Source organism: Sporomusa sphaeroides DSM 2875 (assembly GCF_001941975.2).
Classification (GTDB): Bacteria; Bacillota; Negativicutes; order Sporomusales; family Sporomusaceae; genus Sporomusa; species Sporomusa sphaeroides.
In genome coordinates this window covers 3611713-3727055 of record NZ_CP146991.1, presented here as the reverse complement: position 1 = coordinate 3727055, position 115343 = coordinate 3611713, and the positions used below count along the sequence as shown (strand labels likewise).

The 115343-nt window shown below is 48.9% G+C and carries 95 protein-coding genes and 1 pseudogene (2 of these 96 only partly in view); 82 read left to right on the top strand and 14 right to left on the bottom strand.

The window, feature by feature from the left end; translation table 11 throughout:
* The 7 genes from SPSPH_RS17430 to yqeB (SPSPH_RS17400) form a co-directional block, all read left to right on the top strand.
* A protein-coding gene (locus SPSPH_RS17430) for an indolepyruvate ferredoxin oxidoreductase subunit alpha (protein ID WP_075756986.1) crosses the window boundary here: on the top strand, nucleotides 1-304 show its 3' end. Its footprint begins 1277 nt before the window's first position; the window shows 304 of its 1581 coding nt (coding positions 1278-1581); its start codon lies off the left edge, out of view; the stop codon is at nucleotides 302-304.
* A gap of 34 nt (nucleotides 305-338) precedes the next feature.
* Entirely contained in the window at nucleotides 339-1229 is an 891-nt protein-coding gene (locus SPSPH_RS17425) for a UPF0280 family protein (RefSeq protein WP_109298211.1), read from the top strand.
* Between the two features lie 50 nt (nucleotides 1230-1279).
* Nucleotides 1280-4114, top strand: coding sequence for a molybdopterin-dependent oxidoreductase (locus SPSPH_RS17420; protein WP_075756987.1), 2835 nt, complete (start codon nucleotides 1280-1282; stop codon nucleotides 4112-4114).
* Between the two features lie 101 nt (nucleotides 4115-4215).
* Complete coding sequence (locus SPSPH_RS17415) at nucleotides 4216-4455, top strand: hypothetical protein (protein ID WP_075756988.1); 240 nt, start codon at nucleotides 4216-4218, stop codon at nucleotides 4453-4455.
* Nucleotides 4456-4734: 279 nt separating this feature from the next.
* Nucleotides 4735-4995, top strand: coding sequence for a hypothetical protein (locus SPSPH_RS17410; protein ID WP_075756989.1), 261 nt, complete (start codon nucleotides 4735-4737; stop codon nucleotides 4993-4995).
* Nucleotides 4996-6519, top strand: coding sequence for a sodium:solute symporter family protein (locus SPSPH_RS17405; protein WP_075756990.1), 1524 nt, complete (start codon nucleotides 4996-4998; stop codon nucleotides 6517-6519).
* A 198-nt stretch (nucleotides 6520-6717) separates the two neighbouring features.
* Nucleotides 6718-7533 carry a selenium-dependent molybdenum cofactor biosynthesis protein YqeB gene (gene yqeB, locus SPSPH_RS17400; protein ID WP_075756991.1) on the top strand — a complete coding sequence of 272 codons (816 nt, stop codon included), beginning with the start codon at nucleotides 6718-6720 and terminating at the stop codon, nucleotides 7531-7533.
* A gap of 158 nt (nucleotides 7534-7691) precedes the next feature.
* Here the strand turns inward: yqeB (SPSPH_RS17400) and SPSPH_RS17395 are convergent, their stop codons facing one another.
* Nucleotides 7692-8867 carry an IS110 family transposase gene (locus SPSPH_RS17395; RefSeq protein WP_075754228.1) on the bottom strand — a complete coding sequence of 392 codons (1176 nt, stop codon included), beginning with the start codon at nucleotides 8865-8867 and terminating at the stop codon, nucleotides 7692-7694.
* A 251-nt stretch (nucleotides 8868-9118) separates the two neighbouring features.
* On the opposite strand from SPSPH_RS17395, the gene SPSPH_RS17390 reads away from it, so the two are divergent.
* The 4 genes from SPSPH_RS17390 (at nucleotide 9119) to SPSPH_RS17375 (ending at nucleotide 14658) form a co-directional block, all read left to right on the top strand.
* Entirely contained in the window at nucleotides 9119-11167 is a 2049-nt protein-coding gene (locus SPSPH_RS17390; RefSeq protein WP_075756992.1) for a methyl-accepting chemotaxis protein, read from the top strand.
* 143 nt (nucleotides 11168-11310) lie between these two features.
* The gene (locus SPSPH_RS17385) at nucleotides 11311-12354 is read left to right on the top strand and encodes a molybdopterin-binding protein (protein WP_075756993.1); all 1044 of its coding nucleotides are present in this window, start codon (nucleotides 11311-11313) and stop codon (nucleotides 12352-12354) included.
* A gap of 44 nt (nucleotides 12355-12398) precedes the next feature.
* On the top strand, nucleotides 12399-13541 hold the full coding sequence (locus tag SPSPH_RS17380; protein ID WP_075756994.1) for an XdhC/CoxI family protein: 1143 nt from the start codon (nucleotides 12399-12401) through the stop codon (nucleotides 13539-13541).
* 175 nt (nucleotides 13542-13716) lie between these two features.
* Entirely contained in the window at nucleotides 13717-14658 is a 942-nt protein-coding gene (locus SPSPH_RS17375; RefSeq protein ID WP_075756995.1) for a selenium metabolism-associated LysR family transcriptional regulator, read from the top strand.
* A 333-nt stretch (nucleotides 14659-14991) separates the two neighbouring features.
* On the opposite strand, the gene SPSPH_RS17370 is transcribed toward SPSPH_RS17375, so the two are convergent.
* Nucleotides 14992-15648, bottom strand: a complete 657-nt coding sequence (locus SPSPH_RS17370; protein WP_075756996.1) for a flavodoxin family protein — start codon at nucleotides 15646-15648, stop codon at nucleotides 14992-14994.
* Between the two features lie 218 nt (nucleotides 15649-15866).
* On the opposite strand from SPSPH_RS17370, the gene SPSPH_RS17365 reads away from it, so the two are divergent.
* The 9 genes from SPSPH_RS17365 to SPSPH_RS17325 all read left to right on the top strand — a co-directional run bounded on the left by SPSPH_RS17365 (nucleotide 15867) and on the right by SPSPH_RS17325 (nucleotide 26134).
* Nucleotides 15867-17558 (top strand): amidohydrolase, encoded by a 1692-nt coding sequence (locus SPSPH_RS17365; RefSeq protein WP_075756997.1) that lies wholly within the window; start codon nucleotides 15867-15869, stop codon nucleotides 17556-17558.
* Between the two features lie 142 nt (nucleotides 17559-17700).
* Nucleotides 17701-18084 (top strand): RidA family protein, encoded by a 384-nt coding sequence (locus tag SPSPH_RS17360; RefSeq protein WP_075756998.1) that lies wholly within the window; start codon nucleotides 17701-17703, stop codon nucleotides 18082-18084.
* A 632-nt stretch (nucleotides 18085-18716) separates the two neighbouring features.
* Nucleotides 18717-20576 carry an LTA synthase family protein gene (locus tag SPSPH_RS17355; protein ID WP_233139139.1) on the top strand — a complete coding sequence of 620 codons (1860 nt, stop codon included), beginning with the start codon at nucleotides 18717-18719 and terminating at the stop codon, nucleotides 20574-20576.
* A gap of 137 nt (nucleotides 20577-20713) precedes the next feature.
* Nucleotides 20714-21289 (top strand): peptidylprolyl isomerase, encoded by a 576-nt coding sequence (locus SPSPH_RS17350; protein ID WP_075757240.1) that lies wholly within the window; start codon nucleotides 20714-20716, stop codon nucleotides 21287-21289.
* Nucleotides 21290-21395: 106 nt separating this feature from the next.
* Nucleotides 21396-22736, top strand: coding sequence for a lipase family protein (locus tag SPSPH_RS17345; protein WP_075757001.1), 1341 nt, complete (start codon nucleotides 21396-21398; stop codon nucleotides 22734-22736).
* Between the two features lie 44 nt (nucleotides 22737-22780).
* Nucleotides 22781-23545: an epoxyqueuosine reductase gene (locus SPSPH_RS17340; protein ID WP_083945650.1), complete on the top strand. Its 765-nt coding sequence runs from the start codon at nucleotides 22781-22783 to the stop codon at nucleotides 23543-23545.
* Nucleotides 23546-23933: 388 nt separating this feature from the next.
* Nucleotides 23934-24698, top strand: a complete 765-nt coding sequence (locus tag SPSPH_RS17335; RefSeq protein ID WP_075757002.1) for an amino acid ABC transporter substrate-binding protein — start codon at nucleotides 23934-23936, stop codon at nucleotides 24696-24698.
* 11 nt (nucleotides 24699-24709) lie between these two features.
* Nucleotides 24710-25363 (top strand): amino acid ABC transporter permease, encoded by a 654-nt coding sequence (locus SPSPH_RS17330; protein WP_075757003.1) that lies wholly within the window; start codon nucleotides 24710-24712, stop codon nucleotides 25361-25363.
* Nucleotides 25364-25375: 12 nt separating this feature from the next.
* Nucleotides 25376-26134, top strand: coding sequence for an amino acid ABC transporter ATP-binding protein (locus SPSPH_RS17325; RefSeq protein ID WP_075757004.1), 759 nt, complete (start codon nucleotides 25376-25378; stop codon nucleotides 26132-26134).
* A gap of 354 nt (nucleotides 26135-26488) precedes the next feature.
* On the opposite strand, the gene putP is transcribed toward SPSPH_RS17325, so the two are convergent.
* The gene (putP, locus tag SPSPH_RS17320; protein WP_075757005.1) at nucleotides 26489-27970 is read right to left on the bottom strand and encodes a sodium/proline symporter PutP; all 1482 of its coding nucleotides are present in this window, start codon (nucleotides 27968-27970) and stop codon (nucleotides 26489-26491) included.
* A 260-nt stretch (nucleotides 27971-28230) separates the two neighbouring features.
* On the opposite strand from putP, the gene SPSPH_RS17315 reads away from it, so the two are divergent.
* The 11 genes from SPSPH_RS17315 to SPSPH_RS17265 all read left to right on the top strand — a co-directional run bounded on the left by SPSPH_RS17315 (nucleotide 28231) and on the right by SPSPH_RS17265 (nucleotide 38614).
* The gene (locus SPSPH_RS17315; RefSeq protein WP_075757006.1) at nucleotides 28231-29787 is read left to right on the top strand and encodes an ABC-F family ATP-binding cassette domain-containing protein; all 1557 of its coding nucleotides are present in this window, start codon (nucleotides 28231-28233) and stop codon (nucleotides 29785-29787) included.
* Nucleotides 29788-29962: 175 nt separating this feature from the next.
* Nucleotides 29963-30760 carry an FAD binding domain-containing protein gene (locus SPSPH_RS17310; RefSeq protein ID WP_075757007.1) on the top strand — a complete coding sequence of 266 codons (798 nt, stop codon included), beginning with the start codon at nucleotides 29963-29965 and terminating at the stop codon, nucleotides 30758-30760.
* A complete protein-coding gene (locus SPSPH_RS17305) occupies nucleotides 30751-31206 on the top strand; it encodes a (2Fe-2S)-binding protein (RefSeq protein ID WP_075757008.1) in 456 nt (151 codons plus the stop codon). The genes SPSPH_RS17310 and SPSPH_RS17305 overlap by 10 nt, the downstream gene beginning before the upstream one ends.
* Nucleotides 31203-33488 (top strand): xanthine dehydrogenase family protein molybdopterin-binding subunit, encoded by a 2286-nt coding sequence (locus tag SPSPH_RS17300; protein ID WP_075757009.1) that lies wholly within the window; start codon nucleotides 31203-31205, stop codon nucleotides 33486-33488. The genes SPSPH_RS17305 and SPSPH_RS17300 overlap by 4 nt, the downstream gene beginning before the upstream one ends.
* A 190-nt stretch (nucleotides 33489-33678) precedes the next feature.
* Nucleotides 33679-34983: a nucleobase:cation symporter-2 family protein gene (locus tag SPSPH_RS17295; RefSeq protein ID WP_083945670.1), complete on the top strand. Its 1305-nt coding sequence runs from the start codon at nucleotides 33679-33681 to the stop codon at nucleotides 34981-34983.
* Nucleotides 34984-35056: 73 nt separating this feature from the next.
* Nucleotides 35057-35866: a selenium-dependent molybdenum cofactor biosynthesis protein YqeB gene (gene yqeB / locus SPSPH_RS17290; protein ID WP_075757011.1), complete on the top strand. Its 810-nt coding sequence runs from the start codon at nucleotides 35057-35059 to the stop codon at nucleotides 35864-35866.
* Nucleotides 35859-36644, top strand: coding sequence for an XdhC family protein (locus SPSPH_RS17285; protein ID WP_075757012.1), 786 nt, complete (start codon nucleotides 35859-35861; stop codon nucleotides 36642-36644). Before yqeB (SPSPH_RS17290) ends, SPSPH_RS17285 begins: the two co-directional genes overlap by 8 nt.
* Nucleotides 36637-36948, top strand: coding sequence for an XdhC family protein (locus tag SPSPH_RS17280; protein ID WP_075757013.1), 312 nt, complete (start codon nucleotides 36637-36639; stop codon nucleotides 36946-36948). Before SPSPH_RS17285 ends, SPSPH_RS17280 begins: the two co-directional genes overlap by 8 nt.
* 3 nt (nucleotides 36949-36951) lie before the next feature.
* Nucleotides 36952-37704, top strand: coding sequence for a selenium cofactor biosynthesis protein YqeC (yqeC, locus tag SPSPH_RS17275; protein WP_075757014.1), 753 nt, complete (start codon nucleotides 36952-36954; stop codon nucleotides 37702-37704).
* Complete coding sequence (locus tag SPSPH_RS17270) at nucleotides 37701-38303, top strand: nucleotidyltransferase family protein (protein WP_075757015.1); 603 nt, start codon at nucleotides 37701-37703, stop codon at nucleotides 38301-38303. The genes yqeC and SPSPH_RS17270 overlap by 4 nt, the downstream gene beginning before the upstream one ends.
* A 110-nt stretch (nucleotides 38304-38413) precedes the next feature.
* Nucleotides 38414-38614: a small, acid-soluble spore protein, alpha/beta type gene (locus SPSPH_RS17265; protein ID WP_075757016.1), complete on the top strand. Its 201-nt coding sequence runs from the start codon at nucleotides 38414-38416 to the stop codon at nucleotides 38612-38614.
* Nucleotides 38615-39008: 394 nt separating this feature from the next.
* Here the strand turns inward: SPSPH_RS17265 and SPSPH_RS17260 are convergent, their stop codons facing one another.
* Nucleotides 39009-39611, bottom strand: coding sequence for a hypothetical protein (locus SPSPH_RS17260; RefSeq protein WP_075757017.1), 603 nt, complete (start codon nucleotides 39609-39611; stop codon nucleotides 39009-39011).
* A gap of 84 nt (nucleotides 39612-39695) precedes the next feature.
* Here SPSPH_RS17260 and SPSPH_RS17255 point away from each other — a divergent pair, with 84 nt between their 5' ends.
* Both SPSPH_RS17255 and SPSPH_RS17250 read left to right on the top strand, forming a co-directional pair.
* Complete coding sequence (locus SPSPH_RS17255) at nucleotides 39696-39836, top strand: hypothetical protein (RefSeq protein ID WP_158027101.1); 141 nt, start codon at nucleotides 39696-39698, stop codon at nucleotides 39834-39836.
* Between the two features lie 221 nt (nucleotides 39837-40057).
* Nucleotides 40058-43156 carry an ATP-binding protein gene (locus SPSPH_RS17250; RefSeq protein WP_083945651.1) on the top strand — a complete coding sequence of 1033 codons (3099 nt, stop codon included), beginning with the start codon at nucleotides 40058-40060 and terminating at the stop codon, nucleotides 43154-43156.
* Nucleotides 43157-43195: 39 nt separating this feature from the next.
* Here the strand turns inward: SPSPH_RS17250 and SPSPH_RS17245 are convergent, their stop codons facing one another.
* Nucleotides 43196-44392: a response regulator gene (locus tag SPSPH_RS17245; RefSeq protein WP_075757018.1), complete on the bottom strand. Its 1197-nt coding sequence runs from the start codon at nucleotides 44390-44392 to the stop codon at nucleotides 43196-43198.
* A 265-nt stretch (nucleotides 44393-44657) separates the two neighbouring features.
* Here SPSPH_RS17245 and SPSPH_RS17240 point away from each other — a divergent pair, with 265 nt between their 5' ends.
* The 5 genes from SPSPH_RS17240 to SPSPH_RS17220 all read left to right on the top strand — a co-directional run bounded on the left by SPSPH_RS17240 (nucleotide 44658) and on the right by SPSPH_RS17220 (nucleotide 52540).
* Nucleotides 44658-46979 (top strand): methyl-accepting chemotaxis protein, encoded by a 2322-nt coding sequence (locus tag SPSPH_RS17240; RefSeq protein ID WP_075757019.1) that lies wholly within the window; start codon nucleotides 44658-44660, stop codon nucleotides 46977-46979.
* Between the two features lie 73 nt (nucleotides 46980-47052).
* Complete coding sequence (locus SPSPH_RS17235; RefSeq protein WP_075757020.1) at nucleotides 47053-49734, top strand: hybrid sensor histidine kinase/response regulator; 2682 nt, start codon at nucleotides 47053-47055, stop codon at nucleotides 49732-49734.
* Nucleotides 49735-49776: 42 nt separating this feature from the next.
* A complete protein-coding gene (locus SPSPH_RS17230; RefSeq protein WP_075757021.1) occupies nucleotides 49777-50547 on the top strand; it encodes a response regulator in 771 nt (256 codons plus the stop codon).
* 57 nt (nucleotides 50548-50604) lie between these two features.
* The gene (locus tag SPSPH_RS17225; RefSeq protein ID WP_075757022.1) at nucleotides 50605-51579 is read left to right on the top strand and encodes a diguanylate cyclase; all 975 of its coding nucleotides are present in this window, start codon (nucleotides 50605-50607) and stop codon (nucleotides 51577-51579) included.
* Nucleotides 51580-51691: 112 nt separating this feature from the next.
* Nucleotides 51692-52540, top strand: coding sequence for a hypothetical protein (locus SPSPH_RS17220; protein ID WP_075757023.1), 849 nt, complete (start codon nucleotides 51692-51694; stop codon nucleotides 52538-52540).
* An 89-nt stretch (nucleotides 52541-52629) separates the two neighbouring features.
* On the opposite strand, the gene SPSPH_RS17215 is transcribed toward SPSPH_RS17220, so the two are convergent.
* Nucleotides 52630-53619 carry a YeiH family protein gene (locus SPSPH_RS17215; RefSeq protein ID WP_075757024.1) on the bottom strand — a complete coding sequence of 330 codons (990 nt, stop codon included), beginning with the start codon at nucleotides 53617-53619 and terminating at the stop codon, nucleotides 52630-52632.
* Between the two features lie 107 nt (nucleotides 53620-53726).
* On the opposite strand from SPSPH_RS17215, the gene SPSPH_RS17210 reads away from it, so the two are divergent.
* On the top strand, nucleotides 53727-54608 hold the full coding sequence (locus tag SPSPH_RS17210; RefSeq protein ID WP_075757025.1) for a LysR family transcriptional regulator: 882 nt from the start codon (nucleotides 53727-53729) through the stop codon (nucleotides 54606-54608).
* Nucleotides 54609-54753: 145 nt separating this feature from the next.
* Here SPSPH_RS17210 and SPSPH_RS17205 read toward each other — a convergent pair whose 3' ends face one another.
* Together SPSPH_RS17205 and SPSPH_RS17200 are read right to left on the bottom strand one after the other, a co-directional pair.
* Nucleotides 54754-55128, bottom strand: a complete 375-nt coding sequence (locus SPSPH_RS17205; protein WP_338736000.1) for a LysR family transcriptional regulator substrate-binding protein — start codon at nucleotides 55126-55128, stop codon at nucleotides 54754-54756.
* 33 nt (nucleotides 55129-55161) lie between these two features.
* Complete coding sequence (locus tag SPSPH_RS17200) at nucleotides 55162-56031, bottom strand: LysR family transcriptional regulator (protein ID WP_075757026.1); 870 nt, start codon at nucleotides 56029-56031, stop codon at nucleotides 55162-55164.
* Nucleotides 56032-56155: 124 nt separating this feature from the next.
* On the opposite strand from SPSPH_RS17200, the gene SPSPH_RS17195 reads away from it, so the two are divergent.
* The 9 genes and pseudogenes from SPSPH_RS17195 (at nucleotide 56156) to panB (ending at nucleotide 67351) form a co-directional block, all read left to right on the top strand.
* Entirely contained in the window at nucleotides 56156-56986 is an 831-nt protein-coding gene (locus tag SPSPH_RS17195) for a uridylate kinase (RefSeq protein ID WP_075757027.1), read from the top strand.
* 194 nt (nucleotides 56987-57180) lie between these two features.
* Complete coding sequence (locus SPSPH_RS17190) at nucleotides 57181-57282, top strand: PLP-dependent transferase (RefSeq protein ID WP_075757028.1); 102 nt, start codon at nucleotides 57181-57183, stop codon at nucleotides 57280-57282.
* Between the two features lie 54 nt (nucleotides 57283-57336).
* Nucleotides 57337-60846, top strand: coding sequence for a pyruvate:ferredoxin (flavodoxin) oxidoreductase (nifJ, locus tag SPSPH_RS17185; RefSeq protein ID WP_075757029.1), 3510 nt, complete (start codon nucleotides 57337-57339; stop codon nucleotides 60844-60846).
* Nucleotides 60847-61179: 333 nt separating this feature from the next.
* Nucleotides 61180-61767: pseudogene (locus SPSPH_RS17180) on the top strand (aldo/keto reductase); the annotation flags it as partial.
* Between the two features lie 96 nt (nucleotides 61768-61863).
* Nucleotides 61864-62202, top strand: a complete 339-nt coding sequence (locus SPSPH_RS17175; protein WP_338738117.1) for a 4Fe-4S dicluster domain-containing protein — start codon at nucleotides 61864-61866, stop codon at nucleotides 62200-62202.
* 33 nt (nucleotides 62203-62235) lie between these two features.
* Nucleotides 62236-62793, top strand: coding sequence for a GNAT family acetyltransferase (locus SPSPH_RS17170; protein ID WP_075757030.1), 558 nt, complete (start codon nucleotides 62236-62238; stop codon nucleotides 62791-62793).
* Nucleotides 62794-63428: 635 nt separating this feature from the next.
* Nucleotides 63429-64727, top strand: a complete 1299-nt coding sequence (gene ltrA / locus SPSPH_RS17165; RefSeq protein ID WP_075753482.1) for a group II intron reverse transcriptase/maturase — start codon at nucleotides 63429-63431, stop codon at nucleotides 64725-64727.
* 303 nt (nucleotides 64728-65030) lie between these two features.
* Entirely contained in the window at nucleotides 65031-66263 is a 1233-nt protein-coding gene (locus tag SPSPH_RS17160; RefSeq protein WP_075757031.1) for a pyridoxal-phosphate-dependent aminotransferase family protein, read from the top strand.
* Nucleotides 66264-66499: 236 nt separating this feature from the next.
* Nucleotides 66500-67351 carry a 3-methyl-2-oxobutanoate hydroxymethyltransferase gene (gene panB, locus SPSPH_RS17155; protein ID WP_075757032.1) on the top strand — a complete coding sequence of 284 codons (852 nt, stop codon included), beginning with the start codon at nucleotides 66500-66502 and terminating at the stop codon, nucleotides 67349-67351.
* Nucleotides 67352-67455: 104 nt separating this feature from the next.
* Here the strand turns inward: panB and SPSPH_RS17150 are convergent, their stop codons facing one another.
* Genes SPSPH_RS17150 through SPSPH_RS17140 form a run of 3 tightly spaced genes read right to left on the bottom strand, consistent with a single transcriptional unit; the run spans nucleotide 67456 to nucleotide 71302 of the window.
* Complete coding sequence (locus SPSPH_RS17150; protein ID WP_075757033.1) at nucleotides 67456-68850, bottom strand: FAD-binding oxidoreductase; 1395 nt, start codon at nucleotides 68848-68850, stop codon at nucleotides 67456-67458.
* Nucleotides 68844-70145, bottom strand: coding sequence for a (Fe-S)-binding protein (locus SPSPH_RS17145; RefSeq protein WP_075757034.1), 1302 nt, complete (start codon nucleotides 70143-70145; stop codon nucleotides 68844-68846). Before SPSPH_RS17145 ends, SPSPH_RS17150 begins: the two co-directional genes overlap by 7 nt.
* Complete coding sequence (locus tag SPSPH_RS17140; protein WP_075757035.1) at nucleotides 70142-71302, bottom strand: FAD-binding oxidoreductase; 1161 nt, start codon at nucleotides 71300-71302, stop codon at nucleotides 70142-70144. Before SPSPH_RS17140 ends, SPSPH_RS17145 begins: the two co-directional genes overlap by 4 nt.
* A 498-nt stretch (nucleotides 71303-71800) precedes the next feature.
* Between SPSPH_RS17140 and SPSPH_RS17135 the strand changes: the two genes are divergently transcribed.
* The 23 genes from SPSPH_RS17135 (at nucleotide 71801) to gluQRS (ending at nucleotide 97603) form a co-directional block, all read left to right on the top strand.
* Nucleotides 71801-73123: an MFS transporter gene (locus SPSPH_RS17135; protein ID WP_233139141.1), complete on the top strand. Its 1323-nt coding sequence runs from the start codon at nucleotides 71801-71803 to the stop codon at nucleotides 73121-73123.
* Between the two features lie 171 nt (nucleotides 73124-73294).
* Nucleotides 73295-74716, top strand: a complete 1422-nt coding sequence (locus SPSPH_RS17130) for a sigma 54-interacting transcriptional regulator (RefSeq protein ID WP_075757036.1) — start codon at nucleotides 73295-73297, stop codon at nucleotides 74714-74716.
* A 168-nt stretch (nucleotides 74717-74884) separates the two neighbouring features.
* Complete coding sequence (locus tag SPSPH_RS17125) at nucleotides 74885-75889, top strand: glycosyltransferase family 2 protein (RefSeq protein WP_075757037.1); 1005 nt, start codon at nucleotides 74885-74887, stop codon at nucleotides 75887-75889.
* 38 nt (nucleotides 75890-75927) lie between these two features.
* Nucleotides 75928-77499 carry an ArnT family glycosyltransferase gene (locus SPSPH_RS17120; protein WP_075757038.1) on the top strand — a complete coding sequence of 524 codons (1572 nt, stop codon included), beginning with the start codon at nucleotides 75928-75930 and terminating at the stop codon, nucleotides 77497-77499.
* The gene (locus SPSPH_RS17115; protein WP_233139142.1) at nucleotides 77499-79169 is read left to right on the top strand and encodes an ArnT family glycosyltransferase; all 1671 of its coding nucleotides are present in this window, start codon (nucleotides 77499-77501) and stop codon (nucleotides 79167-79169) included. The genes SPSPH_RS17120 and SPSPH_RS17115 overlap by 1 nt, the downstream gene beginning before the upstream one ends.
* Before the next feature lie 26 nt (nucleotides 79170-79195).
* Nucleotides 79196-79888 carry a response regulator transcription factor gene (locus SPSPH_RS17110; protein WP_075757039.1) on the top strand — a complete coding sequence of 231 codons (693 nt, stop codon included), beginning with the start codon at nucleotides 79196-79198 and terminating at the stop codon, nucleotides 79886-79888.
* Complete coding sequence (locus SPSPH_RS17105; RefSeq protein ID WP_075757040.1) at nucleotides 79869-81164, top strand: sensor histidine kinase; 1296 nt, start codon at nucleotides 79869-79871, stop codon at nucleotides 81162-81164. Before SPSPH_RS17110 ends, SPSPH_RS17105 begins: the two co-directional genes overlap by 20 nt.
* Nucleotides 81165-81190: 26 nt before the next feature.
* Entirely contained in the window at nucleotides 81191-81622 is a 432-nt protein-coding gene (locus SPSPH_RS17100; protein ID WP_075757041.1) for an EamA family transporter, read from the top strand.
* Between the two features lie 758 nt (nucleotides 81623-82380).
* The gene (locus SPSPH_RS17095) at nucleotides 82381-82890 is read left to right on the top strand and encodes a V4R domain-containing protein (protein WP_075757042.1); all 510 of its coding nucleotides are present in this window, start codon (nucleotides 82381-82383) and stop codon (nucleotides 82888-82890) included.
* Nucleotides 82891-83067: 177 nt separating this feature from the next.
* Complete coding sequence (locus SPSPH_RS17090; protein WP_075757043.1) at nucleotides 83068-83523, top strand: hypothetical protein; 456 nt, start codon at nucleotides 83068-83070, stop codon at nucleotides 83521-83523.
* 272 nt (nucleotides 83524-83795) lie between these two features.
* Nucleotides 83796-84392, top strand: coding sequence for a LysE family translocator (locus tag SPSPH_RS17085; protein WP_075757044.1), 597 nt, complete (start codon nucleotides 83796-83798; stop codon nucleotides 84390-84392).
* Nucleotides 84393-84397: 5 nt separating this feature from the next.
* Nucleotides 84398-85174, top strand: a complete 777-nt coding sequence (locus SPSPH_RS17080; RefSeq protein ID WP_075757045.1) for a helix-turn-helix domain-containing protein — start codon at nucleotides 84398-84400, stop codon at nucleotides 85172-85174.
* 66 nt (nucleotides 85175-85240) lie between these two features.
* Complete coding sequence (locus SPSPH_RS17075) at nucleotides 85241-85963, top strand: sulfite exporter TauE/SafE family protein (RefSeq protein ID WP_075757046.1); 723 nt, start codon at nucleotides 85241-85243, stop codon at nucleotides 85961-85963.
* Between the two features lie 71 nt (nucleotides 85964-86034).
* Nucleotides 86035-86547: a GNAT family N-acetyltransferase gene (locus SPSPH_RS17070; RefSeq protein ID WP_075757047.1), complete on the top strand. Its 513-nt coding sequence runs from the start codon at nucleotides 86035-86037 to the stop codon at nucleotides 86545-86547.
* 262 nt (nucleotides 86548-86809) lie between these two features.
* Entirely contained in the window at nucleotides 86810-87436 is a 627-nt protein-coding gene (locus tag SPSPH_RS17065; RefSeq protein ID WP_075757048.1) for an alpha/beta fold hydrolase, read from the top strand.
* 180 nt (nucleotides 87437-87616) lie between these two features.
* Nucleotides 87617-88489, top strand: a complete 873-nt coding sequence (locus SPSPH_RS17060; RefSeq protein WP_075757049.1) for an alpha/beta fold hydrolase — start codon at nucleotides 87617-87619, stop codon at nucleotides 88487-88489.
* 601 nt (nucleotides 88490-89090) lie between these two features.
* Nucleotides 89091-90362 carry a 4Fe-4S binding protein gene (locus SPSPH_RS17055; protein WP_075757050.1) on the top strand — a complete coding sequence of 424 codons (1272 nt, stop codon included), beginning with the start codon at nucleotides 89091-89093 and terminating at the stop codon, nucleotides 90360-90362.
* A 4-nt stretch (nucleotides 90363-90366) separates the two neighbouring features.
* Complete coding sequence (locus SPSPH_RS17050; protein ID WP_075757051.1) at nucleotides 90367-91260, top strand: radical SAM protein; 894 nt, start codon at nucleotides 90367-90369, stop codon at nucleotides 91258-91260.
* 387 nt (nucleotides 91261-91647) lie between these two features.
* Nucleotides 91648-93876: a formate C-acetyltransferase gene (gene pflB / locus SPSPH_RS17045; RefSeq protein WP_075757052.1), complete on the top strand. Its 2229-nt coding sequence runs from the start codon at nucleotides 91648-91650 to the stop codon at nucleotides 93874-93876.
* A gap of 175 nt (nucleotides 93877-94051) precedes the next feature.
* On the top strand, nucleotides 94052-94798 hold the full coding sequence (gene pflA, locus SPSPH_RS17040; RefSeq protein WP_075757053.1) for a pyruvate formate-lyase-activating protein: 747 nt from the start codon (nucleotides 94052-94054) through the stop codon (nucleotides 94796-94798).
* Nucleotides 94799-95051: 253 nt separating this feature from the next.
* On the top strand, nucleotides 95052-96320 hold the full coding sequence (gene uraA / locus SPSPH_RS17035) for a uracil permease (RefSeq protein WP_075757054.1): 1269 nt from the start codon (nucleotides 95052-95054) through the stop codon (nucleotides 96318-96320).
* A 21-nt stretch (nucleotides 96321-96341) separates the two neighbouring features.
* Nucleotides 96342-96665, top strand: a complete 324-nt coding sequence (locus SPSPH_RS17030; RefSeq protein ID WP_075757055.1) for a cupin domain-containing protein — start codon at nucleotides 96342-96344, stop codon at nucleotides 96663-96665.
* Nucleotides 96665-97603 (top strand): tRNA glutamyl-Q(34) synthetase GluQRS, encoded by a 939-nt coding sequence (gene gluQRS / locus SPSPH_RS17025; protein ID WP_075757056.1) that lies wholly within the window; start codon nucleotides 96665-96667, stop codon nucleotides 97601-97603. The genes SPSPH_RS17030 and gluQRS overlap by 1 nt, the downstream gene beginning before the upstream one ends.
* A gap of 112 nt (nucleotides 97604-97715) precedes the next feature.
* Here the strand turns inward: gluQRS and SPSPH_RS17020 are convergent, their stop codons facing one another.
* On the bottom strand, nucleotides 97716-98207 hold the full coding sequence (locus tag SPSPH_RS17020; protein ID WP_075757245.1) for a CBO0543 family protein: 492 nt from the start codon (nucleotides 98205-98207) through the stop codon (nucleotides 97716-97718).
* A gap of 219 nt (nucleotides 98208-98426) precedes the next feature.
* On the opposite strand from SPSPH_RS17020, the gene SPSPH_RS17015 reads away from it, so the two are divergent.
* From SPSPH_RS17015 to brnQ, 11 genes are all read left to right on the top strand, one after another.
* Nucleotides 98427-101135: an ATP-binding protein gene (locus tag SPSPH_RS17015; RefSeq protein ID WP_075757057.1), complete on the top strand. Its 2709-nt coding sequence runs from the start codon at nucleotides 98427-98429 to the stop codon at nucleotides 101133-101135.
* Between the two features lie 75 nt (nucleotides 101136-101210).
* Nucleotides 101211-102740 carry a response regulator gene (locus SPSPH_RS17010; RefSeq protein WP_198930988.1) on the top strand — a complete coding sequence of 510 codons (1530 nt, stop codon included), beginning with the start codon at nucleotides 101211-101213 and terminating at the stop codon, nucleotides 102738-102740.
* A 127-nt stretch (nucleotides 102741-102867) separates the two neighbouring features.
* Nucleotides 102868-103494 carry an ABC transporter ATP-binding protein gene (locus SPSPH_RS17005; protein WP_075757058.1) on the top strand — a complete coding sequence of 209 codons (627 nt, stop codon included), beginning with the start codon at nucleotides 102868-102870 and terminating at the stop codon, nucleotides 103492-103494.
* Nucleotides 103469-104146 (top strand): heme exporter protein CcmB, encoded by a 678-nt coding sequence (locus SPSPH_RS17000; protein ID WP_075757059.1) that lies wholly within the window; start codon nucleotides 103469-103471, stop codon nucleotides 104144-104146. The genes SPSPH_RS17005 and SPSPH_RS17000 overlap by 26 nt, the downstream gene beginning before the upstream one ends.
* A gap of 14 nt (nucleotides 104147-104160) precedes the next feature.
* Nucleotides 104161-104820 (top strand): cytochrome c biogenesis protein, encoded by a 660-nt coding sequence (locus tag SPSPH_RS16995; protein ID WP_075757060.1) that lies wholly within the window; start codon nucleotides 104161-104163, stop codon nucleotides 104818-104820.
* Complete coding sequence (locus SPSPH_RS16990; RefSeq protein ID WP_075757061.1) at nucleotides 104817-105188, top strand: cytochrome c maturation protein CcmE; 372 nt, start codon at nucleotides 104817-104819, stop codon at nucleotides 105186-105188. The genes SPSPH_RS16995 and SPSPH_RS16990 overlap by 4 nt, the downstream gene beginning before the upstream one ends.
* Nucleotides 105185-107383, top strand: coding sequence for a cytochrome c biogenesis protein CcsA (gene ccsA / locus SPSPH_RS16985; protein WP_075757062.1), 2199 nt, complete (start codon nucleotides 105185-105187; stop codon nucleotides 107381-107383). Before SPSPH_RS16990 ends, ccsA begins: the two co-directional genes overlap by 4 nt.
* Nucleotides 107384-107424: 41 nt before the next feature.
* Nucleotides 107425-107898: a cytochrome c3 family protein gene (locus tag SPSPH_RS16980; protein ID WP_075757063.1), complete on the top strand. Its 474-nt coding sequence runs from the start codon at nucleotides 107425-107427 to the stop codon at nucleotides 107896-107898.
* Nucleotides 107891-109174 (top strand): ammonia-forming cytochrome c nitrite reductase subunit c552, encoded by a 1284-nt coding sequence (locus tag SPSPH_RS16975; RefSeq protein WP_075757064.1) that lies wholly within the window; start codon nucleotides 107891-107893, stop codon nucleotides 109172-109174. The genes SPSPH_RS16980 and SPSPH_RS16975 overlap by 8 nt, the downstream gene beginning before the upstream one ends.
* A 277-nt stretch (nucleotides 109175-109451) precedes the next feature.
* On the top strand, nucleotides 109452-110603 hold the full coding sequence (locus SPSPH_RS16970) for a hypothetical protein (RefSeq protein WP_075757065.1): 1152 nt from the start codon (nucleotides 109452-109454) through the stop codon (nucleotides 110601-110603).
* A gap of 259 nt (nucleotides 110604-110862) precedes the next feature.
* Nucleotides 110863-112227, top strand: a complete 1365-nt coding sequence (gene brnQ, locus SPSPH_RS16965) for a branched-chain amino acid transport system II carrier protein (protein WP_075757067.1) — start codon at nucleotides 110863-110865, stop codon at nucleotides 112225-112227.
* A gap of 209 nt (nucleotides 112228-112436) precedes the next feature.
* Here the strand turns inward: brnQ and SPSPH_RS16960 are convergent, their stop codons facing one another.
* Nucleotides 112437-113837, bottom strand: coding sequence for an IS1182 family transposase (locus SPSPH_RS16960; RefSeq protein WP_338738114.1), 1401 nt, complete (start codon nucleotides 113835-113837; stop codon nucleotides 112437-112439).
* A gap of 473 nt (nucleotides 113838-114310) precedes the next feature.
* On the bottom strand, nucleotides 114311-115343 hold the 3' portion of the coding sequence (locus SPSPH_RS16955; protein ID WP_075757069.1) for an MFS transporter. 296 nt of this gene lie beyond the right edge of the window; 1033 of the gene's 1329 nt are visible here — the last part of the coding sequence; its start codon lies off the right edge, out of view; it ends in the stop codon at nucleotides 114311-114313.

Sequence of the window (115343 nt, the reverse complement as noted above, 5' to 3'; positions counted from 1 at the left end):
CTCCTGTAATGTCAATGAAGCGCTGAGAGCCGGCAAGATTCGGTACACGATTAACGGTCAGCCTGTTCACATCTTCCCGGGCGGCGGCATTACCGCAGAAGCATGGGTTGAACATATGCCTGAAGGCGCGTTTGCCTGGGTTCCTACCCCGGCAAGTGTCTGTCCGATGGAGGTCACCATGACCAAAGAAACATATAAGGAAATCGGCGGGTATATGGAAGCCATCCGGCCTATTGAGGAAATTATGAAAAACAACAAATGCAAGATTGTTAAAGTAGAGCGTCCCAAAACCATCTCTTCGTAAACTGCTTCATCAGGGACGCAATGGAGGGGATGCTATGATGCCGCATGATAGTAATGGTTTGCACCCATGGCGCATATTAGCGCCCGGTAAAGTATATTTTCACTACGGCCCGACGTCCATGGTTGTCATGGCTGACAAGGACGGCAGTCCGCTCACAGACTTGTGCTGTGAGGCTTATGATGTAATCAACGCTGCACTTGAGGAAATTACGGCATCACTGGCTTATCTGCGGTTATACCCGAAACAGATTCAACGCGGTTTGCTGACCGGACTGCCTGGCAAAATGCTGGAGGGAGTGTTAGCTGTCGGTGAGCCTACCCTGACGCCGATGGCCACAGTTGCCGGGGCTGTCTCTGATACGGTGGCAGACTGGCTGGTTTCCCAGGGCGCAAGCCGGGCCATGGTCAACAACGGCGGCGATGTCGCTCTGCGGCTTGCGCCAGGGACTGAAGTCAAGCTGGGAATCATGAGCAGCCTGCAACTGGGCGTGATAGACCGTTCTCTGACCATTCGTGCTGAGGACGGCATTGGCGGTGTTGCCACAAGCGGTCTGGGCGGAAGAAGCCTGACCCGCGGCATCGCCCAGGGGGTAAGTGTCTTTTCTGCCACCTGTATCCTGGCAGATGCACTGGCCACACATCTGGCAAATTGCTCTTATGTCAAGTCAGGGCATGTTATTGTTGCTAAGGCCGGTCAGGTCGACCCGGGCAGTGATATTAAGGACCTGGATGTTGTTATCGGTGTGAACAAATTAGACGGCAGGGAAGTCAAACAGGCTTTGAACCAGGTCAAGCGCGAAGCCGTGAGGCAAAAAAAGAAAGGCAATCTAATAGCTGCCTGCTGTAGAGTTCAGGAAACTATGCTGGATTATGAGATGAAAAACATTTTTCCGGATTTGATTTGCACGCAAGCTGCTCAAGGTTAACTCCCGTTTTTCCACCCAGGACAGAGCACAAAATACGAGGAGGTATTTTAATGATACAATTTTTCGTAAATGGGCAGGAAGTTCAATATACGCCTGCTGGGCAAAGCAAAAAATGCTTGCTGGATTTTCTCAGGGAAGACCTTGGTCTGACCGGAACTAAACGGGGCTGCGAGGAAAAGGCCTGCGGTGCTTGTACCGTGCTGATTGACGGCGAGACCAAACGCTCTTGCATGTTCTATGCGGAGGATATGCAGGGTAAACAGGTTACAACCGTTGAAGGGCTGTCCAAGGACGGCAGGCTAGACCCGGTGCAGGCGGCTTTTGTTGAATACAGCGCGGTGCAATGTGGTTTTTGCACGCCGGGGCTTATTATGGCTGTTCACGGACTTTTAAAGAAAAATCCCAACCCCACCGAGGAGGAAATTAAAAAGGGCCTGCGGCTCAACTTGTGCCGTTGCGGCACATACCCCCGGGTCATTCTGGCAGTTAATAAAGCCGCTGCTGTATTGCGGGGCGAAGAGTATCCGGACTATGTTCCCCTGGATCTGTCAAAACCGGGCAGCTTCATTGGCAAGTCTATTCCCAGAGTGGATCTGGAAGAAAAAGTCCGCGGTGAGACCAAGTTTTATGCTGATTATTATTTCGAGAATACGCTGTATGGTAAAGCCGTCTACAGCCCTCATCCTCATGCTGATGTGATTTCCATAGACACCGCGCCGGCGTATCAGGTTCCCGGTGTGCAATTGGTCATTACCGCCAAGGATGTTCCGGGCAACAAACGGTATGGCGTACTGGCTCCTGATCAGCAGGTGCTGTGCGAGAAACGGGTCAAGTATATCGGGGATATGGTGGCGGTGGTATTTGCCGACAATGAAGAAGCCGCCGAAAAGGGCGCGGAAGCCGTAAAGGTTGAATATGAAGTGCTGCCGGGAGTGTTCAGCATTGAGGATGCTCTCAAACCGGATGCGCCGCTGATTCCGGACCCGGAACTGCCGCCTTATTGGAATGCCTATGTGGCCGGCGAAAAAGGAAATATCTGTAAAGAGGTTGCCTTACACCGGGGTGATGTGGAAAAAGCCTTTGCTGAATGCGATGTGGTACTTGAAGAAAAGTTCAGCACTCCGCCTGAGGAACATGCCTGGATAGAAGTGGACGGTGCTTTGGCCGCTTACGATGAAAACAATGTGCTGACTGTTTATGCGCCGAATCAAAGTCCGTTTGCGGATCTGGTCCAGCTTATGGATGTGCTCCATTTGAAGGCAGATCAGCTTCGGGTTGTCCATTTACCGGCAGGCGGTGCTTTTGGCGGTAAAACCGAGCTTACGGTGCATGCTCTGGTGGCTATCGCGACAATGAAAACCGGGCGTCCGGCCAGAATGGTGCTTAAACGCAAGGACTCGCTGCGTACTCACCCGAAACGGCATCCGTACTTTATGACTTATAAAGTCGGCGCCAACAAGGACGGCAAAATATTGGCGATGCAGGTGAATATCATGGCAGACGCCGGTGCTTATGTTTCCTGGACGCCCAGAGTTCTGGAGCAGGGGATCTCTTATTGCACCGGGCCTTATTACATTCCTAACCTGGATTTGAAGGGCACCGGGGTCTATACGAATAATCTGGTATCAGGAGCTTTCCGGGGCTTCGGCGCGCTGCAAAGCCATTTTGCTGCAGAATCTATCATTGATATGGTAGCCGGCAAGCTGGGTATTGATCCGGTGACCATACGGGAGATCAATGGTTTGGAACGGGGGTTGCCCATGACCACCGGTCAGATTTTAACAGATAAAATTGGTGTTGATTACAAAAACACTTTGAAAACTGTGAGAACAGTGATTGATGAAATGCTGTTACCCCTAAAGAAGCCCGGTGAGCTTATCGGCATCGGGGTTGCCAGCGGCTGGCGCAGTGTGGCCGGAGGCCTGGGACCTGTAGAAAACGCCGGAGCGGCTTTTGAACTGATGCCTGGCGGACGGGTTTCTTACCGGATTGCCTGCACGGAAATGGGACAAGGCTCACACACTTCTTTGGCCCAGATGGCTTCTGAGGTTACGGGCGTTGCCTGGGGCGACTATGACATTCTGGCCGGCGATACTCATAACGTGCCTTTTGGCGGCGGCGTAATGGCTTCGCGCGGGTTGTTTTTATGGGGACATCCCACTATTGTCGCAGGGGAGCAATTCCGTGCCATATTGCTGGAAAAAAGCGCTAAGCTGCTTGGCTTGCCTGCCGATAGCCTAACCATTAAAGACAGTAAAATACTGGTAACAGAAACCGGGGAGGAAAAACTGACTTTGGCAAAGCTGGCGGAAATGTCTGATGAAACGCTGGTAGTCGAAGTGGATTTCACTCTGCCTAAAAGCAACCCGGTGCTGCCCAACGCCAACGAGGACGGCCAAGTAGATCCCAAGGATTATATGCCGCATCATACTGTGGCGTACAATACCACGGTCGCTGTGGTTAGAATCGACCCTGCCACTGGCGCGGTTGAGGTTTTGAATGTAACCGAGGCCTGCGACGGCGGGCAGATTGTCAATCCTGAGGCGGCCTCCACCCAGATCGAGGGTGCAATCATTATGGGTATGTACTACGGTTTGGTCAGTGATTTTAAGGTTGTCAACGGTGTTAATGTAGCCGATAGCCTGGGTAAATGTAAGGTTCCCCGTTTTGACAATATGCCCAGGAACATGAAGGTAATATTTGTTGACGCGGAAGATCCGACCGGACCGTTTGGCTCAAAGGGCGTTGCTGAAATCGGTGGTCTGACTCCGGCACCGGCAATTTGTAATGCTATTTATGATGCAATCGGCGTTCGTGTTCACGATTTGCCGGTGGCAAACTATATGAAAGACATTAAGGCTGCTTTGGAAAGGAAGAAAGGTTAATATTTCACCCTCCCGGGGGAATACTTTTTGCAATCCCGAATCCGGTGATTGATTTACGCTTTTAACAACTAATGGAAACGTAAAAGCAGGGGGGATAATTTATGGAAAATAAAGAAGGCAGCATTAGCCAACTGACAGTTACCAGGAAAGACAAAGACGGTAAAGAGCATACGTACATTTATTGGCAAGCCGCCATAACATTCAAGACCACAAGTGGCAAAGATAAGCTCAAGTATATTGCGGGCTCTAAAAGGGCGGAAGTGGAAGAGGCAGTGAACAAATACCTGGCTGCCAAACAGAAAGGCAGATTAATCGACGGCATTGGCAGCACTGATCATTAATAGGCTTTGCCGTTGTTTGATGGGTGAAGTAATGCTTGATATGGGATTATTCTGTTGTCAAAAACGGGGGTTTAAGGGTGTGAAAGGCAGATAACCTGGTTTCGCCGCTGCTGCCGTTTTGGATAGTCGTCAATAACGGCAGTGGCAGACAACAGATTAAGATAAGGGTGAGTTGCGCTGGCTGTCAGAGGATGACCAGAACGGCTGCCGGCATTGGTAAGGGGGGATGAAACGAACCTTAGACTGTGTTACTGCATCAGAAAAAAGGAGAGGATCATTTTGGGGAAAAAATATAAAACAACAGAAAAATGGTGGCTGGGATTAATCATTCTTTTCTACGCCCTGTATAACATTCCAGGAGTTCCGGCATACGGCGATGCAAACGGAGCCTTATGGCATGGCGTTCTTACAATCTTGCCGCTCTGGATAGTTTCTTACGGGGGAATGATCCTGTTGACAAAACAGAGAAGATTGAAAAAGAATCCCAACATGGAAATGACAGGCGCTGCGCAAGAGGCTGCAGCCAAGGAGGAAAAATAAATGTTATCAGTTACCGCTACCTGGGCACTGTTTATTGTTTACTTGGGCGCCCTTATCGCCTGCGGGGTGTATGTTTGGTGGCGTGAGAAGAAACAATCAGCCCGGCAGTTTTATACTGCTGCCAACAGCATTCATTGGTTTGTTCTTTGCATGACCTATATCGGGGCCCTGATGAGCACCTGGGTGTTCTTCGCCGGCCCTGGCGGCTACTATCGGGGCGGCTTTGCTTACTATATGTCCGAGCTGAGCTATATGCCGTTGTTCCCGGTTTTCACTTACTTTGTCATGAACAAGGTATGGCTCTTAAATACGCAGCGTAATTACACAACCCAGGCGGATCTTTTCGTGGACCGTTTCCGCAGTCCTCTCTTGCGTTTGATTTTGGCAGTCACTTTCTTTACTGTTTCCATGCCTTATGCGGCGGCTACCTACCTGGCTTGCGGTACCGCTGCGAATGTGGCAAGCGGCGGGCTGATTGATGCCTCATCAGCCATCATCTTTGTCGGTATCGCTATTTTGATATTCATTCCTTTTGGCGGTGTAAAATCAGTGGCGTGGGTCTCTACTGTCCAGGCATGGATATTTATGATCGGCTTATGGACTATCGGTATCAGTGTACTTAACTATGGCTTTAACGGGGATTTGTTTGCGGCTATATCCAGTGTGTGGGAGAAGCAAAACAACTGGTTCTCGTACCCCGGACCCAAGGAGTGGGCACCTTACTCTGCACGGTTTGGCTACCCCATTGCCTGCGCGATTGGCTGGACAATCATGCTGCCTGACGTATTTATCCGGGCCGGTTATTTTGGCAAGGATATGGACGGACAGCGCAAGCTCATGCTTATGCAGCCCGCACTGCAGTTAATCGTTTGGACAGGATGCATGTTCATCGGCTTTGTGGCTATTGCCTTCCTGCCGGATTTAAGCGGCAAAGAAACCGAGTTGGTCATTCCGCTCCTGATTGAAAGAATTATTTCCACGCAATCCATGGGTTATGCCGGCGTACTGATGGGCATTTTTGTCTGGGGTGTACTGGCTACAGGACTGACTTCTGCTACCTCGCACCTGTTAGTAGCCGGTTCCACCATTTCCGAGGATATTCTCAACAGATTGCTCAAGCTTAATGTCAGTCCCAAGGTGAACATGCTGTTGGCCCGTGGTGCCGTTTTTGCCTTGGGTATCGGCGCACTGGTTATCGCGCTTAATCCCCCGAGTCTGATGTGGACCTTGATTATGTTTGCGATAGCTTTGGTTATGCCGATTTTCCCGGTCTTGGTGGCAGCACTCTACTGGCGCAGAGCCACAACACCGGCAGCCTTAGTCTCTACAATTGTCGGTATTATTGGCGTACTCCTGACCTATCACTACGATCTGGGCAATGTTTGGTATGGCGTTTTTGGCATGGTTGCCTCGGCCATCCTGATGGTTGTGGTGAGCTATATGACCAAAGAGACCGACAAAGAAGTGCTTGATGAATTTTATGGCGCTATGGACAAGGCCGAGACTGTCTATTATGAAAATTAGGTTGTAGAAAAACCAGATAAGCTCCTGGAATTTTCATATGGACATTCGGCGGCAACGAAAGGAAAGTCGTTGCCGCCGATTTTTCTAATCCGGGTTTCCTGTTAAATGAGCTGCAGCTGTCATTTTCGAGTTCAAAACTCATGATATCTTTAAAACATAGCTGTGTTGTGTAACTTTAGCTTTGCGGGGTATGAAAATATGAACAATTTAGTCATAGTAAAAGGTGGCGGTGATATTGCTACAGGCATTGCTCACCGCTTGTATCAGAGTAATTTTCAGGTAGTCATCTTGGAAATAGCTCTGCCAACCGTGGTTCGGCGGACGGCAGCCTTTGCCCAGGCCGTGATACAATGCGCGCCGGTAACCGTAGAGGGAGTGACCGCCAGGCTGGCTAAGCTTGATGAGGCGCGAACGCTCATAGAGTGCGGGCTGATTCCCGTGTTATTGGCAGAAGAGCCGCAGTCGGTCGAGAAGGTTATCGCTGCGCTTAAGCCGGTGGCAGTAGTTGACGCCATTATTGCCAAACGCAATAATGGCACTCAACTTACTGATGCGCCGGTAGTGATTGGCGTAGGTCCCGGCTTTACCGCCGGGGAAGATGTTCATGCTGTGGTGGAAACCATGCGCGGCCATGAACTGGGCCGGGTTATTTATCAAGGAACAGCCATAGAGAATACCGGTATTCCCGGTGAAATAGGCGGGTTTACGCTGGAACGCCTGATAAAGTCACCGGCTGACGGCCTGTTTATTGGCTGTCGTCAAATAGGAGACACAGTTGCCGCCGGGGATATTGTCGGTCATGTCGGTGATATTCCTGTCAAAGCAGCTATTGACGGCGTACTGCGTGGTCTCTTGCAAAACCGGCTTATTGTCGAAACAGGCATGAAACTGGGCGACGTCGATCCCCGCTGTAGGCGCGAACACTGCTTTACCATATCTGATAAGGCCAGAGCTGTTGGCGGCGGTGTGCTGGAAGCGTTATTACATCTGTATATTCCGTGTCGGGATCTTTAGCAGTATATCGTTGAACATATAGAGATTCTACACAAAGAGAGACTAACTATTAAAAGTCAAGCCCGAATTTGAGGATGGAGGACAAAAAACAGATGGTTCAAAAAAGGGTATAGCAAAACAGACGTCCACAGGACGCCATGCGGGCTATCGAGAGAGAATCAGGCTGCCAGACGATAAGGCTCGCCGGATTTCTCCAGAGCATAAATGAGCCGGACCAGCTTCTTGGCAGCATGAGAGATGGCCACATTGTAATGCTTTCCCTCGGCGCGTTTCCTGGCGAGGTAAGCGGCAAAGACAGGGTCCCAAAGGCAAACAAATTTTGTGGCATTGAAGATGGCATAGCGTAGGTATCTGGAGCCGCGCTTCTCCATATGGGCATAGCAATTTTTAAGCTGCCCGGATTGGTAGGTAGAGGGCGACAGGCCGGCATAGGCCAAAATCTTGTCAGGGGAATCAAAGCGTGAAAAGTCACCCACCTCAGACAGAATCATAGCCCCCATCCTGTAGCCAATGCCGGGAATCGTGGTAATAGGCGAAAGCATCTTGTCCATGATGCGTTGGATGACCTGTTCAATTTCCGCAATCTCGGCATCGAGTTCACGGATGAGCCGGATGGTATGCCGCAGTTCCAGTGATTTCGCGGTCGTCACAGAGCCAATCGATTGCCTGGCGGCTTCACGTATCTCTATGGCTTTGTCCCGTCCGTAACGGCCTTTGGAGGATTCGGCAAGCAAATGGGTGAGCCGCGTCAGATGTGCCGCTGCAATCTGCTTAGCCCCCGGGAACTCATCGAGCAAGGCGTAAACAGAGGCCATATGGAGTGACGATACCAGCTTTTCCAGCTCCGGGAACAGGATGCATACCAGCCTGGCAATTGAGGACTTCAGCTTAGCGCGTACCTTCACCTTGTCGAACCGGTATCTGGTGAGTGACTTTAGCTCCTCATTGTGGTAAGCTGTGTCTGTGTAGGGCTTGAGGCCCACATCAGACATGAGCATAGCCGCAATTGTTCGCGCATCGACACGGTCAGTCTTCGTCTTTCGCAGGGTGAGGCTTTTCCGGTAAAGATTGGTGTGCAAGGGGTTAATGACATAGGTGTCCAGACCATTGTCAAGGAGAAACCCGAGAATGTTGTAGCTGTAGTGTCCGGTAGCCTCAAGCCCTACCTTTATTTTGTCCAGGGGCAAAGAACAGGCACGGATTTTTTCCAACAGGTAGCCAAATCCTTCCATGCTGTTTTGGATGGTGAACACATTTGCAAGGACTTTACCCTCCGAACTGATGATGAAGCAGTCGTGTTTATCCTTAGCGACATCAATCCCGACACAAATCATAGCAAGACCTCCAACGGTATTATTTGATGCTGTACCCACAGAACACTTTGCTCTTGTAACCTTGTTCTACATCAACCGTCTGGCGGTATCTAACTGATTAACAAACCTGCAAAGGGCTGCGGTTGGAGCCTCTCTTGAACCATCTGGTGGTAGGAGATAAAACCAATCCACAGCATCCTTTACAGTGTAGCATATAGCCCTTGGAGAGGGGCTCTAATAACTACTACTCTATAATACAAGGAGAAAAGCCTGTGAAGAGTATTCGAACTTTTTTTGTACTTATCATTGCCGGTATTACCCTATTGGTATTTAGTATCCAGACCTATGTTTCGTCAACACAGACCAGGGAGTATGTAGTAACCCAACTGGAAGAACAGTTATTGTTTCAGGCGTCACAAGAGGCTACTAACTTGTATATCCCATTAAAAGAGATCGCCGATGAGGCAATAACCATTGGTAATATGTTCGAAACTATGACAGAGTATCGTGAGGATATAATCCTTAATTATATTATGAAAACTGTACAAAAAAGCAAAACATTTGTCGGTGCCGGCATTGCATTTGAGCCATATGCCTATCAACCGGATGTAAAAAATCATTGGCCGTACATAGTGAAGGATAAAAACGGTACACCTGCTTTGACGTGGGCATATAGTTCCGGGAATTATCACGCGAATCCATGGTATAAATTGGGTGTTAGTACGCAAAAATCAGTCGATTATACAGAACCATATGCAGACTCAACCGGCGCTGATACCATCTGGGTAACTTGCGTTCACCCGATAGAAAAAAACGGTAAACGCATCGGCGTGGCTGAGACCGACTTCACCTTAGATACTTTTAAGCAGCAGATAGCAGACATTCGCGTGGGACAGAGCGGTTATGCCTTCGCCCTTACCAGAGCCGGTGCGGTGATTGGCAATCATACCGGTTCTAAAACCGGGGAGACGAAAGACTTATCAGTAAACCTTACCGAAGCGGCTGACGCGGATTGGAAGGCACTGGGACAGGTCGCGCTGCAATCAGGCAAAACCGGAGTTATGCAGGTGAAAGATAATTATGTTGCATATGCTCCCATTGGCAGTACAGGCTTTACCCTGGTATTGGTTTATCCGACTGAGGAAGTTTATGCAGGACTGAATAAACTTATATATTCTAACCTGATTCTGGTGATTGTCTCCCTTATCTTGTTTGTGCTTATCTTATCCTATCTTGTCAATCGGCGTGTTGTCAATCCGCTGCGAATATTGGCTGAAACCGCCAACAAAGTAGCGGCAGGAGATCTTCGCAACATAGGGACAAAGTATGTAAGTAACGATGAAATTGGTCAATTGAGCGCAGCCTTTGCTACCATGTCTGACAACCTGAGCAGATTGATGCTGCAGGTAATGCAATCGTCCGAGCATCTGGCCTCTTCGTCAGAAGAACTGACGGCAAGTGCCGAGCAGTCGGCGCAGGGCGCAACCCAGGCAGCCACGAGCATCACGGCGGTGTCGGCAGGTACGGAGCGGCAAACCGGAGCTATTGACGAAGCTGCGGCTGCTGTTGAACGCATTTCACAAGAGCTTGCTCAGGTTGCCGATAATGTTGGTATAGTTGAGGCAACTGCCGGAAAAGCATCAGGTGCTGCCCAAGATGGGAGCCAAGCCGTGGAAGCGGCAGTGCGCCAAATGGCTAATATTGAAACAAAAGTGACACACTCGGCCCAGATTGTAGTTAAGCTGGGGGAACGCTCTAAAGAAATCGGACAAATTGTCGGCACCATTGCCGGTATTGCCAGCCAGACCAACCTCTTGGCTCTGAACGCCGCCATTGAGGCCGCCCGTGCCGGCGAGCAAGGGCGCGGCTTTGCGGTAGTGGCTGAGGAGGTCCGCAAATTAGCAGAACAATCTCAGGAAGCCGCCAAGCTGATTGCCGTCTTAATTGGCGAAATCCAAGATGAGACAACCGGTGCGGTTTTGGCTATGGATGAAGGCAACCGTGAGGTGAAAATCGGGGCAGAGGTTGTCAATAACGCGGGAATTGCTTTTGCCGAAATAGTGAAACTGTTTGACCAGGTATCAACGCAGGTAGGACAAATTACCAGTGCCGTACAGCGCGTTGCCGGCGGCAGCCAGGATATTGTTGCTACCGTAAAGGAACTTGAGGAAATAAACAAAGATACCGCAGGTCAAACCCAGACAGTATCGGCAGTTACCGAACAGCAAGCAGCCTCCATGCAGCAAATTGCCGCTGCCAGCGAGGCGTTGGCTCAATTGGCGGAGAATTTGACGCAAGCTGTAAGCAAGTTTAAGTTGTAGATAAAAAGATGGGGTTGCCGCACCAGCTTCTGTTTTGTCTATTCCTTGTGCGAATCATGTATTATGCCACTAGAGTGTTCTTACAGGTGGTTGGATTCACCGTATGGATGCCTGGAACTTAGAATGATTGAAGGAGTAAAACAATGAAAGTACAAACAATTAAGGTGGAAGAAGCAATTGGAAAGGTGCTCAGCCATGATCTTACAAAAGTTGTGCAGGGCGGGTTTAAGGACACACCTTTTAGAAAAGGGTACATAATCAAAGAGGAGGATGTGCCAGAACTGCTTAAAATGGGCAAAGAAAACATTTATATCCTGGAGCTTGAACCAGGCGATGTGCACGAGGACGAGGCCGGAATCCGCCTGGGGGCAGCGGTTGCGAATCAGGGTGTGCGCTGTAGCCCGCCTAAGGAAAGCCGGGTCAATCTATATGCTGAACGTGACGGTCTTTTTAAAGTCAATGTCCGTGCTCTGGAGGCGATCAATAATCTGCCTGACGTGATTTTATCCACACTGCCCAATAATACTGTTGTCAAAAGCGGTGAATTGTTGGCAGGAACGAAAGTTATACCATTGGTGACTGAAGAAAAAGTCATTATGGCGGCTGAAGGGATTTGCCGGCAGGCAGGATGGGTTATTAAGGTGGCTCCCTTTCGCAAGCTTGATGTCGGTGTGGTCATTACTGGCAGCGAGGTTTTTAAACAGCGGATTCGCGATGGGTTTAGCCCTGTAATCACTGAAAAGGTGGAAGCTTTTGGCTCAAGAATCCTAAAACTCGAATATGCTCCAGATGATATGGAAGTCATTTCAACTAAAATTAAAGAGATGGCCAATAATGGCGCAAACATTATTTTTGTCACCGGAGGAATGTCGGTCGATCCCGACGACGTTACTCCGAATGCTATAAAATTATCCGGCGCCAAAGTCGAAAAGTATGGTGCTCCAGCGCTCCCCGGGGCGATGTTTATGCTTGCCTATCTGGATAATATACCGGTAATGGGCGTGCCTGCCTGTGGCATGTTTTTCAAAATAACTATTATTGATTTGCTTTTGCCCCGGCTTTTGGCAGGCGAAAAAGTATCACGCAAAGACATAGTGGCGCTGGCCCATGGAGGCCTATGCCGTGCATGCACTGAGTGCACCTATCCAAATTGTACCTTCGGCAAAGGAACTACCTATTTATCTTAGGCGGTGACAATCAGTGGTATTGACGCAGGAGGGGGTGTAATAATATGGAATTTGAATTACCGGAAGCAATAGTAATAGCGACAGTTATCGGAGTGGAAAACCTGCCGTGTGATATACTTGGGCAAAAAACGCTGCTTTCGCCGGACGGTGAAAACAGAACGGGAAATATCAAGCTGCCGATGAACTGGCTTGATGAAGAATTGGCGTGTTTGTCCAGAGAAGCGCTGAAGGATGGTAAGTTTAGAACGGCAAGTCTTGCCAATCCGGAGGAGCCGGAGCAAATCGTTAAGGTTATGCTGGATCCTTACCTGCCTTGTCAGGAACTTGTAATCCTCGGCGGCGGCCATATTGCCAGGCAGCTAATTCAGGTGGGGCATCTGCTGGGATATAAGATTACCGTGATCGATGACCGGCCGGATTTCGCAATGAATGAATATTTGACTGTGCATGACAGAAGCATCTGCTGCAGTTTCAGCGATCTGGAAGAAGTGGTGAGACTGGGGCCGGCAAGCAGCGTTGTCATTGTTACCCGCGGCCATCTCCATGATATGGACTGCCTGAGGACGGTTATTAAGTATCCATTTGCTTACCTGGGAATGATCGGCAGCAGGCGGAAAGTGGCATTGGTAAAACAAACCTTGGCTGAGGAAGGAGTGGCTCAGGAAAAAATTGACCAGATACATATGCCTATTGGCTTGGCGATTGGGGCGCAGACTCCGGCGGAAATTGCCGTCAGTATTGCTGCGGAACTAATCAGTGTCCGTCGTGCCGGAGAGACGTTATCTCTAAAAGATACGACGCCGGTTAAACAAGGGGAAATCTGCGAAATGCTGACAGCCGCAGATCGGGAAACCCTGGATGCGGCATTGGCTGCGGCGCGGGATAAAACGCCGGCCGCGCTGGCGACAATAATAAAATCGCAGGGTTCAACGCCGCGTAAGAGTGGCGCCAGGATGCTGTTTTACCGGGACGGACGGGCATATGGCACAATCGGCGGCGGCTGTGCGGAAGCGGAAGTACGCAGGATGGCTTTACATGTCATGGACCAAGATAAGCCTCACATCTACAGAGTATCAATGACTGCCGATATAGCTGCGATGGAAGGTATGGCTTGCGGCGGGATGCTAGAAGTTTTCATTGAGCCGGTGACCACTTTTTACCGGGCTATAGAGGGATGTGAAAACTAATGACAACAGTTTAAGCCTTTAGTTGTAATCAAAGGAAGCGAAGACTTAACTCAGGGTTTATTGCCGGTAAGAATGTGCATATAGTTCTTGAAACCTGCAGGAGACATAGTTTGAGGCGGGCTATTTACTATACTTTGTGCAGTGGTTGAGCGGAACTTCGCGGGAGGTAGCAAGGATGGAAATGAAACAACTGGAAGCATTTGTCGCAGTGGTCCGACACAACAGCTTTTCCAAGGCAGCCGACATGATCTATTTGTCTCAGCCGACCATCAGCGCCCACATCAGTTCTCTGGAGAACGAGATAGGGGCGCAACTCTTAATACGTTCTACCAGGACCGTTTACCCGACCCAGATAGGCAAAGAGCTGTTTCACCGCGCCAAAAGCATCCTTGCCCTGCGCGATGAGGCAATCGGCAGTATTAAGAGAGTTGACCGGGAGATGGGTGGAGAAATCAGTATCTTAGCCTCTACCGTTCCTGCTCAGTTCCTGCTGCCGGAGATCATTGCGGCATTTCAACAACAGTATCCCCATATCGTGTTTGATGTCCACCAGGCAGACAGCCTGCAGGTTGCGGAAAGTCTTTTGGGGTACCGGTATGATTTTGGCATAGTGGGTACCAGCGTCAGTTCCCGCCATTTGCTGACGGTTCCTTTCTACCGTGACAGGCTGGTGTTGATTACCCCTAAATCGATGATCGTTAACCAAGAGGAGCTTTATCGCGATCTGTCATCGTTTTTACGGCAGCAGCCTTTTGTAATGCGCGGGGACGGCTCCGGCACCCGCACGGAAATGGAGCAGCTGCTGCACAAGCAAGGCATTTCTGTCCGGAATCTGAATGTTGTGTCCTATTTCCACGATACCCAGGGTATTTTATCCGCTGTGTCCCACGGGATGGGAATATCCTTTGTTTCCAAAGTTGCTGCCGCTGCCTATGAAAAGACGGGGCAAATCAAGGTATATGACCTTGGAAAACAGGCATTTACCCGGCAATTGCATCTTGTTTTTAAAAAAGCAGTGGTGTTATCGCCGGTCCAAAAGGTGTTTGTTTCTTATCTGGAAAATTATTTTACGAGTGCAACTTTTAACAGATATAATAGAAGAGTAGAAACAAAATAGAAGCGAGGGGACATTCTATTGTTCATTGTCCCTATTCAAATAATAACTTGGCAATATTGTTGCAAGGTATGTAGCCGGCGCTAAAATTGAACAGCCGCAATTATAGCAACACCGGTTTATGGTTAGCGGGCTGTATGGCATCAAAAAAAGAGCCCGAAGGCTCTGAATTACTATAAACATTTGTGGTTATGTTTTTCTAAATAGGCTGGGACAAGGGGACAGGTCCCTTGTCCCAGCCTTTGCTTTTTGACAGAGCCTTACGGGTATTGACAGCAGGGGATGTTTGTCATAAAAACGGCAGGTAAACGCAAGGATATATGTACAGTCTGGCTTTTACCGGGAAGCCGCCGGTGTTGCGAAGCGTACGCCCATCTCAAAGGATTTCCGGCAATCTAAGGGAAATACCTCTTCGCGCCTTTTGGCTTTATCCGCTTCGCTAAACGCTGTTACGACATATTTGGAATAATCGTCAAATTGGCAGGTATCATAACTGTATAAGGCTTCACAGGTGCCAAACAGTCTTTCCAGTGACATTTCCATTGCCTTCAGGTTCTGGGGATAACCCATGGCCTGCATTCTGTTCTCATCAACATTCATGGTATAAATAAAACCTACAGGGAGCTTGCGGGTGAATAAGGAGGAGTAGGTGGCATCATATACCAGGTAGGGAAAAGCCAGTCGCTCAAGGAAAGAGCGCATTTCACCGGTAACATTGCCAAAATAGATAGGCGAACCCAGCACAATGGCATCGGCGGTCGCCAACTTTTCCAGAACCGGGGTCAAGTCATCTTTCACTGCACATTTCCCATAGCTTTGCCCTCCCTTTCGCTTGCAGGCAAAGCAGCTAATACAGCCTTTGAAGCTCAAATCATAAAGATGGATGAGCTCAGTGGCGGCGCCTTGCGAAGCAGCCCCTTCCAGGGCTTTGCCGAGCAGAATGGCGGTATTCCAGTTCTTTCGCGGGCTTCCGTTAATGGCTATGATGTTCATAGGCAGTACCTCCGGATAAATTTTTTTCCGGGGACTCAGTCCCAGGATAAGAGTGGCAGTTGCTTTAACTGGGAATAAAACTCCAGCTGAAGCAATTCTTACTTTATATTGACCGTCTTCATTAAATTATATATTATTTTATTTAAATGGAAAATGTGTACATTTGACGAAATAGCGACAGGCACTAGCCAGGATATAGAGTTAGGTAGGTGAGCTACATGCTTCAGAAATTTTTGGCCGATATTGTATTTGTAAACGGAGCAGTGTATACTGCCGATGCGCAGGATACCGTCTGTCAGGCGGTGGCTGTCAAGGGCGATAAAATTATTGCTGTTGGCAGTGATGAACAAATTGGCACTTATGCCGGTGAACATACCGAAAGAATTGATTTGCAGGGCAGGATGCTCATTCCGGGCATGATTGACAGCCACATTCACCCGCCGGGAATTGCCCTTGCTGAGCTTTACGAGGTGCAGCTGTTTGGCATTAACAGTCTGGAAGGATATCTGGAGGCTATAAAAAACTTTATTACCCGAAATCCGGGAATTAAAGCAGTGTTTGGCCTGGGGTGGCTGTGGAGTGCTTTTAGCGGTGAAGAGGCGCTTAAAGGGCCGAGGAAAGAGCATCTTGACACTGTGGCGCCGGATATTCCCGTAGCGTTGCGGGCCATGGACGGGCATAGCTGGTGGCTTAACTCCCGGGCGCTTGCAGTCAGCGGCATAACCCGTGATACTCAGGCGCCCGAAGGCGGGATTATTGAAAAAGACGCCAGCGGCGAGCCGTGGGGAATTCTAAAAGAAAGTGCTATCTGGCTTTCGTTGCAGCCTTCGCACACTCCGGCAGAGTATATCGAAGGCATCCATGCCTTTCAGCGCAAAATGCACAGCCTGGGCATAACCGGTGTCCTTTCGATTATGGGAAACGCCAGAGAGCCGATTATGCAGGCGTGGGACACATTGCAGCAACAGGGGAATCTGGCCTTGCATGTGCGGGGAGCCGTCATGGTCCAGCCCCGGGAGCCCTTGCAGGCTCAGTTTGAGGTTATTGACCAGATTAAGGAACAATATCATTCTCCTAACTTTCAAATAACGACAGCCAAGTTTTTTGCCGATGGGGTTGTTGAGGGAGTAACCAGTTATTTGTTAACCCCCTATGCGCAAGCGGCGGGAAAAGGCAGCGATTACTGCGGTGAGTTTTTATGGGACCAGGACAGGCTTAATGAGGCATTTTGTCTGGCCAATCAACGCGGGTTGCAAATTCATGTGCACTCCACCGGCGATGCGGCAACACGCCAGGTGCTGGATAGCTTTGCCGCAATCCGCAGCCAGGTTCCGGCAGGCGATTTTCGCAATACCATTACCCATCTGCAGCTTGTTGATCAAGCCGATATACCCAGATTCAAAGAACTGCAGGTCATTGCCAGTGTGCAGCCTTACTGGCATTTCAAAAGCCCCAACTGGTGGAAGTATGTTGATTACCGGATTTTGGGTGAGCGGGCAGAATACGAATATCCGCTGCGCTCCTTTTTAGACCAGGGCGTAATCATAGCCTCCTCTTCCGATTATTCGATCACGCCTGTACCTAATCCCCTGTTTGCCATCGAGACCGGGGTTACCCGCAATATGTACAGCGGTCCCGCTTTGGGCGTTGAGGATATCACCGATATGGATGATGCACGGTATTTGCTAAATAAAGCAGAACGTATTCCTGTAAGGGAAATGATAAAAAGTTTTACCATCAATGGCGCCTACGCTTTATTTATTGAGCAGCAAACCGGTTCGGTGGAGGTGGGCAAACAGGCCGACATGGTGGTCCTCGACCGGGATTTGCTGTCAATCAATCCTGTTGACATTGACAAAGTCAAGGTAGATATGACCTTCTTTGCCGGGAAACTGGTATACAGACGCTAGTGGGACAAGGTACCTGTTCCTTATCATTGGGGTTTTATTGGTTATTGCACCATTTGTTTCCTTGTTATAAACTAATTGTTAGGATGAGAAAACAGAAAATACCAAATCCTAACTATTAATTAATAATTGGAGGTAATCATCTATGAAAACAATTGTAAATACTGACAAGGCTCCGGCCGCTATCGGCCCCTATTCCCAGGCGATTAAAGCGGGCGGCCTTTTGTTCATTTCAGGCCAGTTGCCGGTGAATCCGGCTGACGGCACTATTCCGGCCAAAGTAGAAGACCAGGCCAAGCAATCGCTGGAAAATGTAGCAGCTATTTTACAGGCTACCGGTCTCTCTACAGAAGATGTTGTCAAAACAACTGTTTTTATCAAAGACATGAATGACTTTGCGGCAATTAATGCTGTGTATGCCCAATATTTTACCAAAGACTTTCCGGCCCGTGCCTGCGTCGAAGTAGCCCGCCTGCCGAAAGATGCGTTGGTTGAAGTAGAAGCAATTGCTTTGTGCAAAGCAGAATAAATACTTAACAAAAGGCGCTAATCAGCTAGATTAGCGCCTTTTCGTCCGGTTGGAGCTGTTTTACACTTTAAATTTCACTACAATGGCCCTAAGCTCTTCTGCCGTTTTTGCCAGGGATTGGCTGGATAACGTTATTTCATCTATATGGAAATATGGATGAGGTGATAGAAAATACAATTAAAATAATGAAGTTTTTTAGATTATTCGGGACTGAATTTCCACAGCACTCAAGTAATTCAAATAAATTATGGGACAAGGGACCTGTCCCCGCGTCCCAGGAATCCTCTGCTGAGATGGTGGCGGGGGATTTTTTTTGCCTATTTGCAGGGACTTTGGCTGGTGTCAGCCGGACTGCTCATTTTGCCGGGAAAATATTTGATACATAAAGCAGGATTTTAGCAAAAAAAGTAGAAAACTACCGGAGTTTTGAATATAGTACAGCACTGGTTTTTTACTTTGGGCAGGGCAATAGCAGAAAGGTTGGGTTTATCATCAGGTTGGTAAGTTGGAATGAATTTTTTGGGGAATTACAGCAGGATTGCAAGCTATTTGTCTTCATTCTTGCTGTTTTTTGTCTGTTTCGTGTGAGTTTTATTGTAGTTATGCACTCCTTTCTGAGTGATGCCGTGACAATGAAAGATTTTTTGGCCGCGATGTATTACGGTTTTCGCATCAGCCTGAAAAGCGCCGGGTTGCTTGTTTTACTGCCCATGGTTTGCTGCACCGGCCTGAGGCTGTTTATTTCCTGGAAGCGGCTAAGTCATATCCGGCTTTATCTGGGTATCGCCTATGTTGTTATCCTTAGTTTTTTATTTCATGCCCGCATTCCTTACTATCAGGAATTCCGTATGGCGTTTAACCAACTGCTGTTCAATACGCTGCGTGATGATGTCACGGCCATAGCCTATACTGTTATCGAGCAATATAATCTGCCTGTCAGACTGCTCTTGGCCGGTGCTACGGCTTTTTTTCTCTGCAAGCTGCTGCAGCGCTGGTTGTCAGCCAAAACCTATGCCTTTCCCCGGCTGCCCCAGTGGTATCTGAATATCGCCCTGCGCGCCGCCCTGCTTATCGTTATTTATCAACTGACTATTTTTGTCCGCTTTGGCGGTACGATGACCTATGCTTATAATATTGACTGGGAGAACTCGGGGGTAACCAAGGACCAACTGCTGAATGAAGCCATCTTAGATGATGTGCAGGCGCTGTACCGGGCATATGTCCTGCATGAACGGGTTTCTTCCTCTACCGGCCTGGATATGGAGCCGGGGAGGCTGGTCGATTATGGCAGCTATCTGGCTGAGCGTCCGGTACAATCAACCAATGTTGATGATTTCTTACGCAAAAAAGTGATGGTAGGCACAGACTCGCCTCCCCGCCATGTTTTCTTGATTATTGCCGAGAGCTATGCCGCCTGGCCGTTATTGCCGCAATATGACAAGCTTAATCTTGCCGGTGGTCTGAAAGGTATTATTGCGCAAGACAACGCGGCGTTTTCGCCGAATATGCTGCCTAACGGCATGAGTACCATTTCCGGGGTTATGGGGGTCGTTACCGGTTTGGCTGAAGCCAACCTGTATTTGAATTATTTGCCGGAGTCCTACAAGGAGCCTTATAGCACCGCGTTGGCGCCACAGCTGAAACGGCTGGGCTATACGGCCGATTTTTGGTATTCCGGGCCTGCCTCCTGGGAAAAGATCAGGGATTTTTCCCTGGCGCAGGGCTTTGACGCCTTCTACGGTATGGGCGACTTTACCAGCGACGGCGGCAATGTCTGGGGCTGTGACGACCGTGATCTGTATAAAGCCGTGCTTGAGCGAGTTACTGACAGCCAACCGGGTTTGCATGTGGTGCTTACCGTGTCCAATCATTCACCTTACACCGTTGATTTGGCCGGCGAGGGTTTTGATCCTGCCCTTGTAACCGCCGGATTGCCGGAAAAACTCAAGGACGACCCGGAATTCATCAAAAAGCTGGGGCATTTTTGGTATGCCGACAAAATGCTGGCTCAATTTGTAACAGAGGCCAGGCGCAAATATCCTGACAGTTTGTTTGTTATTGTCGGCGACCACGCCGACAGGCTGAACGTGGAGGCCAATCCGCCGCTGTTTGAGCGCTATGCCATTCCCTTAGTCCTGTATGGCAAAGGGGTTACCAGGGAAAGTCTGCCGGAAAATGCCGCCGGCAGCCACATCAATCTGGCACCTACCCTGCTGGAGCTTGTTGCGCCTGCCGGTTTCGAGTATTATTCGGTAGGGCGCAGTTTGACCAATGGCAACGACTTTGGCATGAATTACGGCTTTTGGATTACCGCCGGACATATGGGGAAAGCCGATACTGATTATAATGAAGTCCACTCGCCGCGGCAGGGGCAGCTGCCGCCGCCACAGCATAAAATCCGCCAGGAAATTGATGCCGCCCGGGCCATCTCCTGGTGGCGGATAAAGTTCGGGAAAACCCTGCAAACCGGGACGGCTGCAGAGCACAATTAAAAATACGGCAGACGCACCGTCATTCTGTGGCGGTGCGTTGCTGATTCACTTATTTAGACTGATATGGTATACTAATATCTGGATAGTAAAATAGGAAGCGAGTGAGACTTGTGAAGAAGTATGCAGTAACTTTTGCGATGTTGGTGACATTTTTACTGTTGTTTACGGTTGGCTGTGCCGGCAGCAATACCGGTTCACCGAAGCCGGCAGAGCCCGCCCCTAAGGCGCCGGCAGCCACAACCCAGAAGAACAGTAGTGCCTTGTTCGAAACCTCTAAAGGCAATTTCCGCTTGGAACTGTTTGAGGATAAGGCGCCGCAGACCACCCAGAATTTTATTACCCTGGTGAATAAGGGCTTCTATGATGGGTTGATTTTTCACCGCGTTATCGATAATTTTATGATCCAGGGCGGTGATCCGAAAGGTAACGGTACCGGTGGTCCCGGCTATAAAATTCCCGATGAATTCCACCGCGACCTCAGGCATGACGAAGGGGTTATTTCCATGGCAAATGCCGGACCGAATACCGGCGGTTCCCAGTTTTTCATCACCCTGACAGCCACGCCGTGGCTTGATAACAAACATGCCGTCTTTGGCAAAGTCATTGAGGGAATGGATGTCGTTCACGCCATTGGCAAGGTCAAGACAGGTTCTCAGGATAAGCCGGTAGAAGATGTTGTGATTAAAAAGATTACCATCGAAGCCGCCAAGTAAACCCGTTTCAGCAGAGCGTAAGCAGCTCTGACGCCGCCTGCAAGGGCGGGAGTTTTACTCGGCGGTTAACATAAACAGTATATCCATTCCGCAGGAGAAAAACGTTATGAAACAGTTGAGAATATACATCAGTAAACTGCTGATAGTGCTATGGTGCCTGATGCCGCTGGCCTCCCATGCCGGAGCCGGCGAAGACTATGAGGAGGCGCATACCTTATTGTTGGCGGCACGGGCTTGTCTGGCAATCTATAGTGACAGAACAGGCAGTCTTTCCTATGAGTATCTTGAGCAGGAAGGCTGGGAGATTCAGCCGTTCATAGCAGACGGTGATATTGATGATGCCCGGTTTCTGATTGCCAAAAAGGAATCGGCAGACGGTGGAGAGCCGTTATATATATTGGCAATTGCCGGTACGGAAACGCTTAAGAATGTGAAGACCAATCTGACGCTGGGGCAGGTGTATTTTGCCGGGCGCACACCGGAGGAGTTTGCCGCCAATGCTGCGCTGAAGCATATGCCTGACTCGGTGCCCAAAGTGCATCATGGTTTCTATAAATATGTGGAAACAGCCTTTCAGGCCAAAGCAGCAACCAAGGACGACAGCACTCCCCGCCTGTTAAGTGAATTGCTGCTGGAAAATAAAGACCGGAAAGTGTACCTGACAGGACACAGCCTGGGAGGGGCGGCAGCCACCCTTGCCGGTGCACGCTTGCTAAGCCTGGGGGTACAGCCGGAACAAATTCAGGTAATCACTTTTGGTGCGCCGGCTGTCGGCAGCCAGGCCTTTGTCGAACAGTTTGCGCCGGTGCTGCCTGTAACCCGGGTGGTTATTCACGGCGACCCGGTAACCGGGATTTTGCAGGGCTTGTCCGGCTATGAACAATTTGGACGGGAAATCCTCTGGACTTCTCGGGAGGTTACTCATAAGGGACAGCATGCGATGGTCAGCTATCTGGATGCCGCCATCAAGGAATATTACGATAAGCGCCACCAGGCGGAAGAGGCGGGCTTGCTGACGCTGCCTGTGAAACTGACTGCAGCCGGTGCTCCCAGGGTTTACGTCAGTCCGGCCAGGAATGATCTGCCGGCAAAGCTGCAGCCGGAATTTTGGTATATGCAGCAGGCCATCTGGGATGAGTACCGCCGAGTGCTGCCCGGCTACAGGCTGGCAGCCGCCGTGCCTGACAGCTCCCTGCGCGACCAGGCTGCCGCGCTGGGCTATAATTTGCTGGTAGTTCCGGAAATTAGTGCCCATAAGTTGAAAACAAGGAAAAACATATATTATGTTACCTTAGATCAAACCGTGTATGATACTGCCACCGGCAGCATCCTGTATATGACCAGTTTCTCAACAAGCACCGATAATCTAACCCCGCTTACCGCGCTTATTCATAATATCAGGGGTACGACTGCCGATAACGGCAAATGGCTGAACGCACCGGACTGAGTCGCTGTGTCCGGGAGCGTCACTTAAGACCGGGAGGGAGAATCATGCAACGATATTCGGTTGAACAGGCGATAGCAGAATTTATTGCCGCAACACCGCTGAATGCTGCGGCGGAAATCGGACTGTCTGCCATTTATGACCGGCCGCTGGTGGGGGTGGCCTGGGCGGAGGATAGTTTATTTGCGTCATTACAGGCGGAGGAGGTTGTCGGGCCGCGGCATCTGCTGCCACGGGACTGGCTGCCTGCCGCCCGGTCGGTTGTTTCGTATTTCCTGCCCTTTTCCCGGCAGGTGCGGGAGGCCAACAGACAGGGGAAGCTGCCTGCAACCGAATGGCTGTATGCGCGGATTGAAGGCGAACTGGTTAACAATGCTTTGCGCAAGTTTCTGATAGAGTGGTTTGTGCAGGCCGGCTATCAGGCGGTAGCGCCGGGAATTGACGCCCGGCATGCTGTTGCTAACCGCAAGAGCAACTGGTCGGAGCGGCATGTTGCTTTTGTTGCCGGTTTAGGGACTTTTAGTCTGAACCGGTCGTTTATTACCAAAGCCGGTGCGGCAGGGCGGCTGGGAAGCATTATTGTCACCGCCGACCTGGCGGCGACGCTTCGTGAGTACCAAACCTATGACGAGTACTGCAGTAAATGCAACGCCTGTATTAAGCGCTGTCCGCCGCAAGCTATTGATACTACCGGCAAAAACAATGATCTTTGTGCTAAGTTTCTTGACAGCATGGCAGAACGGTTCAAGCCCCGTTACGGCTGTGGCAAATGCCAGACTGCCGTACCCTGTGAAGCGGCGCTGCCGGTGTAACTATTCCCGTCTCTTGGCAGTGCCTTGCTAAAAGAACAATATTCTGCGATTTTGCTTGTAAACAAGAGATTTTTAGGTACAAACCAAAAGCCGTTTACCAAAACGGCACTTTTCATTACTTCCAAACTTTAATGTATTAAAGTAAAATAGAGTCAGTGGTTCGCCTGTGTTGAAAGCGTAAATGCAGACAAACCACCAGTACCTTGCGGTACTTAACATTTGAGATTAGATAGCAAGGATTTTTTCGCCCTGCTAGGCGGAGGAGCCGCGCATATCGGACATATGTAAGGCGACGACAACGACGCAGGACGGAAAAAGACTGCTATATAATCCAAATAGTTAGGTGGCGTAAGGTACCAAATAGAGGGAGAGTGGAGGAGTAAAACAAGTGAAAAAATTAATTGCAGCCATGTTGGTGTTATTAGTGGCCGGTGTGCTGGTAGCCGGGTGCGGTGGAACCGAACAGAAAAAAATCGTGGTTGGCCTTGATGATAATTTTCCGCCCATGGGTTTTCGTGATGACAAAAACAATATCGTAGGTTTTGATGTTGATATGGCTAAAGAAGCCACCAAGCGGATGGGTGTGGCAGTGGAGTTCAAACCCATTGACTGGAACAGTAAAGAAGCCGAGCTCAGCGGCAAACGGGTGGATGTTCTGTGGAATGGCCTGACTATTACCGAAAAGCGCAAAGAAAATATTCTGTTTAGCAACGCTTATATGGAAAACCGCCAAATTATTGTTGTAGCGGCTAATTCACCGGTTAAAACCAAAGCCGATCTGGCCGGTAAGGTGATTGGCACCCAAGAAGGCAGCAGCAGTGTTGAAGCCATTGAAAAAGATGCTGCTACCATGCAATCGTTTAAAGAACTTAAAAAGTACGGCGATAATGTGGCCGCACTCATGGATTTGAAAACCGGACGTCTTGATGCCGTTGTTGTGGATGAAGTCGTGGGCCGTTACTACATAGCCAAAAAGCCGGGTGAATACAGTGTTCTCACCGAACATTTCGGTTCTGAGGAATATGGTGTGGGTCTGCGTAAAGATGATAAAGAATTAGCAGCCAAACTGCAAAAAGCATTGGATGAAATGAAGAAAGATGGTACATCTGCCAAGATTTCTCAGCAGTGGTTTGGTGAAGATATTGTAAAGTAAGGAAGTAACACATGGACTATATACTGGGCATATTACCGCCGATGCTGGATGGCACGGTGGTAACGCTGCAAATGTTTTTCTCAACTATAATTTTGTCGCTGCCGCTTGGTCTTTTCCTGGCCTTGGGCCGTATTTCCCGGTTTAAGGTATTGAGCGGCGCCGTCGGGGTGTATATCTGGCTGTTTAGGGGTACGCCTCTGATGCTGCAGCTGTTATTTATCTATTTTGGTCTGCCTTTGCTGCCGTATATTGGCATCAGGCTGCCGGATTTTTCGGCAGCCTTGCTGGCTTTTGTTCTCAATTATGCTGCCTATTTTGCCGAGATATTCCGTGCAGGCATCCAGTCGATTGACCGTGGGCAATATGAAGGGGCCAGAGTCCTGGGCATGAGCTATGTGCAGACCATGCAGCGGATCATCCTGCCACAGGTTATCAAACGGGTCCTGCCGCCTGTGAGCAATGAAACCATTACCCTGGTCAAAGATACCTCGCTTATCTATGTTCTGGCCATGAATGATTTGCTGAGAACAACCCGCGCCATTGTACAACGTGATTTTGATACCACGGCGTTTATTGTGGCCGGTGTGTTTTATCTGTTAATGACCCTGGTGCTTACCTGGATGTTTCAGAAACTGGAGCAGCGGTATGCTGTATATGACGAGTAGAGGTATGTAGTTATGAACATGATTAAGGCTATGAATATTTATAAACAATTCAATCACCTGGAAGTGCTTAAAGGCATTTCGCTGGAAGTTAACAAAGGCGAGGTAATTGCTATTATCGGCCCCTCTGGCTCCGGCAAGAGTACTTTTTTGCGCTGTCTCAACCGCCTGGAAACCATTGACCAGGGTATCCTTGAAATAGGAGGAGATACTTTGGCGGCAAACGGTCCGGACGGTCAGGTGCGTTATGCGCCTGAAGCCGAGGCCAGACGAATTTGCCGCCGGATGGGCATGGTGTTTCAACAGTTCAATCTCTTTCCCCACCTGACAGTGCTGGAGAATCTGATTGAAGCGCCGATTACGGTCCAAGGGGTTAAGCGGGAAGACATTGTGCCGCAGGCTGAAGAACTGCTGGGCAAAGTAGGTTTGCTCGAAAAGCGGGATGTTTACCCGTCACGGCTGTCAGGCGGGCAAAAACAACGGGTAGCCATTGCCAGAGCCCTGGCGATGAACCCGGATATCATGCTGTTTGACGAACCGACCTCGGCCCTTGACCCGGAACTTACCGGCGAGGTGCTGAAAGCCATGCGTAAGCTGGCAGAGGAGCACATGACCATGATTGTTGTTACCCACGAAATGGCTTTTGCCCGCGAGGTAGCCAACCGTGTCATCTTTATGGATAATGGTGAAATTGTAGAACAAGGAACGCCGGAGGCGGTGTTCGGCTCACCGTCCCAGCCCCGGACTCAGGCGTTTTTACAAAGAGTAGTATAGCCCGAGTGGCTTAGCCATTGGAAAAGCGGGATTGCTTCAAACGATTGTGAAGCAATCCCGCTTTTTCTTGGTCTAATCACAGGCCCGGCGCGGCCGGCCGTCATACAACGCTGCGACGCTGGCGCTTAACCTCCGCTTATGCATAACGACCAGCCGCGCCTTAGCGATGTTGACGCCCGGATAAAAAGACGATGCTAACCTGGTAACTCCCGTAACCTTCCGGCCTAGAATTTAGCTAAAGGAAGTTCCGCGCTCCGCTTGGAACTAAGCGATTCACACAAGTTCGAGCGTCGCATTGCTCCTAATAACTTGGTTCTCTGCTTATGGGGCGATGCCAAAAGTAAAACCTCTCCTTTAAATATTGCTTTTGCCTACCGACTCAAACTCCTCGGCTATTTCTTTGGCCGGCGGGGTGTCCAGGAGGCTCACCACATAAATAGCCAGGCCGGATAAGATAAAGCCTGGCACGATTTCATAGAGCCCGAACAGTGCCAGCTGTTTCCAGACAAGCACCGTGATACCGCCGACGATAATTCCGGCCAATGCCCCATTGCGGGTCATGCGCTTCCAGAAGAGTGACAGGATCAGTGTCGGGCCGAACGCGGCGCCAAAACCAGCCCAGGCATAGGCAACCATGTCTAAGACAAAGTTATTGGGGTCTAAGCCGATTAGTACAGCGATTATGGTAACACCCACTACTGTTAGCCGGCTGACCCAGACAAGCTCTTTTTCGTCGGCAGTCTTCCGGATTAATGCTTTATAGAAATCCTGCGATACCGCCGAGGCAGTAACCAGCAGCTGGGAGGAAGCGGTGCTCATAATGGCGGCTAAAACGGCTGAGAGAATGAGACCGGCAAAGAAACTGGAAAATAGATCATGGGTCATTACCATAAACACCGTCTCAACCGCCGAACCTGCCAGCGGCTGCTTTAGATATACCCGGCCCACCATTCCGACCAGAACAGCGGCCGACAGTGACAGGATAACCCAGGTCATGGCGATATTGGTGGCTTGTTTGATTTGTGAAGATGACCGGATGGCCATAAATCTGACCAAAATGTGCGGCTGGCCAAAATAGCCAAGCCCCCAGGCCAGCAGCGATATAATAGCAATCAGTGACAAGGGTTTGCCGTCAGGTGTGGTAAACGGATTGAACATTTCAGGGTTGAGTGTGGATAAGGCCGCCGCTGTGGTTGCAGGACCGCCCATCATGAAGGAAGCCGTAATAGGCACCGCCAGGATGGCAAAAAACATCATGACGCCCTGGACAAAGTCTGTCCAGCAAACCGCCATAAAGCCGCCAAGAAAGGTGTAAAATACCACGACAAAAGCTCCCAGGAGCATAGCCCAGGTGTAAGGAATGCCAAATACGGTATTAAACAATTTCCCGCCGGCGACAAAACCGGAAGAGGTATAAATTAGGAAGAAAATAAGAATAAATACCGCTGAAATAATCCGGAGCAATTGGGAATTATCCCGGAATCTGTTTTGGAAATAATCAGGCACGGTCAGTGAATCATTGGCAATCTCCGTATATTTGCGCAGCCGTTTGGCAATAAAACGCCAGTTTGCCCAGGTCCCGATAATCAGGCCAAGCGCAATCCAGCCTGCCCCCAAACCGGCCACATAGGCATAACCTGGCAGTCCCATAAGCATCCAGCCGCTCATATCAGAGGCTTCCGCGCTCATCGAAGTAACCCAGGCACCTAAGCGGCGGCCGCCCAAAATATAGTCAGACATATTTTGTTCTTTCCGCCAGTAATAGATGCCGATGGCCATCATTGTACCCAAGTAAACAACAAAGGCAATAATGACGCCACTATCCAGTTCTAACATAGGTATATCCCCTCTCTACAATATGGTAAATGTGGTAAATATGGTAAAATTATATCGTGAAACTGTAAACATGTGCAAGTAAATACTTTTCCGGTGTGGTATACCAGGAATGTGAAATTGGGTTTTGACAGGGCCGGCAGCTTTGCGATAAAATAAAGTAGTCTGCCAAGCCCAAAGCCATAGTGTTCTTATTCATCCTATGGCTTTAGACTTGGCAGACTACCGGTATTTGCCAAATATTGCACAGGAGTATGTAAAGCATGAGTGTTTTAACTGTTGAAAATGTATCACATGGTTTTGGTGCCCGTACGATTCTGACCGAGGCGTCTTTTCGTCTTTTAAAAGGCGAGCATGTCGGCCTGATTGGCGCCAATGGCGAAGGAAAATCCACCTTTTTAAATATCATTACCGGCCAGTTAACGCCTGACGAAGGCAAAGTGGAATGGTCCAACCGCGTAACTGTGGGTTATCTTGACCAGCATTCGGTTTTGACTAAAGGCAAAACCATCCGCGACGTACTGCGGGAAGCCTTTCAAAACATGTTTGACCTGGAAGCGGAAATGCTGGGGCTGTACAATGAGATGGGCGAGGCCACACCCGAACAAGTGGAAAAAATGATGGAAGAAGTGGGCGAACTCCAGGATATGCTCGATCACGGCGGCTTCTATATGATTGACGCCAAAATCGAAGAGGTTGCCAACGGCCTGGGGTTAGGCAGCATTGGTCTTGACCGGGATGTTGCCGATCTTAGCGGCGGTCAGCGTACCAAAGTACTGTTGACCAAACTGCTGCTGCAAAATCCCACAATCCTTATTTTGGACGAACCTACTAACTATCTTGATTTTGAGCATATAGAATGGCTGAAAAAGTATCTGAAAAACTATGAAAACAGCTTCATCCTGGTATCTCACGATATTCCCTTTTTAAATGAAGTGGTCAATGTCATCTATCATGTGGAAAATGGCGTGCTTACCCGTTATACCGGCGACTATGAGCAGTTCCAGCAAATGTACGCCGTCAGAAAGAGTCAGGAAAATCGGGCCTATGAGCGCCAGCAGCAGGAAGTGGAACGGCTGGAGGATTTTATCGCCCGCAACAAAGCGCGGGTGGCGACACGTGGCATGGCCAACAGCCGCCAGAAACGTCTGGACAAAATGGAGATACTGGAAAAACCGCGGGAAAAGCCCAAACCGACCTTCCAGTTTCGTGAAGCCCGGACGCCCAGCCGTTTTATTGTTGAGGCCAAAAACCTGGTGCTCGGCTATGATGAGCCTCTGACCAAGCCTGTGGATATTACGCTGGAACGCGGGCAAAAAGTGGCTATCCGGGGTGTCAATGGTCTGGGTAAGTCGACGCTGCTCAAGACCCTGTTAGGTCATATTCAGCCGGTTGAAGGCAAGGTTATGCTGGGCGACTATCTCTATCCGGGTTATTTCGAACAGGAATCCAGCCGCCATAATAACAATACGGCGATGGAGGAAGTGTGGGAGGAGTTCCCGGGGCTGACCAATTTTGAAGTCCGGGCGGCGTTAGCCCGCTGCGGTCTGACGAACGAGCACATCACCAGCCAAATGATGGTCTTAAGCGGCGGTGAAAGTGCCAAAGTCCGGCTGTGCAAGCTGATGCTCAAAGATATTAACTGGCTGGTTTTGGACGAACCGACCAACCACCTTGACCTTGAAGCCAAAGCTGAACTGAAACGGGCGTTGATGGAATTCAAGGGAACTATTTTGCTCGTATCTCATGAACCGGACTTTTATGAAGACTGGGTAACGGCTGTATGGAATGTGGAAAACTGGACAACTAAGATCGTATAAGCCAGACATAAAGGGGCAGGCTGCTTTCACGGACAAGCGATAAGCAGCCTGTCCTCTTATTGTCGAAATGTGGATTTTTAGGGGGAAATGTGGGTTTTCATAATGACTGTGATATGATATAATTCGAACTATATTATTAAAAACAAACCGAATGTTCGGCGTAGGAGGAAAAGAATTGTTTACATTACGTAATGTAGTGCAACCGGATACGCTGCCAGAGGCTTACAAAATATTGCGGGAAAAGAAGAGCAATACGATACTTGGCGGTTGTGCCTGGCTTCGTATGGGTTCTCAAATCATCCACACCGGCGTGGATCTAACGAAACTGGGACTTGACTATATCAATAACTGTACCGGGCATATCGAGATCGGGGCCATGGCTACTTTGCGCGAGCTGGAAACCCACCAGGCGCTGCAGGAATATTGCGGCGGGGTAGTGCCTCAGGCTGTCAGCAATATTATCGGGGTACAATTCCGCAATGTTGCCACCGCCGGGGCGTCGGTATTTTCCCGGTATGGTTTTTCGGATTTGCTTACCATATTATTGGTACTGGATACCGAAATAGAATTGTACGATGGCGGGCGTATGGGCTTGGCAGAATTTATGGACAGGCCCCGTACCAAAGATATTTTGACGAAAATCATTATTCACAAAACAGAGCGCCGGGCAGCCTATCAGGCGCTGCGTAACTCGGCCAGCGATTATCCTGTCCTTACGGCAGCGGTATCCCGGCTGGGAGCAGAGTGGCAGATTGCTGTCGGCGCGCGTCCCACCAAGGCCAGACTGGCGCTTGAGGCCGCTAAGCTGCTGCCAGGTGGCAACCTAACTGTGGCGGTAATGGAACAGGCCGCGCAGGCGGCAGCAATTGAGTTGCCTTTTGGCGACAATATGCGCGGGTCGGCAGAATACCGGCAGGCCATGTGCCAGGTGCTGGTTAAACGGGCAATCGCGGAGGTGGCGGCATGCAAATAGAAATCATCATCAATGGCCGGCGAACAGCTTTGGAAGTTCAGCCTGACGATTTCCTGGTGGATACGCTGCGCCAACAGGGGCTGTACAGTGTGCGCAGAGGCTGTGATACCACCTGCTGCGGTCTGTGTACCGTCTGGCTTGATGGCCAGCCGACACTTTCCTGCTCGCTATTATCATTCAGGGCGCATGGCAGGCAGATTACGACAATTGAGGGAGTGCCGTCCGAGGCGGAGAACTTTGCCCAATTCATGGCTGCCGAGGGTGCCGACCAATGTGGTTATTGCAGCCCGGGCTTTATTCTCACCGTGCTTGCCATGAAGCGGGAACTGGTTAATCCCACCGAGGCGCAGATTGTTCATTACCTGACAGGCAACCTGTGCCGCTGTACCGGCTATCAAGGGCAGCTTCGGGCTGTCAAGAAATATCTGGGGGTAACACCGTCATGAAATATGTAGGTAAAGGCTTAGCCAAAACAGACGCCATTGCCATCAGCACCGGCAAACCGGTATATACGGAAGATTTAGCGCCGGCCAACGCATTGGTGGTAAAAATCCTGAGAAGCCCTCATGCGTTTGCCCGGATTACAGCCATTGACACCAGCAAAGCCAAACTGGTTGCAGGGGTAGAATGCATTCTTACCTATAAAGATGTGCCGCAGGTACGGTTTACGCTGGCAGGCCAGTCCTACCCTGAACCTTCACCCTATGACCGGCTGATCCTTGATCCCCTTGTGCGTTATGTCGGTGATGAAGTGGCCATTATTGCCGCTGTGGATGAAAAAGCTGCCAACGCCGCCATGAAACTGATCAAGGTCAGCTATGAGATTTTTGAACCGGTGCTTGATTTTGAACAAGCCATTGACCATACTTCGGTCGTTCACCCTGAGTCTGACCTCTTTTGCAACTTCCCGATCGGTATGGACAAGGAGCGCAACATTTGTTCCTCGCACACTGTCGCCGTCGGCGATGTTGATGAGGAACTCAAAAAGTGTGACATTGTTATTGAAGAAACCTATTATACCCAGGCGCAGGCCCATGCCATGATGGAAACCTTCCGTTCCTTCACATATCTTGACCATGCCGGCAGACTGGTGATTGTCAGTTCCACCCAGGTGCCTTTCCACATCAGGCGGCATGTAGCCAGAGCACTGGAATTGCCGGCCAGCAAAGTGCGGGTGATCAAGCCGCGGATCGGCGGCGGTTTCGGTGGCAAGCAGACCGGTTCCGGTGATGTGTTTGCCGCCCTGGTCTCGCTCACCACCGGCAAACCGGCGATGTACATTTACAGCCGTACGGAAACCTTCAGCGCTACCTCCAGCCGTCATGCTATGAAGCTTACCGTCAGATTAGGCGCTGACAAGGACGGTTTTATCCGGGCGCTTGATATTGAAAACCTGTCAGATACCGGCGCTTATGGCGAACATTCGTCCACCACTTTTTCGGTATGTGGCGAGAAGACGCTGCCGCTGTACAATAAAACCCGGGCTGTCCGGTATCACGGACATGCCGTATACACCAACAAAATGCCGGCAGGAGCGCTCAGAGGCTATGGCGCCACGCAAGGCACGTTTGCCCTGGAATCGGCTGTCAACCAGCTGGCTGCCCGGCTTTCCCTGGACCCGGCTGAGCTTAGGCTGAAAAACTTGATTAAAGAAGGCGAGACCTGCCTTATTTATCAGGGAAAAGTGCTTAACAGTTCAGCGCTTGACCGCTGTATTGCCAAAGGGAAGGAATTGATTGGCTGGAACGAAAAGTACCCCCGCCGGGAATTGCCTGACGGTAAAGTCCGGTCTGTCGGTATGGCGGTAACCATGCAGGGTTCCGGTATTGCCGGTATTGACACAGCCTCTATTGAAATACGTCTTTCCGATGCCGGTGAATATACCCTGTTGACAGGCTCAACCGATATGGGGACAGGCAGTGATACGGTATTGGCGCAAATTGCCGCCGAAGTCCTGCAAACTTCACCTGACAACATTGTTGTGCATGCCGCTGACACCGATGTTTCCCCCTATGATCCCGGCTCATATGCCTCCAGCACTGCCTATGTCACCGGCATGGCTGCCTTGCAAGCCGCCGAGGATTTAAAGCAGCAGATCATTGAGCAGGCGGCTAAGCTGCTTACCGTGACCCCGGCGGAAATCGACTTTGACGGTCAGGTGCTGCGAACAACTGACGGCAGTCAGTCGATGACGCTGGCAAAACTGGCAGAACTCCAGGTGTTAGGTGCTGGCAAGCGGCAGCTGGTGGGCAATGCCACCTGTGGTTCGCCTATATCGCCGCCGCCGTTTATTGCCGGCTTTGTCGAGGTCGAAGTTGACCCCGCAACCGGTGTGGTTGAACTGCTTGACTATGTGGCGGTGGTGGACTGTGGCACCGTGCTTAACGCCAATCTGGCAAGGATTCAGGTAGAAGGCGGTATTGCTCAGGGTATTGGTATGGCGCTGTATGAAGATGTTCGCTACAGCCGCCGCGGCAAGCTGCAGACCAATAACTTTATGCAGTATAAGATTCCCTGCCGCAAAGATGTCGGCAAAATTACGGTAGCCTTTGAAGCCAGCTATGAGCCCACCGGCCCGTTTGGTGCCAAATCCATCGGTGAAGTGGTTATCAACACGCCGCCGCCGGCCATTGCCCATGCGGTATATAATGCGGTAGGCGCCAAAGTTACCCGGCTGCCGATAACCCCGGAAAGAGTATTTATGGGAATGAAAAGTCAGACAAAATAACGCGTACGCTTTTGCAGTAGGCAGGGTGTTGTCAGAAAACATCTGCCTGCTGTAGTTGCCTGCCGCTTTTGCCGGCACACCACCTGATGGCAAAAATAGTTAGTACGATAGTTAGGGATGCTGACAAAAGCGGAAAGTATAAGGAGGAGAATTTGTGCAAGACAATCAACTAAAACACCCTGTCGACGAGATGCTGCCCTTGGGACATTTGTTTACCTATGGGTTGCAGCATGTTTTGGCTATGTATGCCGGTGCGGTGGCTGTGCCGCTGATTATCGCCAATGCGCTGGGGTTGAGCCAGGAACAGCTGATTTATCTCATTAACGCGGATTTGTTCACCTGTGGTATTGCTACTTTGATTCAGACCCTGGGTTTTTGGAATATGGGGATTCGTATTCCCATTATCCAAGGAGTGACCTTTGCTGCGGTAACCCCGATGATCATCATTGGTCAGACTCATGGTTTAACTGGTATTTATGGTTCTGTTATTGTTGCCGGTATTGTGACCTATTTGATGAGTCCGTATTTTAGCCGTCTGATCCGTTTCTTCCCGCCGGTAGTGACAGGTACGATTATTACAATTATCGGCGTTACCCTAATGCCGGTGGCAGTACGCTGGGCGGCTGGCGGTAACCCGGCAGCTAAAGATTTTGCTTCTTTTTCATATATCTGTCTGGCACTTGTTACCTTGCTGCTGGTATTATTCTTCTACCGATACTTTACAGGATTTTTAAGTAATATTGCTGTTCTTCTGGGACTTCTCTGCGGTACAGTGATCGCATCTTTGTTTGGCATGGTCAACTTCTCGCAGGTTGCCACAGCCAATTGGCTGGGAATTACCACCCCGTTTGCCTTTGGCCTGCCGACCTTTGACTTGGCTTCCATTGTCGCTATGATCCTGGTTATGCTGGTCGTTATGACTGAAACCACCGGTGACTGTATTGCCGTCGGTGAAATTATTGACAAGCCTGTTACGCAGGAAGATTTGACCCGCGGGCTCAGGGCTGACGGTTTTTCAACCATCCTGGGCGGTATTTTGAATAGCTTCCCCTATACGGCGTTTGCCCAAAACGTGGGCCTGGTCGGTTTGACCAGAGTAAAAAGCCGCTTTGTAGTGGCTGCCGCCGGTGCCATTTTAGTTATCCTGGGCTTGTTCCCTAAATTCGCCGCTGTAGTTGCCGCCATCCCCAATCCGGTATTGGGTGGCGCCGGTATTGCCATGTTCGGCATGGTGGCTGCCAGTGGGATTAAAACCTTGTCCAAGGTTCAATTTGACGGTACTCATAATATTATGGTAATTGCCATAAGTATGGGAGTTGGCATGATTACCCTGGCTGTCCCCAATTTCTATCACCAATTCCCCAGTTGGGCGCAGGTAATCCTCCACAGCGGCATCACGGCCGGCAGTGTGGCGGCCATTATTCTGAATGCTGTCCTTAACGGCACCAATAAACCGGCTGAAGCGGCCATTGGCAAGCAGGAATATATTGGCTAACTAGAGAAAAACTAAAGGCGACAACCGAAATGCCGGTTGCCGTCTTTAATCCTTTAGAAGGGTAGTAGTAATAATGGACAAGATAGTCATAGTCAAAGGTGGCGGCGATATTGCCACAGGCATTGCCCATCGTCTGCACACGAGTCACTTTGCTGTAGTAATTTTGGAAATAGCTAACCCTACCGCCGTGCGGCGGACGGTTTCCTTTGCTCAGGCCGTAATACAAAATGCACCGGTGACGGTGGAAGCAGTGACAGCCGAATTAGCCACGCTTGCTGCAGTGCCGGAAAAGTTAGCTGCCGGCCGGATTCCGGTGCTGTTGGCTTCAGAGCCGCAAGAAGTACAACAGGTAATTGCTACCCTGAAGCCGGTGGCAATTGTTGACGCCATTTTGGCAAAACGCAACACAGGCACCCGCATCACCGATGCACCGGTAGTGATTGGCGCCGGACCGGGCTTTACCGCCGGCGAGGATGTTCATGCCGTAGTGGAAACCATGCGGGGCCATGATTTGGGCCGGGTCATCTATCACGGTACAGCCATCGCCAATACCGGCATCCCGGGTGAAGTGGGCGGCTTTACCATTGAACGGCTGGTCAGGTCGCCGGCGGACGGTGTGTTTGTGGCTTGCCGTGAAATCGGCGACACCGTAGCCGCAGGTGATATTGTCGGGCATGTAGGCGACACTGCCGTTAAAGTTAATATTGCCGGTATCTTGCGCGGTTTGCTGCAAAGCCAACTTACTGTTACCAGAAAAATGAAAATAGGTGATGTTGACCCGCGCTGCTGCCCGGAACATTGTTTTACCATCTCAGATAAGGCCAGAGCCGTTGGCGGCGGCGTACTGGAAGCCTTATTGCATTTGCGGGGGAACCATGGATAAGGATATTCTTTTCAAACTTGCAGAATGTGCGCAGCAGGCGCAGCCTGCCGATATAATCACCCTTGTCGGCACACCGCCGGACAAACATAATGCTGCCGGCAGCACGCTGGTCATTACCGCGGACTATACCGGCGGGCGCCTTATCGATGGGGCTTTTACCAGGCTGGTTATTGACAAGGTAACCGCCACTGCCACTCCCTGGACCAAGCCCTTGCTTTTCGAAATCGCGTATGCCGGAAACCGATACCGCTTGTTCTGGGATAAACTTTCCCGGCGGCGGTCGGCTTTGGTGCTGGGGGCAGGCCATATCAGCCAGCCGCTTACGGAGTTTTTGGCCAAAGTTGGTTATGCCGTTACGGTGGTGGATGACCGTCCGGATTTTGCCAACCGGACCCGCTTTCCGCAGGCTGAGCAGGTGGTATGCCGGCCATTTGGCCGGGCTTTGACCGAACTGGCACTGGCAGGTTTTGGCGCCATCATTATTGTTACCCGTGGTCATCGCTCAGACATGGAGTGTATCAGGGCGGTGATTACCCAGCCTGCATCCTATATTGGCATGATTGGCAGCCAGGGGCGGGTGCGGGGGGCGATGAAGACTCTCCTGGAAGAAGGTTTTGACCGTGAAGCGGTAGACCGGCTGCGGGCGCCTATCGGGCTGGATATCGGTGCCGAAACGCCGGAGGAGATTGCCCTTAGTATTGTTGCGGAAATGGTAGCTGTTGACAGAAACGCCAATTGCCGTCCGCTGAGTGACAGGTGGAGGTACAAATATGGATGATACTATGGTTCAGGCTATTTGTGAGGCAAAGCAGGCAGGCTGGAAAGCAGCACTTGTTACTATTATTGCCACCCGCGGCTCCACGCCGCGCAAGGCCGGTGCCAGAATGCTGGTCTATCCTGATGGCCGCGTATTTGGTACCATCGGCGGCGGTTGCGCCGAAGCGGAGGCAAAACTGCAGGCGCTAACCGCGCTTGATGACAACCGGTCATCCATCTATAATGTGTCGATGACCGGCGATACAGCCGCGGACGAAGGTATGGCCTGCGGCGGGATTATGGAAGTATTTATTCAGGTGGTGTGAGCTATGCTCTGGGATGCACTGGGAATTACCCTGCCGGGCATGATTGCCTGTGTCGGTGCTGGCGGCAAGACCTCGCTGCTGCAGTCGCTGGCTAAGAGCGCCGGGCAGCAGGGCCGGCCGGTTTTGCTTACCGCAACCACGAAGATGTTTTATAACCAGGTGGCTGATTTTCAGCCGGTAGTGACAGACGATTATGCGGCAGGCCAGGAAAAAGTAGTCGAGGCACTAAAGTCAGGGAAAATAATCGCGTGGCTGTCCAGGCAAAATGGCGGCAAGGTTCTGGGGCTGCCGCCAGAGTGGCTTGCCAAGCTGGCAGCCGAGGTGCCTGCTGCTTATATTCTGGTAGAAGCCGACGGGGCCCGCTGCTCAAAGATCAAGGCGCCGGCGCCCCATGAACCGGTTATTCCTGCCGGTACTGCTATGACTGTCGGTGTGTTGAATCTGAGCACGCTGGGGCAGCCCTTAACGGCGGACAATGCTCACCGCCTGGATTTGGTAGCCGCCATTATTAGCAAGCAAGCGGGCGCAAATGTTGAATGGCAGGATATAGCCCGCCTGGCGGTGCACCGGCAGGGGATTTTTCAGCATGCCCGGGGAACCAAGGTGCTGCTGCTAAGTGGCGGCGATATCGCTGCACAGGTCGCGGCGGCGCAAATTGCCGGGTATTGCAAGCTGGCCAAAGCCAACATTGAGCGGGTAGTGGTGACAGCCGGTTATGGCTGTTCCATGAAGCCGCTTGCGGTGTACCGGTTATGATACCGGTTGGTGCAGTAATCTTAGCGGCCGGAACCGCCAGCCGCATGGGAAAACAAAAACTGCTGCTGCCTTTAGCCGGCAAGTCCCTGATGGCCCATGTGCTCGGCACGGTCCATAGCCTGCCATGGACGGCAAGTATTGCTGTTATTGGCGAGCCTGAGAGCGAACTGGCCGAATTATGCCGGCAATACCAGGTAAGGTCGGTTTTTAATGCCAACAGGCACAGCGGTCAGGCTTCCTCCCTTGTGCTGGCGCTGCAAATGCTGCCGCCGCAGCTGGCAGGCATCATGTTCTTTTTGGGCGACCAGCCACTGGTATCCTCTGCCCTGATTGAAGCCATACTGGCGAAATTCAGGCAGGCCGCGAGCGACAAGGCAATTGTGGTGCCCTGCTGTCAGGGGCAGCGCTACAGCCCGGTGCTGTTCGGCAGCCATTGGCGTGACGGTCTGTCAGCCTTAACCGGCGACACCGGCGGGCGGCAGCTTATGCGTAATAACCCGGAATGGGTCAGTGAAGTGGACTGGCCTGAGCCTGCCTGCTTTTTGGACGCCGATACCTGGGAAGAATATATGAAGCTGAAAACGTTGGCTGAAGGATAATTTTTTGCAGTGTGTTGTTACTATATGACATTTTTCGAATTGAATAGCTTTTGACATAATGGCAAATACTATACATAGGCTTCCAAAAATTATGATGGAGGTGGCTGTATATGGGTAAAGTGATGTCAGAAGAAACCAAATATAAATTAGCGCATGAGCTCGGTTTTGGTGAAAAAGTTGAGGACGGCAACTGGGACGATGTTACAACAGGTGAAGTTGGCTCCATGGTCAGAGAAGCCATTAAACGTGGTGAAGAGGCGATGGCGGCAGAAGCGAAAGCCAATGGAGAAATTCATCAGAACGCGAAATAGAAATAAAGGAAGCTGGCCTGAAGTGATTACTTCGGGCCAGCTTTTTTATACAAAATCAGATAATATCGGCTAATATGCACACTACACATATATTAGACGATTAAGTCAATTACGTTTTTACCGCGCCAAGAAACGGGACATTCTTTGTGCTTCTTTTATTATTGCATTTTAAAGCAAAATGTACGTCCTCCTTGCTTTTCCCCTTGCGTTTTTTACTTTGAATTCGTAATAAGAAGCGTAGTGAGGACAAGTAGGGATGTTCCTCATAACAATGTGGAAGAAGCAAGGTGACTGTCCCCTTGCTTCTTTGCCCTTTTTTGATACCTACTATTAATTTTAAATGATTTGTGCTCATGTCAGGAAATTTTTTCATGAGTTTGTAATTTGAAAAAGTCTATAAGGTGCGTACATCCACGATAGTCCAGTCACGGTCGTACGTCCGCTCCAAGATAACGTTATAGAACTTGCCGGTATCGTTCCGGCGAACTTCAACGACAGCCCGCTGGTTGGAAGCGGTAAGAAGTGAAAAGGAATCACGGTTAGAATTAAAGCCATATTGGGCGGCCTTATTCTTTACATAATCCACAGGACTGTTGATATAGGCATAGTTGCCGTTATAGCTGTTCTTACTCTGGTAATAAAGCTTCCCATCCCGCAGATAGGCGTGGCTTTTGTCAACTTTCGACCCGAGGTGCCTAGAGTCAGCCCGGTAATAAACCTTGCCATCCTGATACAAGGCCTGGTTTCCATTAGGACCTGGCCAGCTGTGTCTGTGCTGGTGCCAGTCGCGTCCCGGTGAGCGGGAATCCTTGGCAAATTGCTGCGCTATTTCCGCTTTTACCGGATACACATTGGCAGTTGTTTCGGCAGCGAGGGCTTTAGTAGCCGGCATACCAGACAATACGGCTCCGGTCATCATTGCAGCACCCATTAAAGCAGCGGTGCGACGCTTAAATTTGAGTCTCAATTGCCTGCGTTTTATGCTGTTTTTTCCCAATATTATCCCTCCTTCAACTGTATTTAACTTTAGTGTTTCGCATTATCAAATCATAATTCTAGGTAAATAATGAAGAATCAAGGGATGATTCTGGTTTCGGAACTTCCCCGTTCGACAGCTCTCAGCTTGGTGTATTGTATGGGGGAAGAGCTTACTTTACATGCTGAACAGGCGATAGCCGCAGAAGCGAAAGCCAATGAAGAATTGCATCAGAACGAGAAATAAAGAAAGCTGGCCTGAAGTGATTCCTTCGGGCCAGCTTCCTTTTATATAAAAGTCAGTCACACCTATTCGCTGTGGTGGAGTTATTTGATTGAAACGGTATGGGACATTGCACTGAAAAAGCAGGCCGGTGCTGTATATGTTTAGTATGGAAGAGTGCTTGCCACCGGCGGAAAGGGAAAGGTATAATCAAAAGAAATAACGATAAGTAAGAGGGTGCCTGTTTGGTTAATTGGATTACAAAAAGGAAAAATGCTTACGGGATTGTACTGCTGGTAATCAGTCTTTCTTTGGCCGGCTCCTGGCTGCTCGGCAGAGGGATGCCGGAGAAAAAAGGCCCCCAGGCTGTGCAGGGGGTGCTTGATCTTTCCGGCTGGGACTTTGCCATTGACGGGAATGTTGCGTTGAACGGCCAATGGGAGTTTTACTGGCAGCAATTGCTGACTCCGGATGATTTTGCCGGCAACCGGCCGGCTGCCGTTCCCAGATTGACCGGATATCTAAAGGTTCCTTCCCTCTGGGCGGGAACGCTGGGGGAGGAAACCCTGCAGACAGAGGGCTGCGGTACTTACCGGCTGCGGGTTAAGCTTAAGCCAACGACTGATACACTGGGGATAAAGACTCAGTACATCCGCCAGTCCCATAAGCTGTTTGTCGACGGGCTTTTGCGGGGGCAAAGCGGCAATCCTGGAACCGGTGAACATGTTTATACATCCGGCAATACCCCGTATACCACCTTTTTCAGCGTACAAGGGGATCAACTGGAAATCATCGTGCAGGTGGCAAATTATACCTACCGTCCAAACAGTGGAATTGCCACCTCGGTATACCTTGGCCGGCAAAATGACATTATCGTTTTGGAAAACAGACTGTCCCGGAGTGAGCTTATTGTATTTGCCGGGTTATTTTTTATTGGCCTTTATCATATTTGTGTGTTCTTTTACCGGCCTGATAACCGGAGTTTAGGGTATTTCGGCCTGTACTGCCTTATTATGGCTTTGGCCCAATTTACGCAGGGGCAGCGGCTGATGGCGCAGTTTTTCCCGGAAATACCCTTTGAAACGATTTATAAAATAAAAAGCCTGGTCGGCTTTGGCCATGTTGTGGCGCTGGCCCTGTTTTTGAAAGAGGCCGGCAGGGAACTGATTCCACCTAAACTGCTTACAGCCATAATCGGTGTTTTTGGCAGTTACTTGCTGGTTATTTTATTGTCGCCGCTTAAACTGTATTCTTATGTGGAGCTGCCGTTTGTTGTGCTGCAAAGTATCGCTTACATCGTTATTGTTTTTTTTCTGTGCCGGTCACTGTGTCAAAAAAGGTACGGAAATTTAGGGCGGCTGGGCCTGCAAATTCTGATCTGTGCCTTTACTTGCATCGTAATGACCATTTTGGAAATTTTCTTATACCAGAATGATTTTCTGCCGGCCCGGGTGCTTGGCGATTTTGGTGCATTGAGTTTTGTCATACTGACGTCGTTGATTCTGGTTATCCGCTTTTCCGACGCCTATGATACGATTGACGATATGTCACAAAGGCTGCTTAATCTAGATAAGCTCAAGGATGAATTTTTGCTGAATACGTCCCATGAGCTTAAAACGCCGCTGCAGGGCATCCTTACTATTGCGGAAGCCGGGCTGGAAGGCACGGAGAGCCAGGCAGCCTCTCGCCAGACGGAATATTGGCAGCAGATTATTTCCATTAGCCGCAGGCTGATTAATCTGATCAATGATATTTTGGATTTTTCCCGGCTTAAAACCAGGGAACTCCGGCTGCAACTGGTGCCGGTGGACAGTAAATCGGTAGTTGATGCCGTATTGGATGTGGCCGGCTATATGCTGCCGCCGGGAAAAATCCGGCTGATTCAGGCACTGCCGGCAGGCTTGCCGGCTATTGTCGCCGATGAAGACAGGCTGAAGCAGGTACTGTTTAATCTTATCGGCAATGCCGTCAAATTTACCCGCGAGGGAGAAATCCAGGTTAAGGCTGAACTGCGGGAGGGCCGTTTGCGGATCGTTGTGGAGGATACCGGCTGCGGTATACCGGAGGAGCGGCAGAAAACGATATTTGATGCCTTCGAGCAGGTTGAGCATAGGCGCGGGGGGACGGGCATCGGGTTAACGATTTCCCGTCAATTGGTTGAATTAATGGGAGGCAAGCTGTGGCTTGACTGGTCGGAACCCGGTGTGGGGTCCCGCTTTGCCTTTGAATTGCCGGTCAGTCAGGCCGCGCCGGAACTGGCTGGCGACCGGCAGGCAAACTACCGGCAGCAACCGTTACTGCCGGCATTGCCGCTGCAGACAATAAAAAACGGAGCATTCACCATATTGGCAGTGGATGATGAACCGGCCAACCTGCAAATGGTGCTCCGGGTATTTGCTCAGGAGGACTATACTATTCTTACTGCTATGACGGCCGGGGAGGCGCTGGCGCAGATCGGCTCAAGCCGCAATCTGGATTTGGTGTTGCTGGACGTAATGCTGCCAGATATGTCTGGCTACGAATTGTGCCGCAGAATCAGGGAGCGGTACTCTATGCTGGAACTGCCGATTATCGTCCTGACAGCCTGCAATTCGCAGGAGGACATTGCCGCCGCTTTTGCCGCCGGGGCCAATGATTTTGTCGCCAAGCCGTTTGCCAGTCAGGAAATCAGGTCACGGGTCAGGACGCTGCTGTCCCTGCAAAAAGCCGTAAAGGATGTTGTCCGGGCAGAAATGGCCTTTCTGCAATCCCAAATCAAGCCGCATTTTTTGTATAATGCGCTCAATACCATTGTTGCTTTTTGCTATACCGACGGGGAAAAGGCGGGGATGCTGCTGAGTGAATTCAGTAATTACTTGCGCAAAAGCTTTGAAATCCAGGGAACAGCTATTTATACCAACCTGGAGAACGAGCTGGAGCTGGTGCAGTCCTATGTGGAACTGGAAAAAGCCCGCTTTGGTGGCAGGCTGGAGGTCCATTACGCCATTGATCCCCAGGTATGGCAAGTCCCTATTTTGCCGCTCACTATCCAGCCGCTGGTGGAAAATGCGATTCAGCATGGGATTATGCAACAAAGCGGCAAGGGACAGGTGCGGATTACAGTGAAGAAGGAAGGCGGCACCGTGGTCATAACGGTGGCCGATACCGGTGCAGGAATTCCGCCGGACCGGCTGGACAGCCTATTGACTGATTCCGGCGCAGAAAATACCGGAATCGGTCTGCAAAATATCAATCGCCGTCTGCAGTCCTTTTATGGGCAGCAGCTGGCGATCGTCAGCAAGGTGGATGAAGGCACCACTGTAACTTTTCAGATTCCCGTCCGGCCGGAACCGGCAGACGAATAGCTGTTTTCAGGATATGGGCCTGTGGTCCGCTGCTCCGGTCTACTCCTTGGGCGCGGCAGGAGTTTGGTTTAAATAAAGTAAAGTCAGGGCAACACCTAACGTCGTGCGGCCTGTAAAAGAGTTCAGGGAGAATCCCAGAATTTTTTCAATTGACTGCTTGCGGAACAATACGGTTTTATAATGAATAAACAATTTCTCCGCCACTGTCTGCAGACTGTCGTTCAACAATATGGCTTCCAGCGTGACAAACAGTTCGGTGCTGTTTTGCCGGTCATAGCGGAGCAGCTTGCCGAAGGTGTTGTTAATCAGGGTGTCGATTTCCGGCTGGGGAATGTAATGGGCTAAGGGCATTATTAGCCCGCTGTCCAGGAAATGATAGACTTCTGTTCGGGGAGATATTCGTATGCCGAGCAGGGCGGCATAGCGGGCTTCCCGGTACCTGGCGGCAAAGTTTCCCAAGGTGCCTGGCTGCGGGGCAATGCCGATAGCTGCTACTGTCTGGGGGAACCGGCTGTCCAGCAGGGCTTTCAGCCGGGCGGCGGCAAGCTGTTCCTCTTCCTTGGCATTGGCGGCAGAGACAGGGGAAAAATCCAGTATGCCCAACCCGTGGGGTGTTTCCCAGGCTAGCAGTGAGCCGGTTGATATTGCATCAAGCATAGCGGTGCGGCGGTGTCTGAAGTCCGGTGCCAGGTTGCTTTCCGGCGCTGCAGTTTGCGGAGTCGGCAACAGAAAGAAGAGAGAAAAGGGCTGGGAGGCGTCAAGCCCCAATTGTTGAGCTTGTCCGGCTATTTCCTGATCGTTGGTTAGTGCTCCTTTGAGCAAACGGTTAAAAAATTCACCGCGCCGTTTTGGCAGCGGTTCATGAGCAGCTTGCGGAATTTTCCCCATGATTTTTTCGATGGTGGCGTCCAGCCGGCGTTTAATTACCGGTTTGACAATATAGTCAATAGCGTCGACCTCAAAGGCCTGCAGGGCGAACTGATTATGCGCGGTGACAAAGACGACGGTTAGATTGTTTTGGTATTGACGCATTTTTCTGGCGGCATCCAAGCCGTTAGCCGTTGGCATCTGGATGTCGAGAAAAACCAGTTGAACCGGCTCGTGCCGAAGCTTTTGGCAGGCTTCCTCAAGGTCGGTATATTCGCCTACGATTTCAAGAACAGGATATTGCCGGAGCAGATAGGATAATGCTTCGAGGGCCGGCAATTCATCGTCAATGAGGATGGTTTTTATCATGGGACGCATACCTCTTGTTCTGCATGATTTTTGTTGCTGCGCGGTAAGGCAACAGCGTATGGTGTTTATTTCCCTGTAAGCAGGTTGTTTCCTGCCGGATGAGATACTATCCAAAAAGATAAGAATATCCGGACAAAATTATCCTAAAGGATAATTTTGTCCGGACAGAGCGGATAAATCAAATATTATACAGGAAAAGACAGGCTGACTGTATAAATAATTCATATTTTACGGAATTATGTTATTTTGTGGGAGGCCTGTTAGCATGGAAATGGGTGGACGGACTGAAACGAGTAAAGGTATATCTAGCATTAGGAAAAAAATGATTGGAATTTTAGTGAGCGCCGTTGTAGTCGGCCTGGCGTTATCCTCGTTTTTGATTTATGAGACGGCGCAAAAGGCGCTGGTGGAGAATACCGAACAGTCTATACAGGCACTGGCTGTCAGTTCAGGGCAGGAGGTAGGACTGTGGCTGAATGAACAGAAGTCCTACATTACCACCCTGGCCAATTCCCCTTTGGTAGAGGTAGGCAATGTGACCCGTACCTGGCCGTACCTGGCTGGAGAGATGGCCCGGGCGACCGATTATGATGTTTTGTTTGTGGCCAATGAAAAGGGCGATTATTTTTCGGCGACCCGCAATGACCGGGGAGGGATTATCCAGGGGGGCGCCAATGTCGGTGACCGCGAGTATTTTCCCGAAGTTATGAAGGGCAAAACAGTGATTTCCGATCCGGTCATTTCCAAAACCTCGGGACACCTGGTGGTTGTGGTGGCCGTGCCGCTGAAACGGGACGGCCGGGTAGTGGGAATGATCGGCGGCAGCATGAATATTGAAAAATTGATGCAGAAGATCAGCAGCACCAAGGTATACCAAACAGGCTATGCCTTTTTAGTCCAGGGCGATGGGCTGGTCATTGCCCATCCGGAGAAAAGTGTGGAGATGAAGAGCAATTTTCTCAAGGAAGGTGATCTTCGCCTGCGGCAGGCACTGACAGAGGCTTTGCAGGGTAAGCAAGGCATTACCCCATATCGTTGGGGCGAGGTGGACAAGTATGCCGGGTACGCGCCGGTGCCTGGCAGCAATTGGGCCTTGGTGGCTTCGGTGCCGGCCGACGAAGTCCACAGCCGGTTGACGACAGTTAGCCGCATTTCGTTTCTGACCCCGTTATTTGTGGCTGTTTTGATTATCGGAGTGACCGGATTGCTGCTTACCAAATGGCTCATCCGGCCGCTCAATGATTTTCAGTCGATGATGTCGGTAGTGGAAACCGGTGATTTTACGGTGCGCGGCAAAATATATGCCAATGACGAGATCGGAGCGTTGACCGGCGCAGTGAATCATACGCTGCAGGTGCTGGGTGACATGGTCGGCGATATCCGGCAGACGACGGGGCTGATGAAGGATGCCTCGGTCGATTTGATTGATGTTTCGACCACATTGGCAGCCAATAGTGAGCAAATGAGTGCCCAGATATCGACAATCAGCGCCACGGTGGAGGAGATTTCGGCCGGCATTGAAGAAACGGCCAGCTCGGCTGAGGAGGTAAGCCATGGTGTGGATGCGGTGGCCGGACTGGCTAACGGAATGTCGGCCGCCGCGCAGCATGTGTCGGCAACAACCAACCGGATTGCCGGCCAGGTTGACCAGGTGAGTGAGGTCGTGGCGGAAATATCGCAAAGCATCAATCGTGTGGCTGCTTCAGCAGGGGACGTTTCCGCTTCTATGGCGGAGGTGGACCGGGCAGTACAGGAGATCAGCTGTTCGCTTGGTCAGGTCGGCCAGCATTGCGACCGGTCCATTCACATTACGCTGGCGGCAGAGAATCAGTCGCAGGAAACGACGGCAATGATTCAAAAACTGAGCATAACGACAAAACGGATTAATCAAATTGTTGATGTCATTCGCAGCATTGCCGAACAGACCAATATGCTGGCCCTGAACGCCACCATTGAGGCGGCCGGGGCCGGAGAGGCCGGCAAAGGGTTTGCGGTGGTGGCGGCCGAGGTCAAAGAACTGGCGAAACGGACGGCGGAAGAGACGCGTCATATTGCCCGGCAAATTGAAGAAATGCACAGTGATATGGGCGAGGCAGTCGGCGCGGTGAGTAAGATTGCCACCGTTATTACGGAAACGACCGGCATTACCCGAACGATTGCATCGGCGGTTTCCGAACAATCGCGCAGTGTTGGTAATATTACAACTGCAATGACGGCAGGTGTCAAAGAAGTGGCAGGCATTAGCAAGGAGATCAGCGATATCGCAGACCATGCCCAGCAGGTGTCGCAAATGGCGGCGGCGGCCTCAGAGGGAGTCAGACAAGTGGATGAGGCTACGGCGGATATTTCGGTCAAAGCGGTGGAGACGGCTAAAAGTGCCGACCAAATGTCGGCGTTAATGGGGAATATCGTTTTAGCGACTAAAGAGATTGCCCAGGGAACCCAAAACATTACAGAAAGCATTCAGGAAGCCGATGCCGCTACAGCAGATATGGCCGGCACCGCTTCGCACACCAGCGGCTCTGCCAGTGAACTGGGCGAAACGGCCCACCATCTGGAACAGATGATGGCGCAGTTCAAAATTTAGGTGATAAAGGCGTCCCGAACAGGGGATAGGCTGGCTGTGACAAGCGATGATCAAAAAATGAGTGGTGACAAGGATGGATTTCGGTCAGGAATTACTGCAAGAATTTGTTGAAGAAGCCAAGGCTCATATCGGAACACTGGAGGTAGGACTGCTGCGTCTGGAAGAAGGCAGTTACGAAGCATCTTTGTTGGATGAACTGTTTCGCGCTGTTCACAGTGTAAAGGGTACGGCCGGTTTCTTTGAAATGGATAAAGTTGTAACTTTGGCGCATGCCATGGAAACCCTGCTGGGAAGACTGCGCAACCAGGAATGCGGTATTACCGTAGCGATGATTGACGGACTGTTACTGGCTGCCGATCAATTGAAGGACCTGGTAAATAATCCTGCCGGTCAGGAAGGGATAGACATTGATAGCGCTTTGAACATTCTGCAAGCTCTGACCGGCAAGACGCAGCAGCAGCCGGCCGGCGCAGAAGGTACGCTGGATGTCTGGGAGTTGTGGAACCAATTGACCGGTGAGGCCACTCAGGCAGCAGCGGTGCCGCAGGATGAAAGCCTGCCGCCAGCGACCGGTAACCAGAGTACCATACCGGCGTCTGATCGAGGTGCGGTCAAAAAGCCTTACACTGAAATCAGCAAGACGCAGGCCGGCCTGGTGGAGGAAAGTATCCGGGTCAAGGTAGCGTTGCTTGACGATTTGCTGAATATTATCGGCGAAATGGTTTTGCGGCGGAATCAATTGCTGCGCATTACTGAAAGCCTTGGTTGTGAGGCACCGCAGCTGGATGTGGTAACTCACGGGATCGACAGTTTAACAACCAAGCTGCAGGAAAAGGTTATGAAGGCCAGAATGCAGCCTGTTGCCAATGTATTTAATAAGTTTCCCCGTATTGTCCGGGAACTGGCGCGCAGTTTGGGCAAAGAGGTGGAACTGGTTACTCAGGGGAACAACGTGGAAATGGACCGTTCGATCATTGAAGCGCTGGCCGACCCGATGACCCATCTGGTTCGCAATGCCCTGGACCATGGCATTGAGACGCCGCAGGACAGAATGGATAAGGGCAAGCGGCTGCCGGCGACACTGCTTTTACATGCCTATCATGAAAGCGGACGGGTGGTCATTGATATCCAGGATGACGGTGCAGGCATTGATCTGGAGAAAATTAAAACCAAGGCGGTGGCCAAAGGCTGGGTGACGGAAGCGGAAGCAGCACTATTAAAAGAAGCTGAGCTGCTGAGTTTTATTATGAAGCCGGGATTCTCCACTATTGACCAGGTTACCGCCGTATCCGGCCGGGGAGTCGGCATGGATGTGGTCAAAACCAATATTGAAAAACTGGGCGGTAAAGTAGAGGTATTTACCGCTAAGGAGCAGGGCACTACGTTTCGCTTGCTGCTGCCATTGACTTTGGTCATTATTTCTTCCTTTATTGTGGAAGGGGCCAGCGATGCCTTTGCCATTCCGCAGGCCAATGTCAAGGAACTGGTATTGCTGCAGCCGGACAATCAACAGCAAAAGCAGATTGAATTTATTCATGGTACGCCGGTGCTCCGCCTGCGCAACCGTCTGCTGCCACTGGTCCGGCTTGTCGATATTCTCGGAATAGAAGGAGCCCATGCCGACAGTGCGGCTTATTTTGCCGATGAGACCAGAACCTTTCGCATTCTGGTGGTTAAGAGCGGCAACTTATGGTATGGTCTGGCGGTGGATGCCGTCTATGATACCGAGGAAATTCTGGTAAAGCCGGTTCCGGCGGCACTGAAAACCAGCGGCTGTTATTCCGGGGTGACCGTGTTGGGCGACGGGCGGATTGCGATGATTCTCGATCTGGAGCTGGTTCATCGGAAAGCCGGGTTGTCTTTGCAGGAGGAAAAGCTGAGGTCGACGGTGGAGGCAAATTCCCGGCCGGAAGAAACCAACCTGCTCTTATTTCGGACCTCCGGCGGCGAATTGTTGGGGATTGATCTGTCGATGGTGGCCAGAGTGGAGAAAGTGGCGGTAACAACCTTGCAAAAGATCGGATCACAGCAGTATGTTACTTTTCAGGAGCGGATTGTTCGCGTTATCCGGCCGGAATACTATTTGCCGCTTAGCCGGCGAAAGACAAAGACTGACTGGGTATATGTCATTTTGCCGCGGTTTGTCAGAATTCCCGTCGGCATCGTGGCCGAGGAAATTTATGATGTGGTTTCCACGCCAATCCAGCTAGAGGGCTGCAATAGCAGTGGACAGAGCACTCTCGGTTCTATTTTGGTGAATGGACAGATTGTCACGCTGCTGGATATGTATGCCCTGTTTCAGACGGCAGTGCCTGAATATTATCAGGCTTCCCGGCAGCTTTCCGCAGAAGGGGAGGATGCCGGGAAGCCGCAGCGGGTAAAAATTTTACTGGCCGAGGACACTCCTTTTTTCGCCCGTGTCACCAAAAGTTACCTGGAAAGTGACGGCTACGAGGTTGTGGTGGTGGAGGACGGGGTGCAGGCGCTGGCTGCGCTGGACACTCAGTCTTTTGATGTGGTTGTCAGCGACGTGGAAATGCCCAAAATGGACGGGCTGGAACTGGTACGGACCATCCGGGCGCGGGAGGATCTTAAGCACTTGCCGGCGATCGCCCTGACCTCGCTAAGCGGCGAGACCAACCGGGAAAGGGGCTTGCGGGCGGGCTTTGATTTATATGAAGGTAAATTAAACAGGGCGAGATTATTAAAAAGTGTTGCCGCCATGCTGCAAAAGAATCAGCAAGATAAGTCTTGAAAGCGCTGCTGTGGCTAAGAACGGAAAGGAGGGAACTGCGGAATGGCTCGTGTGCTTATTGTAGATGATTCGGCGTTTGCCCGGAAAAGCTTAATAGAAATCATCCAGGGATTAGGGCATAAGATTGTGGCGGAAGCGGCGAATGGGGCACAGGCTTTTGTCGAATATGTCAAGCATAAACCGGATATAGTGACTATGGATATGACGATGGAAGGCATCAGCGGGGCGGAGACGATTTCCAAGATCATCGCCGGGTATCCTGATGCACGGATTATCGTCATTAGTGCCATTGAAGAGCGGCAGGTCATTCTGGATTCTCTGGAGCGAGGAGCCCGGCATTTTATTATAAAACCCATTACTGTTAGTAAAGTCGCACAGGTTGTTGGCCATGTCCTGAATCAAAACTTTGATTACCCCAAGCACCTGGAAATGGTACGGCGGCTGAAGGGAACTACCGGTACGGAGGAACGGCTCAAGACGATGGGGGATGTACACTGGCCGCCCTATCAAATTTTTCGGGACGATAAAATGGTGCAAGTTGCTATTTATCCCACATTGTCGCCGGTCAGTTGCCAGAGTCTGCTGATTGAGGTGCAGGAATATCTGGAGGAGGAAGCTCGGTTGCTGCTGAATTTTGGCCCGACTGCCAGCCTTAAGCCGGAGACGTTGGCTGCTTTGGACCAGTTGGTGCAGACGATTGAAAATAAAGGCGGCACCGTGCGGGCAATCTCCTATGACGTGAACTTCACCGAAAGCCTGGCCGAACAGGGGTATGCCTATTTGACGAATGTTGTCCGTTTATTTTCCCGGTAGACCTGCCAGGTGGAGCGTCATCAGATAAATAAAGTAGGTAAGGCAGATGGATAAACAATGGCAAAAATACTGATTGTTGATGATAGTTCGGTGGAAATAAAGATTATGCGTAATTTTCTGCAGAATTGGCATGAAATTATTGAGGCCCGGGAGGGGAAAGAGGCTCTTGCTCTGGCGGCGGCCTGCCAGCCGGATTTGATTCTATTGGATATTATTATGCCCGGTCTTGACGGTTTTGCTATTTGCCGGGCGTTGAAAAGCCGGGTTGAACTGGCAGATATTCCAGTCATCTTTATCACCAGCGCCACTCAGATCCGGGATGTGGTGGAAGGCTTTCGCTGCGGCGGTCAGGACTATATAATAAAACCCTTTTACGCCTTGGAACTGCAGGCTAGAATCAAGGTTCATCTGGAACTCCGGCAATCGCAGAAAGCCCTGCAGCAATATATTTTGCAGGTGGAGCAAAAGAATGAGGAATTGAAAGAGATGATGGAAAAGCTGGAGATTTCCGCGAAAACCGATTATATAACAGGGCTGGCTAACCGCCGCTGCATGATGGAAACCCTGCAGCAGGCAATGGTCCGGTTGCAAGAAAAAGGCGGGCAGGATGCAATCCTGTTGGGGGATATTGATAATTTTAAACGGATAAATGACACTTATGGGCATGAATGCGGCGATATGGTGCTGAAAACAGTGGCGGAATGCATGCAGTCGGTGTTGGGTAGCCAGAACTACCTGTCACGCTGGGGTGGCGAAGAGTTTTTGATGCTGTTGCCGGGCAGCGGACTGGCTGAGGCTAAACAGTGTGCCGAGCGAGTCAGGGAAGCTATTGCCCAGCATGTGTTTGTGTACCGCAGTCAGGAATTCACCTTGACGATCACTCTGTCGGTGCTGGGGCTGACCGCTGATTCCGCACTGGATGACAGTATACGGGTACTTGATAACGGACTGTACCTGGGGAAACGGTGTTCGAGAAACTGCGTGGTTGACTCCCGGGACGGCTCTATTTATTCCCGACAGCAGAGTGGTTGATACAGAAATACCCCAAAGTCCAATGCGAACTTGGGGTATCTTTTTGTTATGACTGATTTATAATAATCCGGGAAAACTAATCTGAATATTTTCTTGGAGATAGGAGAAAGTTATGCCCTCTGCCTATTGGTACTATGGATTAGTTGTTATTGCGCTGATCTTGCTGGCTGCTTCATTATTATATAGAAAAGATTGGAAGCTGCTGGTATTGCAGCTAACAATTACTGGCATAATTCACCCGTTCGAGATCGTAGTATTGATCCTAACAGATGCATATCGCTACTTTCCTGGTATTCTGGCTGACCTGAGACTGGATAACTATTTGGGCTCATACATATCTAACTCGCTCATTGTGCCGGCTTCTGCGGTAGCCATAAATGCGTTTTCACTTTCCTGGGGATATATAGTGCCTATTGCCGTTATCTTCACCGGTATCGACTGGTTCTTCGCAACCCTCGGCATTTATCAGCACTTTTGGTGGAAATCAGGTTATACCGGCATCGGACTTATTATTCTCTATGGAATAAGCAGGAAGATTTGGTCAGAACTGCAGGAAAAAAGGAACTGTTCAATTTTTAGACTCACCGTTATTTATCTAACCTATGCTTCTATCCATAATATAATCGTTTTCTTGGTAAACCAAGGGGGAGAACTATTTAAATTTCAGGTTCCCTTGGCAGGGGATCCTGAGAAGTTTCACCAGGGATTTTTTTACCTCTATCTTTTTATCACCAGCGTAATTATTGTATTAGTAATAGGTTTAAAGCTGCCTTTGCACTACCGGTTGCTCGGTATTGCATTTTTGACTTTTGTGTATTGGATTATAGGCGAGTATCACATTTTTGTTCCCCAAGTTGACGATATTTCAGCATGGCAGCTTATCTTAGTGCCAATAATTGTGGTGCCTATTCTAATGTGCCTTTTTCGTATCGCTAAAATAGATTACATTTTTCCCAGATAAAAATAACAGGCTAGTGCTGAACCAATATGGGTTAGCATTAGCCTGTTTAGTTGCCACCGGACAATTTGGCTTCACTGGATAACAATTTATTAAATTAAACTGAATGAAGCCAGCGATAATGCAAGCCAGCAAATTGATCCTAACAAAATCGGCTTTGTACCGCTTTTTACTAATTTTATTACATTTATATTAAGCCCGATAGCAGCCATCGCCATGATAATAATAAACTTTCCAAGCTGCGCAATGGAAGCCCCCATTCCCTGTGGCATCGGGATAAAAGTGTTAACGATAGAGGCAGCTACGAAGCCGATCACAAACCACGGAAATATTTTTCCCATAATATAGCTTTCATTGCTTTTGTCGTTTCCATGATGCTTTGGCGAGTTTCGAGACGTATAAATAGCCAGTACCAGCGTAATGGGTACAATCATCAGAGTTCGTGTTAATTTCACAATGACGGCAAGGCTACCGGCCTCATTGCTGAAGGCATACCCGGCTGCAACCACGGAGGATGTATCATTGATTGCAGTGCCTGCCCATAAACCGAAGGTATGATCACTCATGCCGAGAATATGCCCAAGCAACGGAAATAGAAATGCTGCAATTACATTGAACAAAAAAATGGTTGATATAGAGCGCGCAACTTCCTCGGCGTCGGCACGAATCACCGGTGCTGTTGCCGCAATTGCGGAACCGCCGCAAATCGCGGTACCAACTCCAATCAGTATATTCGTTTTGGGGTCAATTTTCAGAAGTTTTCCTGCAACAAAAGCAGTTCCAAATGTAATTGTCAGCGTAAACACCATTAAAGCAAGCGTCTGACCTCCTACTTTAAAAATATTGTACAGGTTCATATCAAAACCAAGAAGAATAATGGAGTATTGCAGCAGTTTTTTTGCGGTATATTTGATCCCCTCATCAAAAACGACTGACCTTTTCCCAAAGGCCAGTACCATGCCAAATAAAATACCCAATACAGGACCACCGATGATGGGAAAAGCCTCACCTATGAACCATGCCGGAATTGCTATAATAATTGTAAGACCAATACCCAAGAGCTTATTTAATATTGATTGCAAAAACAATCACCTCCGTGCCCCTTATCATACGCCTTGACAATTAATAAGTACAATATTATTATCTTATTATATTGATAAGTATATTCTAATGTATAGGGGGCTAAGAGATGACATTGCGTCACTTTAAAATCTTCGTATCTGTTTGTGACAATATGAATATGACAGCGGCAGCAGAAGCTCTTTTTATGTCGCAATCTGCTATCAGCCAAGCCATTGCAGAGCTTGAAAAACACTATGATAATAGACTCTTTGAACGGCTTTCAAGAAAGCTTTACCTGACCCACGCGGGTGAAAGATTACTCAGTTACGCTCGGCATATGATTGGAATGAACGAGGACATTGAAAAGGCTATGAAGACACTGCAGGAAAGCGGTTCTATTCGCCTTGGGGCAAGCGTTACAATCGGTGCCAATGTGCTGCCGAAATTAGTGTCAGATTACAAAAAGTCTAATCCGAAAACAAAGATTGAAGTTTTTGAAAGCAATACAGAACAGATTGAAAGTCGAATCCTGCATGATCAAACAGATGTTGCCCTTGTAGAAGGGGAAACCGTCTCGCCGGATATTATCAGTGTGCCGTTCATGGAAGACGAACTGATCCTCATTTGCAGTAGTAAACATCGTTTTGCAGATCTTGCTGTGATAGAAGCGCATGAACTTGAAAAGGAAGATTTTATCATACGCGAAAAAGGCAGTGGAACCCGTAAAACAGCAGAAGATGTCCTGGCAGTACATAATCTTTCATGGAGAGCATCATGGACATGTAATAATGCCGATACCATCAAAATGGCTGTGGCTGAGGGGCTGGGTATATCAATCATCTCAAAACGCGCAGTAACAAATGAAGTCAGGTCAGGCATGCTGTGCATGAAAGAAATAAAAGGTATTCGCTTTGAGCGTAAATTCAAAATTGTTTTTCACAAAAACAAATATCTCACTGAACAAATGAAAGATTTCATAAAATTATGCTCAGAAGGACAATATTGTTAAGTCAGATAGAGAGACAAATGGCCGGATAGTGGGGATGTATGGACAGGGACAAGGCCGGACAATGGGGACGTTCCCTATTTGGCTTTAGATTTATGATGCCATTGCGAAGCAAAATGAGCGTCCTTCTGCTTCTTGTATGCATTTTTTAACAAGTTAATCGATCTACAGCATATTTGACAAAGCGTTTAACCGTCGGAGATGCATTGTCCAATGATGGAAGTGCGATACCCAAGGTGATCTGCTGTGGAGGGGAAAGCGGAAGTTTCACCACATCACATTGCCATTTGCGAGTGATCAGCTCATTCATAATACTCATTCCTAATCCTTGTTCAATCATAGCCATAGCAGCAAAGTTTTCCAATGTAGAAAATTGGATATTTGGGTTTAAATTGTTTTCCTGAAACAGTGCGACTACATCAACATCGCGTCCAAGCGCAGGCATGATAAAACGCTCAGACAAGGCCGGACAATGGGGACGTTCCCTATTTGGCTTTAGATTTATGATGCCATTGCGAAGCAAAATGAGCGTCCTTCTGCTTCTTGTATGCATTTTTTAACAAGTTAATCGATCTACAGCATATTTGACAAAGCGTTTAACCGTCGGAGATGCATTGTCCAATGATGGAAGTGCGATACCCAAGGTGATCTGCTGTGGAGGGGAAAGCGGAAGTTTCACCACATCACATTGCCATTTGCGAGTGATCAGCTCATTCATAATACTCATTCCTAATCCTTGTTCAATCATAGCCATAGCAGCAAAGTTTTCCAATGTAGAAAATTGGATATTTGGGTTTAAATTGTTTTCCTGAAACAGTGCGACTACATCAACATCGCGTCCAAGCGCAGGCATGATAAAACGCTCATATTCACAATTTTGAAGCGGGTACGACGCTTCTTTAGCAAGTGGATGTGTTTTCGGCAATATGGCCAGCATTTGATCTTCAGCAAGCGGTATCCAGTCGTAAGGCATCGGGTCTTTGTAGCTCAAAAAAGCCACATCTGCGATTTTTTCATCCAGCCATTTAGTTACTTTCTGCCGTATCCCTTCCATTAGTTTGATTTGAATTTGTGGATAATCCTCTTGAAAAGCCCGAATAACACTTGGCAGCCAGTGTGTTGCAATACTGGAATAGGCAGCGATTGTAATACTGCCTATTAGACGGCCATTCATCTCAGCTGCAAGTTGGTAAATGCGATTTTCCTGCAAAAGAAATTCCCGCACAGCAGGCAGCATTTTTTCTCCATTCTCAGTTGGTATTACCCCTTTTTTGTTTCGGCGCAACAGCGAGAAGCCAAGTTCGTTTTCAAGAGCACTGACAAGTTGGCTCACCCCGGAGGGCGTATAATTTAAAACTTCTGCCGCCTTGGAAAAACTCCCAGCCTCAACAGCGGCTAAAAATGCCTTACATCTTGCACTCTCCATAAGTCGCTCCTTTTAAGTAATACTAAATACGATTAATATAAAATTTAGTTTTACTTTATGATAAATTTATTCTACAATAAGGTCAAGAAAAACACAAAGCTTTTGCTGTAGGAGCGTACAGAATATGAAATCTTTTGATATTGAATTGGTAGGAAAAATTGGTTCAATGGCCTTAATCCGGAAGGCGGAACACGATATTGACTACAATGTATTTAGTCGTATTGGCCGGGAACTGCAGCCGGGGATGATTTGGGTTAGTTCCGGTGCGGTAGAAATTGGGCGTTTGGATTATATCAAGCGTACGGGCCGGGAACTGGAAGGCCCCAAAGATAACATAATGACCGATTACTCTGCCCAAGGGCAAGCCATTTTAATGGAGGAATATCGGCGGTACATACCCAAAGCTTATTCCGTGCGGCAGTTTTTAGTTGAACATACGCATTTCAATGATGCAGAGAAACGAAAAAATATCTATGAGGCTTTAATGCGTTGTGTTGAGCAAAAGGCAATTCCTATCGTCAATTATAACGATGCGGTCAGCTTTGAGGCAAACCGCTGCTGGGAGCTTGAGCAACTGCGCTTCAGTGGACATGAACGGGTTGTAGAATGTATTGATAACGACGAAACAGCTTCAGTCATTTCGACATTGGTACATGCCAGATATTTACTGATATTCACTTCTGCCGACGGCATTTATTTAGATCCCAACAATCCAGCAACATTGGTTGAGCGGGTGGAGGGAAAAGACGAGGAAGAACTGATTGCTGCGATTGACGAATTACAAAGCCATTGTATAGGAGCGAGCCGCTCCGGGGCTGGCGGGGCTAAAGCAAAGTTGGAATTTATCAAAGAGCCTGTTCGTCAGGGAACAACGGTTATGATTGCAAGTCCGCGTTACAGCATAAAAGAAGTACTTACCGGCAACTGTCCCCGGACAGTATTCCAAATCAGATAAAGCGAAGATTGGGGAATACTATTGGCATGATTCGTATCTAAGTGCCATGCTGGTGTTTTTGCAAAGCTTATATCTTTTAATAAAGAAGCCACAGGTGGGCTTCTTTTATTTTTATGATAAAAAAACTTTTTGTTTTTTACTTAGAAATCTTCAAAATATAAAACTTGATTAAATTTTACTCAGTGAAAGAACGAATGAAGCTGGGGGTCAGTGATAATTTAGTACGGTTTTCAGTGGGAATAGAAAATGTTGAAGACTTAAAACAGGATATCCTCCAGGCTTTGTCGAAGGTCTGACAGCTATAATCCAGAAAATACAGTTAGTTCTATAAGAATGGAGGAGATTTATTAATGCCAAGAAAAACAAAAACCATGGACGGCAACACAGCGGCAGCCTATATATCCTACGCCTTTACCGATGTAGCAGCCATCTTCCCCATTACCCCGTCATCCAATATGGCGGAAAGTGTCGACGAGTGGGCGGCACAAGGCAAGAAAAATATCTTCGGGCAGACAGTAGAAGTTGTAGAAATGCAGTCAGAAGGCGGTGCCGCCGGTGCTGTTCACGGTTCGCTGCAGGCAGGTGCGCTGACTACCACCTATACTGCTTCCCAAGGCTTGTTATTAATGATCCCCAATATGTACAAAATTGCCGGCGAGTTATTGCCTGGCGTCTTCCATGTAAGTGCACGGGTAGTGGGGGCCAACGCCATCAGCATATTTGGCGACCACTCCGACGTTATGGCCGCCCGTCAGACCGGCTTTGCCTTATTGGCTGAAAGCAGTGTTCAGCAGGTCATGGATTTGGCTGCTGTCGCGCATTTGGCAGCCATCAAGGGAAGTGTGCCTTTTTTGAACTTCTTTGACGGTTTCAGAACCTCGCATGAAGTGCAAAAGATTGAAGTGCTGGAGTATGATGAACTGGCCGGTTTATTGGACAAAGAGGCGGTGGCTAAGTTTCGGCGGGGTGCATTACATCCTGACCATCCCAGCCTGCGCGGTACGGTGCAAAATTCTGATGTCCATTTCCAGCAGCGTGAAGTCTCCAACCGCTATTACCAGGCCCTGCCGGACATTGTGGAAGGTTACATGGCCGAAATTACCCGCCTGACCGGACGGGAATACCATCTGTTCAATTACCATGGCGCGCCGGATGCCGACAGACTGATTATCGCCATGGGGTCGATGTGTGAAACCATCGAAGAAGTAGTAGACTATCTTAACGCCGGCGGTGAAAAAGTCGGTTTATTGACTGTGCATCTCTACCGGCCGTTCTCTCTTGAGCATTTCTTTAAATATATCCCTAAAACCGTAAAACGGATTGCCGTCCTGGACCGGACCAAAGAAATGGGAGCTTTGGCCGAACCGCTGTATCTGGATGTGAAGACTGCTTTCTACGGCAAAGACTGGCAGCCTGAAATCTTCGGCGGACGCTGTGGCGTTGGCGGCAAGGATGTCATCCCCAGCCATATCGAGGGTGTTTTTGCCAACCTGAAAGCCGATCAACCCAAGGACAACTTTACCGTCGGCATCCTTGATGATGTCACCCATTTATCGCTGCCCTACGGCCAGGATATTGACACCACCGCCCCCGGCACCAAAGCCTGCAAATTCTGGGGCCTTGGCTCAGACGGCACGGTTGGTGCCAATAAGAGTGCCATTAAGATTATCGGTGAGCATACCGATATGTATGCCCAAGCCTACTTTGTCTATGATGCCAAAAAATCCGGCGGTGTGACCATCTCCCATCTCCGCTTTGGTAAACAGCCCATCAAATCGCCCTATCTTATCACTAAGGCCGATTTCATTGCCTGCCACAACCAGTCTTACGTATCTAACTACAACGTGCTGGACGGACTCAAACCGGGCGGCAGCTTCCTGCTAAACTGCCGGTGGAGCGCCGAAGAACTGGACAAAGAGCTGCCGGCAGCCATGAAGCGGTACCTGGCGAAAAACGACATTCACTTTTATACCATTGACGCTGTCGGCATTGCTCAGGAACTTGGCCTTGGCGGGCGGATTAACATGATTATGCAGGCCGCCTTCTTTAAACTTGCCGACATCATTCCCTTAACCGATGCCATTACCTACCTTAAGGACGCCGTGGTCAAATCCTACGGCAGCAAAGGGGAAAAAATCGTGGCGATGAATCAGGCCGCCATCGACAAAGGGGCAGAAGCCCTTGTCAGGATTACCATTCCCGCCACCTGGAGCAAGGCAGAGGCAGGTAAGGCCGCAGAGCGGCAAGCCCCTGAATTTATCAACAAGATACTGGTTCCTGTGAACCGTCAGGAAGGAGACAGCTTGCCGGTAAGTGCCTTTGCCGGCCTGGAATCCGGCAGCTACCCGCTGGGAACCTCTGCGTATGAAAAACGCGGCATTGCTGTTGATGTCCCCGTATGGATACCAGAAAACTGCATTCAGTGCAACCAATGCTCCTTTGTCTGCCCACATGCCGCCATTAGGCCGGTATTGGCAACCAGCGAAGAAGTGACTAAAGCCCCGGCAGGATTTCAGGTAAAGACAGCCAACGGTGCCAAAGAACTAAGTTTCCGCCTGGGCGTCTCCCCTTATGACTGCACCGGCTGTGGCAATTGTGTCCAGGTTTGTCCGGCCAAGGAAAAAGCCTTGCATATGGAGCCGCTGGCAACACAACTGGCACAAGCGGCATTGTGGGATTATGCGTTAACCCTTGCTCCTAAACCAAATCCGGTAAATCCACTCACCGTTAAAGGCAGTCAATTTGAACAGCCACTCCTGGAGTTCTCAGGTGCCTGTGCCGGCTGTATGGAAACCTCCTATGCCAAGCTGGTAACCCAACTGTTTGGCGACAGAATGATGGTAGCCAACGCCACCGGCTGCTCATCAGTATGGGCAGGGAGTATACCTTCTATTCCTTATACTACAAACCATCGCGGTCATGGCCCGGCCTGGGCAAATTCCCTGTTCGAGGATAACGCCGAATTCGGCCTGGGCATGCATATTGCCGTCAAGCAAATGCGTAAGCAAGTGGCGCTGGCGGTGGAACAAGCCGCTAAAGAGTTTGCCGGCGGCGAACTGGCGCAAGCTTGCACAGAATGGCTTACCGGCAAGGACACCAGCCAGGGAACCAGAGCCAGGGCAGATAGACTGATTGCGGTGTTAGAACAGTATAAAGGCGACAACCCCTTGCTTAACGAGCTATATGACAACCGCGACTTTTTGGTCAAACGCTCACAATGGATATTTGGCGGTGACGGCTGGGCCTATGATATCGGTTTTGGCGGGCTTGATCATGTGCTGGCAACCGGGGAAGATGTCAATATTCTGGTCTTTGATACCGAGGTGTACTCCAATACCGGCGGGCAATCCTCCAAAGCCACGCCCACAGCGGCCATTGCCAAATTTGCCGCCAGCGGCAAAAAGACCAAGAAAAAAGATCTGGGCCTGATTGCCATGAGCTATGGGTATGTCTATGTCGCCCAGATTGCCATGGGAGCCGACCAAAGCCAGACCTTGAAAGCCATTGCCGAAGCCGAGGCTTACCCCGGACCTTCCATCATCATTGCCTATGCTCCCTGTATTAATCACGGACTGAAGCTGGGTATGGGCTGCAGCCAGCTGGAAGCCAAACGGGCGGTAGATAGCGGTTATTGGTCACTGTACCGGTATAACCCGGAGCAAAAAGCAGCCGGTAAGAATCCGTTTGTGCTGGACTCCAAAGAGCCGACCATGGACTTCAAGGAATTCCTGATGGGCGAAGTGCGTTTCTCCTCCCTCATACAGCAATTCCCTGAACAGGCGGAAAGCTTGTTTGCTAAGACGGAGCAGGACGCTAAGGAGCGGTTAGCGGTTTATAAACGGTTGGCCAGGCAAGAATAGGTTACTGTAAGTAGGTAAACTCATCACGTGCCTTTAACTGACAGGTTTAGGCAGGAAAAAGTCCTGGGCCATTGAAGTCCCAGGACTTTTTATTAAAATGCAAAATATAATTGCAGAGGAGAAGAGACATGGTAGCAAGAATATTAGCGCAGAAAGGCCTTGAACTTCCGGAAGTTCCCAAAGCGGTAGGTAGTTATGCCGGTTATAACATTGTGTTGGGGCACATGCCCGGGCAGCGGTTGGTGTAGCTTCTTTGCCGGGAAACGTTATGGCAGCAATTGAGGCGACATTTGAAATTAGTAAGCCTTAGGATATTATTTGGGAGGTTGTAAGATGGATATAATGCAACTGGGACGCACAGGATTACGGGTGAGCAAAAGCGGTTTTGGCGCTCTGCCGATACAGCGCATTTCTTTTGATGAGGCTAAAACCATTCTGCGTAAAGCCTATGATGAAGGAATCAATTTTTTTGATACGGCGCGTATGTATACGGACAGTTAAGAAAAAATCGGTTATGCTCTTGCCGATGTGCGCAGTCGTATTGTCATTGCAACCAAAAGCCACGCCCATGATAAGAAAACGCTGCTGTCGCATTTGGAAACAAGCCTGCGCAATTTGAAGACAGATTATATTGATATTTATCAACTGCATAATCCCCGAGAACTGCCGGAAGCTGCTGATGAAGACGGGCTGTACGCTGCTTTGGCAGAGGCAAAGCAAAAAGGTCTGATTCGTTTTATCGGCATTACCAACCATAGCAATAAGCTGGCCATGGAGGCGGCTGCCTCTGGCATGTATGATACCATTCAGTTTCCCCTTAATACCTTGTCTTCGGAGGAAGACTTGAGGCTAATTGCCGCCTGCAAAGAAAGAAACATCGGCGTCATTGCTATGAAGGCGTTGTCCGGCGGGCTGATCACCAATGCGGCAACAACCTTTGCCTTTTTGCGGCAATATGATAATGTGGTGCCGATTTGGGGTATCCAGCGCCTGAGCGAACTGGATCAATTTATTGCCATGGAAAAAAATCCGCCGGTGTTAGATGAGGCGATGTGGCAGGCCATTCACAAGGACCGCAGCGAGCTTGCTGGGGATTTTTGCCGCGGCTGCGGGTATTGCATGCCGTGTCCGGTTGGCATAGAGATTCCAATACAGGCCCGGATTTCACTGCTGGTGCACCGGGCACCGTATCAGGGGTTTTTAGAGGATAATTTCAAAGAAAAAATGGACTTGATTGATCAGTGTGTGGAATGCGGTCAGTGCCGGTCCCAGTGCCCCTACCAACTTGATACGCCCAATTTACTGAAGCGGGAGTTAAAGCGCTACCAAGAGTTTTATGAAACCCATGCAAAGTAAAATATGGCAACCCGAATGAGGGGGAGTTTATTCATGATTATTTCGCAGGCAAATCTAGAGGATTTAGATGGAATCCTTTCTTTGTTAAAAGCCAACCACATCAGCTATATCAGCGCAGAGCACAAGCCGGATGGCTTTGTGACAACTAATTTTACCGACGCACAGCTTAAAGCATTAATTGTCCAGGAACGCGGTGTTACGATTGCAAAAGACAATGACCAGGTTCTTGCTTTTGCTATGGCTACGTCATGGGAATTTTGGTCGGATTGGCCGTTTTTTGCTTATATGATTAAAAGGTTACCCGAGTTTATGTTTGAAGATAAGATACTGACAACACAAAACTCTTATCAGTATGGGCCAATTTGTATTGATAAGTCGGTTAGAGGAACCGGCTTGTTTGAGCAAGTGTTTTACGCCTCGTTGGCCAGCATGCGGGAACGTTATCCGGTTATGGTGACATTCATTAACCAGATTAATCACCGCTCCTATGCCGCACATACCAAAAAAGTTCCGATGCTAAAAGCGGGAACCTTTCAATTTAATCAGAATGACTATTATTTGATGGCCTGTTCAACCGCTATGACGCAATAGCGGCAGAAGCGAAAGAACGATATTTCATAATTGTGAGGTATCGTTCTTACTTTTTATTTGCAATAAATTCGCCGCTGCAATACATGATAGAGGCTTTAGCGGCAGTGGCCTTTTTCCTTATAATGAGACGAGAGAAGCAAAATGAACGTCCCGTGCGCCAAGAAGCGCACGGAGTAAAGCGGGTGGAAATCCCGTCTGGGAAGGTCTAGCCAACCACCCAGTATCCAGCCTTGGGACTGAAGCGGTAACGCCAGGTCTAAGCGTAGGCAGGAAAGGTAGTAGGCCGAAAGCACAAGCTGAAGATGTAGAATCCCGAAATCATCAATGGTCAAGGTCGATGCATGGGACGAGCAGAAGACAACACCGCAGTTAGCGATACAGGCGAGCTAATCGCGGCAGCCCGGGATCGTAGGTCTTGGCATGCTACACACTGTTACTCCGTGTGAACTTGGGAGACCCTGCCGCTCTCAAAGGAGTATGGCGGACAAGTCGAAGATGAGGAAGCCAAATAAGCGACAGGGAGTCGGATTACGTCGTAGTACCGAAGAAGCCGGGTAATGCCAGCGGAGGGAAGGACGTAACATAGTAGTGGCCTTGGAAAAAGAAACAATGCTGCACTGGAGGCAGAGAACCCATTGGAAACAAAGCTGACAAGGATAGCTGAATTAGCCAAACAAAGACCGAGAGTCAAGTTGCAAACCCTTATCCATGCTATTGACGAGGAAAGCCTGAACGCGGCCCATAGTATTCTGTCAGCAGACAAGGCAGTAGGCGTTGATGGTGTAACCAAAGAAGAATACGGTGAAAAGCTACAGGAAAACATCAAGAATCTCCTGGAAAGAATGAAGCGGCAAGCGTACAAGCCGCAGCCAGTAAAGAGAGTCTACATCCCCAAAACGGATAAGAAGAAACGCCCACTAGGGATACCTGCCTATGAGGACAAACTGGTGCAGAAAGTACTTAATGAAGTCCTGACAGCCATCTACGAACCGGAATTTCTGGACTGCTCCTACGGTTTCAGACCAGAGAGAAATTGCCATGAAGCGCTGAAGGAAATCACCAAGATTCTCGAAAGCAAGAAGGTCAGCTATGTAGTGGATGCGGACATTAAAGGATTCTTTGACAACGTAGAACACGGGTGGATGGTGAAGTTTCTACAAGAACGAATCCAAGACCCGAATCTATTGAGACTGATAGTACGATTTCTTAAAGCAGGTGTCATGGAACAGGGGAAACTAGAAGAGGCGGACACCGGAACGCCGCAAGGGGGAATCATATCCCCAACCCTGGCGAACATATACCTGCACTATGTGCTCGACCTGTGGTTTATGGTAAAGATAAAGCGGGAATGCAGAGGCGAGGCCTATTTAATTCGGTACTGTGACGACTTTGTATGCTTCTTTCAATACCAAGAAGATGCCGAAGATTTCTACGGTAAGTTGATAGAACGATTGAGGAAATTCAACCTAGAAATAGCAGAGGAGAAAACAAAGACTATCGAATTCGGGCGCTTTGCTGAGGAAAGACGGAATAACCAAGGGGCCAGCAAACCGGAGACATTCGACTTTCTTGGGTTCACGCACTACTGTAGCAAGAGCAAGAAGGGAAAATTCCGCGTCAAAAGGAAAACCAGCCGGAAGAAATTGAGAGCAAAGCTAAAACATTTCGCTGGATGGCTCTATCAAAATATGCATACAGAGATAGGAAAATTGATTAAGCAGATAAACATCAAGCTGGTTGGTCACTTCCGCTACTATGGAGTAACCGACAACAGCAGCGCTATCAATACATTTGGATACTATATACGGCGTAAATTGTTTGAAGTACTTAATCGAAGAAGCCAAAAGAAGAGCTTGACCTGGGAAGGATTTGCAAAACTCAAAGATAGATTCCCGCTAGCTAAAGCGAGGATCTATGTAAATATCTATGGCTAAACGTAAGTAAATGCTGCTATGAAGAGCCGGATGCCTTAATAGGGCACGTCCGGTTCTGTGAGGGGGGCGTGCCGCGAGGCGCGCTTCTACTCGACCTTGCTTCTGGATTGGCAGATAAGGATGAGCTTGGGGCGCTTGATTGTTTTTTTGTGTTTACAAACTAAATGATTTATTGACTAAATAAGGGTTTGCGTGTTAAATTAATAAAGCGATGTCTTCGAATAAGCTACCTATGTAGTTTAATAATAGGAGCAGCAATTGTTCTGACTTTCTTTTATTTTGGGGGAAAAGGAGATACATACTATGTATAAAGACTTGAATACTTCGGAACGTACCCAGATGACTCCAGGGCCGGTTGAGGTTGAACCAAGGGTACTGAGGGCTATGTGTACACCGATTCTGGGGCAGTTTGACCCTGATTTTACTGCGATTATGAATGAGACTATGGCTATGATTCGCGCCGTGTTTCAGACTGAGAACAGATGGGCTTTCCCGATTGACGGCACTTCCCGGGCGGGGATTGAGGCTGTGCTTTGCAGTATTGTTGAACCGGGGGACAAGGTGTTCATACCTATTTATGGCCGTTTTGGACATCTGCTGGTAGAGATTGCCGAACGCTATGGGGCAGAGGTTGTTTCTATCGAGACTGAATGGGGCAATGTGTTCGAACCGGAAACCGTGATTCAAGAGATAAAGAAGGTTAAGCCCAAAATTGTGGCTATGGTGCATGGTGAAACGTCGACAGGTTGTATGCAGCCCTTAAAAGCTATCGGTGAAGCTTGCCGGGAGCTGGATGTCCTGTTTGTTGTCGATGCGGTGGCTACCCTGGGCGGGACAGCTGTTAAGGTAGATGAATGGAAAATTGATGCCGCTATCGGCGGTACGCAAAAATGTCTGTCTGTACCTTCGGGAATGGCACCCATTACCTTTAATTCGCGGGTAGAGAAGCTGCTTTTAGAGCGCAAGAAGATTGAGCAGGGACTGGTAGAGCCAGGCAAGGCTAAGAATAATCAAAGCCGCATGATTCGCAGCAATTACTTTGATCTTAGTCAGCTTATGGATTATTGGGGGCCGGCTCGCTTGAATCACCATACAGAAGCAACTTCGATGATATATGCCCTGCGGGAAGGTCTGCGGATTGTTTTGGAAGAGGGACTGGAAGAACGATTTGCCCGCCATGCGCTGCATGAGAAAGCACTGATGCAGGGAATTACAGCCATGGGGCTGGAGTTGTACGGCAATCCGGAATGCAAGCTGCCTGTGGTAACTGCGATTACTATCCCTGCCGGGCTGGACGGTGAGTCTGTCCGCAAAATGCTGCTTGAGGATTTTTATCTGGAGATTGCCAGCTCGTTTGGTCCTTTGAAGGGAAAAATCTGGCGTATTGGCAGTATGGGATACAGTTGCCGGCAGAAGAATATCCTTACTGTGCTAGGGGCGTTAGAGGCTGTTCTGATTCGTCATGGTGCTAAGGTTTATGCCGGTAAGGCTGTACAGGCAGCCTTGGATGTGTACCAAGCTGCCAAAGCCAAATAACAGCAAACGTAGAAAAGAGATAGTCTCACGAAGAGACTATCTCTTTTCTATGGCGTTATAAAATTGTTAGAAAAAAGAATATTTCTAACGACGAAAACGGAGTATTGCACACAATGCTCAGGCCATAACTGTGTAAAAGCCTTGGAATAAGCCATTGTAGGAGCCGTTTATTGTTGGCATGATAATTGCACTATACATAGGGCAGTTAGTCAAAAATAAACAGCGAGGAGATTACTATGGCAAAGAAAACAATTAATGATTTTGCAAAAATGATTGAGAATGGTGAAAAAATCACCTATTTAACAGCTTATGACTATCTTACGGCAAAAATGGTGGAAAAAGCGGGCATCGATATGATTCTGGTGGGCGACTCCCTGGGGATGGTTTGCTTAGGCTATGATACTACTTTCCCGGTCACCATGGACGATATGGTGCGGCATTGCCAGGCAGTCCGCCGTGGCGCTCCCAATACCTTTATTGTTGGCGATATGCCCTACATGTCCTATCAAAAATCGGATGAAGATGCGGTTGCCAATGCCGGCCGGCTGGTAAAAGAGGCGCTGGTTGACGCTATCAAGCTTGAGGGCGGCGGGGAAGCAATTGCCAGCCGGATTAGAGCCATCCAGCAAGCCGGTATCCTGGTTATGGGTCATATCGGTCTGACGCCGCAGCTTATGGGACAAATCGGCGGCTATAAGGCCCAGGGCCGCAGTGCCTCGGCTGCCATGAAAATTGTCCATGAAGCCAAGGCAGTGGAACAGGCAGGCGCTTTCAGTATCCTGATAGAAGGCGTGCCGGCGGTTGTAGGCAAGGCCATTACGGAGAGAGCCGGTGTTCCTATCCTCGGTATTGGCGGCGGTTCTTACACCCACGGCCAACTCTTAATCTATGCCGATATGGTGGGAATGTACGATAATTTTACTCCTAAATTTGTTAAGAAATATGCCAATGTGGGTGAAGTGCTGACAGCGGCCTTTAAACAATACCGTGAGGACGTGATAAAGGGAGAATTCCCTGACGATGCCGAGCATACCTACAAAATGAGTGAAGAAGCAACGAAGGAATTTTTGCTGGCACTGGAAAAGTAGGCTTTATTAGCCTGCCGGGACAGCACCCTAGGGAATAGCATAAAGGTGATACAAACAAGAGCCGTGTTGAAATGTACATTTCAACACGGCTCTTTGTCTGGCGGTTAATGCAGTTTCCCTTCATAAAAGAACATTTTCCCGGGATTGAGGATGCCGAGCGGATCAACGGCCTGCTTGATCTCCCGGCCAATTTTATACCCGGTTGCGCCAGTCTCGGCCCGCAGGTAAGGGGCTTTCGCGCAGCCGATCCCATGCTCGCCGCTGAGCGTGCCGCCAAGTTCCAGGGTAACGATATGCACTTCATCCAAAGCCTGCTCAGCTCTGGCCATCTGTTCCTTGTTGCGTTTATCGAACATAATGGTGGGATGCATGTTCCCATCCCCGGCATGACCCATATTAAAAATAGGCACATCGTATTTTTCCTGAATGGACATAATTTTTTCGACAAGCACAGGCACCAAACTGCGGGGAACGGTTGCGTCTTCGGCAAATTTGCAGGGCGCGACCTGACCGAAGGCCGGATTAATGGAGCGCCGCGCCCGCCACAGATCTTCCGCTTCCTGCGGTGTCTGGGCGATCTTTACTTCAGTTGCCCCGCACTGTTTACAAATCTCGCTTACGCGCCGGGCATTTTCCTCTACGGTTGACAGAACGCCATCCACCTCAATTAACAGCAGGCCGCCCGCTTTGACCGGCAGGCCGATTTTCAAATATTTTTCCACCGACACAATGCTTAAATTATCCATGAGCTCCAGGGTGGTCGGGATGATGCCTGCCGCCATTGTGACGCTGACTGTTTTCGCCGCATCCTCCAGGCGGTCATAGACGGCCATCATGGTTTTCTTTACTGCCGGCAGCGGCACCAGCCGTAAAGTTATGCTGGTAATTACCGCCATGGTTCCTTCCGAACCGGTCAATAACATTGTCCAGTCCGGACCGCACATATCGCCGTCGACGGCATTGCCGGTCTGAATGATGCTGCCGTCAGACAATACGGCTTCCATACCCAGGACAAAATCGCGCGTAATCCCATACTTAACCCCTTTCGGGCCGCCGGCGCATTCGGCAACATTGCCGCCCAGTGTCGACTCTTTCATACTGGACGGGTCAGGCGGGTAGAGCAGGCCGGCGTTGCCGGCAGCCGTAATCAAATCAAAAGTAATGACACCAGGTTGTACGACCGCAATTTTGTTTACTTTGTCAATTTTAAGGATTTGATTTAAGCGGGTCAGCTCCAAGACGATACCGCCCTTTAGCGGAATGGTTCCGCCTGACAGGCAGGTTGCCGCGCCGCGGCAGGTAACCGGAATATTATACCGGGCGGCAAGCTTTACCACTGCGGCAACTTCATCGCGATTGGCCGGCTGGACAACCGCTTCCGGCTTGGCGCTAAGAATGGTTGCATCATTGGAATAGACGATCATATCCTCCGGCTCGCTTAACACATGGGAGTTGCCGACAACAGCCCGCAATTTGTTGAGAACTTCAGGTTTTAGCATGTTTCACCCTCCTTGCCGCCAGCTTCGTAGGCCATACTGATTATCTCGGCAGTATGCAGCACCTTCATGGGACTATGCCGCTGTGTCAGGCCGTCCGTAATATGCATACGGCAGGAGGAACAGCCTGTTATACAATAGTCTGTGCCGGTGTTTGCCGCATTGTCCAGCTTCTTATCATTGATGTGGCGTGAGAGTTCATAATATACCGCACTAAAGCTCCCGCCGGCCCCGCAGCAGCGGCTGGCATCCTTCATTTCCACATACTCAAGTCCTGGGATTGACTGGAGGATTTGACGGGGTTCGGCTGACACCTGCATCCCCCGCACCAGATGGCACGGATCGTGATAAGTTACCTTAAGCGGTACCTTTCCCAGCTTAGTCAGATCACAATGCTGCAGCACAAACTGGGTTATATCCAAAACCTTGCCGGCAACGTTTTGCGAGGCAGCCAGCAGCGGCGAATCACCTAAGATATGCGCATATTCCTCTTTCAGCGCCGCCCCGCAGGAGGCGCAGGCTGTTACAATGTGGTCATATTTTTTTGAACCGATGGCCTGGACATTTTGCTCAGCCAGCACCCGGCCGGTTGCCTCATCCCCGGAGGTAAAGGCCGGTGTACCGCAGCAGCATTGCTCTGCCGGAATTACGACATTCCAGCCATTGGCAGTCAAAATGTTAACAACCGCGTCACCGGTTTGCGGATAAAAATAATTCAGCATACAGCCGGTGAAAAACAATACTGTTCCTTGGCTGTCCGCTTTTTTCGCAGGAATAAATTCCGGCAAACGTGTCCGCAGTGGGCTTACCGTCATATCCGGCATAATCCGCCGCTGGTTCAGACCGGCGCCAGGCAATAAAATCCGGGGAGCCCGCCCGCGGCCGTCAGGCAGCTTTTTGAAGATGACATGCTGAAACAGCGCGCCGGCCCTCAGACAAAGGTCAAAGAGTTTCCGGTAGCGCAGGCCGGTGAAAGCGAGTTTTTTCATGGGCGAAATGCCATTACGCTCTGCCGCCGCAGTTCGTGCTGCCAGGATTACCTTGTCGGTGGCGACACCTGACCCGCAGTGCGTCAGGCAGGCTTTGCAGAACAAGCATTTTTCAAAGCGTTGCTGTACCCCGGCTGTCAGCTCAATGTCGTTTTCCAGCACCGCTTCCAGCAGCCGCGCTTTGCTGCGTGGTGTTGTATTTTCATTATTTTCAGCAAGAAATACCGGGCAGATGGAACGGCAGTTGCCGCACCGGCTGCATTTCACAATTTCCTGTTCGATTAACTGGCGTCTTTCCTGTTTGTTCATTTTGTCACCTCTGCTGCCGGATTGAATATCTGGGCCGGATCCAGCTGTTGTTTAAAATTCTTTTCGATCACAGCCAAAATGCCGCTGCCGCCATCACCATACACCCGCTCATATTTACCGCTTGCCGCTCCGCCAAGGGCGGCAGCTTCTGTTTGCAGTCTGGCGATAAAGCTATTTAGCCGGGAGTCGGTTTTTTCCACATACAGATGGATTTTTCCATTGGCCAGCTGGCCAAAAAGCCCGCCGTTCCAATGAAATTCCGCTAAGGCTGCTGTTACCTTTTCAGCAAATTCACTGATAGCAGGATAGGGAACTTTAAATTCATCAAGCAGCCAGAAGCCTGCTGCCTGCTCCTCCAGCTGTGAGACATCAGGCAGCGCGGTTAGCAAAGCAGCTTTTTCCGCATTACAGGCGATTAATAGCTTGTCAACGGCTGCAGCATAGTCATTGACCTCGGCTGCATTGCCATCCAGTTCAAAGATGATCCGGTGCGCCGCTTGCTGCTGCGCAAAAAGCTGACTGCCGGCTGCCGCGTCGGCCCAGTATAACCAAGCCGGCGGCACAGGCTGCGAGTGCAAGGCGCTGACAAGCCGGTTCACGTCTGCCAGGGAGCTGATGGCGACATCATAACACCGCCGGCAGGCCGGCTGTGGCATAAGCTTCAATACAAAGCGAACACCAACGGCAAAATCGGCATAAGCGCCTGCCAAAAAGCGTGTCAGGTCATAACCGCTTACGTTTTTGATACATTTGCCGCCAACGTCTGTTATTTCTCCATTGGGAAATACATAACTGGAGCCAAGCAAAAAATGTTTACCTGCCCCATATTTCCAGGACGACAAATTCGGGCAGCCCCGATAGACCCACTCGCCGACACTCAGACCAGCCAGATAGGGTGAATCAGCCGGAATAAAGCGCAGCCCTTTGGCAGTTACAAGTTCATTGAGTTCTCTAAGGAGAATTCCCGGTGGTACAATAATCATTAAGTTGTCAACATCGAACTCTTCCACTTCATTCCATTTGCTTAGATCCAGGCTAATACCATAATCACCTGGTTTGCGGTACAGATAGACCGGGTTTTTCTCTTGCTGAGCCTGCCGGAATATGTTTTGGAGCTGTTCGCTGCTGGCAATAGCTACTGTTTTGCTAACATTCATACTGTCCTCCTGCTAATGTGATAAGTACGCTACTCTGACTCATACGTTGCAGCCAGCGTTATCTGAATTTCATATGCAAAAATTGTGCCATACATGGAGGAGGAGTAAGGAGTTTGGTTAGCGCCCGAGCGGGTGGCTGCTTTGCCTGTGTGCCAGTAGCCTTTTTTGTGTGTTGCTGTTATAAAACTTGTTAGACACTAACAGGTTTTATAACAATATTCAGAAAAATATAACATTGATTACAGTAAGAGCAGTGCTAAATTGCTGTAAAAACAAGGGTTTTTGTAACTACTTTGACTCAGTGTAGGTTTGGCACGAAAATTGCAATATATTGTAATTGCTTGCAGGCATTTGTAAAAAAAAGGGGGTATGAGTACGACAATACAGGATATATAAACATTGTACGCCCCGGAAAGACAGAATAATCAAAAAGATTAAAATGTACTAGTGGATTCATTGTAACTAAATTTCCCCGGAAATATATGGAGGTGTACTAATTTGGCTACTATACAGTTGAGCGAAGAACGTGAAAATCAGCTAATGAGTAAAATACGGTGGAAGCTTGTACCGTATGTCATGCTGCTGTACATTGTTGCTATGCTGGACCGGGTTAATATCGGTTTTGCCGCTTTGCAAATGAACAAGGACTTGGGGATCAGTGCAAGCATGTTCGGTATGCTGGCAGGTATTTTCTTTATTACGTATTTCTTTTTTGAAGTTCCCAGTAATGTTATTATGCATAAAGTGGGGGCCCGCAAATGGATTGCCAGAATTCTTATCAGCTGGGGGCTGGTAACTGTTCTGCTGGCATGGGCTCAAAATGTTACCCATGTTGCCATCCTGCGTGGCTTATTAGGGGCTGCTGAGGCGGGTTTTTATCCTTGTATTGTCCTCTATTTTACCTTTTGGTTTCCGACAAAGCATTTTGCCAAAACCATGTCGCTGTTTATGTGCGGTATGGCCCTGGCCAATATCATAGTTGGCCCAATCTCCTCCTGGATTATGGAGAATGTTACCTGGATGGGAATGGCCGGCTGGCGCTGGATGTTCATCCTGGAAGGCTTGCCTGCCGTTATCCTGGGGTTTGTCACCTTGTTTGTCATGGTGGACAGGCCAGACCAGGCCAAATTCCTGACTGCCGAAGAAAAAGCATGGCTGGTTGCGGAATTAGAGCGTGAGCATGTAGCCAAGCAATTAAAAGTCAAAGTCGCCAGTAAGTGGGAAGTATTCAAAAACGGCCGCGTGTGGCACCTGGCCTTCTGCTATCTCTGCTATGTGCTTGCCCTCTATGGTCTTGGCATGTGGATGCCGCAGATATTGAAAGGTTTGGCACAGGCCATGAGTCTGTCCGGTATCGGCCTAATCTCCACCATCCCGTATATATGTGCCATAATCGCCATGGTGTATGTTGCCAAACGGTCTGATGCCACCCAGGAACGCCGGTATCATACAGCCTTGCCGATGGTACTGGCCTTCTTCGGATTGATTGCGCTAACCATGACCAATAATCTGGCAGTCTCTATGCTGCTGTTGTGCATAAGCCAGATGGGCATCTACGCGTTTGTCGGCACCTTCTGGAGCTTGCCGAACATGTACCTGTCAGAAGCAACCGCCGCTGTCGGCATAGCTATTATTAACTCGGTGGGGAACTTGGGCGGTTTCTTCGGGCCCTATATGGTTGGCTTCCTGAAAGATGCCACAGGCTCGACCAATGCCGGCATGTATTTCTTAGCCACCTTCGCTATTCTCTGTACCATTTCGGTGCTGGCAATCCCCAAAAAGGAAGCTGCCGCTGAATCGTTAAAAACTGACAAGAGGTAAGTAGGTAGAACCACTGCCTTTGGCCGGATAATGAAGAAAAACTGCAGCCTGCCCTAAAGCGGGCTGCAGTTTTATTTTAAACGTTTTCCTGAAGTCATGTTATAATGTAAATAAGAGTATGTTTGCAGATGAATGTTGAGTTAAAAAATTTGTAGAGAGGTATGAAATCCTATGCAGATTGACAAGACAGAACTATACACAATCATTTTGGACAACCTGCCCGAAGGCGTCAATGTCGTCAATGCTGAAGGGTATCTCGTTTATGCAAACAAAACATCTGCAAAATATGCCTGTGCCAGCAGTCCGGCCGAGATGATTGGCAAACATATTACCCAGTATTATTCCCGGGCTGCCTTATTAGAAGTTATTAGTACGCAAAAATCTATGCGCGATGTTAAAATTACTCATGCCAATGGCCGCACCTTTATTACTAACGCTTTTCCCGTATATTTCCATGAAACCTTTTTTGGCGGGGTAGCCACTTTTCGTGATATAACCGAGATTGAGGAGCTGTCAAACCGGCTGGAGAGCCTGGAAATTGAACTGATACTCAGTCAGGTGAGCGATATATTTGACGTTTTTATTGGCAAGTCCTACAGCCTGAGAGGGGTTATTGACAAGGCGCAGCGGAGTATTGCCGCTATCGGCGGGCCAAGGCATTCCATAATCCTTGGTGAAACAGGCACAGGCAAAACCATGCTGGCCAAGGCCATGTATTATTTTGCCAAGAAGATTAAGGTAATCAAGCCGGATGCCCCTTTTATTGAAGTGAATTGTGCGCAATTTATTAATTCGGACATTGCTGCCATGGAAGTGTTCGGAACAGAGAAAGGGGCTTATACCGGCTCCATAGATAAACCCGGCTTAGTAGAATTGGCTGACAAAGGGGTTTTATTTTTAGATGAAGCCCACACTTTGGTTCAGCACCAAACGATGTTATTAAAACTGATCGAATCCGGGATGAGCAGGAGAGTGGGGGGAAGAACCGAACGCGAGTTGGATTTGATTATTATTGCAGCATCAAGTAAAGATTTAAAGAAAGAGTTTTTACCGGAATTATATCAACGCCTTGCTCAGTACCAAATTGACATACCGCCGCTGCGTGACCGCAGCAATGAAGAACGGGAATCCCTGCTGAATTTATTTGTAAGCCAGTATATGCTCCGGGCTAAAGAAAGAAACAGTATTGAATTGCAAGTCTCTTTTACCGGTCAGGCCAAAGAAATCATATTGGGTGCAAAATATGAGCGGAATATCCGGCAATTCCGCGATGTCGTGTTTGCGAGCATTGATGCAGCTGCTCCTTTGGTAGGCAGCTTACCGGAGGATGATAAAGAGGTAATCCGGGTACTGGTGCAGGCCATACACATCCCGATGACCATGGTAGAGTCGAATTTATGGCAGCAACAAAGCACAAAAGTGGACAGAGATATTGATGATATCATTGATGCCAAAATTATAAGCCTCCACAAAACAGGACTGGGACCGCGTAAAATTGCTGCAGAATTACAGAAACAAGGGTATCATATAGAATACTATCGTGTTGCCTACAAACTGACAAAGCTAAAAAAAGAATCAGTTAGTAGTAATTAAATTTTGGTATACTTGATCTAAAGGAAGACGACCTGAAGCGATATCGCTTCAGGTCGTCTTCCTTTTATTACTTGCAAATTTGCTTTTTCATACTATTTTCAGAATGGCCTGCTAGACTCGGTTTTGAAGAAGGACATATTGATATTCATAGATAAGGTGGCGAGATAAATGAAGCTAATCTCAATAGTTGTACCTGTTTTTAATGAGCAGGAAAATGTGCAGATGTTTTATCAGGAAATATGTAAATATCTGGATCCTCTGGGCTATGCCTATGAACTGATTTTTATTGATGACGGCTCAGGGGACGATACCGCCAGGATACTTAAACTGCTGGCACAACAGGATACCAGGGTTAAGGCGGTTTTTCTGGCCCGCAATTTTGGGCATCAGGTGGCATTAACCTGCGGACTTGATTATGCCGGCGGTGATGCGGTGATCACTATGGACGGCGACCTGCAGCATCCGCCGGAGCTGGTGCCGCTGCTGCTGCAGAAATGGGAAGAGGGTTTCGAAGTGGTGCAAACCATTCGTGTAGATACGGCCGGTGTCTCCGGATTTAAGAAGTTTACCTCCGGCATGTTCTACCGGTTGATGAATGCCATGTCTGATGTTCATATTGCGGCAGGCGGTTCAGATTTCCGCCTGCTTGACAGAAAGGTAGTGCAAACCTTTCAACGTTTTAAAGAACAGGCCCGGTTTATCCGCGGCATTATCGGCGATATGGGTTACCGGCAGGCCCAGGTGAAGTTTGTGGCACCTGAACGATTTGCCGGTAAGTCCAAGTTTTCGCCCAAGAAGATGCTTTCTTTTGCCCTTGACGGTATTACGGCCTATTCAAAACTGCCTTTGCGTTTCGCTTTTTATCTTGGTCTGCTGCTGGGGCTGTTGAGTTTTGGTTTGACGCTGGATGTGGTGTATACGCGATTGTTTACGGCCGGTGCCGTGCCGGGCTGGGCCACGATAACTGCCAGCATATTGCTGCTGGGCGGCGTTCAACTGGTAGGACTCGGGATCATCGGTGAATATATCGGGCGCATTTTTGAGGAGGTTAAACAGCGGCCGTTGTACTGGGTACGTGCTGAGCTGATTTCCGGACAACGCCGCGGCCATAATAATATGAAATACCACCAGCACAATGATAACTGTTTCCCGTCGGTGAGGTTGCAGCGGTGAGCCGAGAAGGCTTACCGGCATAGAAAGGGACAATTGCTATGATGACAAATAAAAAAGTTTGGTTCTCGCTGCTGATCATTCTTTGTACGGCCGGTATACTCATGTTTGCTTTTCTGGGAACACATCCCCTGATGGACCCGGACGAGCCGGTGTATGCCGAGACCGCCAGAGAAATGCTGCAATCCCAGGATTTTATTTCTCCCCGCATTTACGGTGATTTCTGGTACGACAAGCCGCCGCTGTATTACTGGCTGGTGGCAGCGGCCTTCAAATTTTTTGGCATGAGTGAATTTGCCGCCCGCTTTCCTTCGGCTGTTTTTGCGGTAGGCGGTGCTGTGCTTGTCTATGTATCGGGCCGGAAGCTGTTTAATGAACGGGCCGGTCTGCTTGCCGCGCTGGTGCTGGTCACCAGCCTGGAATATTTTTACCTTGGCAACGCTGCTGTTACCGATATGTCGCTGACCTTTTTTCTGACGGCGGCCTTGCTGGCGTTTTTGCACCGGCAATATTATCTGCTGTTTGGCTTTGCCGCGCTTGCCGTGCTGACCAAAGGTCCGGTTGCCCTTTTCTTTTGTGGTGTAATTATTCTATTGTATCAGGTTTTTACAGGGAACGTAAAAATACTAAAGACCATGAAAGTGGTCAGGGGGAGTCTGCTTTTTGCTGCCATTGCCCTGCCGTGGTATGCAGCAATGTACTCTTTCCATGGAATGGACTTTATTGACACCTTCTTAGGGTTTCATAATGTAACCCGCTTTTTGCAGCCTGAGCATACGGCAGGTGCAGTCTGGTACTACTATATTCCGGTACTGATTCTGGGCTTCTTCCCGTGGTCGGCTTTTCTGGCGCAGGCCTTGTTTACGGGGCTTAAGGAAAAAGGGGAGTATTACAATACTTGTGTTTTCCTGATTATATGGGCGGCAGTCGTGTTCATGTTTTTCTCCATATCACAGACCAAACTGGTCTCATATATCCTGCCGATGTATCCCCCCTTAGCCTTGCTGACCGGCTATTATTTTGACAAAATATGGGCCGGTCAGCAGTATCGGGCCTTAAACGCCGCTGCTGTCATTTTTGGCATGGCGGCCGTGTTCCTGATTACCGGCCTGTTTTATGCCGGGGCAGGGGTAGTGGTGGAATTGCTGCCTTCTGTCAAAATAATGGCAGTGCTGTTAGCCTTGCTGGCGGTTTTCGTTTTATTTCAGAGCGTTCGTCATAACTTCCGTGCCGTATTTACTGCCCATGTCCTGGGAATGATGCTGTTCTTAGCTTTGTTAATGACGCACACTCTGCCTGTTATTACACCTGAATTTTCGGTAAAGTCGTTTGTCGATGAATTTAATCAGCATTATGACCGGCAGGCTCCGGTTTATGTCGAAAAATTTTACCGGCCCGGCTTCCTGTATTACAGCGGTATGGCTGGTATTGAATTAAGCCGGGAGGATTTGCAGGCGGTCGCAGCCGGTAAAAACGCGTACCTGGTTATGAAAAAGAACAATTATGAGAAACTGTCTCCGGAAATTCAGGCACAATTTCAAGTGCTTGTTATTCAAGCCGATAAAGTGCTTTTATTTCATGAAAACAATTACCGCATTCTCGGAGAGGATTAATGGAAATGAAACTATCCGGCGACGCAAATAGGTTTGTGGCTTCCAGGAAGCTGTATTTGACTATATTTCTAATTTCGTTTTTAGGCTATATGTTTTTTAACCAGGCCATTCCTATTACCGATCCGGTGGAGTCCAACTATGCGCTTACCGCCAAGGAAATGGTATTGTCGGCAGACTGGGTATCACCCAGAATCTATGGCAATGTCTGGTTTGACAAGCCGGTATTTTTCTACTGGCTTACGGCCATGGCCTTTCAACTTTTTGGCTTTTCCGAATGGGCAGCGCGTTTGGTGCCCGCCTTTTTTGCCGCTGTTGGCTTGGTTATGCTATACTGGTTTACAATGAAAACAACCAAGCCAACAGTGGCACTTTTGGCGGTGGTGATTATGGGGACCTCTTTTGAATATATCATTCTGGCAAAGCTGGTCATTACCGACATGGTGTTCTTTGTGTTTAACAGTGCTGCCCTGGTATTTTTTTATCTGGGATATGTGAACAGGGCGCAGGCCGGGCGCTGGTATCTTGCCATGTATGCCGGCGTGGCTTTGGCCGTACTGACCAAAGGGCCGGTTGGCGCTTTGCTGCCCGGTCTGGTCGTGCTGCTGTTTATCGGCGTACAGCGCGATTGGGCGCAAGTGAAGGCATTGTTTACACCGGCCGGTATTTTCCTTTTTGCCGCTCTGACGCTGCCCTGGTATGGCGCGATGTATGCTCTGCACGGAACAGAGTTTATCGATACCTTTTTCGGTGTGCACAACTATCTTCGCGCTACCGTTTCCGAACATCCGAAGGATAATGTCAGTTATTATTATCTTGGAGTGTTTGTGCTCAGCATGCTGCCCTGGTCTGCTTTGACCATCAAAGCTGTGCTGCAGGGCTGGCAGGACCGGCGGTCCCAGGCTTCCCCGCTGCCGGTATTCCTTTTTCTGTGGATAGCCGCTTACTTTGGCTTTTATTCGCTGATGGCTACCAAATATCTGACCTATACGTTTCCGATACTGTTTCCCCTGGCAATGCTGACAGCCGTTCAGCTTGAGCGAATGCTGGCACAGAATGAGGCAGCAGCCATTCTTCGCTGGGCGGGAATTCCAGTGGTACTGCTGCTGTTTGTTTATATGCTTGCCGCCTATCGCTATCTGGCGGGGTGGGAATTTGGCCTGACTGCCGTCTGCCTATCGCTGCTCCTGCTGTTTAGTGTGTGGACAGCAAAAAACAAGGGGGCGGCCGGTGTTTTCAAGCTGCTTTGCCTGTGCCAGCTGGGGTCATATATCATACTTTCCCTGTTTATATTTCCTGCCATAGCGGCAACCCGTTCAGGCAAAGACATGGCGGACAGTATGAGCGCCCTTGGTGAGAAAAAAATAGGGATGTATCAGTTTTACAGCACCTCGGCTGTTTTTTATAGCGGCCATACCGCGGTGAAGCTTACCACGGCGGCTGCAGCGTCTTCGCGTCAGCCGGAAGCGCTGGACTGGTCAAGCAAATACACCATGCCGAGCCAGGATTTACCCGAGTTTTTGGGGCAGCCTCAGCCGGCGGCAAGTCTGATTATCGTACAGGACAAGCAAAAGGTCCCGTTTCTGCTGGAGGCAGCTAATTTTGATTATCAATTGTTAACAAGCAGCGGCGGAGTATCTTATTATTCAATCATCAAGCAGCAGTGTCGCTGATCTTGGAGAAAGGAAGGGGTGCCGGAATGAGAGTATTGCTTGCAGAAGACGACAAAAAGCTGGGAAAGTTAATCAAGCATATGCTGGAAAAGTCCGGGATACAGGTTGACTGGGTGTTGAATGGGGATATGGCGCTGGAGTATGCGCTTTACGATCCCTATGACGTCATTGTCCTGGATTGGATGATGCCCGGACAATCTGGTATTGCCGTCTGTGACCAGCTGCGAAAACACGGCTATCAGGGAGCTGTTTTAATGCTGACGGCAAAAGACGCCCTTGATGACCGGGTACTGGGACTGGATACGGGAGCTGATGATTATTTTGTCAAGCCTTTTGAATTTGCGGAACTGCTGGCCAGACTCCGGGCCTTAGCCAGACGCAGCCGGGCGCGGTTAATGGAAGATATCCTGCAAGTGGGCAGCTTAGTCTTCAATGGCTTGACGCACTGTGTGCGGCGGGGAGATACCGAGGTACAGTTTACCAGCCGTGAATTTCAACTGCTTGATCTGCTGGTCCGCAATCAGGAGCGCGTACTTCCGCGCGAAGTTATTTTAGAGCGCGTCTGGGGCTTGGAGACAGATGTGTCTTCCAATAACCTGGATGCTTATGTCCGGCTGCTGCGGCGAAAACTCAGCCCATTTGAAGATACGGTCGTTATCCAAACCATTCGTGGCATAGGCTATAAGCTGGAGGTGCAAGATGTTTGCCAGAATCCGTAACCGGCTAACTCTGCGCTATGCGCTGGTTATGATGCTGCTGATGATGGCCTTTATTATCGTAAGTTCTGCCGGGTTGCTTTGGATCCTGTATCAGGAGGAAAGACAGGACCTGCGTTCTTTCGCGGCAGAAGAGGCCAGAGAGCAAGCCGGGATATACAAAGAAAAAAAATCTTTTTTTCAGTTGCCGGCAAAGGAAACTGAGGATACCGATCACGGTGCAAAGATATTTTACTATGTTTTCGATCCCAATCAGCAGCTGGCTGCGGCCGAGGAGCCACCGCCTGCCATTCGCAGCGGTGTATTGCGCTTTATCCACAATTGGGACGCAGCCGACGGAGAAGTTGAACTGAAGAAATTTCGCCTTGCTGATGGCGACAGAGCGGTAGTCATATTATGCGGCATGAAAATATATGACGGCTCTGAAATGGTAGGCACTGTTTTTGTGGGGGAAGATATCAGCGCTTATTATCACATGCTGAAAATGTTGTTGCTGATGATGGTCGTGATTTCTGTTATTTTTCTGACCATCGCCGCCTTTGCCGGGCACCTGCTGGCAGGGAAGGCAATGATTCCCATTAAACAGGCTTTTTTCCGGCAGCGTGAATTTGTCGCCGATGCTTCCCATGAACTGCGTACGCCTCTCAGTGTCCTTCAGCTCTCCGTGGAGGCGGTGCAGAACGATAATGACCAAAAGCTATCCTCCTTTTCCATCCAAGTGCTTGATGACATGAACAGTGAAATCCGCAGAATGACCAAACTGGTAACCGACTTATTAACCCTGGCGCGGGCAGATGTCGGGGCAACCAATATTATCAAAGAAAAATTCGACTTGGCTGCTGTGGCGGAGACGCTTATTCGTTCCCTGCAGCCGTTAGCGGTGGTGAAAGCAGTCAATTTGGAAAGGCGCGGTGAAGAGACGCTGCCCATTATGGCCGATTGCGAAAGAATAAGCCAATTGCTTTTGATTTTGCTTGATAATGCCATCAAATATAGCCCTGCCGGCGGTAAGGTGGATATCTTGCTCACAAGGGCGGCGACACCGAAGCCAGCGATTACGATTGCTGTAAGCGATACGGGGGAAGGGATTGCGGAAAATGACCGGCAGCTGATTTTCGAACGCTTTTACCGCGTGGATAAGGCAAGGTCGCGGGAAGAGGGCGGTACCGGTCTTGGTCTGGCTATCGCCAAGTGGATTGTGGATGTCCATGGCGGGAAAATAAGGGTGGAAAGCACTCCGGGGAAAGGGAGTTCCTTTATTGTTACTTTACCTGGGTAATTGTTGTCATAAGGGAGAGGAGTTACGTGGAGAATCTTTGGCTGGTTTTTGGGCTGTTATCGGCTGTCACGGCAGCGTTAGTGGCGATATTTGGCAAAATCGGCCTGCAATCGGTCGATGCTAATGCCGCTACGGCGATACGGTCGGTCATTATGGCGGTATTTTTGCTTGCTGTTGTTGTTTTCCAGGGAACGTTGAAGGAAATTCCGGCAATTCTTGCTGACAAAAAGGCCATAACCTATATAGCCCTCAGTGGCGTTGCCGGAGCACTGTCCTGGTTGTTCTATTTCCTGGCCCTCAAGTTCGGTAAGGTATCCCAGGTTGCGCCCATTGACAAGCTGAGCGTCGTAATTGCCACAATTCTCGCAGCTGCTTTATTGGGCGAAAAAGTCAGTATTTTAGCTGGTGTCGGCGTGGCTTTGATTGCCTTGGGAGCAATGCTTGTCGCATTAGGATAATACCCTTAGCCTGTTCAGGTGTTATTATAACTAGGGGATGACTAATCGGTCCTTGGGGAGGAAGAGAAATTCATGGATTTACAGTCTAAGTGGTGAATGAATTTTACGGCAAATCGTTTTCGCACAGCCTGACGTCTCTTTGCATCTGAAATACGAAATAATTGAGAAATACCCCGAATTCGGATAGTGCGAATTTCGGGGTATCTTTTTATTATGTAACATAACACTTCTCTTTTCAATGCCCACTATAATCATATTGGTTCTTGGATACGTTGTCGGTAGAATCAACAGGAAAGTAGGGAAATTTAATTCTACCGTCTGTATAATCTGGAGTCTTTTTGATTATATCAGGCAACAAAAAAGCCGGGACAGGATGGCTATCCTGCATCGGTTGACCCGGACGGAAAGAGGGACTAGAACCAAGAAATGGAGAGATGGTCATGACATAAGGTGGTGAGCCAGTATACGCCGGAGATAGGGTATAAATTCGAATGCTGGTATAACTTGGACGGTATGTTTTTATGAGAGTGGTCTAATTGAAACATAGTATCAGCAATGATAAGCTATTTTTAACAAAAAATCCCTCTAATGCTTTAATACTTGGACTGATGTCGGTTCTACAGCCGGTTAGAACGGGAGGGATTTTCTATCAATACAGTTGATGTTTGAAAAACGGTTATTTTCTCTGCATTAGCAAGACCGTTGGTGAAATTGCCGCACCGTACTTCAGGATATGACATGATGAAAGGACGATTTCAATGAGAAAATATCAGTTTAATTGGGATTTACTTGGTAATATGAACGACAGACCGAATTTAGGAACACAAGTTGAGCTGGAGACATACCGGCTGATGCAGTTTACCCTGCGAGATGTGTTGGAGAGAGACTACGGTACGGAGAACACAGATGCTATTTTTTTTAAAGCCGGCAAACTGGCCGGAACTGAATTTTATCAGCAATATATTTACCCGGTAACTTCTATTGATGAATTTATCAGTAAAACGCAAAGCATTCTGAAGGAAAAACGTATAGGTATTTTAAAAATTGAGGAAGCTCTGCTTGAACAAGGCAGGGTTGTGCTGACAATTGATGAGGATATAGATTGTTCCGGTCTCTCAGAGCTAGACTATGAAACGTGCATTTATGACGAGGGCTTTATTTCGGCTCTATTTGAAAGTTGTACCCAAAAATCATGGCGGGCAAAAGAAATTGATTGCTGGTGCACAGGAGCAAGGACTTGCCGTTTCCTGGTTACGGAAGTCAAGTAATCTCCGAGATAAGGTCAACGATTTCTATGGTAATCAGACTGAGGATCAGGTGCTGGTCGAAATCAGCAAGGTGTTGAACAAACAGTTGCAGCATCCGATATGTTGGGCCGGTATGGCGGGCGAAGAATGTTTGGCCGTGTTTCTGGGTACGAGAGTTGATAGAGGAAGGAGAAAACAGTGAGAAACTGGATACCAAAATCGGAAGCATTAAAAAAAGCAGAGGTATCTGCTTTTGACGCGAAACGCTATTTGTCTAGCATTTCGCAGTTTGTTCCCTCTGATTGCGCCCTGATGCAAGGCGGCGCGGTTTCGTGGCGTGTGCCGGAGATTTTAAGAAATTTCAAAAAGATGGAGGAAAGCGGATTATCATTAGAACAGATCGAACAGACAATTGCCAGCCATCTTGCCCTGGGCGGACAGCCTGGTGCCGGGCCCGCAGTTAAGCCGGAACATCCTTCTGTAATGATTGAGGTAAACAAGCTGCTGCCTTTGCTGCTTTTAATACAGCAGGTGACGGAAAACCAGGAGAATATGGATAGTGAAATTGTAAAGCTGGTTCAGTTGATTGAGGAAAAATTGATGGAGCTGCAATTCCGCATTGACAAATTGGAACAAACGGCAGACTTGAAGTAATGCCAGCAGGGAAAGGGCTTTTAGTTTCAATTCTTAAGTTCTGATCTTCGAAAGAAGCAAAGGCTGCTGGGACTCCAACGGACTACCAGCACTATTCAAGAGAATATAGCATACATATAAGAAGGAAAACGGCTCATCTATTTTGGCTCAAAGATGGATGAGCCGTTATATTAATTACTTGCCGGGCTGATGCAGCCTTGCAATAATATACTATCTCATCAACTTTACTTGATATATAATTCATGATATTAACTTTCGGAGGAGCTTATATCATGAACATTACATCTTTTTTACTATACTGCGTTATTGTAACCTTTACACCTGGACCTACCAATATTGTTATATTGTCTACGGTGCAGGGATTTGGAATAAAAAAAGCTATGGAATATTCGTATGGAGCAACCATTGCCTTTGGGACCCTACTTACCATCTCCGCCATATTAAATACCATGCTTGTGGCCGTAATACCGAAACTATTGATTGTGATGCAGATAATAGGAACTCTTTATATTTTGTATTTGGCATATCAGATATACAAAATGGACACATCAGGGTCAATTGAAAAACAAGTTGCAACATTTAGGTCGGGATTTATCATGCAGTTTGTCAATCCCAAGGTAGTGTTATTTGCCATGACGGTAGTTCCCGGTTTTGTTATGCCATACTACACTGAACCCTATTTATTAGCAATATTTGTTGCGATTATCACTGCTATTGGCTTTTTAGCATTTGTCACCTGGGTGCTTTTCGGGGCGATTTTCAAGGAAATCTTGCTGAAATATCAAAAACTGGTTAATGTAAGTATGGCACTTTTTCTGATATATTCTGCTATAATGGGCTCAGGATTGGTTGAGCTTATTGGGAGGTGAGGGACGTGGAGCGATTCATATATAAAAAATCATCAGATATTACTGCACTATCAGCTAGCTTTACAGATTTCACATATAAAAAGCATTGTCATGAGGAATACGCTTTAGGTGTAACCCTGCGCGGCATTCAAGAGTATAATTTAGATGGCAGTTTCCATGCCTCATATGAGAATGGTGTTATGCTCTTTAATCCTGAACAGGTGCATGATGGTAGAGCACATGATAGTTCGGGTCTTGATTATGTTATGCTATATATTGAGCCGAAACTGTTTTTGGATATATTAGGCAAAAAGGATATGGTTCGGTTTGCGTCCCCGGTCGTCTATAGTCAGGTTCTTAGGAATAGTATCCTAAATCTTTCAAATGCAATTCAGAGTGAAGATGATGAAGCCTTGTGCAGTGAACTGCTCCTATCTCTCATAGATACCATTAATCCAACTAATATCTTTACAGATTATAAAAGAGATAATAAGCTGGTTAACAAAGCAAAAGAAATGATTTATTCTAAATTAGAAGGTGTAATGAGCCTTGATGAAATATGCAAAGAAGTTTCTTTGTCAAAATTTCAGTTTATCAGGTTGTTTAAAGCTAATACCGGAACTTCACCATATCAGTATTTTATCTTTTGTAAAGTAAATCGTGCCAAGCAGTTACTAGAAAAAAGCAAGGATATTTATTCAGTTGTAGCAGAATGTGGATTTGTTGATCTATCTCACTTAAATAAGTATTTCAAAAGAATCTATGGAATAACAGCGTTTGAATATAAGTCGCATTTGAATTAGAATAACAGCGAACAATGCCAAAGAAGTACAAGATAGTCATCCCGGAACTTGGAGGAAGAGAAATTCATGGATTATATCATTATTTTTTTGATTATCTGCTTTGCTTCATTTATACAGTCAATAACGGGATTTGGGTTTGCGGCAGTAAGCGCCCCCTTGCTGCTGTTGTATATAAATCCTAATTATGTTGTGGGATTAACGGTTTTTGGCGCTTTAGTATCTAATTTTTGGGTTATGTATAAAACAAAAGGCAAATCAGACCCCAAGCTTGTATGGCCGATGTTTGCTGCCAGTCTTGTTGGCATTTTGCCAGGGGTATACCTGCTTACGATAGTAGATGCGGCTGTCCTTAAATTATACATTGGCATTCTGGTTTTGCTTATGGCGGCATTTATGGCAGGCAATTATGTAATTAAAGTTAAAAGGATAAAGCTTGCAGCCATTTTGGTTGGAATTGTAAGCGGTTTTCTGGGAGGGTCAACAAGTCTCAACGGCCCCCCTGTTGCTTTATTTTTTATGAATCAACAGCAGGAAAAAGAAACTTTGCGCACAAATATAGTACATTACTTTTGCCTTGCCAATATTGCAACACTTATCATCATGTATTTAATGAAAACATTAGACCTCAATGCCTTTAGAGAGAGTATTTACGTTGTTCCGGCAGTTTTACTCGGGGCATGGCTGGGAGAAAAGGTTTTTGTAAAAATTAGTAAGAGTGTTTTTCGCAAGGTTTCGATAACGATTATCTTTTTGTGTGGTGTAATTAGTATTATTAATGGGATAACATAAAGTTTCAAAAATTCGAGAAAGAAGCCGGTTAACATGTAGAATCCAAATTTATTGTGAAAGGAACTGAAAGAATGATCAGGGAAGCAACCGAAAAAGATTTAATGGACATTCTGGAAATTTATAATGATGCTATACTAAACACCACTGCTGTCTATGACTATCAGGCTCATACGCTGGCAGACCGGACACAATGGTATGAACAGAAGAAGCAGGCTGGCTATCCGTTGTTAGTATTTGAGAAACATGGTAAAGTGGCTGCATTTGCTACCTTTGGCCCCTTTAGACCCTGGCCGGCATATAAATACACCATAGAACATTCGGTATATGTGCATGAGAACTATAGAAAAGAGGGGCTTGCAACAAAATTAATGCAGGAGCTAATAAAAATTGCCAATGAAAGAGAATACGCAACACTTGTTGCCGGAATTGATGCAGCAAATGAAAGCAGCATAAAAATGCATGAGAAGCTGGGCTTTACATTTTCGGGTGTAATTAAAAAAGCAGGCTTTAAATTTGATAAATGGCTGGATCTTGCTTTTTATCAATTAGAATTGAAAGGACCCCAAGCACCTGTAGAAGGCTAGAGGAAGCAAGGGGACGTTCATTTTGCTTCTTTGATTTTTACTCCCCCCATTGAGTATTTCCTTTTCATTAAGGAATACGTTAGCAGGACTTGTACCATATTACTATGTGGCGGCATTAAGCCAGGGAGTCGATAGTCGGCTTCCTGGTTTTTATGTTATGATGATTGCTGATAATTTTTACGTTGCGGCGTTAGCCCCTTACATGAATGCCCATTTACTGGTGAACCTAAGTGGGGGACTGTTATAGTGATGGAGGCTTACTATGCGAAGTTTGGTGAATATAGGAAACAAGGATATTGAAGTTATGATTACCGGCGAAGGGCAATGTATATGTATTTTACCTGGGATGGCTTCTTCAATGGATGAGTGGGAGATAGTAGTCAATGGCTTAGCTAAACAAGCAAAAGTCATAGTATTTCATCGGGCAGGGTGTGGTAAAAGCGAACTAGGTGAAGAAAAAAAGAATACGAATTCCACGGTGAATGATCTATATAAACTGCTTGGCAACTTAGATATCCATGATCCTGTCATTTTAGTCGGACACTCATATGGCGGCTTATGTGTGCAGCATTTTGCCATCAGTTATCCTGATTATGTAAGTGCCGCTGTTTTAGTAGAAGCCAACTCCACAGACATGCATCTGCTGAATGACGCCATAGGCAGTAATCAAAATAAACACATGATTGAGATGTGGCGGCTCTGGTCTAAAATGGAACCGGAGCAGATTAAAAGTAAACTTTCTTATCAATCAGTACCTGATCTCACTAATTTTTCTGTCGAGGCCAGAGAGCGAATATTGCAGTTTAAGAGGAAGCAAGGGGACGTTCATTTTGCTTCTTTGATTTTTACTCCCCCATTGAGTATTTCCTTTTCATTAAGAATACGTTAGCAGGACTTGTACCATATTACTATTTGGCGACATTAAGCCAGGGAGTCGATAGTCGGCTTCCTGGTTTTTATGTTATGATGGTTGCTAATAAATTTTCCGTTGTGGTATTAGCCCCTTTACATGAATGCCCATTTACTGGTGAACCTAAGTGTGGGACTGTTGTAGCGATGGAGGCTTATTATGCGAAATTTAGTAAATATAGGAAACAAGAACATTGAAGTTATGCTTACCGGCGAGGGGCAATGTATATGCATTTTACCTGGGATGGCTTCTTCAATGGATGAATGGGAGATAGTAGTCAATGGCTTAGCTAAACAAGCGAAAGTCATAGTATTTCATCGGGCAGGGTGTGGTAAAAGCGAACTAGGCGAAGAAAAAAAGAATACGAATTCCACCGTGAATGATCTATATAAACTGCTTGGCAACTTAGATATCCATGATCCTGTCATTTTAGTTGGACATTCATATGGCGGCTTATGTGTGCAGCATTTTGCCATCAGTCATCCTAATTATGTAAGTGCCGTTATTTTAGTAGAAGCCAACTCCACAGAAATGCATCTGCTGAATGACGCTATAGGCAGTAATCAAAATAAACACATGATTGAGATATGGCGGCTCTGGTCTAAAATGGAACCGGCGCAGATTAACAGTAAACTTTCTTCTCAATCAGTACCTGATCTCACTAATTTTTCTGTCGAGGCCAGAGAGCGAATATTGCAGTTTAAAATCAACCCTAAGATGTATCAGGCAATGGCTGAAGAAATGGAGGAACTGGAGAATTCTGCACAAGCCATTCGAGTGGCAGGTAGTTTTCCTCAGATTCCTTTAACTGTGATAGGAAGAGACCCGGATTATTCATTCCGGTTGCTTACCAAGCAGGGCATGCCGGAGCAGTTGGCTAAAAAGATCGAAGACGTTTGGCAGGAATTAATTACAAAGCAATTGGATTTATCGAAAAATAGCAAATATATTGAAGCGGAACAATCAGGACATGGTGTCCATATAGATAGACCGGATATTATTATCAATGCGGTATTATCCGTGATCTCCTGAGTTTTGCCGGCCAGTACGATGATTAGAAGGCAGGGGAGGGTGGTGCTGTCTTGTTTTTCAATAATCCTTTCCTGAGGACATAAGCACCTTCCCCAGTCCCTCTGTCAATTGGCATTGAGAGGACTCAAAGCGCCTGTAGAAAGATAGTTCAAAAAGAGAAGCAAAATGAACGTCAGGTTGTGCGAAAACTCCAGGTTAGTTGGGAAAATACTGAAAAAGTGGAGAGCATTAGCGATATTCTGCTATTATTTTGTTCCTAAATTCAATGTTAGTGCCTGTTTTAAATATCTAAATGGTGAATGGAAATTATGGGAATTTTGTTTTCGCACACTCTGACGTTCCCTTGCTTCTGTAGATCAATTTAGGGATCAGTGGATAGCAGACAACGCTAAGCTTTCGAAAACTGTAAAAGAAACTGGCATAGTTGATTTGATCTTAAATCAAAAAAAATAGCGTTAGCTTTGCCTTGCTTTAACACCAAGCACGATAATTTCGCCTTACAGCACCGGTTTGCCGGTGCTAATTTCGGGTGGATTTGGTATAATAGCAATACTATGTATGAATTCGGCCAAAGGCATTTGCATGGCGGGAGGACTAAGCTTTGGGGCATATAGTAAATCAGGAACGTGAGTACCGGCTGCTGCAGCAGCGGCTGGACCAAAATATCACCGGCGCACCGTATTCGCCGGTATTTATCCGCATACTCCAGCTGTTATTTTCACCGGCAGAGGCGGCTATCGCCAGAAAAATTCCACTGCGACCGGTCGCAATAGCGGCGCTGGCGCGTAAGACCGGCCTTGAGCCGGAGGACTTGCGGCAAAAGCTGCTCATTATGGCGGAAAAAGGGCTGGTATTTGATTTCGAATATAAAGGCCAGTGTCATGTGGTGCTGGCCCCGGTAGTGATTGGCTTCTTTGAATTTGTCTATATGCGTAGCCGCGATAACCTTGATCTGCGGGAGCTGGCAGAACTGTTTGAAGAATATATGTTCCGGGATGACCGTTTTGCCCGCGACGTTTTCCGGGAGACCACCCAACTGGGGCGTACTCTGGTCAGAGAAGAGGCTTTGGGTGATTACTCGGAAGTGCTTGACTGGGAAAAGGCCAGCCAGGTTATTACAACCGCCGAAACTGTAGGGATATCGCTCTGCGCCTGCCGGCACAAAGCCGGTCATTTGGACAAGGCCTGCGCGGCGCCGCTGCGGACCTGCCTGACTTTTGGCAACAGTGCCCGGATACTGATAAATAAGGGGATGGCTGAAGCGGCAACTGTCGGTGAAGCCATGCAGGTGCTGGAACAGTGCAAGCAGGCGGGCTTAGCACAGATTGCCGATAATGTACAGCACGCGGTGGGGTTTATGTGTAATTGCTGCGGCTGCTGCTGCGGCATGTTCCAGGCTGTCAGGACCTTTAATATCCGGACTGCCATCGTGACCTCCAACTGGGCAGCCCAAATAGACAGCTCACGCTGTACCGGCTGCGGCCTGTGTGTTAAGGCTTGTCCGGTGGAGGCCATTACTGTTGACAGTGCCAGCGGGGCCGAGCGGCCCAGGGCGGTGTGCGAGCCGGAGCTGTGCCTGGGCTGCGGGGTATGCTATACGGCCTGTAAGCTTGGCTGTATCAGTATGGCCAGCCGTGACCGGCGGGTGATGGTGCCGGAAACAACCTTTGACCGCATGGTGACGATGGCCATCGAGCGGGGAAAACTGAGCAATTTTCTGTTCGATGATCCCTCACGGTTAAGTCACCGGGCATTAGGCCGTATTGCTGCAGTTATTGAAAAATCAGCTCCGGTCAAAGCACTGATGGCAGTCAAGCCCATTCGTTCGGCTTTTCTTACCGCCATTGCTGCCGGGGCCAACATAAAGAGGTGATACCTTGTATTTTGATAATGCCGAAGGGCCGGTATTCCGGCCGCCCAGTGAAGCACACAGCTTTATTTTGCGGGTGACTGTCGGTTGCTCGCATAATGCCTGTACGTATTGCAATATGTACAAGTCGGTGCAATTTCGCACCCGGCCAATGAATGAAATTATGGATCAGATTCATGCCGCCAAGCCATATGCCATGCACATCCGGCGGATATTTCTGGCAGATGGCAATGCGCTGGTTTTGGCAACAGACAAGTTATTAGCCATACTTGACGCGCTGGCCCGCACCTTTCCGCGTTTGCAGCGGGTAGCATGCTATGCAGGCCCCAGAGATATGCTGAATAAGACTCCGGCAGAATTGGAGGCTTTGAAAGCTGCCGGGCTTAAGCTGGTTTACTATGGCCTGGAGTCCGGTGATGATGTGGTGTTGAGCAGGGTAAATAAAGGGGTAACGGCGGCCGAATCCATTGAGGCCGGTCAGCGCATTGTGGCTGCCGGCATCAAATTGTCGGTTATGATTATTGCCGGCCTTGGCGGCAAAGAACATTCGGCCCGGCATGCCGCGAATACGGCCCGGGTGGTAAATGCCATCAGGCCCCAGATGCTGAGCGCTTTAACGCTGATGCTGTACCGGGGCAGTGAATTGCTGGAGCAGTTTGAATCCGGCCGGTTTGCGCCGCTGTCGCCGGCTGAAATTATGGGGGAACTCTATGAACTGGTGAGTGGCATTGACTTGCCACCAGCCGAGCATTGCTTGTTTCGCAGCAATCATATTTCCAACCATATTGCCCTGGCAGCCACCTTGCCGAAAGATAAGGACAGGCTGCTTGACGACATTGCCGCAGCCCGGAAGGAACTGGCTGATGTGACTGACTGGGATCCGTATAATAATGTTGAGTGAATCCGGGGCTGCCGCACTGACTATATGAGTGCGGCAGCCCCTTATGTTTGCCCAATATTATATTTACATAATACAAATTATGACTTTGCTGCACTATTAACTGTAAGTTGTGATTTTTATAATATTTGAGAAAATATTTACTTTTTACCAGCTACTGGACAAAGTGTAGACAATGCCGCATAATGTATACAAAGGCAAAATACGTCGATATATGTCGTAAGAAGTAATATCCTATGTTAAGTAATTTTATATGACCGAAGGCAGACCGGGCGGCGCAAAAAAGTGATAGACGGTTTGTAAACGGTGAAGGCCGACCGCCTGGGCATTCATGCTCAGACGGTTTTTATATACCAATTATTAGAATATTTCTAAGAGGAGGACTTACACATGAAAGCATGGGAAGGTTTCCAGGGAAAAGCTTGGCAGGAGAGTATTAATGTCCGTGATTTTATCCAGCAAAACTATGCTCCATACGCAGGTGACAGCCAATTTTTAGCAGGTCCCACCGCCAGAACCACTCAGTTGTGGGAAAAATGCTCTCAACTTTTAAAGCAAGAGCGTGATAATAAAGGTGTTCTCGATATTGATCCTACCCGGGTATCAACCATTACTTCTCATGGCGCAGGTTATGTAGATAAAGACTTAGAAGTTATCGTGGGTTTCCAGACAGATGCTCCGCTGAAGCGCGGAGTTATTGTCAATGGCGGTATCCGCATGGCCGAACAAGCGTGCGAGGCTTATGGCTATAAATTGGATGCAGCCATTAGCGAAACCTACCATAATCATGCTACCACCCATAACGACGGCGTATTCATGACCTATACTGACGAAATGAAGCTGGCCCGCAGCGCCGCCATTATTACCGGTTTGCCTGATGCCTATGGCCGTGGCCGGATTATTGGTGACTATCGCCGGATTGCTTTATATGGCATCAATAAATTGATGGAAGCCAAAAAGCAAGATATGCAGGAATTGGCGAAAAAGCCGATGCTGTCAGACGTGATCCGCCTGCGCGAAGAAGTGGCCCGCCAGATTGGGGCCCTCAAGGAAATGATTACTTTGGGCGAAATCTATGGACTGGATATTTCCCGTCCGGCTGAAACGGCGGCAGAAGCGGTGCAGTGGCTGTATTTCGGCTATCTGGCCGCCATTAAGGAACAAAATGGCGCAGCCATGTCTTTAGGCCGGGTGTCCACTTTCCTTGACATCTATCTTGAGCGTGACTTAGCGAAAGGGTTAATTACCGAAGAACAAGCCCAGGAGCTTATCGACCAGCTGGTGATAAAACTCAGGCTGGCACGCCAGTTGAGAACTCCGGAATACAATGAACTGTTTGCCGGTGACCCGCTGTGGGTAACCGAAGCAATTGGCGGGGTTGGTCTTGACGGCCGTCCGCTGGTTACCAGAACATCTTTCCGCGTACTGCATACCCTGTATAACCTTGGCCCGGCGCCTGAACCCAATCTGACGGTGCTCTGGTCAACGGCGCTGCCGGAAAATTTCAAGAAATTCAGCGCCCAGGTATCTATTGATACCAGTGCTATTCAATACGAAAACGACGATGTCATGCGTCCCGAGTATGGGGATGATTACGCCATCGCCTGCTGCGTATCAGCCATGCGGGTCGGCGAGCAAATGCAGTTTTTCGGTGCCCGGGTCAATTTGGCCAAAGCGCTGCTCATGGCTATCAACGGCGGGCGCGATGAAGTCAGCGGCAAACAGGTAGCTCCGGTTATACCTGTTCCGGCCGGGGAATATCTGGATTACGAAACCGTTCGGCAAAACTACTCGGTGGTTATGGACTGGCTGGCCGGTCTGTATGTTAATACTATGAACCTTATTCACTACATGCATGATAAATATGCGTATGAAAGAGCGCAAATGGCCTTGCACAATACGGAAGTCGGCCGTCTCATGGCTTTTGGAATTGCCGGCCTGTCGGTTGTGGCCGATTCCTTAAGCGCAATAAAGCATGCTAAAGTTAAGCCTATCCGCGACGAACGCGGCATTGCCACCGACTTTGAAATCATCGGTGAGGCTCCTTGCTATGGCAATGATGACGAACGGGTTGACCTGATGGCCAAGGAAGTGACTGCCGAATTCTCCGCCAATCTGAAAAAGCATCCCACTTACCGTGACGCCGAACACACCTTATCGGTGCTGACAATTACCTCAAACGTTATGTATGGCAAAAAGACCGGTTCAACCCCGGACGGACGCAGAGCCGGTGAAGCCTTTGCCCCGGGAGCTAACCCCATGCATGGCCGTGACCGCCGCGGTGCGCTGGCTGCCTGCAACTCGGTAACCCAGCTTAGCTATGAAGATTGCCGGGACGGCATTTCCTACACCTTTTCCATTGTGCCGGCAGCACTGGGCAAATGCCCCGATTCGCGGGTCAACAACCTGACCGCAGTCCTTGACGGTTATTCGGAAAGCAATGGTCATCATATCAATGTTAATGTGCTTGACCGGGCTGTGCTGGAAGACGCCATGCTGCATCCGGAGAAATACCCGCAGTTGACCATTCGTGTCTCAGGCTATGCCGTTAACTTCATTAAATTGACTCCTGCCCAGCAGCGGGAGGTCATCAGCCGCACCTTCTATGAAGCCGTTTAGAAACCAGAATAAATAGAATGCGATTGCCATGTCAGCTCCCGCCCTACAATACCGGGAGACGAGATTGCCACGCTGCGCCCGCAATGACCGGAGTACCTTTCACGGCCAGCGGCATTGCGGGCGAAATGCAGTGGAGTATGGCAATCTCATTACATCGTACTAGGAGGGGAACAGTATGACACAGCAATATGGCTACTATCACTCTATCGAAACCTTTGGCACAGTTGACGGCCGGGGCATTCGCTATGTACTATTCCTGGGCGGTTGCTCTTTGGGCTGCAAATTTTGCCACAACCCTGATACCTGGGTGCGTGGCGATAAAACCATTACCGTGGAAGCGGTAATGGCCGATATAAAAAAATACCGCCGGTATTATGAAGCTTCCGGCGGCGGCATCACCCTTTCCGGTGGTGAGCCGCTGCTGCAGCCGGACTTTGCCGCAGCCGTATTTAAACGCTGCCGGGAACAGAAAGTGCATACTACACTGGATACGGCCGGCAATTACCCTGCCGGACATCTGGACAAGGTGCTACCCTACACGGATGCGGTATTGTTCAGTATTAAAGCCGTTGACCCGGTAAAACACCATTGGCTGACAGGTGCCGACAATACCCGGATACTGGCTAATCTGCAAAAAGTCTCAGCCGTCATGCCTGTTACTGTTCGCTATGTCGTCATTCCCGGGATAACCAACAGCCGGGAAGACATCCATGCTTTGGCCGGACTGATAAAAACACTGCCAGGACAGGCGGTTGTGGAACTATTGCCTTACCATACTTTTGGCCGCAAAAAGTGGGCCGAGCTTGGCAAACCCTATCTTCTGGAAGGTGTTCCTGATGCTGTCCCGCAGGATGTGGCCAGAGTACAGGCCTTGCTGAAAGAACAGGATATCGATGTTCTTTACGAAACTATGGCCGGTTAATATACTAACAAGGAGTCAATGCCCCAACCGGGGCGCTGCCTCCTTTTTTCTTGGCCTGACAGGACCCGGCATTTGCATAATCACAGGCAATGTATGGCAGGTTAATAATAACCGCCAGGTGTTAGCAACAGCTGCATGTAAATAAAGGCAATGAGAATAACTTGACAATATCCGGCAGGAGTATTAAAATTTTATGAAAACTTTGCCAAAAGATAGTATAATAAAGCAGGACTAATTTTGAGGAGGAAATTTCGTGAGACGTACAATTCAGGTGGAAGAAAAGCTGCCGCTGCTGGAGACTTTGCCGCTAAGTCTGCAGCATTTGTTTGCCATGTTTGGCGCAACCGTACTTGTTCCTATGTTATTTAAGGTTAACCCGGCCACCATTCTGTTATGGAATGGTATCGGCACTCTGCTCTATATTTTTATTACTAAAGGGAAAATCCCAGCCTATCTTGGCTCCAGCTTTGCTTTCATTTCACCGGTATTTCTCGTATTACCCCAGTTTGGCTATGGCGCGGCTTTGGGCGGTTTTATTGCAACCGGTCTGGTTTTTACACTGGTGGCACTGAGCATTCGCGTTGTCGGGACAAAGTGGATTGATGTCGTCTTTCCGCCTGCCGCCATGGGGGCCATTGTTGCTATCATTGGCCTGGAGCTGGCCCCGGTGGCTGCCGATATGGCCGGCCTGACGGCCAAAGTGCCTGATGCCAAGGCCATAACGGTTTCGTTGTTTACCTTAGCGGTCACCGTACTGGGGTCGATTTTATTCCGCGGCTTTCTTGCCGTTATTCCGATCCTCATTGGTATTGTTGCCGGCTATATCCTGGCGCTGGTGCTGGGGCTGGTTGATCTCACGCCCATCGGCACCACACCCTGGTTTGCTTTGCCGACCTTCTATGCGCCTGAATTTAACCTGCAGGCTATGGCCATTATTGTGCCGGCGGCACTTGTAGTTATTGCCGAACACATCGGCCATCTGGTAGTTACCAGCAATATTGTCGGCCGTGATCTGGCGGCTTCTCCCGGCCTGCACCGTTCGCTGCTCGGTAACGGCCTGTCCACCATGCTGTCAGGTTTCTTTGGTTCCACCCCGAACACCACTTATGGTGAAAATATCGGCGTTATGGCCATATCCAAGGTATACAGTGTATGGGTAATCGGCTTTGCCGCCGTTTTTGCCATTGTCTTATCCTTTGTCGGCAAGCTGGCAGCCGTGATTCAGAGCATTCCCACCCCGGTCATGGGCGGTGTATCCCTGCTGCTGTTTGGTGTTATTGCCGCTTCCGGTATCCGGATTTTGGTTGATGCCAAAGTCGACTATAATCAATCCCGCAATCTGATCTTAACAGCCGTTGTCCTCATCATTGGCATCAGCGGCGCGTCGCTGACCCTGGCTTCAGTCACCCTGAAAGGAATGGCGCTGGCAACCGTTGTCGCCATTGCTATCAGCCTGACCTACAAGGTGTTTGATAAACTGGGACTGACCAATGATATGGGTGAAAAACAACAAAATCAGTGAACTTCAGGGAGGGATTTGCCGATGATCGTCAGAGATAAGGATAAACCGTTTGTCGAACCGCTTGCCGGTGTGGAGCGGAAAACGCTGGCAGTGGGAGAAAAAGGCTTATTAACCAAGTTTGTGCTTGCTGCCGGCGCAGAGCTACAGCCCCATAGTCATCCGCATGAGCAGATTGGTTACCTGATAACCGGTGAAATCGTCATGACTATCGGGCAACAGGAGCACCGGCTATGTTCTGGTGACAGCTGGGCCATTCCCGGCGGAGCGGAACATAGTGTCAACGTGCTGCAAACGGCGGAGCTTATCGAGGTCTTTGTACCTGTCAGAGAGGATTTTCTTGACTGATGCGGGGGCGGTTTGCTCCCAGTCCGACAGGTGAAATACATCTGGGGAATGTCTGGACAGCGCTGCTGGCCTGGCTGCAGGTACGCAGCGCCGGTGGAACCATGGTGCTGCGAATCGAAGACCTTGATCCTGACAGGTCGCGGCCGGCCTATGCGGACAAGCTGATGGCAGATATGAAGTGGCTGGGGCTTGACTGGGACGAAGGGCCGGATGTTGGCGGCCGGTATGGGCCTTACAGCCAAAACGAGCGGCGTGCTCTTTACCAGGTTGCGCTTGACCGTCTGGCTGCCGCCGGTCTTGTCTATCCCTGCTATTGCACACGGGCTGAATTAGCTGCCTCGGCGCCGCATGCCGGTGACCAGGAACGGCTTTATCCCGGAACCTGCCGGCACAGCCCGGTGCCGGCCGACCGCCGGTCGGCCCGGCGGCCGGCGCTCCGGCTGGCAGTGCCTGATGGTGAAATTGCTTTTACCGATTTGCATGCCGGGTATGTTTGCCAGGAGCTTGCCCGGGAAGTGGGTGACTTTGTTGTGCGGCGTTCCGATGGTGTGCATGCCTATCAATTAGCCGTTGTCATTGATGACGCTGCCATGGAGATTACCCATGTGCTGCGGGGGCATGATTTATTAGGCTCCACTCCGCGCCAGTTATTGCTGTACCGGCTGCTGGGCTGCCAGGCGCCGGTGTTTACCCATGTGCCGCTCTTGGTGGATGCAGAGGGCTACCGCCTGTCCAAGCGGCAGCAGGCCTTGTCTGTTGCCGCTCTCAGAGCGCATGGCATTACGCCGGAAACCATTATCGGCTATTTAGCCTGGAAAGCAAATTTGATTGATATTTTCCAGCCGGTTAAAGCGGCCGAGTTGACGGGTTGCTTTGACATTGCGAAACTGCCTGGTGAGGCAGTGATTGTTGAAAGCTATGAACTTTGGCAGGTATGATTGAAAATCCAGGCGTAACATATAAAGAAACAGCATGAGCTTGTCTCATAGCTGTTTTTTGTTTAACAGGATGTATATGTTTTGCGCACCTTGGTAAAGGAATTGACACAGGTCAAGTTTTTTTTTGATCATAGCCGTGGTAAAACCACTTAACATATGTGCGTGACAGGCAGAAGGTAAGAAAGAGGGTGATCCAGGTCCAGTACCAGGTCCAGTAGATATAATGGATGAGCAGGGTGTATTTCTCCAGCAGTACTTCCAGTATCGTGATGCCGCTACAATACGCGGCGGTGTACAAAAAAGTGGTTACATAGCCTTGATTTTCCGGGAAATGCAGATTGTACAGCACGCAAATAGACGGGTAAACAAAAAATTCGAAAGTAAAGCTGGTATTAGTGGCGTGCTCAAATTCATGAATAGGATAGGAAAGCAGTCCCCACTCGACTACCATCAGGCCAAACAACCAGGTTATTGCCTGCTTACAGAAAAAAGCTATCTGCGCTTTACGTAAGCTGTGCCTGTCTTTGGGAACCCAGCGCCAGAGGGCCAGTGCCATAGCAAGCCAGGAAATGCCAAGAATGATATGTTCCAGTGAAATTTCCATAGATAAGCCCTTTTTAAAAAAAATGTACAATTAGCTTATCCAGGGTACCGCATTTTATCCGTGACAGCTCCTGCCGCTAAGGCCTGTTTATTCAGTCAAAAATTGTTTTATTAGAAGTAGGATTTAGAAGTTTGTTGTAAAAATATTGAATTTTTAGAAGGAAACAACAGTATATTGTAGAATGACTAAACGGTTAGATGTAATTGGAGGTTTAGAGTCATGGGTTTTAAGAGTAAATTGTATTTGGCGTTTGGTTCTATCGTAGCGATACTGGTGATGTTTCTGGGAATAGCCATGTTTTTGATTTATCAGCTTGATACCAATGTGAATGAGGTTATGAGAAACAGGTATGAAAAAGTCAGGCTAACCACCGGCATTTTGCAAGAGGTCCGGTTGATTGAAAGTGAGCTTAAAACTCTTATTATGGCTGCCGAGTACAGCCAAACAGAACTTGCACTGCAGCGAATTGCCGAACATCAGGAAGAATTGCAAGCGGCTTATGAGACCTATATAAAGCTGGCGAATAACTCCCAGGTGGCAGGGCTTTTACCAAGGCTTAAGGCCACTCAGGATAACTATAGACAATTAACCATGGATATTATTATTTTGACCAAGTCCGGCCGCCAGGTGGAAGCAGCCAGTCTTTTGGCATTTGACGGACAGCGGATTATTGGTCAGGCGATAGGCGTGGCCAAAGAAATTCAGATTACCGAGGAAGGAAGCCTGGCTAAGCTTTTAGAACAATCGGCATTCACCAGCAACTTGGCGCAAATCCTGCTGGCCGTCTGCATTATCACCTGTCTGCTGGCCGGGGGAACCATTGCCATCCAGGTTGTCGGCAGTATTACCTATGACCTTAGACGGCTGGCGAAAGTAATCGGCAGTGTGCAGGCGGCTGACAGTGAAAGCTTTCCCCGCATTGCAGCTTCCACCCGGGATGAGATCGGTTGCATCGCCGTTGCTTTTAATGAGATGGCAGCGGCCTTGGAGCGGCATCGTAAACAGGAAAAAGAGTTTATTCAGGCGATGGAACAGCAAAATTGGCTGAAGTCGCAGCTGGCTGAAATGTCGACAATGCTGCAGGGGGTCAATGACCGGACGACGCTGGGCAGGGCCTTTATCGCCAAACTTGTGCCAACTGTGGGAGCAAGCTATGGAGTATTTTATCTCGTGGAAAGTGAAAATGATAACCAGGTATTAAGCAAAATCGCCAGTTATGCCGATACCGGCGATTCTCTGGGGCTTGATAAAATTCGAATGGGTGAAGGCATTACCGGGCAGTGTGCCCTGCAAAACCAGCCGGTGATTCTGGAACAGGTGCCTAACGAGTATATAAAAATTGCTTCAGGACTAGGCAGCTCTAAGCCCGATTATGTGGCTGTTTTTCCGTCTGCCGTGGAAGACAAGGTATTGGCGGTTGTTGAACTGGCCGGTTTTGGCCGGTTAACGGAAACTCATACTGAATACCTGAAACAAGTCATGAATAATGTGGCCATCAGCTTTATGCGGGTGATAAGCAAGGGGCAGACCGACCAACTGCTCGCCGAATCGCAGGCGTTTGCCGAAGAGCTGCAGCATCGGTCGGCCGAATTGCAGCAGCAGCAGGAAGAACTGCGCATTATTAACGAGCGCCTGGAGGAACAATACAAACACTCAGAGGAAAAAACCCGGGCATTGGAACACGCCAAAGCAGTCCTGGAAGCGCAGGCGCAGCAGTTGGATGTTACTGCCAAATATAAGTCCGAATTTTTGGCAAATATGTCGCATGAGCTTAGAACCCCGCTGAACAGTCTGCTGCTATTGGCTCAAATGCTGTCAGCCAACCAGGAAGGAAATCTGACGTCCAAACAGTTGGAGTATGCCCATGCCATTCACTCGGCCGGCAATGACCTGCTGCTGTTAATTAACGACATCCTGGATTTGTCTAAATTAAAGTCAGGTAAACTCAGCATCAACCCGGAACCGGTGAGTATAGTCAACTTCACCGCAAAATTGGTAAAGCAGTTTAAGCCGGTAGCTGAGAATGCGGGACTGGCATTTAATTTTGACATTGCGCAGGATGTACCGGCCACAATCTACACAGATTCCCTACGGTTGCAGCAAATTATGAAAAATTTGCTGTCAAACGCGTTTAAGTTTACCGAAAAGGGATGGGTTAATTTCCAGATAAAAAGGGCCCTCAATCGGGAATGGCTTATGTTTGTAGTAAGCGATTCCGGTATTGGGATTTCCGCCGAAAAACAGGCCGTGATTTTTGAAGCCTTTCGTCAGGCAGACGGTACAACCAGCCGTAAATACGGCGGTACCGGGCTGGGCTTATCCATCAGCCGGGAGCTGTCCCTGCTCCTGGGCGGCTACATTAATCTGGACAGCCGGGAAGGCTATGGCAGCTCTTTTGCTTTGTATCTGCCCATTGAGGGCAGTGTTATCATCGACGCGGTCGAGAGCGTAAAGGCCCAAGCGGCGGCAGGTAAGCCTGAGCAGACTGTCCTGACGCTACAAGGCGGGTCTGATTTGCTGTCGCCGCAGCCAGTGAATGGCAGTGAAACTGCCTTTCGTGGACTGAAAGTGCTGATTGTGGATAATGACATGCGCAATGTGTATGCACTGGTTGCCGCTATGGAAGCCAGGGGCATTGCCGCCCTGTTTGCCCAAAATAGCCGGGAGGGCCTGGAATGCCTGAAAGCTAACCCTGATATAAAACTCGTGATTATGGATACCATTATGCCTGACGCGAATGGCTCTGAGGCCATTCAGGCAATTCGTGAATTACCCGATCTTCAGGCTTTGCCGATTATTGTGCTTACCGCTAAAACTGCGCAGCAGGACAAGGACAGCTATCCGGACGATGAAGCACTGGATTATATCAGTAAACCGGTACAGCTCGATAAATTGTTTTCACTGATGCGCCTCAGGCTGCAGCCGTGAATCATCAATGATCGACTACGATCCCGGGTTTTGCAATATAATGTTCAGGGATAAGCTGAGGGAGGTACTGAGTAGGTGAAAGAACAGTTTAAAATATTGATGGTCGATGACCGTCCGGAAAATCTGATGGCTTTGGAGGCGGTGCTGGCAAGTCCCGACTATCTTTTGGTGGGGGTGACATCCGGCGAGGGGGCGCTAAAATGTCTGCTAAACGACGATTTTGCGCTGATTTTACTGGATGTGCAGATGCCGAACCTTAACGGCTTTGATACAGCTAAAATTATTCGCACAAGGCAAAAATGCCAGAACATCCCGATTATTTTCATAACCGCCATCAGTCAAACCGAGGAAAATGTCTTGGAAGGCTATGACTCGGGTGCTGTTGATTATATTTTCAAACCCTTTAATCCCCAGATCCTGAGAGCCAAAGTGGATGCCTTCCTGCGGATGCATCATTGCCAGCTCAAGCTGGTACAGCAGCGGGAGATGCTTAAACGCCAAATTGCCGAGATGGATAATCTTAATGAACAATTGACCAATACTACGCTGGAATTATGCCGCAACGAAATACTGCTGGAAAGTATGGTGGCCGAGCGGACTCAGCGCATCAGCAGCATCCTGGAAAGCATCAAGGACGGTTTTTTTGCGGTAGATGCCGATTATAAATTTACCTATGTAAGCAAGGCGGCAGAGCCCATCCTTGGCTGGTCGCGCCAGGAACTGCTGGGCAAGACACTGTTTGAGGTATTAAGCCATAATCCGGTTCTTACCGAACAGCTTGTTGCCGTTTCAACCGGTGAAAGTGAGGAGCCGGTATGTTTTGAAAGTGCCTGCCTTTTACCGGAACGCTGCTATGAGGTGCGGGTTTATCCGGCCAAGAACGGTCTGTCTGTTTATTTGAACGATATTACGGAACGCAAACTAATTGATAAGGAAATGGCCCGCCTTGACCGTCTCAACCTTATCGGTGAAATGGCGGCAGGAATTGCCCACGAAATACGGAATCCGATGACAACCGTACGCGGTTTCCTGCAATATGCGAAAAGCGGCAAGGCGGCTTTATCGCCGGCCAATCTTGATCTGATGGTGGAGGAACTGGACCGGGCCAATAGTATCATTACCGAGTTTTTAAGTCTGGCTAAAAATAAGAATACCGATAAACAGCTGCAAAACTTAGGGAATATCATTGAATCCCTGCTGCCGCTGATCCGTGCCGAAGCCATTCTGGACGGGAAAACTGTAGTTGAAGACATTGGCCCCCTTACCGACTTTCCTTTTGATGCCAAAGAAATCCGGCAGCTTATCTTAAATTTGGCGATGAACGGCTTGGAAGCAATGCAGACTGGCGGGACAATGAAATTGCGCGCCTATGAAGAAGCGGGAGAGGTTGTACTGGTCGTCGAGGACCAGGGCTCGGGGATTGAGCCGGATATTCTGGTTAAACTGGGAACTCCCTTTTTCACTACCAAAGATACCGGTACCGGTCTGGGGCTGGCTATTTGCTTCAGCATCGCTGCCAGGCATCAGGCGATTATTGATATAAAAAGTAGTGAAACGGGAACTGCCATCTATGTGCGGTTTAAGCTGGCATCCTGCCAGTCCTGAAACAAGTGAATACCATTTAGAATAAATGATAAAATTCTGACACAATAGTCAGTCTTTTATCATTTTAATTATGTGATGAGAATGGTATAATAACATTATTATGGGAAATATTGTTTGGAGCAACCATATGAGGCAAACAATGGAAATTTATCTGGAGAATATCGGCAAAAGATTTGGCGGCAGAATACTGTTTGAGAATATTAATGCCCGGTTCAGGGCAGGACAGTGCCTGGCAGTGACCGGACGCAACGGCTCCGGCAAGTCCACCCTGCTTAAAATTGTTGCCGGACTGCTGCGTCCCAGTGCCGGTCAGGTGCGCTTTCTGGATACCCAGGGCGCCGTGCTCAGCAAAGAGCAGCAACTGGCCTGTATTGGCATGGTAGCGCCGGATATGGCCATGTATACGGCATTAACAGGTATTGAGAATATTCTTTTTTGGACAAAAGTAAGAGGTGTCTCCTGTACCCCGGCAGAAGCTGCGGTCTTCTGCCAGGAGGCCGGCCTGGGCCGGGCGGGATTGGCGCCGGTGCAAACCTACTCTACCGGGATGCGCCAGCGGTTGAAACTGGCTGTGGGCAAGTCCCTGGAGCCGTGTGTCTGGCTGCTGGATGAGCCGTCTTCCAATCTGGACACTGACGGTAAGGCCTATGTACAGAATTTAATGGCAGATGCCCTGCGCAATCAGGCTGTTATATTGCTTGCGACCAACGAACCGGAGGAGGCCCGGTATGCCACCGATAAAATTGAACTTTAGCAGGGCGGTATGGGCAATAATTGCCAAAGATGCAGTCTGTGAGTTTCGGACAAGGTACGCTGTTGGCGCCTTGGTTATGTTTGCACTTACGGCCTTGTCCAGTGTCAGCATGACGCTGGCCGGGGCGGCGCTGCCGCCGGAATTTGCCGCCGCGTTATTGTGGGTAGTGATGTTCTTCTGCGCTATGGCCGGTCTGGCCAGGGTGTTTGTTCAGGAGCAGGAGGCCGGTACCTTATTGGTTCTCAGACTATATGCCACCGGTATGGCTGTATATTTTGGCAAGCTGTTGTTTAATCTGGTTTTATTAGCCGGATTGACCTGCCTGGTGGTACCGCTGTTTATCATGTTTTTGAATGTTGCGGTGGGGGAATGGCTGTCCTTTGCCTTGATCCTGGTGCTTGGCATTGCTGGCATTGCGGCAGTATCCACCCTGACGGCGGCCATGGTCATGTATGCACAGGGGAAGCATGCTGTTTTTACAGTCCTTACTTTTCCGGTGCTGCTGCCGCAATTTTTGAGTGTTATCAGTGCTACCGCCAAGGTGCTGGCCGGTAGTGCGCCTGAACTGCGGGAATTTGTTTTTATGGCAGGCTATGATGCCGCTGTCATAGCCGCAGGTATACTGTTATTTGATTATTTGTGGCAGGATTAAACATAGGAGGGTATATGGACTCAAAAAGATTTGACGCAATCCTTGCAGTATGCCTGGCCGGAGTGGTCTACGCCGTCTTTTATCTGGTGCCGCCGGCCGAGGGGCTGGGTTATCTTGTCCGGATGGCTTTTTTTCATATCCCGGTAGCCTGGGTATCGGTGCTGGCCTTCCTGGTGTCGGCGGTAACTGCCGTTCAGTATCTTAGAACCCGTAGCCTTAAATTTGATTCGATCAGTGCCTGCTCGGCCAAATTAGGACTGATTTTTTGTCTGCTGGCCACCGTGAGCGGGGCGGTGTTTGCCAAACTGACCTGGGGCGCGTATTGGAACTGGGATCCCCGGCAGACCACCGTTTTTATCTTACTCTTGATTTATGGCGCTTATCTGGCACTCAGAGCAGCTATTGAGGAGGAAGAGCGGCGGGCGGCCATCGCGGCGGTTTACGCCCTGCTATCCTTCCTTACGGTGCCGTTTCTGGTGTTTATCATTCCGAGAATGTATTTTTCCCTGCATCCGGAACCGGTGCTCAACAGCGCAGGCAAAGTGGATATGGACCCCATCATGCTGGTGGTGCTGCTGGCTGCTGTTGGTGCCTGTACCGCGCTCTACGGCCTGTTATTGGCCAGAAGTGTTGCCGCACAGACAATGTTGTCAAAAAGGGGGACCCAGCTATGAACAAACACCGGGTGATTTGTCTGTTGATTATTGTCGGCTTTATTGCCTATAGTGCCTTCGCGTTCAATGACTCAGTCACTCCTTATGTTACTTTCGCGCAGGCCAAAGCCACGCAAAGTGCTGTTCAGGTTAAAGGTACACTGGCCGGTTCTCAGATAACTCAGGCCGGGGATGGCAGGTCGATCCGTTTTATGCTGCGGGATGACGCCGGAGAAGAGGCGGCCGTTGTTTACCGGGGCGTACAGCCGGACGGTCTGGAGCAGGCCACAGGTATTGTCGCAATTGGTAAATACAGTGACGGTGAGTTTCAGGCCGATAAACTGTTAGTAAAATGTCCTTCGAAATATCAGGGGAGTGTGAATCAATGATTGGCTATGGTGCAATCGTCTTAGCGCTACTCGTAACCATGACGGCAGCAGTCTGCTCCGGCGCAGCGGGAATGGTCAGGAAGGCCGGCAGGCAAAGCTGGGAGCAAAACGGCCGGGTGTGCTATCAGATATCGGCCGGACTTATTGGTATCGCTGCCGTATATCTGCTGTATCTCATTTTGGGAAATCGATTTGAATATGCCTATGTATTTGGCTACACCTCCCGTGACTTGCCGCTGGCATATAAATTCTCGGCCTTTTGGGCCGGGCAGGAAGGCTCCTTTCTGTTATGGCTGGTGTTTCATGCGGTATTTGGCCTGCTTCTGACCCGCAAACCGGCAGCCCCGGCAGGCACTATGGCGGTATATAGCTTACTGCAGGCAGTACTGCTCATTATGCTGCTGGTGAAAAGCCCGTTCATGATGCTGGCAGAGCCCCGCCTGGACGGGGCCGGCTTAAATCCGCTGCTGCAAGATCCATGGATGGTTATTCATCCGCCGGTGCTGTTCTTAGGGTATGCGGCGCTGGCAGTGCCTTTTGCCTATGCCATTGACGGCATGCTGACAGGAAAGCATCAAGAATGGCTGCGGCCGGCTGCGCCGTGGGCGCTGTTTGCCCTGTCCACTCTCGGTGCCGGGATGTTTATCGGCGGTTTTTGGGCGTATAAGGTATTAGGCTGGGGGGGTTACTGGGCCTGGGATCCTGTGGAAAATTCCTCACTGGTTCCCTGGCTGGCTGCCGGAGCCCTGGTGCATCTGCTGTTTTTGGCTAAGGTCCGCCCTGGTGCGGTTAAAGCCGTTTATGCCGGTGTAATTTGCAGTTTTTCCCTGGTGTTATATGGAACTTTTCTTACCCGCAGTGGTATTTTGAGCGATTTTTCCACCCATTCGTTTGCCGATGAAGGGGTAGGCGGACTGCTGGGATTGACAGTGCTGGTGGTGGCATTTCTGGCATTTGCGCTCTATATTGCCAAATTGCCCGGCATGCCGTCAGGTGAGCTCTATCCCGGGCTTGCCAGCCGGGAGTTTACCCTGGCGCTTACGGCGCTGCTCTTAGCCTTTTTCGGCATCCTGGTGTTTGTCGGTATGTCTACGCCGCTTGTCACCATGGCCTTTGGCAGCCCCAAGAGTGTTGGCAGTGCTTTTTATAATAACGCCGCCCTGCCGTTGGCTGTTGCCATGGCGGCGGCCCTGACGGCAGGACCCTTGCTTGGCTGGGGCCGTACACAAACAGGCAGTCGCAAACAGTATATCTGGCTGGCGCTGTTTTTCCTGGGCGGGCTGCTGCTGGCCGGCAGTCTTACCCTGTACCGGCCGCTGATCATGCTTACCGTTGGCCTGGCGTGCGCCGCCACCGCGGCTAACGTCTATGGCGCCTATACCCGGAAAATCTCTGTTGCCGCCGGCTTTAGCCATATCGGTGTGACGGTTATGCTTGTGGGGATTATGGCCTCAGGCGCAGGCAGCCAGTCGGCTGTTGTCACACTTATTCAGGGCCAGTCGCAGACGATTTTGGGAGAAAGGGTTATTTTTGCCGGCACAGAACCGGCGGCAGGCGGCGCCGGCTTTCATCATACGTTTCACGCCGGTTTGGATAAAACCGAGGTCAGGTCTTTGACCAAACTTAACAGTCAGGGAGCGCCTGCTGCCCGGGAACCGGGCATTTACCGGACTTTGCTTGCCGATATGTATATTGCGCCTATCCCGCAGGAGGATGCTGACCACGGACCGGAGCTGACACTGGTCAAAGGCCAGCCTTTTACCCAGGAAGGGGTAGACTTAACCTTTATTAAATTTAACATGGCCGGTATGGATGGTTCGGGGGACGTCCGGGTGCAAGCCATAATCGAAGTGGCTGCCGGTGGGCAGACCCAGGAAGTACGCCCTGAATTGACCAATCGCAACGGGTATATTGTCGGTTCGACAGTGAAAGCCCTTGACCGGTATGTGCTGCACATTACCGGGCTTAAGCCGGGGGAAGGCAAAGTGACTGTAGAATTTAAAGACGAAAAAGCGGCGCCCCAGGCCGCAGAACTGGAAAAACTGGAAGTTGAAATCAGCCGTAAACCGTTAATTAACCTGGTGTGGCTGGGAGCGGCGCTGATAACTGCCGGGGCAGGCTGGGCGGCCTTTAACGCTCTGGCAGGTTATAACCGGCAGGTAAACAGGGGTCAGGGTCCTGCTGCCAGGACCTAAAATAAAACCCAAATAACTAGGTGGGAGAGGAGGGGGATGTTTTGGATACTGGTCAATTCCTTAACCGTAACGCTTTAAAGATTGCCCTGGCAGTCTTGGTGCTTGCGGCGGCGGGAATGCTGGTGGCCGGAGCCGGGTACGCGTACTCCGATAGTCCGCAGTTTTGCGGTTCGTGCCACTCTATGGCCGAAAGCACAGCCAGCTGGCAGGCATCAAACCACAAGCAGTTTAAGTGTACTGACTGCCATTTGCCGCAACAGAACTTAGCGGTCAAAATGATCGTGAAAGCCAAGACCGGTATGAACGACACTTATCATGAAGTGCTTAGAGATTATCCCGCAACTATGGTGATATCAACCCAAGGTAAATCTATCGCGAATGACAACTGTCTGCGCTGCCACCAATCGACAATCGAAAACACTGCCATGGCAGCCGGCGGGCAGGATTGCATTAAATGTCATCGCGGCGTAGTCCATGGCACGAACAAGAGCAAAGGAGGGATAAAGGTTGAATAAACTGCAAAAATCTTTAATTGCCCTGCTGGCTGTATGTCTGCTATTCTTTGGGTTTGTTGTCGTCCGCATCGGAGTAGCCAAACCTGCTTCTGCTGTTAAAGTTGCCGCTATTCCGGCAGGGGAAATGGACCCGGCAGTGTGGGGGAAGTATTACCCGCTGCAATATGCCAGCTATCAGAAAACAGCAGAAGGGGCACCTTCGCCAACAGGGTATGGCGGCAGTGTCTTAGTGCAAAAATCACAGATGCAGCCGGAAATGCTGACCTTGTTTAAGGGGATGCCTTTCAGCAAGGATTATGCAGAAGACCGTGGCCACATTCATGCCATGGAGGACTTGCGTGAGACTAAGCGGATTGGACCGGCCAGCAAAGGAGCCTGTATTACCTGCAAAACTCCTTATGTGGAACAAGCTTATAAAGAGCATGGCTGGGATTATGCCAATAAACCCCTTACTGAAATGATGGATAAAGCCAAATTCTCCGTTGCCTGCTCGACCTGCCATGATCCGGCGACCATGAACCTGCGGGTTATCAACCCGGCGTTCATTGAAGCCCAGGCCGCGCGCGGCATTGATGTAACCAAGGCATCACGGGAAGACATGCGCAGTTTTGTGTGCGCGCAGTGCCATTCCGAGTATTACTTTGAGCCAGGCACCACCAAAGTGGTGTTCCCTTGGGACAAAGGCCTCAAACCGGCCGAAATGTACGCTTACTATAGCGAAACGCCGCGAGGCTTTGTTCAGGACTGGCAGCATCCTGATTCCCAGGCCGCCATGCTCAAGGCGCAGCATCCTGATTATGAATTGTTCTCCACCGGCAATCATGGTACCGCCGGAGTTTCCTGCGCCGATTGCCACATGCCCTATACCCGCAAAGACGGACAAAAATATACCTCACACTGGGTAACCAGTCCGCTCAAAACTCTGGATGATTCCTGTACTCCTTGTCACAACCAGGGCACAGCCTGGCTGCAGGAACGGGTAAAAACCATCCAGGATCAAACCTTTGAACTCCAGCATATGGCTGGGCAGAATATCGTCAAAGCGCATCAAGCCATTCAGGCGGCGGCCGCCCAACCTGGCGCCGACCAGGCCGGACTGGCAAAAGCGCGTGAACTGGTGCGTAAAGCCCAGTTTTACTGGGACCTCCTGGCAGCCGAAAATAGCATGGGCTTCCATAACCCCTCTCAGGCGTTAAATACCCTGGGGCAGGCCAACGAACTGGCCCATCAGGCTATCGAAGCCGCTAATACAGCAGCAGGAATAAAGATGTTTTAAATGTAGAAAAGGGCTGTGGTTTTTCCACAGTCCTTTTCTATACGTGCGCCCGGCGGGTGCGGGGGCAGGCTTAAGTTATAAAAAAAATTGACTTATAATAAATGGTCTGTTAAGCTGGGATAGGACGCAGTTAGCCAAATTATTACAAATTGATTCAGCCAATATAGAGGAGTTGGCAAGAGTTAATTGAGTGGGATGAAGAGCAATAAGTCAATCTTGCATATAACTTAAGCCTGACCCTGATCTGCTCGTAATTTTATTTGTGGGGAGAAAAGAAATGCTAGAAAAAAAGACAGAAACAAGTTCGTTGTGGATCGCCTTTTCTATGGCGACAGTGTGGTTTTCCACACATTGCGGCGGCGGCTTTGCCACCGGTAATCAAGAGGTTAACTTTTATGTGAAATATGGCTGGCTAAGTGCGGTACTGCCGTTTATTGCCATGTTCTTTGTCGGCTGGCTTTGCAGAAATGCCATGGTTCTCGCTAAGGATCATCAGGTCCATGATTACAAAAGTTTTTCAACCATACTGTATCACCCCTACGAGAAGTTCTTTTCACTCATCTTCGAGTTGTGCGTTATTGCCACGATGTTCATTGCCATCAGTAGCTCCATTGCCGGTGCGGGAGCCTTGCTCCTGAATACCCTGGGCATTCCTTACTTTGTGGGTATTTCCGTCTTAGGAGCTGTCTTACTGGGTTTAACCATTTTCGGAGCCGAGCTGATTATCCGTGTACTACGCTACAAGGCATATTTCCTTATCGTTACCCTGATTTTGTTGGCGTATCTTGGACTGGAAGCCGGTGCTGCCAAATGGCAAAACTTTATCGCAACCAAGGAAACCTTTGGCACCGATCCGTGGGAGGCAGTGCTGAAAGCTGCATTGTATGTCGGCTTTCAGAGTATTAACATCGTAGCACTTATTTCTGTTTCTCATAAAGTTACCACTACCAAGGAATGCAACTACTTCGGTCTCTTTGGTTTCCTGCTGAACGGCGGCTTCCTGGCTATCATGTGCATTATGCTGCTTGGCTTTGCACCGGAAGTGCTAAAGGAAACCTTGCCGGTATATTACGCAACAAATCAACTGGGGCTGCCCTGGCTGAAGATCGTATATAGCGTGATTCTCTTTGTAGCTCTGATTGGCACAGCTCTATCTTTTACATACACCTCAGTAGCTCGCTTCGAGAAGGTTTTGGAGAGGACAGGCATGTTCGAGAGCGTTCGTGTACGCCGCATGATTGTTTCTATTCTGACTATTGTACTGTGTACCGGAGCTTCGGTATTCGGCTTAACCGCGCTTGTGGTCAAAGGCTACGGCACAGTGGGGTATATAGGCCTGATATTCATTGTGCTGCCGCTGTTGACGGTTGGCACATATAAGATTAATAAGAACGCCGCTCTGCGCAAGGCGCAGGGAATTGTGGAATAGAACAAGCAAAAGCAGCCAAATGGCTGCTTTTTTTGTTATATCAAAGAACACAACGGGACGGTTTGTTAAGGGTTCAATCGGTTTACTTTATCTTTGGCAGACTTTCCTCCTTCCTGCTATTGGGAATTATGCCTGTTTTCGCAGTCTGGCGGTTGGTGACAAAAAACGTTTATTGAATAAATTTTCGAAAAGATATATAATGCAAAATGCGGCCAAAGGGGCCACGACAAGCTGCAAATTGAATTAGGAGTGGATTTTATTGGATCAACGGTTGTCCTTGTCGTCCTATCTGTTTATTGGTTCTATGTTATTTGGTTTGTTTTTTGGTGCCGGCAATTTAATTTTTCCTGTGCATATGGGACAAGAAGCCGGAAGCAATGTTGCAGCGGCCACCATCGGCTTTCTTATTACCGGGATAGGGCTGCCATTTTTAGGAATTGTAGCTATGGGCGTATCTAAAAGCAATGGTTTGTTTGAACTGGCCAGCCGTATTCATCCCACCTACGGATATTTGATGACCATCGCCTTGTATCTGACTATCGGGCCTTTTTTTGCTCTACCCAGAACAGGGACGGTTTCCTATGAAATTGGACTGGTGCCATTTATTCCAGCCGAGTATCACGGAATAGGACTGGCTTGCTTTACATTGGTGTTTTTTATGGTCGCATTGTTTTTTTCATTGCGCCCGAGTGAAATTCTAACCTGGGTGGGAAAAGTTCTTAACCCGTTATTTTTGCTTTTTTTAGCTTTTTTAGTTGTTGTCAGCTTCTGGCAGCCTATGGGAAGTATTTCGGTTGCCGACGTTCATGGTCAGTATGCCACCGATCCTTTTTTTAAAGGCTTTACGGAAGGCTATAACACAATGGACGCTTTGGCTTCGCTTGCTTTTGGTATTATTGTTGTTCAGACACTGAAAGGGTTAGGGGTTCAATCGCCCCGCGGCATCGCGATAGGTACGCTGAAGGCAGGTACTGTGACTGTTGTTCTGATGGGTTTGATTTATGGCTGCCTGGCGTATATTGGTGCAACTAGTGTGGGCCAATATGAGGTCTCAAAAAATGGCGGTATTGCGCTGGCGCAAATTGCCAATTATTATTTTGGCTCGCTGGGAAGTATTTTGTTGGCAATTATTGTTACGCTGGCCTGTTTAAAAACTGCCATTGGTTTAATTACAGCTTGTGCGGAAACCTTTCAGGAATTGTTTCCGGGATCACTTAGTTACCGGTCTTATGTGCTGGTGTTTACTGCTTTATCCTGTCTGATTGCCAATGTAGGACTAACCCGGATAATCTCTCTGTCTATTCCGGCATTGATGTTTTTGTATCCGTTAGCTATTACCTTGATTTTGTTGGCACTCTTATCGCCGCTGTTCAAAAACCGGCAGACTGTTTATGTACTGGCAACGTTAGGCGCGCTACTTATCAGTATTGGTGATGCGCTTAATGCCATGCCGGAATTCATTAAGAACAAGGAGGCAGTGCAAAGTATTCTCGTCAGTTACCAGCAATTTGTCCCATTTTTTGATATAGGGATGGGCTGGGTTATACCGATGATAATTGGCTTATGCCTAGGCTGGGGTATTAGCGTTTGCAAAGAATTAACCAAGAACGCTGCAGAGGGTTAACCAGCGATTTACTATTTATCTGTGCTGAGAGATGTGCTTCTTTGTGTTAAAAACATTTAAGGGCACATCTTTTTTGCGGGTATAAGTGGGACAAGGGGACAGCAGACTGTGTGAAATATCCTCTCACGCCCTCTAATAAAGTAGCTTAAAATACAAAATGCTAGGCAAATCGTTAACTTTTGGTTGAACTGAATAGCATCTAGCGGGATTTAGGCTAGAGCCGGAGATTTTCTAGCAGTCAATTTTGCTAATACTTCTTTCGTCCCCAGGATAGATATAACACGCCTAAGGTTATACGATAAAAAAGACAAAGAAAGCTCCCCTGTGACTGAGCGCTTACGCTTAGTCAGGAAATAATACGCTCCCCATCCTCGTTTAATTGTTCCAAAAACATGTTCAATGATCATTTGCCGTAATCGGTATTTATCTTTATTTTTCTCAGTCTTTAGATTAATCGTATCTAAAAAGTCTTGGTCTATATGCCGAAAGATACTTCGACCCTTTGCACTTCGAGTACAGCGTTCTTTTACCGGACAAGAGGAACAGGCTGCATAATTTCGGTATTCGTAACCAATAACGCCTTTTTCCTTACTGGTTCTCTTCTTGGCAAAATATAACTCAATTCCTCTGGGACACCGATATATATTTTCCTCTGCGTCGTAATGAAACTTATCCGGGTAAAACTCTTTATCTCCGGTCCCGTTCGAATATGTTTGTTTCGCGACATACGGAGTGATATGATTTTTTACGCATGTTTTGAGGTCGTCAACCTTGTAATATCCTTTATCTGCTACCACTTCGAGCTCTTTTTTTTCAAGCACCACTTGGGCACGCAAGGCCATGTTAGCTAACTCACCCAAATCGTTGGCCTGTGTTGTTACTTTGAAGTCTGCCACTAATTTGTGTTTGGCATCGACTGTGGTCTGTACATTGTAGCCTACATCTACTGTATTATTGTTATTGGACATAAGTCGAGCATCCGGGTCTGTTGTAGAGACTTCACTGCAGCCTTTTTTATCTATCGTTTCTTGATAAGCCTGATAGGTTTGTTTTCGATTACGAAGTTCTTGAATTCGCTGTTGTACTTCTTGTACCGACAGCTTACGTTCCTGAGTCTCCGCGTTATCCGTTGTCTCTAGTTCTTTCATATAGGTTTCAATTTTTTCATCGATATACCGGATATGACGTTCCAGTTTTTTGGCACTATAATTATTCTTTTTGCTATTACAAGCTCGCATTTTAGTCCCATCAATCGCCACTAACTCTTTGCCATATAGGCCCCATTCATCGCACAGGCGTACGAACTGGCGAAACACCTTTTTGAGGGCGAGTTTATTATTTTTGCGAAAGTCCGCAATGGTTTTATAATCTGGTTTTAGTTTTTGCAATAGCCAGATGACTTCTAGGTTTCGTGCTGCTTCTTGCTCAAGCCTGCGCGATGAGCGGACCCGGTTTAAATAGCCGTATAAGTATAATTTTAATAAGACTTTTGGGTTATAGGGAGGGCGCCCGAAAGTGGGGCTAGTCGATCGCTCAAATGCCAGTTCCAACACATCAAGCTGTTCCACGAACGCATCTATAATGCGAACTGGATTATCTTCGTGCGTAATCGTCGATACTCTCGGGAAGCAAAATTGTTTGTCCTCTTTCTTCGCCTTTTATATAGCCCATACTCTCACCCTCTCAATCAGTATACAACTATATTTTAACATATTTGTAATTTGATATAATTTTTAAATGCACTTTTCACACAGTCTGACAGGTCCCTTGTCCCACAAAGGAGAGATGGCATCAACCTGATCGGTGCGCTCACCATGGCAGGGAAAACACCACTTTTACTGCCGGACGAATATTGCCACCAATGCCGTAAAATAGAACAAGGGGACTAGTAATCCATATTTGTTTGAGCTGTGAAACACAAGAAGAAATCCCCTACCAAGTGGTAAGGGACTTTGATAAGCAGGATGTTACCAGGGATTTAAGCTACCGATACAGTTTCGGTGTGAGGCCTGTGGCAGGATAAGGGCAACAGCGGTTTCTTTATTGCCAAGTCTAAAAAGCATATTAAAGTTTCGCAGCAGTTTTAGCTATCAGCCTTTATATTACCGGTTTGCGTTCTAAGCGCCACTTCTTTTGCAGGAATAGCTAAAACAGATATTGTTGCAAATAAGGCAAAAGCTGCCAGCACATACATTCCGGCCGATGTTGAGCCGGTCATATCTTTTAGATAACCTACAGCATACGGCCCGAAAAAGCCGCCGAGATTGCCAACGGAATTAATAATACCGATACCTACTGCCGCCGTTCCCTCACTTAGAAAAGAACTGGGTAAAGTCCAATAAGTACCAACAAAACTATATATGCCTGCAGTACTAATGCAAATGAACAACATTGACAGCCACAAATCTTTTGTCATAGTTAACGCGATCAAGCTGAAAAAACTGAAAAGAATAGGAATGCCGATGTGATAGCGCCGTTCTAATGTTTTGTCTGAATGTCTGGCAACAAGTATCATGGCAATGACACCAACTATATACGGCAAGGTCGAAATAAGGCCAATTTGAAAATTGGTAAGTGTTTGCGATAAAGCACGCAGGATTTGGGGCACCCACATTCCCAGACCATATAGTGCCATGATGTAGCAAAGATAAGGAATACACATGTACCAGACGCGCGGTTGAGAAAACACGGCCCATTTTGAAACCTGCAGCTTTTTATTTTTTGCTTCATGCTCCTGATGAAGTTCTGCTATCAGCCAAGCTTTTTCTTCCGGTGTTAAAAATTTAGCTTGTTCAGGTCTGTCCGTTAAGACGAAAAAAGTGGTTATTCCCAAAATAACTGCCGGTATACCCTCGATAATAAACATCCAGCGCCAGCCTGACATACCAAACCAGGTGACATTGTCCATGATCCAGGTGGAAAGCGGCCCGGTCAGAATGTTGGAAATGGCCATACCGCACATGAATAACGATATTGTCCGTCCTAAATGTTTAGCCGGAAACCATAGCGTCAAATACAAGATCATACAAGGATAAAAACCCGCTTCCGCCACACCAAGTAAAAAGCGCCAAATGGCTAAATGTGTTACCGTCTCGGAAAAACCGGTACCTATCGTT

Coding starts and splice junctions, on each gene's coding strand:
- SPSPH_RS17425 (WP_109298211.1), top strand. CDS start 339: ATGATGCCGCATGATAGTAATGGTTTGCACCCATGGCGCATATTAGCG.
- SPSPH_RS17420 (WP_075756987.1), top strand. CDS start 1,280: ATGATACAATTTTTCGTAAATGGGCAGGAAGTTCAATATACGCCTGCT.
- SPSPH_RS17415 (WP_075756988.1), top strand. CDS start 4,216: ATGGAAAATAAAGAAGGCAGCATTAGCCAACTGACAGTTACCAGGAAA.
- SPSPH_RS17405 (WP_075756990.1), top strand. CDS start 4,996: ATGTTATCAGTTACCGCTACCTGGGCACTGTTTATTGTTTACTTGGGC.
- yqeB (WP_075756991.1), top strand. CDS start 6,718: ATGAACAATTTAGTCATAGTAAAAGGTGGCGGTGATATTGCTACAGGC.
- SPSPH_RS17395 (WP_075754228.1), bottom strand. CDS start 8,867: ATGATTTGTGTCGGGATTGATGTCGCTAAGGATAAACACGACTGCTTC.
- SPSPH_RS17385 (WP_075756993.1), top strand. CDS start 11,311: ATGAAAGTACAAACAATTAAGGTGGAAGAAGCAATTGGAAAGGTGCTC.
- SPSPH_RS17380 (WP_075756994.1), top strand. CDS start 12,399: ATGGAATTTGAATTACCGGAAGCAATAGTAATAGCGACAGTTATCGGA.
- SPSPH_RS17375 (WP_075756995.1), top strand. CDS start 13,717: ATGGAAATGAAACAACTGGAAGCATTTGTCGCAGTGGTCCGACACAAC.
- SPSPH_RS17370 (WP_075756996.1), bottom strand. CDS start 15,648: ATGAACATCATAGCCATTAACGGAAGCCCGCGAAAGAACTGGAATACC.
- SPSPH_RS17365 (WP_075756997.1), top strand. CDS start 15,867: ATGCTTCAGAAATTTTTGGCCGATATTGTATTTGTAAACGGAGCAGTG.
- SPSPH_RS17360 (WP_075756998.1), top strand. CDS start 17,701: ATGAAAACAATTGTAAATACTGACAAGGCTCCGGCCGCTATCGGCCCC.
- SPSPH_RS17355 (WP_233139139.1), top strand. CDS start 18,717: ATGAAAGATTTTTTGGCCGCGATGTATTACGGTTTTCGCATCAGCCTG.
- SPSPH_RS17350 (WP_075757240.1), top strand. CDS start 20,714: ATGTTGGTGACATTTTTACTGTTGTTTACGGTTGGCTGTGCCGGCAGC.
- SPSPH_RS17345 (WP_075757001.1), top strand. CDS start 21,396: ATGAAACAGTTGAGAATATACATCAGTAAACTGCTGATAGTGCTATGG.
- SPSPH_RS17340 (WP_083945650.1), top strand. CDS start 22,781: ATGCAACGATATTCGGTTGAACAGGCGATAGCAGAATTTATTGCCGCA.
- SPSPH_RS17330 (WP_075757003.1), top strand. CDS start 24,710: ATGGACTATATACTGGGCATATTACCGCCGATGCTGGATGGCACGGTG.
- SPSPH_RS17325 (WP_075757004.1), top strand. CDS start 25,376: ATGAACATGATTAAGGCTATGAATATTTATAAACAATTCAATCACCTG.
- putP (WP_075757005.1), bottom strand. CDS start 27,970: ATGTTAGAACTGGATAGTGGCGTCATTATTGCCTTTGTTGTTTACTTG.
- SPSPH_RS17315 (WP_075757006.1), top strand. CDS start 28,231: ATGAGTGTTTTAACTGTTGAAAATGTATCACATGGTTTTGGTGCCCGT.
- SPSPH_RS17305 (WP_075757008.1), top strand. CDS start 30,751: ATGCAAATAGAAATCATCATCAATGGCCGGCGAACAGCTTTGGAAGTT.
- SPSPH_RS17300 (WP_075757009.1), top strand. CDS start 31,203: ATGAAATATGTAGGTAAAGGCTTAGCCAAAACAGACGCCATTGCCATC.
- SPSPH_RS17295 (WP_083945670.1), top strand. CDS start 33,679: ATGCTGCCCTTGGGACATTTGTTTACCTATGGGTTGCAGCATGTTTTG.
- yqeB (WP_075757011.1), top strand. CDS start 35,057: ATGGACAAGATAGTCATAGTCAAAGGTGGCGGCGATATTGCCACAGGC.
- SPSPH_RS17285 (WP_075757012.1), top strand. CDS start 35,859: ATGGATAAGGATATTCTTTTCAAACTTGCAGAATGTGCGCAGCAGGCG.
- SPSPH_RS17280 (WP_075757013.1), top strand. CDS start 36,637: ATGGATGATACTATGGTTCAGGCTATTTGTGAGGCAAAGCAGGCAGGC.
- yqeC (WP_075757014.1), top strand. CDS start 36,952: ATGCTCTGGGATGCACTGGGAATTACCCTGCCGGGCATGATTGCCTGT.
- SPSPH_RS17270 (WP_075757015.1), top strand. CDS start 37,701: ATGATACCGGTTGGTGCAGTAATCTTAGCGGCCGGAACCGCCAGCCGC.
- SPSPH_RS17265 (WP_075757016.1), top strand. CDS start 38,414: ATGGGTAAAGTGATGTCAGAAGAAACCAAATATAAATTAGCGCATGAG.
- SPSPH_RS17255 (WP_158027101.1), top strand. CDS start 39,696: ATGATTCTGGTTTCGGAACTTCCCCGTTCGACAGCTCTCAGCTTGGTG.
- SPSPH_RS17245 (WP_075757018.1), bottom strand. CDS start 44,392: ATGATAAAAACCATCCTCATTGACGATGAATTGCCGGCCCTCGAAGCA.
- SPSPH_RS17240 (WP_075757019.1), top strand. CDS start 44,658: ATGGAAATGGGTGGACGGACTGAAACGAGTAAAGGTATATCTAGCATT.
- SPSPH_RS17235 (WP_075757020.1), top strand. CDS start 47,053: ATGGATTTCGGTCAGGAATTACTGCAAGAATTTGTTGAAGAAGCCAAG.
- SPSPH_RS17230 (WP_075757021.1), top strand. CDS start 49,777: ATGGCTCGTGTGCTTATTGTAGATGATTCGGCGTTTGCCCGGAAAAGC.
- SPSPH_RS17225 (WP_075757022.1), top strand. CDS start 50,605: ATGGCAAAAATACTGATTGTTGATGATAGTTCGGTGGAAATAAAGATT.
- SPSPH_RS17220 (WP_075757023.1), top strand. CDS start 51,692: ATGCCCTCTGCCTATTGGTACTATGGATTAGTTGTTATTGCGCTGATC.
- SPSPH_RS17210 (WP_075757025.1), top strand. CDS start 53,727: ATGACATTGCGTCACTTTAAAATCTTCGTATCTGTTTGTGACAATATG.
- SPSPH_RS17200 (WP_075757026.1), bottom strand. CDS start 56,031: ATGGAGAGTGCAAGATGTAAGGCATTTTTAGCCGCTGTTGAGGCTGGG.
- SPSPH_RS17195 (WP_075757027.1), top strand. CDS start 56,156: ATGAAATCTTTTGATATTGAATTGGTAGGAAAAATTGGTTCAATGGCC.
- SPSPH_RS17190 (WP_075757028.1), top strand. CDS start 57,181: ATGAAGCTGGGGGTCAGTGATAATTTAGTACGGTTTTCAGTGGGAATA.
- nifJ (WP_075757029.1), top strand. CDS start 57,337: ATGCCAAGAAAAACAAAAACCATGGACGGCAACACAGCGGCAGCCTAT.
- SPSPH_RS17175 (WP_338738117.1), top strand. CDS start 61,864: ATGGAAAAAAATCCGCCGGTGTTAGATGAGGCGATGTGGCAGGCCATT.
- SPSPH_RS17170 (WP_075757030.1), top strand. CDS start 62,236: ATGATTATTTCGCAGGCAAATCTAGAGGATTTAGATGGAATCCTTTCT.
- SPSPH_RS17160 (WP_075757031.1), top strand. CDS start 65,031: ATGTATAAAGACTTGAATACTTCGGAACGTACCCAGATGACTCCAGGG.
- panB (WP_075757032.1), top strand. CDS start 66,500: ATGGCAAAGAAAACAATTAATGATTTTGCAAAAATGATTGAGAATGGT.
- SPSPH_RS17150 (WP_075757033.1), bottom strand. CDS start 68,850: ATGCTAAAACCTGAAGTTCTCAACAAATTGCGGGCTGTTGTCGGCAAC.
- SPSPH_RS17145 (WP_075757034.1), bottom strand. CDS start 70,145: ATGAACAAACAGGAAAGACGCCAGTTAATCGAACAGGAAATTGTGAAA.
- SPSPH_RS17140 (WP_075757035.1), bottom strand. CDS start 71,302: ATGAATGTTAGCAAAACAGTAGCTATTGCCAGCAGCGAACAGCTCCAA.
- SPSPH_RS17130 (WP_075757036.1), top strand. CDS start 73,295: ATGCAGATTGACAAGACAGAACTATACACAATCATTTTGGACAACCTG.
- SPSPH_RS17125 (WP_075757037.1), top strand. CDS start 74,885: ATGAAGCTAATCTCAATAGTTGTACCTGTTTTTAATGAGCAGGAAAAT.
- SPSPH_RS17120 (WP_075757038.1), top strand. CDS start 75,928: ATGATGACAAATAAAAAAGTTTGGTTCTCGCTGCTGATCATTCTTTGT.
- SPSPH_RS17115 (WP_233139142.1), top strand. CDS start 77,499: ATGGAAATGAAACTATCCGGCGACGCAAATAGGTTTGTGGCTTCCAGG.
- SPSPH_RS17110 (WP_075757039.1), top strand. CDS start 79,196: ATGAGAGTATTGCTTGCAGAAGACGACAAAAAGCTGGGAAAGTTAATC.
- SPSPH_RS17105 (WP_075757040.1), top strand. CDS start 79,869: ATGTTTGCCAGAATCCGTAACCGGCTAACTCTGCGCTATGCGCTGGTT.
- SPSPH_RS17095 (WP_075757042.1), top strand. CDS start 82,381: ATGAGAAAATATCAGTTTAATTGGGATTTACTTGGTAATATGAACGAC.
- SPSPH_RS17085 (WP_075757044.1), top strand. CDS start 83,796: ATGAACATTACATCTTTTTTACTATACTGCGTTATTGTAACCTTTACA.
- SPSPH_RS17075 (WP_075757046.1), top strand. CDS start 85,241: ATGGATTATATCATTATTTTTTTGATTATCTGCTTTGCTTCATTTATA.
- SPSPH_RS17070 (WP_075757047.1), top strand. CDS start 86,035: ATGATCAGGGAAGCAACCGAAAAAGATTTAATGGACATTCTGGAAATT.
- SPSPH_RS17065 (WP_075757048.1), top strand. CDS start 86,810: ATGCGAAGTTTGGTGAATATAGGAAACAAGGATATTGAAGTTATGATT.
- SPSPH_RS17060 (WP_075757049.1), top strand. CDS start 87,617: ATGCGAAATTTAGTAAATATAGGAAACAAGAACATTGAAGTTATGCTT.
- pflB (WP_075757052.1), top strand. CDS start 91,648: ATGAAAGCATGGGAAGGTTTCCAGGGAAAAGCTTGGCAGGAGAGTATT.
- pflA (WP_075757053.1), top strand. CDS start 94,052: ATGACACAGCAATATGGCTACTATCACTCTATCGAAACCTTTGGCACA.
- SPSPH_RS17030 (WP_075757055.1), top strand. CDS start 96,342: ATGATCGTCAGAGATAAGGATAAACCGTTTGTCGAACCGCTTGCCGGT.
- gluQRS (WP_075757056.1), top strand. CDS start 96,665: ATGCGGGGGCGGTTTGCTCCCAGTCCGACAGGTGAAATACATCTGGGG.
- SPSPH_RS17020 (WP_075757245.1), bottom strand. CDS start 98,207: ATGGAAATTTCACTGGAACATATCATTCTTGGCATTTCCTGGCTTGCT.
- SPSPH_RS17015 (WP_075757057.1), top strand. CDS start 98,427: ATGGGTTTTAAGAGTAAATTGTATTTGGCGTTTGGTTCTATCGTAGCG.
- SPSPH_RS17005 (WP_075757058.1), top strand. CDS start 102,868: ATGAGGCAAACAATGGAAATTTATCTGGAGAATATCGGCAAAAGATTT.
- SPSPH_RS17000 (WP_075757059.1), top strand. CDS start 103,469: ATGCCACCGATAAAATTGAACTTTAGCAGGGCGGTATGGGCAATAATT.
- SPSPH_RS16995 (WP_075757060.1), top strand. CDS start 104,161: ATGGACTCAAAAAGATTTGACGCAATCCTTGCAGTATGCCTGGCCGGA.
- SPSPH_RS16990 (WP_075757061.1), top strand. CDS start 104,817: ATGAACAAACACCGGGTGATTTGTCTGTTGATTATTGTCGGCTTTATT.
- ccsA (WP_075757062.1), top strand. CDS start 105,185: ATGATTGGCTATGGTGCAATCGTCTTAGCGCTACTCGTAACCATGACG.
- SPSPH_RS16970 (WP_075757065.1), top strand. CDS start 109,452: ATGCTAGAAAAAAAGACAGAAACAAGTTCGTTGTGGATCGCCTTTTCT.